This is a genomic window from Gluconacetobacter brunescens (assembly GCF_048695475.1).
Lineage (GTDB): Bacteria > Pseudomonadota > Alphaproteobacteria > Acetobacterales > Acetobacteraceae > Gluconacetobacter.
The window spans coordinates 1,879,085-1,994,427 of record NZ_JBLHEN010000001.1 but is presented as its reverse complement, the minus strand read 5'-3'; the positions used below and the strand labels follow the sequence as shown (position 1 = coordinate 1,994,427).

Here is a 115,343-nt window from a genome sequence, read left to right as displayed (position 1 = left end):
CGCGGTCTGGCCCTTGCGGGTGTTGGCCACGCGCACGGTCTCTCCACCGGGGTGACGGGCTGCATCGAGATGATCCTTGGAGACGTCGATCCCGATCGTGATCGACGCGGGCTGTGGTTCGGGCTTGGAAGCCGTGGCCGGATGCGTCATCTTTTCCATGTCCTATGCTTGTCATCCGAGGCCGAACCTCGGGTATCCGTTCAGGGCACAAGGAAAAGAAGGGGCGGTCATACTCTCAAGCCGACCCATCACGGTCTGCCTGTCACCGACCCGTCCCCTTCCTGATTTTTCCGGGGTGGCCACCCCGAAAAAATCAGTCCTTTGTCGCACACAGCGACACGGAAGGCATAAGACAAGCCTGACCTGAAATGCGCGCTGGCGGCGATCCAGCGCGCGTTTCCTGTGCTTCGCGGCGGGCGGCCATCAAGGCCGCTCCGCTCCGATGCTCGGAAACACACGCTGGGCGCGGCCCGTTCCGGACCGCTCTCGCTCACCAGCCCACATTTCAGGTCAGGCTCTGAAGCCTCCCTTTGCCCCGTCCAGGCGGGGCAAAGGCGTTCTTTTTTGAAAAAAAGAACCAAAAAACTTTTGATTCGTTCAGGATTTTTGTGCTTGGCACACGCGATGACCCTGAACGAATCAAAAGTTTTTGGGGCTGGCATAGGTAAGCGATTTATCTGGACCGCGGTGGTGGCAGGTTAACCCATTGGGTGAGGATTTTCACGAGCTTTGCGGGCGAGCGGTAGTTGAAGCGCCATTCGCATTCCGCGAGGAAGAGATGAAAGTCTTTCCGTGGTATTCCGTTGTATCGACGCAAGTGACGCTTGGCCTGGCTCCAGAAATTCTCGATGCCGTTGATATGGTTCGTGCCGTCAGCGAAGCGCGTGCCATGATGGATGCGATAATGATGGAACTCCGAGACATCGAGTTTGTCGTATGCGTGCCATGAATCGCTATAGACAATTGAATCAGCCTGAACTTTCTCCCTGATGATCGGCATGAGCGTCTTATGGCCGGCGTTGGGTATCATCACGGCGTGGACCCGACCGCGACGTTTGAGCAGGCCAAAGACTGCAACCTTTCCCGCAGCGCCTCGACCATGCTTGCCTTTGCGGTGTCCGCCGAAATAGCTTTCATCGACTTCGACCTCACCCTCGATGGGTGCCTCATGGGCGATCTGTTCTGCGATCGTCTCACGCAATTTGCGATAAAATAGTGTTGCCGTATTGCGATTGACGCCCACGAGTTCTGCAGCACTGCGCGCCGGCGTGCCAGCAACGAAGTGCTCCAGGAGCCGTTTTTGGGTGCCGACAGGTAGGCGGCTGCGGCGACGTAGTTTCATGCGACATATCAAGCCTCTGTCGGCTTACCTATGCCAGCCCCAAGTCTTTTTGCTTCTTTTTCGGAAGACAAAAGAAGAATCCTACCGCACAAACGCCAGCAGATCCGCCTTCAACCGCACATCATGCGTCACCACAAACCCATGCGGCGCGCCTTCATAGATCGTCAGCGTCGCATCCGCGATCATCTTCGCCGCCAGCGCCCCGGTCGCCTCCAGCGGCACCACCTGGTCGTCATCGCCATGAATGATCAGCGTCGGCACATCGATCTTCGCCATGTCCGGATGAAAATCCGTTTCGGAAAAGATGGTGACGCAATCGATGGTCGCCTTGAGCGACGCCTGGAGCACGATCTGCAAGGTCTGGTCCAGCACGCCGTCCGAAACCGTGGCGCCATGATTGATGCCATAGAAAACCGACGAGAAATCCTTGAGGAACTGCGCGCGGTCCGCCCGCAGGCCGGCGCGGATACCGTCGAAGACGCTCTTCTCGGGCCCGACCGGGTGTCCGGCGGTTTTCATGAATTGCGGGGTGACGGCCCCCAGCAGTGCCAGCCTGGCCACCCGTTCGCTGCCATGGCGGGCGATGTAGCGGGTCACGTCGCCGCCACCCATTGAAAACCCGACCAGCACCACGTCACGCAGGTCCAGATGCACGATCAACTCGGCAATGTCGTCGGCCAGCCGGTCGTAATCATACCCCTGCCACGGCTGGTCCGATCGTCCGAAGCCCCGCCGGTCGAAGGCAATGGCGCGAAAGCCGTTTTCCGCCAGATGCAGCATCTGGCTGTCCCACATGTCGGCACTCAGCGGCCAGCCATGGCTGAACAGCACGGGCCGTCCCGCGCCCCAGTCCTTGTAATAGAGGCCGACACCATCGGAAGTCGTAAAGCGTGCCATGGTCCTGTTCCTTGTCGGGGCCGCCTTCGCGGCCACATGGGGGAGAGCGTTCAGAGGGCGGCCACCTTCGCGCGCCGGCCCAGCCGCAGGGCAAACCGCCCCGGCCCGGCCACCGCAAGCGCGATCAGCCCGCCGGCAATGCCGATATTCTTGTAGAAATGGATCATCATGTCGTACCGGAGCATCCCCTCCATGGTCCAGAAATGATGGCCGATAAAGCCGGTCACCACCGTATAGGCGGCCAGCAGCAGCGCCAGCGGTTCGACGAACACCCCCAGCACCAGCGCCACCCCGATGCCCAGTTCCACACCCGTCGCGATCAGCGCCGACAGGGCGGGCAGGGGGGCGCCGGTCTGCGCCATGTAGGCAACGGCGCCGGAATAATCCGACAGCTTGCCCCACCCCATGACGAGGAAGAGGCCGGAAAGGGCGATACGGGCGGCGAGCAGGGCGGCATCGCGGGTGGCGGGCGTGATCATGTCAGGCGATCCTTTGGCGAGATTTCCGTCTTTCGACGTTGCAACCACGTTATGAGCGATCGGGATTGAATAAAACAGAAACAACGGAAATTCATTGGTTCCGTTTTTTACGCATCAGACACCACGCCGCGCAGTGCCGGGCTGTCGTGGAAAGGGTCGTCCGTGTAGCCCCGCGCATCGCCGCCAAGGAACGTCGTGCGGTCGTAGCGGTTGAGCGGCTAGAGCATTTCCACCGAACACAGGTTCGGTGGAAATGCTCTGGTTTATTGTTTTTACGAGAATATTCACTTGTTCGAACGCACACGTTCAAACAGGATCTGCTCTCGTCATGGCGCGGGCGCGCCACTAGGTCGGGGTTGGCGATGAAGGTACGTCCGAACGCGATCAGGTCGGCATCGCCGGAGGCCGGCTGCCGCTCCGCGCTGTCGCGTGTCAACCCGCCGGCGGCGATGATCGTCCGGCGCATGGCGGGCGCAGGGTCGCGCCATCGGCCGGGCCGATCCCGGCCCGACCGTTGCCGCCGACTGGATGTTCTGGCCGGACCTGGAAAGTGGCATCCCGTCAACGCGGCGCCCGACCGGCCGGACCCGGGGTAGAAAGCGGGGGCGGGGAGAACGCCCCGTCCCGCATCACCGGCTATTTCACCGCTGCCAGACCAGCCTGGGCGATCTGCTCGTCATGGTCCGGGGTATCGACCGAAACGCCGATCCCGCCGACCAGTTGGTCCTTGATGAAGATGGGTTCGCCCCCCTTCATCATCACGAAGCCCTGCGCGCTGACCAGCGCCGGCCGCGCCCCGGCGATCGCGGCTTCCAGCGTCGCCGTCGGCCGCCGGAACATCACGGCGGACCGCGCCTTGCCCGGCGCGAGTGTGCCGCTGGCCCGCATGAAGGCATTGTCCATCCGGATCTGCACGATCACTTCGCCTGCATCATCCACAACCGCGATCACGCCGGGCGTGTGCAGGGCCTCCGCCTGCTGCACCGCCGCCGCGGCAATGCGCTGCGCCACGGCCAGCGTCAGGACCGGCCGTGTCGGCAGGTCGGGCACGGCGGCCCGCGCCGCCTGATGCGGCACCTGGCACAGCGCCGCCAGCGCCAGCGCGCACGTCATCCACCGGGCCGGCCTTGCTATCATCTGTTTCATGGTCATCCCTAGTCCTGTGAAACGAGCGGGCGTGGCGCAATCCGCGCGCCACGCCCATGTCGCCTACGCCACCCTTACAGCGTTTTCTTGACCGGTGAAGGCGCGATCTCCTTGCGGAATTTCGCAACATCTTCCGCGCTGACGGCAGACGCCTGATTCCCCCAGCTCGACCGGATGAACGTCACCACGTCCGCAACCTCCTGATCCGACAGCCTGTCACCGAACGGCGGCATCGTGAAATGCGTGGGCTCGCTGGCCGTGCTGGGAATGGTGCCGCCAATCAGCACGATATGCAGCAGCGACGACGGATCGGCCGCATTCACGACCGGATTATTGGCTAGCGCCGGGAAGGTATCGTCATACCCGTTGCCGGAGGTCCGATGGCAGGCCGCGCAATTGTTGATGTAGGTCAGCGCCCCACGCCGGCCGACATTGCCGACGAACAATTCCTTTGCCACCGCCTGGTCGTAGGAGAATGCCGGGCCGCTCTTCGTCGCGGGCAGCGTCTTCAGGAAATGCGCGATCGCCTGAAGGTCGGCATCGCTCATATGCTGCGTGCTCTGGAAAACCACGTCCGCCATCCCGCCGAACACGGCGGCATGCTGGTTGCGGCCGGATCTGAGGAACCTGACGATATCCTCCTCCCGCCACGATCCCAGCCCGGTCAGGCCGTCGCCGCGCAGACTGTTCGCGGTATAATTGTCGATCTGCCCACCCGCCAGAAACGCCGTGCCATCACGCGGCGAAAGCGCCTTCTGCTGCAAGGCCATGCCGCGCGGGGTGTGGCAGGTCCCGCAATGCCCCGGCCCCTCGACGAGATAGGCCCCCCGGTCGGCCAGCGCATCGCTACCCATTGATGCGGAGGCAGGCTGCACGTTCGGCGCGAAGATCCAGCGCCACCACGCCAGCGGCCAGCGCATCGAAAGCGGCCAGGAGATATCGGCGGCCCTGTTCGGCGCATGCACCGGCTTGAGGCCGGACATGAAAAACGCATAGAGCGCATGCATGTCACTGTCGCTGATATGCGCGAAATCCGGATAGGGCATCGCCGGATAAAGCGTTTTCCCATCCCGGCGGATGCCGCGCCGCACGGCGCGCGCGAAATCCTCGTAGCTGTAGCCGCCGATGCCCGTCTCCCGGTCGGGCGTGATGTTGGTCGAATAGATCGTCCCGATCGGCGAGGCGATCGGCAGGCCGCCGGCATAAGGCCGCCCGCCTTGCGCCGTATGGCAGGCCACGCAATCGCCCAGCACGGCGACATACGCGCCATGCTCGACAAGTGTCTGGTCCGTGGCGGCCGGAGCCTGGGCCTGCGCCCGCCCGCCCGGGCAGACGGCCGCACCCAGGCCCACAACCAGGGCCAGGAAGCTGAAAAAAGAGGCCGGTTTCTTGAATGTCATTCTCATGGCACGGCCCCTCAGACCGGAACCAGCGGGCCGGGCGCCTTGAGATAGCGCTCCCGGATGGCATGGGCGCCCATGAAGGTCAGCCCACCGATAAGGCCCGTCGGATTATACCCGAAATTCTGCGGAAAAGCGGAAGCCCCGAACACGAACAGGTTCGGCACATCCCAGCTCTGGCCATAGCGGTTGACCGCGCTGGTGCGCGGATCGGCCCCGGTGATCACACCGCCCGTGATATGCGTCGTCTGGTACTGCCGCGTATTGAAATGGTCGCCCGCCTTGCGCATGGTGACGGTGTGCGATTTCGGGTTCATCTTCTCGACGATCTCAAGCGCCCGATCGGTCACGAAGCGGGTCATCTTGTATTCGTTGTCGTGCCAGTCGAACGTGATGCGCGCCAGCGGCATGCCCAGCGCATTGCGATAGGTCGGGTCGAGATCGACATAGGCCCCGCGATAGGACATCACGGATGAATGGGTCTGCACGCGGGTGGTGTGCAGGTAATTATCCTTCGCCGCCTTCTTCCATTCGGCCCCCCACATCGGCGTGCCGGCCGGCACATTGAGCTGCTGAAGCGGCCGCCCGCCCGTGGTGCCGCCCAGGATATACCCGCCGCCGATAAAGCCATGCGGCGCGTGGTCGAAATGGTCGGCATTGAATTCGTCGATAATCTGCTGCCCACCGGACCCGGCGCCGATAAAGGGGTTGATCGCCACGTCCTTGTCGAAGAACAGCGCGGATTCACTCATCATCTGATAGGCGAAATTCTTGCCGATCACCCCTTCGCCCGTCTTCGGGTCATAAGGCGTGCCGATCCCCGACAGCAGCATCAGCCGCACATTGTTGATCTGGAACGAGGAGAGGATGACCAGGTCCGCCGGCTGGATGAATTCCTTCCCCGCTGCGTCCACATAAGTCACACCCGTCGCGCGCTTGCCGTCGGGCGAGAGATTAATCTTCGTGACCGTACTGTGCGTACGCATCTCGAAATTCGGTTTCTGCATCAGCGCCGGCAGGATCGTCGTCTGCGGCGAGGCCTTGGAGTAGAGATAGCACCCGTAGCGTTCGCAATAGCCGCACAGGTTGCACGGGCCCAGCCGCACCCCGTACTGGTTGGTCCAGGGCTGCGAACAATTGGCCGAAGGCTGCGGAAAGGGCGCATAGCCCAGTTCCCGGGCCGCCTTGGCAAACCGCAGCGCCCCTTCCGTATCGGGCAGCGCCGGCGTCGGGTAGCCTCGTGCGCGCGGCCCTTCGAACGGATTGCCCCCCGGCTGCAACGTCCCGCGAATATTGCCCGCCTGTCCCGAGGTACCGCACAGCCGCTCGAATTCGTCCAGATACGGCTCAAGTTCCTCGTACGTCACGTCGTAATCCTGAATCGTCATGTCTTCAGGCAGGAATTTCTTCCCGTAGCGTTCGACGTTGTGGCTGAGGAATTTCAGGTCCTCGGGCGAGGGGCGATAATGCTGGCCGTTCCAGTGAACGCCCGCACCCCCCACATTGTTGGGCAGCAGAAAGGCATTGAGCTGCCGATACGGCACGGCGGTCTGGTCCATGGAATGACGGATCGAAACCGTGTCCTTGGACAGGCGCTGGAACAGGTCGCCGCGAATGCCGTATTTCAGCTCGTCGGCGGCCTTGGGATAGCTCCAGTCGGGCGAGGTATCCCGATAGGCACCGCGTTCCAGCGCCACGACATGCAGCCCGGCGCTCGCAAGTTCCATGCTCAGGATCGAACCGGTCCAGCCCAGCCCGATCACGACGACATCGACGGATTTCAGGGGCGTTGCCATCGTATTATGCCCTCTCGCCGAGAATGGAAACCGGCCCCAGCGGATAGACTTTCCCCGGCTGCTGCATCCAGTCGGCAAAATCGGCCCGCGCGCCGGGAAAGCCGATCATCTTCCAGCTTCCCATATGCTTGTTGCCGCCATACATCGGATCGGCGAAGTAACCCTCTTTGGTATTCGCCAGAAGCTGAATAAAGAATTCGGCGGATTTCGCGATGCGCGGCAGCGCGAGCGTTCCCTTTTGCAGCGATGTCAGAACGGCATCCTGCGTGGCCGCGTCCAGCGCATGAAAGGGGTGGCCATGCGTGTCGGCGCAGACCTGGTCGATATCGGCGATCGCCGTCCGATAGAACTCCCGGGGCGTGTATTGAAGCTGGTAGCCCAGCGTGGGGTCGACATCGGTCACGAACGGCCCGCTCATGTACCAGAATTCGCCATGGCCGTAGCCGCTTTCCATCTGCCGGTCGATAAACTCGGGCACTCCGAGTTCCACGGCGCCCGGACCATCGTCGTTCGGCGGGATCAGCCGATCCGTCGCGGCGTTGAGAAACGCCCATTCGGCGGGCGTGAAAAAGGTCGGCGTATAGGGCGGGGAAGGCGCTTCCGCCGTCGCCGCCAGCGCGCCATTGGTGGTCAGAAGCTCCGAGGCACTGCCGATCAGCGTCACGCTCGGTACAACCGAAATGGCCTGTCGGAGAAATGTCCGACGGTTCCTGAATTTATCAATGGACATTGATGAACGTCTCCGCGCAAAGCATCGTGGCCCGCATGCGGTGTCAGGCCCTGTCTCCGCTTGTTGTTCTCTTTTATATTCCGAAGATGACGATCCGCATTTGAACCAGCGCCGTGTCTGTAACGGTTTTTTGTTGATAGGAACTCAGATTTGGCTCTGCGTCATTTGTGATATTTTATTTCAAGACGAACGGTATAATAAAAATCCCGTGACTGAATCCAGAATTCGATATTGCGTATTATTTGCAACATATGCGGATAAATATAAAAGATATGGTTCGATTTCGCGCAAGCTTTACCCGCAAGGCGTTGGCAGGCCAAGAAACACCGCCTGTCGCGGCTCCAGTGGCCCAGTAAGCAACGGAAGATCGGCGCGGCACGTTCAATCCGGGTCTTGCCAGACGTCGTTTCGGAGCTGGTCGCGGAGGCGATGCTCATGAACTTGTGATCTTCGGGGTGCCATGGATGGTCAGTCGGTCGCGACCGCCGATGCCGAACGCCGAGTCGTCAACCTTTTCCGACATCCAGCGGACAAAACTCCGCTCTTCACAACCTGGACCGGATTTTCCGGGCATATTCTATGCTCAAGATCCTGCCGCGATCTCCTGCATCTCCTGCGGCGCAGGAGCGTGGACCAGATCGTGATGATGCAGCATCAGCATCTTAGCATGGGCCGAAATGGGCGGCCTAATAGGAGGTCAGGCACATGCGGCGGCGTTCGGTGTTCCCCCCGGACGGTCGAAAGGTCCGTTCGATGGCGAAGCGGAGCCTCGGCCAGCGAGTTCATGTGGTTCTCGTTGGTCGCCGCTTCGGTGCCACGTCCCGGCCCGGCGACGTCTGGGGCCGGGGGGGATCCTGCCGGTGCGCTCACGCTCAGGGTTACGACAGCCATGATCAGAACCGGATCGATCCAACCTACAGGGTGAACGCGATATTATGATGCAATATCCAATTTGGATAAATCGCCAATGGCAAGTATCCGAAAAATTGCATTATCACAATGAGTGAGATCCGGATGATGGGATAAAATCGAAATATGGCACCTATTCATATTCTGGCATTTCAGCATGCTAAGACGGAGTGGATTCTGGACCTGTCGAAAGAAATAAAAAACCTTGTAGAATTATCAAGGATGGAGAAGGGATGTCTTTTTTATAGAGTATATGTGGAGAAAAATAGACAGAATATTTTCATATTTGATGAAAAATGGCACTCCCAGGAGGCCTTGGACGATCATTTTCAATCTCCGTTCTTCCAGACCTTCTGGAAAGCGCGCATGCATTATCTCGAAAAAGACGTCGAACTCTATTTCCTTTCGGATTTTTCCTAGAATTCCGTTCGTTTCGGCAGAAACAGCGATCGGATGAAGATGCCTGACGGAGAAAAAGTCTGAAATCTGATTCGCGCGCTGTCGCAAATGGATCAATCTTCAGCATGTATCATGGTCGTGCCTGGTTCTGGATGCGGCCGAGATGGTCAAAAGTAATGACTGTTTGCCATGAAAGAATATAATGATGAATGAAGAAATATTACTCGTTCTCTCGTCCCTGCAGGAAGATTTGCGTGTTCTTCGCGCAGAGGCTGATATACGCCGTCTCATGGCCCGCTATATGTTCTTGTGCGACGTTCCATTGCCGGAGAGAACAGTATCCGACACAGACCGATATGAGGAGATACTAGATCTTTTCACGAACGATGCTGTATGGGAGGGTGTTGGATCCTATTATGACAATCAGTTCGGGCGTTCCGTCGGACGTGCCGAGCTGGCCGCGCATTTCGAACGGTTCTTTGCACCCAAACAGCCGGAGATGATCCTCAACTGTCATTACTTGACTTCGGAACAGATTCACGTAACGGGCGACACGGCCGAGGGGCAATGGGTTCATTTCCAGCCGTGGATTTTTGAGGATGGGTCGTCCGTTCTCCGCTCCAGCCGATTGAACAATGCCTTCCGTCGCGTAGAGAATAAATGGAAAATATCTCGATATAGAACGGAAAATGTCTTTATCGCGCCTCTTCCTGTCGGTTGGGCGACCAATATTCCTGAAATGTCCTCTGTTATGCACGTTAAAAAAATAGACTAGAGCAGATCCTGTTTGAACGTGTGCGTTCGAACAGGTGAAGATGCTCGTAAAAACAATAAACTAGAGCATTTCTACTGAACCTGTGTTCGGTGGAAATGCTTTTGGCCGTGATCGGCTTGTTTGGTCCGCATTCAGGCTGCCATGATGCGCGCGGCGGCATTCCGTAACGCTTCGACCGGATTTTTCAGGCCGAGCAGCGCATCATGGATTTCCTCGCCCAGTACCTGCTGGAAATGGGCATATTCCGGTACCGGCGGATTTTTCCAGAAATGCAGCATATTCTTGTTTTTCAGTTCCCCGATCACGGAATAGATCGGGGCCAGTGATGTGGCTTCGGGATCCGACGTCACGCTGAACAGCGGAGCGACCGGTATTCCATCCCTCATTCGTCCGCGAATCGCATCCGGTGAGGACAGCCAGGATAACACGCGATAGGCCCGATCCAGGCGTTCGGGGGGGAGATTGGCTGGAATCGCCAACAGGAACCCGTCCAGAGGGATCGGTCTACGGATACCGCGCAGTCCAGTTGGCTGGGCAAGATACGTGACCCGGCGCTTCACGTTGGAGCGGATATCGATTTCGAAGCGCATGGCATGCATGGACCAGATATAGGCCATAGCTGCCCGTCCATCCATGAATGTCTCAAGGATCTGCTCGGCCTCGGCCTCCAGAATGTCGGAAGGTGAAATGGTGAGCAATTGCTGCATGTCATCCAACACTCCGACGGCGGTGTCGCTCTGAAGCAGCGCGCATAGCCGATCAATCGTCTGTGTTGTCCGGTCGCCGTCGCCTCTGTCGTTCAACCCCTCAAGGGCTGGAATGTTGCGGTTTCCCAGAAGCATCATGAAGCTGCGGGCAACCGGAATGCCTCGGCCGGCACTCCAGACAATGCCATAGCGACTCCGGCCCGGGGCATGAAGCGCGCGCCCGGCGGCTATGATGTCCGCGAATTGCCTTGGGCGTGTGAGGCCCGCCTCTTCGAACCAGTCGCGTCGAGCGGCCAGCAGTTCGATCGCCCCATAGATGGGCCGGGCATAATGTCGTCCCCGCCATTGGCCGCTCATCCAGGGCATGTCGTCGTCGACTGGCGGCGTCATATCCAGTGGATGGAGCAGTCCTTGACGGGCGAACTCCCCCAGCCAGGCGATATTGATTGCTACGACATCGAATTGGGATTCGGCACGCGCAGCATTATCCAGAAGCTGGTCATACAGGCCAGACAAATCTTTCAGTTCGAAATTTCTCGAGGGGCCGATCATGCGGCGGAAATCGGACCACATGTGACGGACCGAGGCGAAGAAGAAATCCCTGTGCAGGAGAAAACGCACCTGATCGACTGCCGGGATCGCCTTCACCGAGAAAAAATGGGAATCAGTCACCGTACAGGTCTGATGTTCTCCACCAAAAAAATAATCATCTTCCGCGGCGAAACGTCGCTCTCCGAAAATCCGCATCATCTCGATCTTGATCGTTTCGGCGTAAAGGCTGACACTTTCGAACAGCAACGGACTAGGCGACAGGAGATAACTCCGCCCCTTGGCCGTTTTTTGTCGTTTGATCAGCAGGCCATTCTCGATCATCCGGTGCACATGTCGAGACGCTGTGCCGTAGGGAACGCCCGCTACTTGCACCAATCCCGATATGGTTACGGTCTGTCCTGCCAGCGCCCGAAGAATGACGTGGCTTACGATGTTCCAATGGGGATCCGGCTCGGCCAGAGGCACCCGGTCCCCATAGAATACCCTTGAACGGTTGATAAACTCGAGGACACGCTTGATTTCATAGTCGATCATCGTCGACATCTACCTCCCGACGCCATGCAACCCCGAATGGATATAAACTGAATTTACGATAAAGGAGACATCATCACTGAATTTCTGGACCGATATTTCAGGTGATGATAAAAAGAAAACAGGATATCCATTTCTACTCTGTGGAATCGACGGAACTATCATGCACGACAATTTGGACGTTGGCGACCCGGTTCCCTGGCTTAGCCAGATATGCGCCCATTCCGGAAAATCCTTCTGCCTCGAAGCTGCGGGCGGACGATTTACGCTCTTTTGCCTTCTTGGGAACGGACACAATAACAGTGAACAACTTCAGCGCGTGGCAGACAGGATATCCCACGTCGTTGATAACAGGGGTGTGATTCTCTTTCTTGTCGTTCCCGACAATCAGCCGGAGCCCTACCTGCATTTTCAGGCCAGGAACCCCGGCATGCGGGTTATGCTCGATGGAGAGGGTACGGTCCGATGCGCTTTCGCTCCTCTGTCTCCACTAGACGAGACGATCTGGTATGTCTTTAACCCGAACCTGCGGATCATCTTTCGCCGTGCTTTCGTCTCTTTTTCCGACAGCATGAATGTTATTCTCGATGTATCGTCCTATCTTCCCGATCTTGCCGACTATGGATCAGGCAATCCGGTTCCTGTTATCGTGATCGACAGCGTGCTGGAAAAGACCTTATGCAGCACGCTACGGGCAGCCCACGACCAGGGTGCGAACATGGCATCGCCACTCATGGTCGAAAAGAACGGAATCATCGACTATCTTCATATGCCGGACATCAAGAGGCGTGTTGACAGCGAGTTACCTCCTGTTCTCTTGCGGCAAGTCCATGACAGGGTCATCCGGCGTGTCGTGCCGGAGATTCAGAAAGTGTTCCAGTCGTCGATCGATCACATCGATCGGGCGGTTCTGGGCTGTTATGATTCCCGTGATCGCGGACATTTCGGAATGCACAGGGATAATACGCAGAAGGCATCCCATCATCGCCGGTACGCCTGTTCGATCAATCTGAATGACGATTATGAAGGGGGATATGTCGGCTTCCCCGAATATGGAAATCGCGTTTTTCGTCCTGGCACAGGATCTGCAATCATTTTTTCATGCTCTCTTTTGCATCTCGTTACGCCGGTCAATGCAGGAAGACGATATGCTGTCCTCCTGTTTCTGGTTTGACTGGCGATGCGGGCACTCACGTGTCGGAAACATGCGAAAAGGTGCCTGCGCTTGTGACGGTCTACGACAGAAGCCTTGGCAGGCTGTTTGCAAAGTCATCCTGCCGGCGATCCGACGTACATTTTCTGCGCTTCGGTGCTCACGGGCATTAAGCCCGCTCCGCTCCGATGCTCAAAAATACACGCCAGCCGTGCCGCTTATGCGGCACTCTCGCTCGGCAGGCCGACTTTTCAAACAGCCTCTGAGTGATCATGCGCGGGTTTCAGGTCGGGTACAGGACGAGCAGGCAGAACCGTCTCGGCCCATGCCGCAATGTTGAGCAATTCCAGATCCTGGCCAATCCGTGCCAGTAACTGCACGCCAATCGGCATCGTGGATGTCCCTGTCAAGCCCGGCATGGTGATTGTCGGCAGACGGAGTAATGTCCAGAGCCGGCTGAAAATCGGGCTGCCCGTTCCCGTGGATGCCAGAGGGGCTTCACCGGGGGCGGCGGGTGCAAGAAGAACGTCATGGATATCGAATATGGCCTCGATCTTGCGGCGCAGTTTCTGGGCATCATTCAACGCCCGGTGATAGGCGGCTGGGGTGATCGCACGTCCATTTTCAATGAGCTGACGAATCTGGGGGCTCAATTGAGTACCATGAGAATGATATTCCGACGCAAGGGACTGCGCGACCTCATAGCTCATGATCGCGATATGCAGTTCGGCCGCTATGGCGAAATCGGAAAGATCGACCTCGACCATGGTGCAGTGCTGGGCAAAGAGCGCCACCGACTGATCGAAGATTGCCTGCGCCTCAGCTTCGACTTCATTCCACCATGGGGTACGACAAACGCCGATCGTTTCCGGTATCGCCGGCGAGAGAGCCGGCGATACCGGGACAGGCCCCTGGAGAACCGCGTCGACGCGGGCCGTTGTGGCGACATCCTTCGCAAGCACACCCAGGGTGTCGAAGGATGGCGCGAGCCACTTTACACCGGATGCGTTATAGCGCCCGTAACTGGGTTTGAAGCCGACAATACCGCAATAGGAGGCCGGACGGGTCAGCGAGGCCGCCGTCTGCGAGGCCAGGGCGAAATCGACCATTCCCGCAGCCACGGCAGCGGCGGATCCGCTCGATGAACCGCCCGGTGTCCGTGCCAGGTCGAATGGGTTGCGTGTCTTTCCCGGATAGAAGAACGCAAATTCCGTGGTAACGGTTTTGCCCGCATTCACTGCGCCCGCCGCTTCCAGCAACGTAACGCAGGCGGCATCCGCAGCGGGAACATTGCGATCATAAATGGGCGATCCGTAGCTTGTCGGATATTGGACGGTATCGATGATGTCCTTTACACCGACAGTAAGTCCGTTCAATGGGCCCGATACGAGCCGGGCTGCATCATACCGGATTCTCGCCGGGTCGAAACGTATGAATGCGCCGATCGCATGGTCAAGAGCCTCGATTGCGGCAATAGCCTTCTCGGCGGCCTTCGATCTCGCTCCTGGCTGATCGGAATCGATTTCTGAAAAAAGCATGATGCAGACATTCCTTGGGCTTGGATACCGGCGCACAGTGGGCAAGCGCCAGGCCAGTGTGATCCGTTCGGGGAAAGGATCGCATCAGGAAAATATCCAATATGGATAAAATCTGCGCTTCATTTCTGTTCAACACCGATATGATATCTGAAGACACGCCGCCTGCTGAAGTCTTGATCAGAATTGGATCGAGGGAAGTCAAGGCGATTCTGGATATAATTAAATATAAATATTGTGGTCTATGTAATAAATATGTCCACAAAAGGTGAGGTATTTGTAAAATGTTGAACAAAACTCTACCGATACTTCTCGGAACGACCTCTCTAATTTGTGTCCAGTTTGCATTTGCGGCGCAGCCGGACAAACTCTCTCGCCATGCCAGTCCGGATACGGTGGCGGATAATCGGTCTTCTGACGGTACGCTCACAAGTGCGAATTCGGCGTCGTCAAATGCTGATAGAGAGACCATCACCGTTCAGGGCCACGGAGCTGACGCGACGGGCGTCACCGGTCGTGCTTCGGGCGGGGGGCTGATATCGCATCATACAAGCTCGAATACGATGATGACTGTAACACGAGATTTCATTGCAAAGCAGGGACTGGGAACGAACCCGATCGGCCTGGTTGCAATGGAGCCAGGCGTGAACGTCGCGCCGAACGATCCATTCGGCGTACAAGGATCCAGCATCACGGTACGTGGGTTGACGACCGATGAAATCGGCATGCTTCTCGACGGAATGCCGACCAACGACGTGGGCAACATGAATAGCTACGCCCCCCAATATGTCGCATCGGAGGACCTGCAGTCGATAAACATACAGCCATCAGGCGGCGACATCACGGCGCCGGTATTCGGGTCCGCCGGTGGCCTGATGAGTCTGACATTGCGTGACCCGTCGCATAAAAGAGGCGGCCTGGCGGATTTCACCTATGGTTCCTTCGGTACCGACCGTGAATTCATGCGTGTCGAGAGCGGAGACGTTGGGTCTACCGGACTGCGGGCCTATCTGAGCTATTACCACATAGCGGGTGGGCAGTTGGCCGGTGCCGGACGAATTGTCCAGCATCATGTCGACTTCAAGGTTTCCAAGGACTGGGGAAAGAGAAGCTATTCGTCATTAACCGTAACGGCAAGTTATTTCATTACGCCGTATCTCATCAACCCCACACTGGCAAACTGGAATCTTCATGGCATCAGTTCGGGAGCTTACAGCGAGAAGTGGTATCCGAATAATTCAAATTACTGGAAATTGCATTCGACAGCCTTCTATCCGATATTTCTCTCGCAGAGAAATCATTTTGCGTTAACGGATAAGATGACTGCCGACATCAATCCTTACTTCGAGTACGCGTTGGGGGGGAATCAGGGCGGATTACTGCTGCCGGGAGATGGTGCTGTCTATATCGGGAATCAGCCGGCAACCGCCAATCTTTCCGGGCTTTCGATCCAGGATGGAAAGGCCCTTGTATCCTCGACCGCATCCCAGATTACCACGCGCACCGGATTTTCGTCCAAACTGGCCTACAAGACTGGCGTCAATAATTTTTATGTGGGCAATTTTTTCGAATTCAGCAATGAAAATACCACTTACGGTGTCACGCCTGTGACATCCAGCGGTAATCCTGCCGTACAATTCGGCAACCACAGCCTGATATATGCTACATACGGCAATGGCGTGACGGCTCCGATCGCATCGCAGAACGCTACCTCTTATACGACAGCCGATGGCCTTTCTTTCGGCGACCAGATCAGCTTGATGAATGACAGACTCAAGATTGATGCTGGCCTGAAGCTGCTTTGGTTTATAAGAGATGTGACCAACCGGCAGCCTGGTGCTCAATACAAGTCGTCGTTCAGTGAAATGAAACCGATGCCCTATCTGGGCGCGGTCTACCAGATTAATGCCAATTCCAGCATTTACGCGAATGCATCCACCAATTACAGGGCTCCCAGCAATACGTCATTTATTGATACTTTCAGTCCGCTGACGGGAAAAATTACGTCTGCGGCCAGCAGCAATCCCAGGTCTGAATATATCATCTCTGAAGAAATCGGGTACAGATACCATTCCAGTCTTGGTGAGGCGTCAATTTCGGCATTCAATTATAATATGACAAATCACATTCTATCGTCTCAAATCTATATAAACAACTCCTTGGTGACGGAAGTCGTCAATGTCGGCGGCCAGACGTCCCGGGGTATCGATATTCAGGCGGGCCTCAGGCCTTGGCACCACCTTCGCCCGTACGCGTCATGGGAATACCTGCACGCGACAGACGATAGCAATTATTTTAATGGACTGGACTATCTCAGGACAGCCGGAAAAACTGCGGTACGAAGCCCGAAATATACCGCCAGTTTCGGTCTGGATTATGACGATGGGCATTTTTTCGCGAATGTCGATATAAGATATGTAGCGTCTCAGTACTCGACACTGATGAACGATGAGGCATTGCCGAAATACGTGACTGCCAATGCGGGCATCGGATATCGTTTCCGCAACTACTCCTTTCTTGAGAGCCCGATTATCAAATTCAATATAGTCAATATGGCGAATAACAAATATCTCGGTGCCGTGACAAGCGTGACTTCAAATGCCAGAACGCAGGTCGGTATCAATGGGCATACAATCGCGGGTCAATCGCCAACCTATTCGATCGCCGCTCCCTTGGCCGTGATGGGGTCGATATCGACCGGTTTCTAGAGTTTCATCCGTTTGTATCCACAGACTGGCAAAGCGCCAATGGCATGTTTCTATCCATGCTCGCGGCGATTCCATATCGCAGCCGGGGCCAGGAACGCTCTTGGCGCTTCTTGTTCATATCTTTTTCATTATAAGCTTACGTAACGATATAAATCGCCATTGGAGCATGGTCTGCATGTTTCTGGATGGCTGATTTTGCATCAATACGCGATACAAAGGCAATTAAAATGTCGACGGCGCAAGATATGGATTATCGTAGAGCCCTAATGAAGATAACGCTCATTCTTGGTCCGATCTTCGCTCTCGCGTATATTTTGAATTTTGCCGACAAGGTTAATGTTGGTATTGCCAAAGTCAGAATGGCCAGAGATTTTCACTTCACCGATGGAGATTTCGCTCTTGGAATGGGAATTTATTTTTTAGGCTATAGTCTCTTCAACGTACCCAGTGCTCTATGGATCCAGAAATCAGGTCCCCGCTTCGGGCTGGCTCGAACCATGATCACCTGGGGACTTATTGCGGCTTTAACGACATTTGTATCCACTATTTATGAATTTTCTGTTCTAAGATTTTTCCTGGGGGTTGCCGAGGCAGGCTTTCTGCCTGGCTTGGCATTGTATTTGCAGAAATGCTACCCGCAACAGATGCATGGAACGGTAATGAGCGTCATGATCAGCGGTGCATTACTGAGCGGAATCATTGTTGGCCCTTTTTCCGCATTCATTATGCAGGAACTGCATGGCGTCGGTCATCTTCAGGATTGGCAATGGTTGTTTTTTGTTGAGGGCGCACCGACTATTTTTCTAGGAGTGTTACTGTATTGTATATTGCGAAATCAGCCTAGCGATCTTTCTTTTCTCTCATATTCTGAGCAGCGTGCGCTCCGCAATGCTCATTTCATTGCGCAGGAACTTCCGGCGCAGGAGGCGGGCGGCAATTTTTTCCGAACATTGTTCTCTCGATCGGTCTGGATACTGAGCTTTGACATGCTTGCGCTTAATATTGGTGTCTATTCCATTATATTAAGCTTGCCAGACTTGATCGCGAAGAATTCTACAAGCAATTTATGGGGGATTGGTTTTTTGTCGTCATCCCCTTATGTGCTGGGGTTGGTTTTTCTTCCCGTTATCGGCTACCTGTCCGATCTTTTTAAGAGTCATGCGGGATTTATATTTTATTGCGGGATTATCGGATCTTTTTCTCTTTTTATTTCTACTTTTTTTAAGTTTAATATTTATCTGGCATTGCCATGCATGGCGATTGCCGCGAGCCTGTTCATGGCGGCAACACCCCTTATTTGGTCCCTGGGAGGACAAGGTGATGATGATCGGTCATCATCCATCGTTGTCGCGACTATTAATACGATCTCGCAACTCGGGGGATTCATAGGCCCGTATCTCGTTGGAAGATCATTGGATCTGTCTCACGATTCATCCTACGGATTTCGCGTTATCTCGGTCATCGTCTTTATCGCGTCGACATTGGTCATTCGCCTGCATCGGCCGCGCCCTGCAAGCATCTGACCAGATCTGGAGGCGCGATTCAGGATGTTGTGATCACACGTCACAACCGCGCCTCCGCCGCGATCTCCTGCATGTCCAGGTCCTGTTCCATCTCGCGCAGCACATGGTCATGGATCTGCCCGTGGCGATGCAGGTCCAGGATCTCGGCCCGCGCCGCCTGGATCGCCGCCAGCACCGCCTCGTAATGCGCGATTTCCTCCGGCCGGTGGGCGGACATATCCCGCGCATAGTCGCGGGTCACGCGCAGGCGATAACGGTATTGTTCCAGCAGGCGCGGGTGGCGCTCGCTGCCGTCGGGCTGGCGCGATGCCCGCTCGATGGCGCGAAGCTGGGCCTCGGCCACCCGCACCCAGGCGGCGTTCTCGCTGGTCTGGATGCCCGCCGCGTCGTCATCGGTCACCTTCAGGGCACGCACCAGCGGTTCCAGCGTAATCCCCTGCAACAGCACCGTGACCAGGATCGCCGCAAAGGCGCAGCACAGCGCCAGGTCACGCCCCGGCAGGCTCTCGGGTAATGACAGCGCCGCCGCCAGCGTCACCACCCCGCGCATGCCCGACCAGCCCATGATGATCGTCTCGGGCAGGGAAGGGGCGGCAAAATGGCGCGGCCACCAGCGGCGCAGCACCGCCCGCACCGCGTCGGCCCCAAACAGCCACACGAAGCGCGAGATGATCATGGCCCCCAGAATGGCGGCAATCGGGATCACCAGCGCATGCAGCAGGTCGGTCGTCCCCTCCAGCCGGTGCAGCACCCCGCGCAGCGACAGGCCGATCAGGATGAACAGCACCGATTGCAGCAGAAAGACCATCACCTTCCAGAACGCCAGCCCGCGCACGCGCGTACTGGCGGTGAAATCGGCATGCTGGTTCCACCCCAGCATCAGTCCGGTGGTCACCGTGGCCAGCACGCCGGACACATGCAGCCGGTCGGCCCCGATATAGGCGGCCGCCGCCAACAGCACGGTCGCGGTAATGACCAGGTCGCTGTCGCGCAACCGGCGGATCAGCCACAGCCCGCTCCATCCCAGCACCGCGCCGACCGCCACCCCGCCGACCGAAACGAGGCAGAACGCCCCCACCGCCGCCATCGGGTCGAACAGCCCGGTCAGCGCCGCCGCCAGCGCGAAGCGAAACAGCACCAGCCCGGTGGCGTCGTTCAGCAGGCTCTCCCCCAGCAGCAGCGAGGTCAGCCGCCCCGGCAGGCTCAGCCGCTCCATCGCGGCCTCGGCGGCCACGGCATCGGGCGGCGAGACAATGGCCCCCAGCGTGAAGCACACCGCCCAGGGCAGCGACGGCACCGCCAGCCGGGCCGCAACGCCCACGGCCAGCGTGGTGAACAGCGTGGTGCCGACCGCCAGCGCCAGGATGCCGCGCAGGTTGCGGCGGAATTCGTGCCAGGCCGTGAACCAGGCACTGCTCATCAGCAGCGGCGGCAGAAACACGACCATCACCAGGTCGGGGTCCAGCGTCAGTTCCGGCGTGCCCGGCAGCAGGGCCAGCCCGGTGCCACCCAGGATGAAGGCCGCCGCCGGCGGCAGCGCCAGCCGCCGCGCCAGCCGCTCCAGCGCCAGGATCACCAGCAGCAGGAACAGGAAATACTCGTAGCGGGCGACATCGGACATGAAGGGAATCCGCAAAAGGGGAGGGGGCATATCGACGGGATGCAGCTATGCATAAATCATATACCGATAGCTTTAAAAGCGCCGACCCACCGTTCACCGCCGCCTCCGGGCGAACAGGCATTGTCTCAGCTTTGCGACAGTCGCCACAGGTCGGGACACGTTCGTGTGAGAAAGCTTACAGGATCGTAGCGATACGAAAACCTTCCTGCCGATAAGCAGGCTCGTCGGCAATAGCCATGGGGCCGCAGCCTCACGAGTTGTTCCGGATCACGGAAACTTTAGTATAGAATAGGAACATACGCGAGATGAGTACGAGTGTGTTCTCGATCGTCACCTCGATCTTGCTGGCCCTTGTAGGGCTATTTCTTTTCCTGGGCGGTGGCTATCTGGCCGTCCTCGGTGGGTCCTGGTTCTATGTCCTGGCCGGCGGCGTTATGATCGGCGCCGCGGTGACGGGCATCAGGTCACCCAAGCTGGCGCTGCGGCTCTATGCCGGGCTGCTGCTGGTCTCCACCCTCTGGGCGCTCTTCGAAGCCGGGTTCAATATCTGGAACCTCGAAGTGCGCCTGATGACCCTGGTGGGCATCGGTGTGTGGATGCTGCTGCCGTGGGTCTGGACCCAGGGCGGAAGCTGGCTGGCCGAAAAGCGCGAAATGCTTGGCGCCGTCGGCGTCGGCGTCCTGGCGCTGGTGATCAGCTGCTTCACCTCCTATTCGATCGACGGCACGGTGCCGGCCGACCGCATGGCGGCGCAGGAAGCCGATCCCGCCGCCGACGGCGTCCCGGCGGCCGACTGGCAGGCCTATGGCCGCACCGTGGGCGGCGACCGCTACTCGCCCCTGGCCCAGATCACCAAGGCCAATATCGGCCAGTTGAAGCGCGCCTGGGTCACCCGCACGGGCGACGTCCAGCAGGATGGCGAAGGCACCGTCGCCGGCCCCGACCAGGGCCACGAATTCAACCTGGAAGTCACGCCGATCAAGGTCGGCGACACGCTGTATATGTGCACGCCCCATAGCTGGGTGATCGCCATGGACGCGGCGACCGGCAAGGTCAAATGGAAGTTCGACCCGCATCCCGCGAAGGATGACCTGGACAAGAACGTCTATCTCGCCTGCCGTGGCGTCAGCTACTACAAGATCCCGGACGAGATCGAGACGAGCTGCCGCACGCGCATCTATTCGCCGGTGGCCGACGTCCGGATCGTGGCGCTGAATGCCGAAACCGGCAAACCGTGCGACGATTTCGGCGATCATGGCTTCATCTCCATGCGCCAGTATCTGGGCCACGTGCCCCACGGCTTCCACTTCATCACCTCGCCGCCGCTGGTGGCGAAGAACCGCCTGATCACCGGCGGCTGGATCTTCGACAACCAGGCCAATTTCGAGCCCTCCGGCGCCGTGCGCGGCTTCGACGCCACGACGGGCGAGATCGCCTGGGCGTGGGATGCCGGCCACACGCCGGAAACCTGGAAGCCCGGCCCGGATGACGTGCTGACGCGCGACACGCCGAACGCCTGGGGCGTCTACACGGCCGACCCCGACCTGGGCCTGGTCTACCTGCCCACCGGCAACTCGCCGCCCGACAACTGGGGTGGCACGCGCCGTCCGTTCGACGACGCCACCTCCTCGGCGACGATCGCACTGGATATCGTGACGGGTGAACGCCGCTGGACCTACCAGACCGTCCATCACGACCTGTGGGACATGGACATCCCGTCCGGCCCGTCGATGGTCGACCTGCCCGGCCCGAACGGCGAGATGATCCCCGCCCTGGTGCAGAGCACCAAGCGTGGTGAATTCTTCGTCCTGGATCGCCGCACCGGCCAGCCGGTCCCCGGCTACCCGGTCGAGGAACGCAAGGTGCCGACCGCCGGCGTCGCGCCCGACGACCGCGTGTCGCCGACGCAGCCCTTCCCGGTCGCCATGCCGTCGGTCTCCCCGCCGGACCTCAAAGAGAGCGATATGTGGGGCGCGACGCTGCTGGATCAGATGATCTGCCGCATCGAGTACCGCCAGTCGGCCTATGACGGGCAGTTCACCCCGCCGCATGTCGGCCAGACCACGGTCGTCTATCCCGCGTTCTACGGCGTGGTCGACTGGCAGGGCATCACGATCGACCCGCAGCGCAAGATCATGCTGGCGAACGCGAGCTACCTGCCGTTCCGCATCAAGCTGGACCATCGCCAGACGCTGGAAGGCCCCGGCACCCTGCCGAAATGGAACGGCCAGGGCGAAGAGCCCGCGGCCAAGGGCGACGCGCTGTCGGTCTCGCCCGACTACGGCACGCCCTACATCGCCTACACCAACCCCTGGCTGAACCCGCTGCAGATCCCCTGCAAGGGCCCGATCTGGGGCACGATCACGGCGATCGACCTGGTGACGAAGAAGATCGTGTGGCAGCACCCGGTCGGCACCACCCGCGACACCGGTCCCTTCCGGACGCACAACAACATTCCGCTTCCCACCGGGATGTATAACGTCGCGGGCAATATCGTGACCAAGGGCGGCGTGGTCTTCATGGGCGCCACCGCCGACGACTACCTGCGGGCCTTCGACCTCGCGACCGGCCAGGTGATCTGGCGCGACCGCCTGCCGGCGGGCGGCCAGGCCACCCCGATGTCCTACGAGATCGGCGGCAAGCAGTATGTCCTGATCGCGGCCGGCGGCCATGGCGGCCTGGGCACGCGCAGCGGCGACTACATCATCGCCTACACGCTCGACGGCGCCCAGGGCACGGCTCCCTCCGCCCAATAAGAAGCAACAGGTCACAAGTAATAAGTAACAAGTAACAAGGAATACCGGGCGCGCCCTGCGCGCCCGGTATCGCCCTCAACGGAAATCAAACCAATGCGTTTGACAGAACAGTCGGTATGGCTACGGGCCCTGGCCCGGTTTTCCATTCCCGGCGTCGTCCTGCTCGCCGCCGCGTCGGCGGCGCATGCCTCGGACGTCACGCTGGGCATCATCGGCCCCCACGAATATGACCTGCCGGTCGATTTCAAGCCGTTCAACGTGCTGGTGCAGTACGGCGACGGCAATGCGGCCGGCTCTTACTATAATGGCTCGGGCGCGCGCACGCCGGGCGAAGGCAGCCACACCTGGTCGGGCATGACCAAATACGTCCATTTCCGCAGCTTCGATGCCGTCCCCGGTGTCGGCTTCGCCTTTGAACTGATCCAGAGCGAGAGCTTCACGCTGGCCAACGGCAAGAATTATGGCGGGTTCGGCCCCACCATCGTCGGCCCCGCCGCCTGGTTCAAGCCGAACGCCCACAGCACCTTCGGCTTCCAGACCTTCATGGAGACGCCCGAGGGCACGCGCGACGCCACCTCGCCCAATTACTGGTCGAACATCTCCAGCTTCATCTTCGATTACGAATGGAAGCATTTCAGCTTCGACGGCGACGCGGGCACGGTGGTCGGCTCGACCAAGCATATCAGGGGCCAGAACAGCTATTTCCCCGGCGTGGTGTTCTATACGAACCTGCGCTGGAGCTGGAAGGCCACCAAACTGCTCGAACCGTTCTTCGCGCTCGACTGGCAGAACGTCACCGGCACCTACAACAATACCCGCCGCAGCTACGTAAAGGATTCCAGCAGCCGCGAAGTGGCACTCGGTGTCGGTATGATGTTCAATATCGCGAAGAACTTCTCGTTTACAACGCGCTATACCCATTCGGTCGAAGGCCGGAATACGCCCGAGAGCAACGCTTATTACATCAAGCTGGTCTATCTCTGGTAAGCGGATTTACCGGAATATTACCGATTATCACGATCTTTTGCCCGCCACACCCTCTTCCGGACATTGACGTGGCGGCGGTTAGAAGATGTATATATGTATTATGCGTAAAATCAGGCACGGAAGGGCCTGATGGGTCTTGCAGTGCCGCTCCCGCACGGAAGAGGCAGGTTCGGCGCGGCAGGGCGTGTTGTGAGCGATGCGAGCGCGGCAAGCGATGGAATGTGCGGTTCCCAATAAAGGCAATGCAGGCACGGCGCGAAACGGCGCCGGTGCCATCATGGTGGAACGCTCATGGCAGCGGTGCGCCGCCTCCCACCATGTCGATCCGGCCCAGGGATGGGCGGCCCACATTCTCAGCGGCGCCGAATTCCGCCATCTCAGCGGGCGTTCCGCCCCCCTGATGCGGGCGGCCCTGCCCGAGATGCGGCGCCTGTTCGATCTGGTCCACCCGCTGGGGCTGCTGGTCCTGCTGGCGGACCCCGACGCCATGCTGCTGGCACGCTGCGCGGACGATGCCCAGTCGGCCCATTGCCGCCGGATGGGCCTGCAACAGGGTGCGATCTGGGACGAAGCGGTCGCCGGCACCAACGGCGTGGGCACCTGCGTCCGCGATGGCGACCCGATCTTCCTGGGCCAGGGCGAGCACTGGCGTTTCTGCCTGTCGCTGCTGGCCAGCTTCGCGGCCCCGATCTTCGATGCGCAGGGCCAGATGGTCGGCGCGCTCAATCTCGCCGCCTTCCACGGCGACTCCTCGCGCCACGCCGCCCCCCTACTGATGGATACGCTCACCCAGGCCGGCCGGCGGATCGAGGACCAACTGTTCCGCAACCGCTATGAGGGGCGCAAGATCCTGCTGCTGGACACGGCCGACGGCGTATCCGCGCCGCTGGTCGCGGTCGACGAGGGCGGGCAGGTGGTCGGCGCCACGCGCGCGGCCCGTACCCTGATGCACTGGACGGATGAGATGATCCGCGAGCAGCCCAACCTGCTCTCGGCGCTGGAGGGCGACGATTCCCCCAGTTTCCGCAAGGCGGAAGAAAGCGTCATCCGCTCCGCCCTGGCCGCCACGCAAGGCAACGTGACCCGCGCGGCACGCGGCCTGGGCATCAGCCGCGCCACCTTCTACCGCAAGATGCGCATGCTGGGCATCGAATAACCCGCAGGCGCTACGGTGCCCGCGGCCCTCAAGGCCGCTCCGCTCCGATGCCCGCAAACACACGATGGCCGTGCCGCCGCGCGGCACGCGCGCTCACCAGAGCATTTCCACCTGTTCGAACGCACACGTTCAAACAGGATCTGCTCCAGCCCATATTTTCGGTCAGCCGCACCGTCCGCACAGGCCCCCGCCTTGCACGAACATTGCATGTCCGATAATGTGCGAATAATTCGCATTAACATGGTGGCGCGTGCTTCGGAAAATTCATCGCTGGATCGGGCTGGCCCTGATCCTGCCGTTCGCGTTGCAGGGCCTGACCGGGCTGCTGCTGGTGGTCCTGCCGCTGCTGCTGGCGGGTCGTTCCGCCGTTCCGGTGGCCGGCCCGCCCCTGGGGGCCGAGGCCATGATCGGCGCCGCGCGCGCCGTGGCCCCCGCCGGCACGCAGCCCCTGCGCTTCGATCCCGCCCGCTGGCCGGGTGACAGCGCTCTCGTCGCCTTCGGCCCGGCCGGCGAGCGCCACCCGGAGTTCGAGGTGATGGTCGACCCATCCCACGCCACGGTCATCCGCACGCATATCCAGCCCCACGGGCTGCGCGTGCTGCATAACCTGCACGCGGACCTGCTGCTGCTGCCTTACGGCCAGTACGCCACCGGCACCATGGGCATCCTGCTCAGCGTCATGGCCATCACCGGCCTGCTCCTGTGGTGGCCGCATCCGGCCCTGTGGGCCTCGGGCAAATGGCGCCGCACGGTCCTCGTCTCGTCCCGGGCCAGGGGCTATCGGCTGTGGCGCGAAACCCATATCAGCTTCGGTTTCTGGACGCTGTGGGTCATGCTGTTCCTCGCCCTCAGCGGCGCGGTCCTGGCCTTCCCCTTCGCCCGCCCGCTCTTCGGCGCCCAAGGTGGTGGTGGCGGCGGTCGCGGCGACCGCCCGGCCCACAGCCGCATGCACCACGGCGACCACCCCGACCAGGCGGCCCCCGCCATCCCCGGCGAGCAGGGCCTGGACGCGGCCCTGGCCGCCCTGCACGCCCAGATGCCCGACGTCGTCCTGACGTCAGCCCATCTGGGCGGCCGCCCGGCCGAGCAATCCTTCAACATCGTCATGCCCGCCTACGGCCCCAACCGCCCGGCCACCGTGCGGTACGATGCCGATGCCGACACGATGCGCTTCACCCGCGACCCGGCCCAACAGCGTACGGGCGAACTGACCTTCATGTGGCTGCACACGCTGCACGAGTCCAAGCTGGCCGGCCCCACCGTCATCGCCGGCCTGTGGCGCACGGCCGTCGGCATCACCGGCGCGGCCCTGCTCTATTTCTCGATCTCCGGCGGCGTCATGTGGGTCCTGCGCCGGCGCGGCGCCGCCACCCGCAAGGCCCGCGTTTCAGCGGTGCCCGACTCCTCGCGCACCGCCTGAACAACCCACCCGGGGCAGGGACGTGCGATGCCCCGCCTCCAAGTCCGCCGACCGCCGGAAAGCAATTCCTTTTTCGCGCGCTGGTTTCCGCACAAGGGCGCATGTTATAACAAGCGCCCGGACAGCCTCGTGCCTGAAAAATGGAAATGCTGCAGATGCATAAATTCGAGCTTTACGCTCTGATCTCGATGGTCGTGATCATTTCCGCCATCATCTATTATGTACACGGGCACTATACGCCCGTGTCCACTGGCTGCACGCTGGGCATCTGTTTTTAACGCGCCGCACCTCCTGGAGCCTGACCTGAAATGCGCGCTGGATCGCCGCCAGCGCGCATTTCAGGTCAGGCTCCCGGACATCCTGCCGCGCACGCCCTCGATGGCGATCGGCGAGATATTCTCATCGGTTTGTAAGAAGTATTTGCGCTTATCGGCGGCAGAACGTTCGCGCTAACCCTTCCACAGGAAGCCTGGGTCAAGTTCCTTCGATATGCCCCGCTTGAGTGGAAGGATGCTTTGCACGATGAATGACTTGATATCTGATCCCGACAGTTCGCTGCGCAGATCCGCCGACCGTACCCTGCTGCGATATATGGGCATTGGTGGTGACTTCACGTCGTTCGTGCCCGAGCGCGCCGAAGGCTCCTGGCTTTATGATGCCTCGGGGCGCAAGGTCCTCGACTTCACGTCGGGGCAGATGAGTTCGGTACTCGGCCACGCCCATCCCGAACTCGTGGCGGCATTGCGCGACGCGGCCGGTCGCCTCGACCATCTCTTCAGCATGATGCTGTCAAGGCCCGTCGTCGATCTGGCGGTCGCGCTGGCGGAACTGGTGCCGGCACTCCCGCGCGCGATGTTCCTCTCGACCGGCGGGGAATCGGTCGAGGCCGCGATCCGGCTGGCCAAGGTGGTCACCGGCAGATGGGAGATTGTCGGCTTCGCGCAATCCTATCATGGATCGACCGGTGCCGCTGCGTCGGCGACCTATTCGATCGGGCGCCGGGGCCATGGCCCGCTGATGCCCGGCACGTTTGCCATTCCCGCACCGAACGCCTTTCGTCCCCGCTTTCCCGGCGTGACCTGGCAGCAGGAACTCGACGACAGCTTCGACCTTCTCGATCGCCAGTCGACCGGCAATCTCGCCGCCTTCATCGCGGAGCCGATCCTGAGTACCGGCGGTGTCATCGATCTGCCGATAGACTATCTCGCTGCTCTCAAGGCGCATTGCGAGCGCCGTGGCATGCTCCTCATCATCGACGAGGCACAGACCGGCCTCGGCCGGACCGGGGCGATGTTCGCGTATGAGCGTGACAACGTGATCCCCGACATCCTTCTTCTTTCAAAGACGCTGGGCGCCGGAATGGCGATGTCGTCGCTCTCGACGTCCGATGCGATCGCCAGGACGGCGGACGAGCGCGGCTTCATGTTCGTGACGACCCATGTGAACGATCCGCTTCCCGCCGCGGTGGCGCTGAAGGTCCTTGAGATCATCCGGCGCGACAACCTCGTCGAGCGGGCGCGCGCGCTTGGCGGCCGCCTTGGGGACGGGCTCCGGAACCTGATGCAGCGGCATCGGTGCATCGGCGACGTCCGCGGCCGTGGCCTGCTGCTCGGGATGGAATTCGTTTCCCATGCCGGATTGAGCGCGAGCGCGATCTCGCGGAGGGTTACGGATCTGGCGCTGGAGCTTGGCGTGTCCGCGAACATCACCGGCGCCTTCTCGGCGGGCGTCATGCGGTTTGCGCCGCCGATCACCGCGAGCGACGAGGAAATCGACTTCGCTCTGGGCGTCCTCGATACCGCGATCACCCGCGCCGTCGAGGCTCCCGGCGACTGAGGCGCACCGCCTCCGGGTTGATCGCGCTGGTCATGCGGGCGCTGCCGAAACCCTGTCCCTGAGCCATGTCATGACCGTCGCGACCGCCGGTCGGGCTTTACGCGCGGATGGCGTGTACATCCAGTAAGAAAGGCCCGGGCTGCCAAGCGCGGGGAACGGACGGACGAGCGTGCCACTCGACAGTTCGCGTCCGGCAAGGACGTCGCTTTCGAGTATGATGCCGATACCCTTGACGGCAGCCTCGATCGCGAGATGGGATGGGTCCAGTTGGATGCCGCCGGCAAGCCGCTCGTCATGGTCCACGCCATGCAGGTTCAGCCACTCTTCCCACGATACGGGATTCTGAGAGGTGCTGATCAGGGGCAGATCAAGGAGACGCTCCGGAGCGTCAAGCGCGTGCTGTTCGAGCACGCCAGGCGCGCAACAGGCCTGGAAGGTCTCCCGGATAAGATGCGTCGCCCTGTCTTCCCAGATGCCGTCGTCGCCATACACGATCTGTATGTCCGCCGGTGCGTCGGCCTGCGGCGGGAACGGCAACCGGTCGCCCTGCAGGTGAGGCCCCTGCGCATTGATCCGGATGTCGACACCAGGAAGCCGCCGCAGGAGATCAGGAAGACGCGGCAGAAGCCAGCAATGGGCGAAGGATGGCGGCATCTCGATCCTGACCACCTCAAGCGTGCGGCCTTTCCTGCCGCGTGCGCGGATATCGCCGGTCGCCGAGCGCAGCCGGCGAATGCTTTGCCGGACCGCGCGCGCATATTCGGCGCCATCAGGCGTCAGCGTCACGCCACGCCCGACCCGGTCGAAAAGCTGGACCCCCAGGATATCCTCAAGCAGCCGGATCTGATGGCTGACGGCGGATGGGGTCAGATTGAGTTCCTCTGCCGCCGCCTGGAAGCTCGACGCACGCGCCGCCGCCTCAAAGACTGCGATGCCACGTAATGGAAGCGCCCGCTCGGACATCGCCACCCCTGCGCTCGGCCCATCCGCGTGGCGATCGCGCCGGGGTTGATATGAGTAAGACCTTGCGTGTTCCAGAAGGGATGAAAAATCGCAATCCGTCAAGCGAAGCCATGCTCGCCGCCGATCCACTTTCCCTGGCATCGCGTGCCGCGCGTGAAAGGCTCATGAAGGCGGGACCATACGATGCCACGCTTCAGGATTCATGAGGATTCCTCGCCGGTTCTGGCGAGATATTTGCGCTTACCCAGGAACCGGTCCTCGCCTTATCGTCGCAATTTACCGGGCGCGATGATATTTCGGTGGGACGCCCTGCTGGTCGGGCGATCGGCTCGCCTGCAGCGCGCATCAGGGACCACCGACCAGGGATGAGGATGCCGTGGCCATGCCGAAACGACACGCACCGATCGGCAGAAAGCGTCGCGCGCGAGCGCCAGGCGGCTGGAGCCTTCGTGAATCGTGCGATCGCGGATGAATACACCTGATTCCGACCTGACATCCGACAGCGGCGCAGCGGGCGCCCTGCAAAGGACAATCAGCCCGTTTCAGTTTCTGGTGTTCGGGTTCGGTAGCATCGTCGGGACGGCCTGGGTCGTACTCCTCGGCGTCTGGCTCAGTCAGGCCGGGCCGGGAGGGGCGATGGTGGGGATCGCGTTCGGTGGGGGCGCAATGGCCTTGATCGCGGCGATGTATGCCGAGCTTGCCTCAAGGTTCCCACAGACCGGCGGCGAGGTCACCTACATCAATGCGGTCTTCGGGAAGACGCCGGCCTTCGCCGTCGGGTGGCTGCTGACGCTCGCTTATCTCAGTGCGCTCGTCTTCGAAGGCGTCGCGCTTGCCTGGCTGGCCGAGATCATCTGGCCGCGGATCAATCACCCCGTTCTCTATTCGGTGCTGGGCGAACCCATCGGACTGGGCGGCCTGCTTCTCGCTCTGGCAAGCTGCGTGATAATCGCCGTTGCAAACTACAAGGGTGCATGCGCTTTCGTGAAGTTTCAGAATGTCCTTACCGCGGCCTTTCTCCTGGTCGTCTTCGTGGCGGTGGTGGTCGAACTCGGCTTCGGCTCCGGCGCGAACATCCAGCCGCTTTGGCAGGCGGCCGATGGCGGGTCCTGGCTGATCGGGGCGGCATGGGTGTTCGGATGTGCGCCGATGATGTTCAACAGCTTCCAGAGCGTGCTGCATACGATTGAAGAGCGTTCGCAGGCGACATCGAAGGACGTGGTCGTCCGGCTGTGCGTGGTGGCCGTGCTTGCCGTTATGCTGTTCTACCTGGCGATCGTCCTTGCCGCGGCCAGAGCCGCGCCCTGGCAATCGCTTGCCTCGAGCGACCTGCCCGCGGTCGCGGCGCTTGCCCATCTGCCCTGGGTCGGCGCGCTGACAAATGCCTTGCTCCTGGCATTGATCGCGTCACTCCTCAAAGCCTGGAACTCTGTCTTCATGACGACGGTGCGCCTGCTCTTCGCCCAGGCGCGCGATGGCATGATCCCGGCCGTCTTCGGCAGCGTCAATCCGGTGACGGGGGCGCCGGACAAGGCGGTCATCATCGTCGCGGGATTCAACATTGCCGGGCTCTTTCTCGGCAAGGGCATACTCGAGCCAATCGTCAATACCACGTCGCTCTGCATCGCCCTGATCTATGCCCTGACCTGCGCGGCCACCCTGGCGGTGCGCCGGCGTGATCCGCATGGCGCCGGCTTCCGGGTGCCGGGCGGATATCCGGTCGGAATCCTTGCCATAGCGGCAGCGCTGGGGATGGCGGCGTTCGCGCTGCTCCTGCCGGCCCACGCACACCAGGCGGATACCTTCAAATGGATATTGCTGTTGTCCTGGACGCTGCTCGGCCTGGGCCTCTACCGCATGAGGAACCGAGGCCCACGCATCACACCACCGACCAGCGGTCGTCTCGGGATCGGACCGTGAAGACAGATCCGTAGCTTCGGGAGGCCGGTTGAAGAAGGGCGCACTTTAAAACGTCGCCGGGTCCGGCCCGATGCGGCCATCCGCGCGATCCAGGCCCGCAATCCGCTGCATGTCCTCGGCATTCAGGGCGAAATCGAACACCGCGATATTCTCGTCGATCCGCCTCGGCGTGACCGATTTGGGAATAACGATCAGCCCGCTATCCAGATGCCAGCGAATGACCACCTGCGCCGGCGTCTTGCCGTATCTCCGGCCGATCTTCGCAATCACCGGATCTTCCAGCACCTGCCCCTGACCAAGCGGGCTCCAGGATTCGGTCCTGATGCCGTGCTTCTCATGAAAGGCCCGCAGCGCATGCTGCTGGAAACGCGGATGCAGTTCGATCTGGTTGACGGCCGGCACCACACCCGTCGCCTCGATGACGCAGTCCAGATCCTCCGCGGGAAAATTCGAAACCCCGATCGACTTCACCCGCCCATCTTTCTGGAGCGCCACCATCGCCTTCCACGTCTCGACGAACTTCCCCTCGGCCGCCCGGGGCCAGTGGATCAGATAAAGATCCAGCATCTCCCGGCGCAGCTTGTGCAGGCTGGTCTCGAAGGCACGCAATGTCGTGTCATACCCCTGGTCGTCGTTCCAGAGCTTGGTCGTGACATAAATGCCGGGGTGACCCGCCAACCCATCGCCCACCCCCTCTTCGTTCTTGTAGATCGCGGCCGTATCCACGGCCAGATACCCCGCATCGGCCGCATGGCGCACGATATCGGCCGTCTTGTCGGCCGGCGTCCGCCACACGCCCAGCCCCAGTTGCGGCATCGTTGTGCCGTCATTGAGCCGAATATGCGGCTGCGCGCTCTGTCCGGCTCCGGATGAAGGGGAATCTGAACTGTTCATTATCCGTTTCTTTCCAGCATGCGCGCACGATCACTGACGCCGCAGCATCTCAAGGGTTGCCATGCAAACCATGGCCGATGCCCGTGCCGCGCGGAAGGGGAGGGGCCTGCTCTTTTTTAAAAAGCCAAGTCTTTCCATTTTCTTTCAGAATCCGTCCACCTCTGGCGGCCTCAAGGGATCGTGTAGAAAAAAATCCATCCCCCCCCTTGCCCGGCAGATAACCATGCCGACCTACACACTCGTGGTCCAACCAACAGGAGGCCATCATGGCAAATCCAACGGACAGATTCACCACCGACAGAATCGACGAGACCCACGAACTCATCGCCTCCGACAAGGTCGAGGGCACGGCGGTCTATTCCCCGGCCCAGGAAAAGCTGGGAACGATCAATCACTTCATGGTCGATAAACAGACCGGCCACGTCGCCTACGCCGTCATGAGTTTCGGCGGCTTTCTCGGAATGGGCAACAGTTACCATCCCCTTCCATGGAAAGCCCTGACATACGACACGAACCTTCAGGGCTACGTCGTCGATATGACGCCTGACCAGTTGAAAGGCGCGCCGAGCTATACATCGGAATCCATGCCGAACTGGAGCGACAACCTTTACGCGCATCAGGTCGATGACTATTACGAAGGCAGTCTCGGGCGCTAAAACGCCTGTGATCGTCATCCAACATCTCGGCGTGGCAGGGGGGCCAGAGCCCCCTGCCACGTCGTTCCATTCGTTACTTGGAATGCCCCAATAATTCGAACTCGCCGATTGTCGTCGGATGCGCTCCATCAGGCCGCCAGCGATACAGCCGATGCGGGCGCGGATCACCGATCAGGAACGGCCGGGTCTGCCGCTTCCACGCGAAATGCTGGCCCGAACGCCGGTCGATAGCCGTCCAGTTCACACCGTCATCCGAGGCCTCAAGCTCCCAAGTCGATGCAACCGCGTTCGGATCATCCCCCGACGTCACCGTATAGGCCAGCGCGGCCACCCCGGCGGGAAACGTCACCGTCAGCCCATTCCCCGGCACCATTGCACTGGTCATGGCATCGTCGTCAAAGAGCGCACCAGGCCCGTCCGTATGCGCCTTGCCCAGCTCGATCAGGTCCCTGGCAGGCTCGGGCAACTCGTTCCCCTGGGTCAGCGAGGGCAGGGCGGCATCTGCTCCCGTTCCCCACGCCGAAGGATGGTCGCCCATCGTGAAATGCAACGTACCACCATTGGCGATATCCGCCTGCGAGAACCACCACCGCGTCAGCGGCCGGCCATTCAGCGTGACGGACTGGATAAACCGGTTGCGGTCGCTCACCCCCGGCGCCTCGATCGTCAGCCGCTGCCCATTGCCGAACGTCATCTGCATGGTCTCGAAACGCGGCGCCCCGATCGCGTAAGTTGGCGTTCCCATCCGAAACGGATAGAAACCGGCGGCACTGAAGACCCACCAGGCCGACATCTCGCCATTGTCTTCGTCGCCCGGATAGCCTTGCCCGATCGCCGTGCCCCGATAAAGCCGGTTCATGGCATCGCGGATCTTGTCCTGCGCCTGCCACGGCTGCCCCGCGACATCGTACATATAGAGGATATGATGCGCCGGCTGGTTGCTATGGCTGTATTGCCCCATGCGGATATCATGCATCTCGCGCATCTCGTGGATCACACCGCCATACGCCCCCACATGATACACCCCCGGCGTCGCGAAATAGGTATCGAGCTTGCGCGCCAGCCCCGCGCGGCCGCCATAGAGGTTGATCAGCCCCTGCGGGTCCTGCACCGGATCAAACGCCATCGTCCAGGCATTCGTCTCCGTATAATCTCCTCCCCATGCCAGGGGATCGAACGTGTCCTTCCCGGCGCGCCATGTTCCATCCGGCCGCCGCCCCACGAAGAACCCGACGTCACGATCAAACAGATTGACGTAGTTCAGCGCCCGGTTCTTCAGATACCACGCTTCCGCCGTGAAATCCGCCTGCTCCGGCGACCCCGCCGGCGCCTCCCGCGCCAGCGCCTCCGCCATCACCCCGATCGCGAAATCATTGACCGTGGACGCATTCGACCACGAGAGCGCCTCGTCCGTGTCGGTATCCGTGTAGCCCCGGAAGATCGAACGCGCCAACCCCTTGCGCCCCACTCCCGGATCATCCGGCGCCACGGTCGCATCTTTCAATGCCGCCCGGTAGAAGCGGGTACGATCGAAATCATGCACACCTTTGCCCCAGGCATCGGCAAACGCGACATCGGCACTCGTTCCCGTCATCAGATCCGCATAGCCCGGAGAAGACCAGCGCGCGATCCACCCACCCTCGCGATATTGCTGCACGAAACCGTCAATCAACGCGCCCGCCTCGTCGGCACTCAACAGGGCATAGGCCGGCCACGCCGTACGATAGGTGTCCCAGAACCCGTTATTGACATACAGTGCCCCGCCCGCGATCCGCGCCCCCGTATGCGTCTCGCTACCCGGCCCGACCGGTGCCGCGAACGGACTGGCATGCACGAACACGGGAGCCTGAACACTCCCGGCATTTTCATGCGCTTCGTTTGGATAAAGATAGAGCCGGTAAAGATTGCCGTAGAGCGTCCGCTGTTCGTCAACGCCTGCACCGGGAATCGCCACCCGCGCCAGCTTGTCGTTCCACGCCGCCTTCGCCGCCTGTGCCACGGAATCGAACGTCCGCCCCTCCGGCAGTTCCAGCGCCATGTTATGCTTCGCCTGTTCGATGCCGATCAGCGACGTCGCAATCCGCACCGTAACCGGCCGCCCACCGGCCGTGTCGAACGCCGCCCACGCCTGCACATCATCGCGCTTCTCCCCAGTCATGCGCCCCTGCGCCCGGGCGGGACGATCGAAGACCAGATGCACGAACATCCGCGTCGCCCCGGTCGAGAGTTCACTGGCCACATCCGTATAACCGGCGGCGCTCAAGCCATCTTTCGCAATCACGATCTGGCCGTGATCGTTGATATTGTCGAACGCGATCTGCCCCTGGTCGCCCGGATAGGAAAATCGCATGATCGCCGCATGATCTGTCGGCGCGACATCCGCGACGATCCCGTTATCCAGCGCGACGGTATAGCGATAGGGCAACGCCTGTTCATGCCCGTGATCGAACGCGGCCGAGCGCACCGCCCGATCGGCCGCCGGCGGCGCGCCACCCGGCACGGGCATGATCTGGAATGTCTGCCGGTCCCCCATCCACGGGCTGGGTTCATGGCTCAGTGAAATCGCCTGAAGACGCGGCCTGTTTCGCGCGTCGTTCCGCTCCTGATATTGATAAAGCCAGTTGGAATCACCGCGCGTCACCGGCGTCCAGAAATTGAATCCATGCGGCACGGCAACGGCCGGGAAATTGTTCCCGCGGGAATAGCGGCCATTCGCATTCGTGCCGCGCCGCGTATCCACCAGATCGGCAGGCGTCGCCCCCGGGACGGTTTCCGCCTCACCAATGCTGATATCGTCGAAATAGACGTGATAAGCCTTTCCACCCGGCCGTCCCGCCTGCACCTCGATCGCCGCGACACGCTTATGGCGCGCGACCGCCCCCAGCGGCACCTCGACAACATTCCACTGGTTCGGATACAGCCCCCGGCCCTGTCCCTGCGCGGTCAACGGCGCCCCGGCATTATCCCGCGCCCCCAGCAGGGACGCACGGCTGCCATCGTCAAAGACCACATCCAGCGCCGTCCCGGTCGCCGGATCGGTCAGCGACAGCGGATCGTCGACAGGAAAGATCATATAGCGCAGGACGCTGCCGGACGTGATCGTCACCGCACCCGCCGGCACTGTCGTCACCACCGCCCGCACCGGCGCGCCGCGCACATCGAACCGCAGCGCATGCATGCCGGTAAAACCGCTCTCGGGGCGAGCGGTCAGCACCTCGTCCTTCCCCGGCCCCGCCACCAGCGCCGCCGCCCAGCCATCGCCCGACCGGGCGGGGAAACCATCAGCGGCGTCGAAGCGCTCGGAGAACGCAGGCGCCCCCTTCGCGGCCGATACCCCAACCAGCGCGGACGAAAGAGCGATCAGCGCGGCATATCCCGCCCCAGATTGGCGTTTCATTCTCACAAATCCCAAGAATCCGATCGCATGAGCACTAATTTGGCGGAACCGGTTTGGCAACCGGAGCGATACATCCGACGCGACGAGGATAGGATGTCAGGCTACCCGTCGGTCCGTGAGGGAGCATGCAGATCGTTCTCGCGCAGGACTTCACGCTCCATCATGAGTTCGTCCATCGTCGTCTGACTTGCCTGTTTCCATCGCGTTGCCATTCGTGGCCCCTGGTCAGTTTCAAGGCGCTCACGAAATGGTTTTCAATGGTGCTCCAAATTACGCCGCGATAGATTGTCTCCACGGCAGCAGTAAGATGGACGCGATGTTAAAAAGTAAGAATGAATCAAGCGGAGTAGGAAAATACTTCTTGCGCATTTGTAAAGTCATAAGTTTTTTCATTCTTTGTTCTATTCTTCATCAATCCGAGGCTTTCGCGGAGCAGACTGATCCCCTGTTGCTCAAATCGGAAAATACTGTCCGCCCGATTTTTTCAGCGATCGCGCGGGTCATGATTTCCCAGCGTATCCATCAGCCGCCATTGACGTTGGCGGATCGGCTTATCCAGATGGGTCAAATTGATGCAGTCGGCCGGGATCTGATGGAGAAAACAGACCTGACGCGTTTACCCGAGCCTTACCGGCAGGCGGCCTCCGATGCGGTCTGGCACGAAATCAATCTGCACGATTTGGAGAATCAGAAAGCATTACGGTCGTTATTGCCAGCCAAAGGCTGGTTCGACCGGACAAAACTTGGCGATGCGGCGGCGACGAGTGCGTTTATGGTCGTGCAACACGCGGTGAACAACCCCTCATTCATGGAAGAGATGCTGTCTCGAATGCAGCCCCTGGCAGGAACACCGGCACTGGATGGGCATGCATATGGCTTGTTGGTTGATCGTGTACGTTTGCAAAAGCATCAGCCTCAAATATACGGGACGCAATATGTCTGCGTCGCGCACCACTGGACAATGTACACTCTTCTCGACGCCAGCCACGCTGACCAGAGAAGAAAGGCGATCGGCTTCAAATCGACCGTGGAAGATGATGCGAGAGCGATCGCGAGCAATCCTCCGTGTTATCCGCCGAAGAATTGACCGGTCGGCCATAAGATCAGGTGAGCGCCGTCTGCCTTGAACGGCATCGTATCGTTCCAGCGCCAAGTCTAAAAAATATGTGTAAAAGCGATAGGATTCCAGGGCGTACTGACAAAAGCGTTGTCCATGCTTTCCAGAATCCTGTTCACTGGCTGCCTGACTGCGGCTGGTGTCAACCTGGCTAGGACAATTGTGCCTCAAGCGCGTCGATTCCGGTTTCCGCAAACACCACCACGCCATGGGCGCGCAACAGCGCCGCCGTCACCCCCATGCCCTCATGCCGGCGACCCTGAAAGGTCCCGTCATAGATGAAGACGCTGCCGCAGGAGGGGCTGCCATCGGTCAGGATCGCGAACCGGCACCCATGCTCCCGCGCCAGGGCCAGTGCGGCCTCGGCCCCGGCGATATAGAGCGCCGACACATCCCCACCGCCGGCCTCGATCACGCGGGCCTTGCCCTCCAGCACAGTCTGACCGGATTGCCCATGCGCAATTTCGGCCGGCGGACGCGGCACGCCGAAACCGCCCGAAAGCTCGGGGCAGACAGCGACAAGCCGCCCTTCCGCCTGCCATCGGCTCAGCGCCGGATGCAGGGCAGGCTTGGCCGCTCCGTCATAGCGCACAGGCTGGCCCAGCAGGCAGGCACTGATCAGGATCTTCGATTCCACCATGGCGCCTCCATATCATGGAAGTGGGCAATCTGCTTTCGTCTTCCGAAAAAAGAAGCAAGAAGACTTCTGATCTGCTCTCCTTCTCAGAGTCCGTCCAAGATCATACTTTATGATTACAGAGTCTTCGGAGCATCATCCGGACTGATGCCGATTGAAGGAAAGCGAGTGCGTTCTGGTCGAGGCACTCCCAATTCTTGCTCAGGCGTCGGCAGCGGTTCAGCCAAGCGATGGTGCGTTCCACAATCCAGCGCTTGGGCAACACCACGAACTTTCGGGCATCGCATCGTCGCACGATCTCGACGTTCACAGTGCGGCAGGCATGGGCCAGTCCCTGCTGGAACTTCGGCCCCTGATAGCCAGCGTCGGCGTAGAGTTTCAGAAGGAACGGATACAGTCCGAACAATGTTGCCATCAGCATGACGCCGCCGTGGCGGTCCTGGATATCAGCCGCATGCACGATGGCGGCCATCAGAAGTCCCTGTGTATCGACGAGGATATGCCGCTTCTTGCCCTTGATGGTTTTGCCACTGTCGAAGCCGGACGGGTCGATCCGGCGCCCCCTTTTTCGGCGCTTTTGACGCTCTGACTGTCAATAATGGCCGCTGTGGGGCTGGCGTCGCGATGCACCTGTTCGCGGCAGAGCACGTAAAGGGCATGGTGCAACCGCTCGAGCGTACCCTCATACTGCCAGCGGCAGAAATAATAGTTCACCGTAGCTGCGTGGCGGCAGATCTTTCGGGAGCGCGCGCCACTGGCACCCGATGCTCAGAATATACATCAGACCGTTCATGACCTCGCGTACGTTCACGGTCGCTTGTTGCCGCCCCGCTTCGCATGGGGGATCATCGTCTCGATCAGCGACCATTCCTCGTCAGTCAGGTCGCTGGGATAGCGGAGTTTGCTGCGGTCATACCGGACGCGATTTTCAATCGTCCACATCGAGCGGCCTCTTCAAATCGGGGCTGCCGACATGGAATCACAGATGATTCCAAAGATTCAAGATGATCTCGGACGGACACTAAGGACGCTGGCCTGCGTTCTGAAGGAAGCAAGCTCCAGCAGATACAGGGGCATGCAAAATCGCTCCAGGCTTTTGGAGCAGCGCGAACGCAGGGACACGTGGAGCGCCCCCGGGTCCGGACGTGTCAGGTCAGTAGCGCGACGGAACCATCATGGCATCCGGGGTCGGCTGCCGTTCGTAATCAGGATGGTGGACCCGCTCGGGCAGCACTACGTCCGGCTTCGGCACCGGCCTATAGGGCACAAGCGAGAGCAGGTGAGCGATGCAATTCAGGCGGGCACGCTTCTTGTCCACCGCCTGCACCACCCACCAAGGGGCTTCGTCGATGCTGGAGCGCTCGAGCATCGTCTCCTTCACTCGGGTATAATCTTCCCAGCGGCGACGACTTTCCAGATCCATCGGGCTGAGCTTCCACTGCTGCAGCGGATCTTCGATCCGGGCGCGGAAACGGGCCTCCTGCTCGTCATCGGTAATCGAAAACCAGAACTTGACGATCTGGATGCCGCTGCGGACGAGCATGCGCTCGAACTCAGGCACCGAACGGAAGAATTCCTCGTATTCATCCTCTGTGCAGAAACCCATGACACGCTCGACGCCGGCGCGGTTGTACCAGCTCCGGTCGAACAGAACGATCTCGCCCGCCGCCGGCAGATGGGCCACGTAGCGCTGGAAATACCATTGCGTGCGCTCGCGGTCATTGGGGGCCGGCAGGGCAGCCACGCGGCACAGGCGCGGATTCAGGCGCTGGGTGATCCGCTTGATCGCGCCGCCCTTGCCGGCGGCGTCCCGTCCCTCGAAGATCACGACCAGGCGATGGCCGGTCGCTTTCACCCAGTCCTGCAACTTGATCAGTTCGCCCTGGAGGCGGACCAGTTCGCGGAAATAGACCCGCCGGAACGCGCGGTCGGTTGCATCGAGTTTCCCCCCGATGGCCTCTTCCTCCAGGGCAAGTTCGAACTCCTCGTCCAGGTCGTCGATGAGTTCGCGGCGCATCTGCACACGCTCGCGTTCGTCCGCCGACAGGCTGTTCATATCCTCATCGTCCATGTCGCTGCCTCCTCCGCCGCGCGCCATGCGCCGCATTTGCCGGAATAGGATTTTCCCCAAGCAAGGACCTTGAAATTTTCATGAAATGCATGCTGCCCGGTTCTCAGAACGTGGTGGTCATGTTCACGCCCAGCACGACGCCGTTGCCGATCGACCGGCCGGTTTCCGGGTCGAACGATGTGCCGCCGACATGCCAGAAATACTGAAAATCGGGCTGGACGATAAGATACGGGGTTACGGCCGCCTGATAGGTCGCCTCTATATGCTGCTCGGGCTTCAGCTTACCGGCTAGGCTGGTGCCCAGGCGCATGGCGTCGTGCGCATTTCCGATCGCCCTGCTGCCGTAAAATCCTGTTCCCCAGGCAAGGCCGATCGTATCGTCGGTCCGGCCCGGTACCAGACCATCGAACGTCACGCCACCCTGTATTTCGGTCGCATACCGATTACGCGAGCCGTCATTGGCGGTGGCGCGCACGAACAGGCTGATCGTCTTGCTCGATCCCGGCGCTGCCCGCCAGATCATCTGGTCAGCCACCACGTACATCATCCAGTTGTCATGATGATAGAGCGGCTGACCTGTGCTGTCGGGCGAGGCCAGCAGGCCACCGTGGCTGTCGTATCGCTGATCGGGGAACCGCCCGGTGTCGTAGAGCCCGCCGAGCTTCCATGTTCCCGGCAGACTTGGCGCATCCTTGCCGGCAGTCCAGCGGGCGACATCGGCTGAAAACTGGGCCTCGCCGATGAACAGCGTGCCACCGCTGGTCGAAAACGCCGTGCCCGAGGGATCGCGCTGCGCGGGCGCAACATTGCTGTAGAACGGGCCGCGCGTCGGGTTGTCGTCGGTGACGGCGCCCATCAACACCAATTGGTCGATCGGCGTCCATTTCGCCCGCACCCCCACGGCGGAAAACGGCCAGGATGGCCCCCCGGAATACAGGTTGCTGGAAGTGGAAAGCGGCCAGCCGAAACTGGCATTGAGGAAGAACGAGGCATTTTGGCTGACGAGGAATTCCGTATCGAGATCGATCGACCCCACGCGAACATCCAGCCGGTTTGCAAAGAAGCCCTGGCCGTACCAGAGTTCGAACAACCGGGTCGAACGCCCCGCATCATAGCCGCTGACGGCATTCACCGCCCCCAGTCGCTCGCCCGTCAGCGACCGGCCACGGATCTGCAACGCGCTGACATTCAGTAGCCCGTCAGGCCAGCCGAAGCCGCGCTCGGTATCGAACATCAGGGTTACGGCGGTCATGCCGTCATAGGTGGGTCCGGGGTGAAGACCGCCGGCGGCCAAGCCCCATAACTCCTCGACATCCTGCACGTTGATCCGGATGCCGTGGCGCGCCAGCCAGGGCCGTGCCCCGCCCGCCTCGCCTAGCAGCTCGCTCCCGGGGTCTTCGGAAGGCTGCACTTCCATCGGCGTTGGTGGGGGCAGCGGCACGCCCGAGGGCAGGATATCGGTTACCTGCGGCTTGGTGGCAGCCAGGACGCCGCCACCAGCCGTTAGGGAACAGATCACGGTCAGGAGCCCCACTACACGGTGCTGAACCGGAGGGAACAGTCTGACCTTCATGGCCTCGGATCAGAAGACATGCCTCAGAATAAAGAACAGCACGCCGCTGATCAACATGGCGGCAGGCAGGGTGATCACCCAGGCCATGGCCATGGTGCGCAATGTCCGCCATTGCAGGCCCGAGCCCGCCGCCGCCATGGTGCCAGCCACGCCGCTGGAGAGGATATGGGTGGTGGAGACCGGCAGGCCATAGCCTTCGGCCAGGCCGATCGTTCCCATCGCGACCAGTTCCGCCGAGGCGCCCTGCGCATAGTTCAGATGGGTCTTGCCGATCTTTTCGCCCACGGTGACGACGATACGCTTCCAGCCGACCATCGTGCCCAGGCCCAGCGCTACCGCGACGGCGACCTTGACCCATGTGGGAATGAAGCGCGTGCCCGCGTTGAGCTGGCCCATGAAGTCCTTCAGACCGGCGGCCTCGGCCCCTGCGAAGGCATTGGTCTTGCCCAGCACGCGGATCGCATCCGACACCAGATACATATCCGTGCGGACGTTCGGCACCTGGGCGGCGGGGATGGCGTTGAGGGTGCGGTAGCCCTTGACCGAATTCGCGATGTCGTCGGAGAGCACGGCTAGCGCGCCGTAGACCTGCCCGTCCGCGACCGCCCGGTCGCGCAGCGCCGCCGTTACCCGCGCACGGGCCGCCGCCACATCGTCGGGATCGGTGCCCGCCATGTGATGGCGGAAGATACCCGCGGCATCACCGGCCGACTGGACGAAGGCCGGCATGGCGGCTTCCGGCATGGCGCGGTTGAGCGCGTAGGCGGTGGGTGCGGCGCCGATCAGGATGAGCATGATCAGGCCCATGCCCTTCTGCCCGTCATTGCCGCCATGGAAATAGGAGACGCCGGTGCAGGTGCCGATCAGCAGGCCGCGGATCCATAGCGGCGGCGGCTTGTGGCCCTCGGGCGTCTCGAACAGCGTCCGGTTGCGCACCAGCACGCGGAACAGCCAGAACAGCGCCATGGACAGCACGAAGCCGCAGAGCGGGCTGAACAGCAACGCACTGAAAACCTTGGAGACTTGCGACCAGTCGACGCCGTAGGTGGCCGCCCCGGCGGGGGCCATCAACTGGTTGGCGATGCCCACCCCCATGATCGAGCCGATCAGGGCGTGCGAGGAACTGTTGGGCACCCCCATCGCCCAGGTCGCGAGGTTCCATACGATCGCGGCGATCAGGAGCGCGAAGATCATCGCATATCCCGCGCCGCTGCCCACCTGGAGGATGAGTTCGACGGGCAGCAGGGTGACCACGCTGTAGGCGACGGCGCCGGACGAGACCAGCACGCCCAGCAGGTTCCACACGCCCGACCACACGACGGCCACCATGGGCGGCATGCTGTTGGTATAGATCACGGTCGCGACAGCGTTCGCCGTGTCGTGGAAGCCGTTGACGAATTCGAAGCCCAGCGCGATCAGCAGCGCCAGCGCCAGCAGGGCGAAGGCCCCGATCGCCAGCCCGTTCCCACCCGCCGCCTGAAGGTCGGCCAGGACGCTGTAACCGACGAAGCCCAGCGCACACGCCAGCACGGCCAGGAAGAAGATCCTGAACGCCGGGGTTCCCCCACTCTCCATTCTGGGACGCAGAAAATGACTGCGCGGTATGGTTGTCTCCGACAAGGCAATCCCCCCTTGGCCAAAAGCGCTGTGACGGCGCGACATTCAGCGGAAAGCCCGGTCCAGAAACAGTGAAGTTATTTTGAAACGACTGATATCAACCGGATACCAGCACATCCAAAGGCGCTTCGCCGGCCAGCATGGCGAGGTCCAGCATCGCCGCGCGGTCGAGGATGCGGCCCGGATGGAGCAGCGAGCGCCAGGGGCCGGCGGGGGCGTCGTCCCAGTCCAGCGTCGTGCCGCGCCAGAGCATGGCGGGGCAGGACAGGTCGGTCGGGTCCGGCATCAGAGCGGCGGACAGGCGCGGCGCGATCACCAGCATCGTGGCGCCTTCCGTCACGCGGGCGAAGGCGAGCAGATGCTGCCGCCGTGTGCCGGTGACCCGGACGGGGCGGTACGCGCCGTCCGCGAACAGGGCGGGATTGGTGGCCCGGAACCGCAGTATTGCGGCGATCAGCGCCTGTTTTACCCTGCCGTCGCGCCAGTGCGGCAGCAGCGATGCGATATCCGCGCCTTCGGCCAGGGCCGCCATGCGGGCCGGGAAATCGACCGGGCGGCGATTGTCGGGATCGACCAGACTGAAATCCCAGAACTCGCAGCCCTGGTACAGGTCCGGCACGCCGGGGCTGGTCAGGTGCAGCAGCGTCTGCGCCAGCCCGTTCAGGGCGCCGGCGGGGGCGATCTGGTTGACGAAGGCATCGACCATCCAGGGGAAGCGGTTTTCGGAGTGAGCGGACAGCAGGCCAGTGAGAAAGGCGCCGCACGCCTGCTCGTAGGCGGGTTCCGGGTCGATCCAGCTAGTGTGGCGCTTGGCCTCGCGGAGGGCCTTGACCTGCCAGGCGGCTATGCGATCGTGGAAATCCGGCGTGATCCGGTGTTCCAGCGGGCTGTCGCCGAGCGGCCAGGCGCCCAGCAGGGTCTGGTAGAGGATCAGTTCGTCGGCGCGGTCGGGTGCGGTGCAGGGGCCGGTGCGCAGGGTGACGCGGTGGCGTAGCGGGGCGTTGAATGCGCTCCAGCGGGTGGCGACGCGCGCCCATTCCTGCGCCAGTTCGGACAGTACGGCGATGCGGGCGCGGGCGTCTTCGCCGCGCTTGTGGTCGTGGGTGGCGGTGGCGAGCATGGCGCGGGGCCAGTCGCGACGGCGCGCGAGATTGGCGGCGTGGAAGGCGGCGACCGTGCCGCCGAACTGGCCGGGATGCGTGCCGACATCGTTGCGCGACAGCAGGCGGCCATAGCGGTAAAAGCCTGTATCTTCTACCGATTTTGCAGCCAGTGGGGCTGTGAGGTGCACGAAGCAGGCGATTGCCTCGGCGGGGCCGCCGGGCCCGAGTTGCCGTTCCAGCCAGTCCAGCACCGGCTGGTGCGCCGGCACCAGCGTGGGCCGCACGGCCTGGCAGACTGCGTGCAGGACCCTGCCGCCGTCGCCTTCATATGTCCGGTAGACGGGAAAGCGGATCAGGATCTGGCGCAGGACACGGTCCAGGGCGGCCGGCGTGAAGTCGCGGGCGCGCGGGTCGCGGCCGGCGAGGCCGGACAGGACATGGACCAGGCGGGCGAGATCGGCGGCCAGGGTGCCGTTCAGCACCGCCTCGCGCGCGGCCTGTTCTTCCTCGCGGAAGCTGGTGGCGCCGCCAGCACCCCAGACCCACAGATCGTCCAGCGCGTCGGCGCCGCGCTGGTCGTGGAGCAGGAGGTCGACCTGTTCCAGAAAGTCGTAACCGGTGGTGCCGTCGATCGGCCAGTCGGCGGGCAGGGCTTCGTCCGCCGCCAGAATCTTCTCCACATAGAGGGGGGTATCGGGTGGGGCCCCGGGAGGGCGGCGTGAGGCGGCGGCGGACAAGGCGCGATGCAGGCGGGTGGCGTAGGCATGGGGATCAGTGAGGCCGTCGATGTGGTCCACCCTCACGCCGTCGATCAGCCCGTCGGCATACAGCTCGATGACGGTGCGATGCACGGCGTCGAACACGTCGGGATGCTCGACGCAGAGCCCGGCCAGCGTGGTGATGTCGAAGAAGCGCCGCCAGTTGATCTGGTCGGAAGCCGTGCGCCACCAGGCCAGCCGGTAATGCTGGCGCTCCAGCAGCGCGTGGAGGCGGGCCCGGCCCTCGGGATGATCGGGGGCCATGCGCGCCAGCACGGCGTCCGGCGAATCGTCGCCCGCGAACAGGTCGGCGTAATGGTCCGGGCAGATCGGGAAGCGGTGTTCGTAATGCCAGCAGGCGAACGAGCCGTCGGCTGCGTCGTGGCGCAGGTGCAGCGTGCCGTTTTCCAGGCAGTCGCCGTAGGGCTCGGCCAGGAAGGGCAGAAGGACGCGGCCGCGCAGGCGCGCGTCGGGCGGGTTCCAGTCGATGTCGAACATATGCGCGCATCGGCTGGCCTGCCCCCAGGCCAGGACATCTTCCCACCACGCATTGCCGCTGCCGCCGACCGCCATGTGGTTGGGCACGATATCGAGGATCAGCCCCATGCCGCGTTCGCGCAGGCGCGTCACCAGCCGGGCCAGGGCCTCGCGGCCGCCGAGTTCGGGGTTGATGCGGCTGTAGTCGAGCGTGTCGTAGCCGTGGGTCGAGCCCGGGCGGGCGGCCAGCAGCGGCGAGGCGTAGAGATGGCTGATGCCCAGGCCGGCGAAATAATCGACCAGCGGGACGGCGTCATCGAGCGTGAAGCCGGCGTGGAATTGCAGGCGGACGGTTGCGCGCACCCCCGTCATGCCGGGTTCCGCGCCGTGCGCAGCAGGTCCAGCCGGCGGGCGGCGTCCGGCCGGGCCAGCAGCGGCGGGCCCGGCGGATAACGCTGCTGCCAGTTGGGATGGCCGGAGATGGTGCCGGGCAGGTTGGGCTGTTCGGCCAGGCCCAGCGCGTCTTCCAGCGGCAGGATGGCCAGCGGTGAGGCAGCCTGGCCGACGAAGCGGGTTGCGGCATCGACCACCTGGGCCGCGCCGGCTGGTGTGACCGGGGGCGGTTCGGGCGCATCGGGCGGATGCAGCGCCGCCCACAGGGCCGCGCGGTCATGCGCGCGGGCGGCCAGCGCGTCCTCGGCGCGGGTGCCGCGCGGCAACTGGCGCAGGCTCTTGCGCCAGCCGATATCGGTGGCCTGCCACCAGCCGGCGACCGTGGGCAGGTCGTGCGTCGTGGTCATGGCCACGTCGTTCGTGCCCCATCGACCCGGTGGCAGGAACGCGCCCTGCGCGTCGCGCTGGAACCACAGCACGTTCATGCCCATGATCGACCGCTGCGCCGCGCGGGTGCGGAAGCCCGTGGGCACGGTGCCCAGATCCTCGCCGATCACCACCGCGTCGTGCCGGTGCGATTCCAGCGCCACCAGCCGCATCAGGTCCCGCCCCGGAAAGGACAGGTAGGCGCCGTCGGCCGCCGAGGCGCCCTCGGGGATCACCCACAGCCGTTCCAGCCCCATGACATGGTCGATGCGGATGCCGCCCTGCCGTGTCAGCGTCGCGCGCAGCGTGTCGATGAAGGCGCGGTAGCCGTGGGCGCGCAGCGCGGCGGGGGAGAAGGTGGTCAGCCCCCAGTTCTGCCCCAGCGGGCCGAGCGGGTCGGGCGGCGCGCCGACCGACCCGCCGATCAGGAAATCATCCTGGTTCGCCCAGCACTGGCTGCCGCCCGGATCGGTGCCGACCGCGAGATCGGCGATCAGGCCGATGCGCATGCCGGCGGCGCGCGCCGCCTCGCCCGCGCCGTGCAGGCCGCGTGCCGCCAGCCATTGCAGGAACAGGTGGAAGCCGACCTCGTGATGGCGTTCCGCCGCGAAGCGCGCGACCTCGGGGCTGGCGGGATTGCGCAGGCTGGCAGGCCAGGCGCGCCAGTTGCCGCCACGGGGCCCCCGGCCGAGTTGATGCGCCTGCAGGGCCTCGAACACCGCATGGCAATGCAGCGCGCGGCCGTGGGCGGCGACGAAGGCCGTGAGTTCGTCCGGCGGCGTGTCGCGGATATGGTCGTCATACAGGCAGCGCAGCATGCGCAGCCGGAGCGCCGCCGCCGCCGGCCAGTCGATCAGCGGCGCCTCTTCCAACGCCCGCGTGGATTGTGGCGCGATGCGCAGACGGCGCATCACCGCCCCGATTTCCTGCGTGGAAAACCAGCTTCGCATATCCGCCAGCAGCACGTTGAGGAACAGCCTGCTGGAGGGGGAATAGGGGCTGAACTGCGCGGGGCGAGCACTGAACATGGCGTGGACCGGGCTGATCGCCAGCGCATCGGCCCCGGCCGCCGCCGCCTGGCGCGCCAGGTCGGCCAGCGCGCCGAAATGGCCGATGCCGCCATCGTGCCGCGCGCGCAGGCCGGGGATCTGCACCGCCAGCCCCCAGCCGCGCGCGCCGTCCGTGGCATCGGCCACCGTGCGGCAGCGGGCCGGCGCGATGGCCAGCACCGTGCGCCGGCCCAGGATGTCCAACTGGTGATAGCCGGTCCGCGCGATCGCGGGCAGGCGCACGCGGCCGTCGCGCGCCCGGCCGGCATGGCCCGAGAACGTGCCGCCATCCTCGTAATCCAGCCGGAAGGCCAGCCGGCTGGCCGTGGTGCGCAGCGGCAGCACGGTCGCCACCCCGACCTGCCCCACGATCATCGGCGGCAGCGTGCCTTCCTCCGGCATCGACCCGCCTTCGAGCACCCGCAGCAGGTTGCGCAGCGTGTCGAGCCCGACCCGGTGCGAGACGCCGGCGGCATCCTGCCAGGCGGTGACCAGACCGGCCTTGCGGGCCCGCGTGCGCAGGGTGCGGTCATCCATGGGCGGCCCCGTGGATGGGCTCGGCCAGATGAACGGTGACGGCGTGGCGGGGCAGCCGCGTGTCGGTGCCCGAGGCGGGCGGATACTGGAACAGGACCGGGCCGGCGACCCACTCCGGCAGGTCGACCGGGTCCGCGCCCAGATTGAGGCCGAGCGAGAGGATTGCGCCGTCGGCCATCCGCCAGCGCGCGGCCACCGCGCCCGGCCCGAGGACGCGCGCGCCCAGACCCTGCGCGCCACGCAGGCGCGGCGTGATGCGGGCATGGCGCAAATGCAGCAGGGTGGCGAAGAAGGCCAGCCATTCCCGCCCCTCCGGCGTTTCGGCCTCGTCCGGCGGCGGGATCGAGGAGGCGAAGGTGTCGGGGTGGTTGGGGTCGGGGATGGTCTCGCGCCGGGCGGGATCGCTGAAATGGGCGAAGGCGGCGAATTCGCGGCGGCGGCCGTCGCGCACGATGTCGCCGAGGATGGGCGGGTGGCTGGTGAAATAGAGGAATGGCTGGCGCGAGCCCCATTCCTCGCCCATGAACAGCATCGGGATCTGCGGGGACAGCAGCAGCAGGCCGTAGGCGGCGCGCAGGGCCTGCGGGGCGGCCAGCACCGTCAGCCGCTCGCCCAGCGCACGGTTGCCGATCTGGTCGTGATTTTGCAGGAACAGGACGAAGGCGGTGGCGGGCAGGCCGCCGGTTTCCATGCCGCGCGGGCGGCCGAGGGTGGGGAACATCTCGCCCTGGAAGGCGAAGCCCTCGGCCAGCACGCGGGCCAGCCGGCCGGCGGGGTCGGTGGCGAAATTGGCGTAATAGCCTTCATCCTCGCCCGTCAGCAGGACGTGCAGGGCGTTGTGCCCGTCATCGTTCCATTGCGCGTCGAAACCCGCGCGGAGCAGGCCGGAATCGTTGTTCTCGTTCTCCAGGATCAGATGGACGTGGCGGCCGGGCTCGATGCGCGCGCGGACATGGGCGGCCAGCTCGACCAGCCAGTCGCGCTCGCCGATTGCCTGCACCGCGTCCAGCCGCAGGCCGTCGAACCGGTATTCCATCAGCCAGTACAAGGCATTTTCGGCGAAATAGGCCTGCACGGCGGGCTGGCGGAAATCGATGGCGTCGCCCCAGGGCGTCGGGTGGCCGGCATGGAAGAAGGGGGCGGCGTAGGCGGCGAGGAAATTGCCCTCCGGCCCGAAATGATTGTAGACGACATCGAGAAAGATCATCATGCCCAGCGCGTGGGCGTGATCGACCAGCGCCTTGAGGTCCTCCGGCGTGCCGTAGGCGGATTCCGGCGCGTAGGGCAGCACGCCGTCATACCCCCAGTTGCGGCCGCCGGGAAATTCGGACAGCGGCATCAGTTCCACCGCCGTGATCCCCAGCGCCTTGAGCCGGGCGAGCTGCGCGCGCACGCCGCGAAACCCGCCGGCGGCGCCGACATGGATTTCGTAGATGACCGCCTGCTCCCACGGCAGGCCCCGCCAATCGTCATCCTGCCAGGCATAGGCGCGGGGATCGACCACCTGGCTGGGGCCCGAAACGTCGCGCGGCTGGGCGCGGGAGGCCGGGTCGGGCACTGCCAGATGCGGGTTGAGGCGGTAGCGGTAGAGCGCGCCGGCGCCGCAGGGGGCCTGGGCCTCGAACCAGCCATCGGCGGTGCGCGCCATCGGCACCGGGGGCTGGCCCTCGATTTCCACCGACACGGCGGCGCAGGACGGCGCCCAGAAGCGGAAGCGCGTCTGCCCCGGCGCGAGCAGGGTCGCCCCGAAATGACCGGCGAAAGCATGGGTCTTACGCATCGACCGTTCCCTTTGCCTGCTGGCTGCCCGGCGTGAAGCCGAGCAGCACGACGCCGTGGGCACCGACCGTCCAGCGCGCCAGCCTGTCCGACAGGGCGCCGGTGCGCGCCGGATCGACACTGTCGAGCAGCAGCGTCCATGCGCCCGGAACCGGCGGCAGGATGCAGTCCATGTCCTCGTCGCCCGCGTTCATGATCAGATAGGTGGTGTCGGGCGGGCCGTCATCGGTGCTGGAGCGCAAAAGCCCTAATATTCTTCCATGTTCGTCATTCCACGCGTCGGACGTCATGGGGTGGCCCTCGGCGTCGTACCAGGCGATGTCGGGCACGCCCGGCGATGTTTCGCGCTTGCCGTACAGGTAGCTGCGGCCGCGCACCGAGGCGTGGGTGGCGCGCAGGGCGGCAAGCTGGGCGACATAGGCGATCATCGCCTGCCCGGCGGGGGTGGCGGCCAGCGGCCAGTCCAGCCAGGCGGTGGCGTTGTCCTGGCAGTAGGCGTTGTTGTTGCCGCCCTGGGTCTGGCCGAATTCGTCGCCCGCCAGCAGCATCGGCGTGCCCTGCGAGAAGAACAGGGTGGCCAGCATGGCGCGCCGCACCCGGTCGCGCACCGCCAGGATCGCCCGGTCGTCGGTCGGGCCTTCCGCCCCCCAGTTGCGGCCGAGATTCTCGGAATGGCCGTCCTGGTTATCCTCGCCGTTGGCGTCGTTATGTTTGTGGTCGTAGCTGACCACGTCCATCAGCGTGAAGCCGTCATGCGAGGTGATGAAATTGACCGAGGCCCAGGGGCGCCGTCCGCGCCGGTCGAAGATATCGGCGGAGCCGGCGAGCCTGGCCGCCATGTCGCCGCGCGTCAGCGCATCGCCGCGCCAGAAGCGGCGCACCGTGTCGCGATAGCGGTCGTTCCATTCCGCGAAGCCCGGCGGGTGGTTGCCGAGCTGGTAGCCTCCGGGGCCCGGGTCCCACGGTTCGGCGATCAGCTTGCGCGTGGAGAGCACCGGGTCCTGCCGCAGGACGTCGAAGAAGCCGCAGAACGGGTCGAAGCCATAGCTCTCGCGCCCCAGGGTGGAACAGAGATCGAAGCGGAAGCCGTCGATATGGTAATCGACCGCCCAGTGGCGCAGGGAATCCATGACCATCTGCAACACGCGCGGGTGCGACAGGTTGAGCGTGTTGCCGCAGCCGGTATCGTTGATCAGGTGGCGCTCGTCCTCCGGCACCAGCCGGTAATAGACGGCGTTGTCCAGCCCGCGATAGCACAAAGTGGGGCCGAGTTCGCTGCCCTCGCAGGTGTGGTTGTAGACCACGTCGAGGATCACTTCGATGCCGGCCGCGTGCAGGCGGCGGATGGCGGTGCGGATCTCGTGCGGCGAGCCCTCGGCCAGGTAGCCGGCCTGGGGGGCGAAGAAGGACAGCGTGTTGTAGCCCCAGTAGTTCGTCAGCCCGCGTTCCAGCAGGAAGCGGTCCTTGAGGAAGGACTGCACCGGCATCAGTTCCAGCGTGGTGATGCCCAGGCGCAGCATGTGCTCGACCAGGCGCGGATCGGACAGGGCGCGGAAGGTGCCGCGTTCGACCGGCATCAGGTCGTTGCGCCGCATCGACAGGCCGCGCACATGGGCTTCCATGATCACCGTGCGGTCCCACGGCACGCGCGGCAGCCGGTCCTCACCCCAGTTGAAGGCGTCGTTGGTGACCACGCTCTTCGGCATGGCGGGCGCGCTGTCGCGCCGGTCGATCGACAGGTCGCCGCGCGGCGAGTTGACGCGGTAGCCGAACAGCGAGTCCGACCAGCTCAACGCGCCATGCAAGGCGCGGGCATAGGGATCGACCAGCAGCTTGTGCGGGTTGAAGCGGTGGCCGCGCAGCGGTTCATAGGGGCCGTAGGCGCGGTAGCCGTAGAGCAGGCCGGGCCGGGCGTCGGGCAGGTAGCCGTGCCAGACTTCGTCGGTGCGTTCGGGCAGTTCGAACCGCGCGACCTCGCGCCGGCCCGAGGAATCGAACACGCAGAGGTCGATGCGGTGTGCATTGGCCGAGAAGACCGCGAAATTGACGCCCAGCCCGTCCCATGTGGCGCCCAGCGGCGCCGGTGCCCCGCGCATCAAGCGGGCGGGAAAGCGCATCATGACTCAGCCCCCATATGCCCACTCCGGCGTGAGATAGAGGACGGCGAGCGGGGGGAGGACCAGGACGCAGGAATGGTCGCAGCCATGGGCGGGCTCGGGTTCCGCCAGGGCGCCGCCGCCATTGCCCATGCCTGACCCCGCATATTCGCCCCCGTCGGAATTGAGCAGTTCGCGCCAGTATCCGCCGCAGGGCACGCCCACGCGGTAGGCCGGGCGCGGCACCGGCGTCATGTTGCACACCACCAGGACCGGGGCGGCGTCGGGCGCGCGGCGCAGCCAGACGAAGACCGCGTTGTCGACGTCATCGCCGATCAGCCAGTCGAAGCCGTCGGGCGTGCAGTCGGCGCGGTGCAGGGCGGGGATGGCGCGGTGCAGGCGGTTGAGGTCGCGGACCAGCGCCTGCATGCCCCGCCCCTCCGGCTGGTCCAGCCGGTACCAGGCGACCTCGCCATCGGCCCGCCATTCGTGCGGCTGGGCCAGTTCGCCGCCCATGAACAGCAGCTTCTTGCCCGGATGGGCCCACATGAAGGCGAAATAGGCGCGCAGGCCGGCATGTTTGCGCCAACTGTCGCCCGGCATGCGCTCCAGCAGCGAGCCCTTGCCGTGCACGACCTCGTCATGCGACAGCGGCAGGATGAAGTGCTCGGAAAAAGCGTAGTGCAGGCCGAACATGATTTCGGAATGATGGTAGCGGCGCCAGATCGGGTCGCGCCCCATATAGGCCAGGGTGTCGTGCATCCAGCCCATGTTCCATTTGTAGGAAAAGCCCAGGCCGCCATCGGCCACCGGCCAGCTTACGCCCGGCCAGGCCGTCGATTCCTCGGCGATCATGAGCGTGTGGGGACAGAGTTCGGCGATCGTCACGTTGAGGTCGCGCACGAAGGCGACGGCCTCCAGGTTTTCGCGGCCGCCATGGACGTTGGCCAGCCATTCGCCCTCGCGCCGGCTGTAGTCGCGATAGAGCATCGAGGCCACGGCATCGACCCGCAGCCCGTCGACATGGTAGCGCCGCAGCCAGGTGAGCGCGCTGCCGATGAGGAAGCCCCGGATCTCGTTACGGCCGAAATTGTAGATCAGCGTGTGCCAGTCGGGGTGGTAGCCCTCGCGCCGGTCCGCGTGCTCGTACAGGCACGAGCCGTCGAAATGGGCCAGGCCGTGGGCGTCGGCGGGGAAATGGGCCGGCACCCAGTCCAGAATCACGCCGATGCCGGCGCGGTGGCAGGCATCGACGAAGGCGGCGAACTGTTTTGGCGCCCCGAAGCGGGCCGATGGCGCGTACAGGCCCAATGTCTGGTAACCCCATGATCCGTCGAAGGGATGCTCCATGACCGGCATCAGCTCGATATGGGTGAATCCCATATCGACAACGTAAGGGATCAGCGTCCGTTCCAGGTCTTCCCAGCGCAGGATGCCGTGGGGGTCGCCCTCCGGCCGGCGCCAGGAGGCCAGATGCACCTCGTAGATCGACAGCGGCGCGGTGTGGGCCTGCCGGCCGGCGCGGCGTTGCATCCAGTCCTCGTCGGTCCAGGCGAAGGGGGATGTGTCCGCCACCACCGAGGCGGTGGCCGGGGGTTGCTCGGCCGCCAGCGCATACGGGTCGGCCTTGGGGGGGAGCAGGCGGTGTTCGGCGTCGATGATCTCGTATTTATAGCGCTCGCCGGGGCCGATGCGGGGGATGAACAATTCCCAGATGCCCGCCGCGTGGCGCAGGCGCATGGGGTGGCGGCGGCCGTCCCAGACATTGAAATCGCCGATGACCGACACGCGGAACGCATTGGGGGCCCACACCGCGAAACGCACGCCGGCCACGCCGTCGATCACCATCGGCTGGGCGCCCATCACCCGGTCCAGGTCGCGATGTTCGCCGCGCGCGAACAGATGCAGGTCGAGATCGCCCAGCAGCAGGCCGAAGGAATAGGGGTCCTCGGTTTCCTCCCAGCCGTCGGCCCAGCCGATCTTGAGCCGGTAGCGGGCGCCGGCGGGGACGGTGCCGACATACAGGCCGCGTTCGTCCACCCGGCGCATCACGCGCTCGACCGGGGCCGAGCGCGGGCGCTGCACCACCAGCCGCACCGCCCGCGCATCGGGGCAGAAGGCGCGCACGACGTCCAGCCGCCCATGCGGCTGGCGGCCGAGGATGGCGAACGGGTCGGGGCAGGTGCCTCGCAGCAGGTCTTCGGCTTCCGGCGGAAGGGAATAGGCACTTTCGTTCGAGGCAACATTCATGAGGCGGGGTTCCGGCGGGCAGGAGATGCGGGCGGAGAATGGCGGACGAACAAACGGGCAGGCAGGCCGCCCCAGGGCGGCCGGGCGACGCCGGACGCGGGACGGCGCGATGCGTCAGCCGGGGCGGCCGAACGGATCGTTGGCGCGGACGCGCCCGCGCCGGGCCGCCTGGTAGCTGGCCCGGGCGGTCCGCGCGGAGTGGGCCGCGCCGGTCGGGCCGGCCAGCGGCGGGCGGCGGCGCATGGAGGACTGGTCGAACTCTGCCATGCCGACTTCCGCACGGCCGAGGACGCGGCGGAAAAGCCGGGCATATTCCTGCGCCTTGCGGCCCCAGGAGACATCGTAGCGCGCGCCGTTGCGTTGCAGCCCCGCCCAGCGCGCCGGCTGGCGGTACAGCGTGGCGGCGCGGCGGATGGCGCCGGCCAGCGTTTCGCCATCGACCGGGGAGAACAGGAAGCCGGTCGCGACGTCGCTGGCCATCGCGGCCTCGTTGGCGTCGATGATGGTATCGGCCAGGCCGCCGACGCGCGAGGCGATGGGCACGCAGCCATAGCGCACGGCGCAGAGCTGGGTCAGGCCGCAGGGCTCGAAGCGCGAGGGCAGCAGCAGGGCGTCGGCCGATGCCTGGATGCGGTGGCCCAGCTGCTCGCTATAGCCGATATGGCAGGCCAGCCGGTCGGGATACTGGCGGGCCAGCCGGGCCAGCGCGCGCTCCATCGCCACGTCGCCGCTGCCGACCACGACGAGCTGCGTCCGGTCGTCGAGAATATGCGGGATGATATCGGCGAGGATGTCCACGCCCTTCTGCCCCGTCAGGCGGCTGACCAGCCCCAGCAGGAAGACATCCGGGTCCTGCCGCAGGCCGAATTCCGCCTGGAAGGCCCGCTTGTTGGGCCGACGGCCCGCGAGGTCGCCCACCTGGTAGGGGAACAGCACCGAGGGATCGGTTTCGGGGTTCCAGTCGTTGGTGTCGATGCCGTTGAGGATGCCGCGCAGCCGGTCGGACCGGGTGCGCAGCAGGCCGTCCAGCCCCATGCCCCATTCGGGGGACTGGATTTCGCGCGCGTAGGTCGGCGAGACGGTGATGATGCGCGCGGCGAAGAGCAGGCCGGCCTTGAGAAACCCGACCTCGCCGTAACATTCCACGCCGTCGATCGAGAAAGCATGGGGCGGCAGGCCGAACCGTGCGAGATCGGACACCGGGAAGCGGCCCTGGAAGGCGAGATTGTGGATGGTCTGCACCACCGGCGCGGCCGGCTGGCCGTCATAATGCAGATAGGCGCCCGTGAGGGCGGCCTGCCAGTCATGCGTCATGACCAGGTCGGGCCGTTGGCCGGGTACATGCCCCTGCGCGAGGCTGGCCGCGACGCGCGACAGACACGCGAAGCGCAGCCCGTTATCGGGCCAGTCGGTGCCGTCGGGCGCCAGATAGGGGTTGCCCTTGCGCCGGAACAGGGAGGGACAGTCGATGACCAGCAGGTGATGGCCCGCCGCGTAGCCTTCCAGCAGCGCGATTTCGACGCCCGGTAGCGGCGACATTTCGGCCACGCGCACCGGGCCTTCCAGCGCATCCAGCACCGCCGGGTAGCCGGGCAGCAGGGTGGTGACCAGCACGCCTTCGGTGCGCAGCGCCGCCGGCAGGGAGCCCACGACATCGCCCAGTCCGCCCGTCTTGACGAAGGGGAACATTTCCGATGCCACGGACAGCACGCGGATCGGACCCGGTGCCTCCTGTTCCTGCTGGTGACGGTGCATGCCACGTACCCTTCTTGGTCAGGAGGAAAGGAAGGCGCCCGGTCGGGCCTCTGAAAAAATCTAACGACGCCGACCGGCTGGAGAACCACTATCACGGCAAAGTGATAGATTCGAAAGATTCCTGCCAATTCGGCGAGAGATTCGAACTTGTGATTCGAACTTTTCGCCGTCGCGACGATCGGGGCCGGGCGGCCGGCGGCGGGCATTTTCCCTTGTGGGCCGGCACCCCCCCTGCCATTGGCGGCGGTTGCCGCTAGAACGGAGGAAAGCAACAAGGAACCGCCCCGACCATGACTCCCCTGCCCCCGACCGGCGCTGCCCCTCCGCCGCGCAGCCTGAGCGACGCCCGGCACATTATCGCCGCGTGCTTCCTGGGCTGGACGCTGGATGCGTGCGATTTCTTCATCGTGCTGTTTACGCTGGACAATGTGGCCCGCAGCTTTTCCACCTCGCTGGAGGCGATCCTGCTGGCGCCGACGCTGACGCTGATCAGCCGGCCGGTCGGGGCGTATCTGTTCGGCCGGGCCGCCGATCGTTACGGCCGCCGCCCGATTTTGATGGCGACGATCGTGACCTATTCGACCATCGAGCTGCTTTCGGCCTTCGCGCCGAACCTGACGATTTTCCTGGCGCTGCGGCTGCTGTTCGGCGTGGCGCTGGGCGGGGAATGGGGCGTGGGGACCTCGCTGACCATGGAGACCGTGCCGCCGCACTGGCGCGGCATGGCGTCGGGCCTGCTCCAGGCCGGGTATCCGGCGGGCTACCTGCTGGCGTCGCTGATGTTCCTGCTGCTGCCGGCGCTGGGCTGGCAGGGGCTGTTCGTGCTGGGGGCCTCGACCGGGCTGTCGGTGATCTATGTCGCGCTGTACGTGAAGGAAAGCCCGGTGTGGCTGGCCGGCCAGCAGCAGATGGCCGGCATGGCGCGCGCGGCGAAGCCGTCCATGCTGTCGGTGCTGCGGCGCTATCGGGGGCTGGTGGTGTATGCCGTGTGCCTGATGGCGGCGTTCAATTTCTTCAGCCACGGGTCGCAGGACCTGTTTCCGAAGATCTTCCTGGCCCTGCAACGGCATTTGCCGCACCCGACCATTACCGTGATCGTGGTGCTGTATAACCTCGCCGCCATTGCCGGCGGGCTGTGCTTCGGCGCGCTGTCGGAGCGGATCGGGCGGGCGCGGGCCATTGCGCTGGCCGCCGCCCTGGCGCTGCCGCTGCTGCCGCTCTGGGCGCTTTCGGCCACGCCGCTGTGGATTGCCGTGGGGGCGGTGCTGATCCAGTTCTGCATCCAGGGGGCCTGGGGCGTGGTGCCGGCCTATCTGAACGAACTCTCGCCCTCCGACGTGCGTGCCACCTTTCCCGGCGTGGCCTATCAGTGCGGGAACCTGATCGCGGCCAGCACCGGGCTGATCCAGAACCGGATCGCGCTTGGCATGGGCGGCGACCTGGCGCCCGCGCTGATGATCGTGGTGGGGGGCGCGGGCTGCGCCATCGCGCTGCTGGCGACGTTCGCGGGGCCGCGCTTTCGCTCGCAGCTTGACGGCGCGCCGGAGTGACGGCGCGTTTGAAACCGTCTTTCAGGGAATTTTGACGACGACGCGGCCGCGCACCCCGCCATCGAGCAGTGCCGCCGCCGTCTGGGGGACGTCGGCCAGGGTGATTTCGCTGACCATGGACTCCAGGCGCGTGGGGTCGACCAGTTCGGCCAGGCGGCGCCAGGCTTCCAGCCGCCTGGGCTGGGGGCACATGACGCTGTCGATGCCCACCAGCGTGACGCCGCGCAGGATGAAGGGGGCGACGGTGGCGGGGAAGTCCATGCCCGCCGCGAGGCCGCAGGCCGTTACCACGCCGTCGGGCAGCATCGCGGCGCAGATATTGGCCAGCACCACGCCGCCCGCGACATCGACCGCGCCGGCCCAGCGCGCCTTTTCCAGCGGGCGGCCGGGGCTGGAGAACGCCGCGCGCGGCAGGATTTCGGCCGCGCCCAGGCCGCGCAGATAATCCTCTTCCTCCGGCCGGCCGGTGACGGCGGCGACGTGGTAGCCCAGACGCGCCAGCAGCATGACGGCGACGCTGCCGACCCCGCCCGCCGCCCCGCTGACCAGGACCGGGCCCTGGGCCGGAGTGAGGCCCTGGCGCTCCAGCGCCATGACGCACAGCATGGCGGTGTAGCCGGCGGTGCCGATGGCCATGGCCTGCCGCGTGGTGAAGGCATCGGGCAGCCTGACCAGCCAGTCGCCCTTGACCCGCGCCTTGCCGGCCAGGCCGCCCCACCAGCGCTCGCCCACGCCCCAGCCGTTGAGCACCACCCGCGTACCGGGCGGGAGGTCGGCGCGGGACGAGGATTGGACCGTGCCGGCGAAGTCGATGCCGGGCACCATGGGGAATTGCCGCACGATGGGACCGCGACCGGTGATGGCCAGGGCGTCCTTGTAATTCAGCGTCGACCATTCGACGCGCACCGTGACGTCGCCATCGGGCAGGCGGGCGTCATCGACCGGGCCGACATGGATTGTCTGTGCGCCGTCAGCGGATTTCTCGATTATCACGGCATCGAACATCGTCTGATCTCCTTTCGGCGGGCCGGGCTTCAGCGCCCGGCCATGGCCTCGAACCCATCCAGAAACAGCGTCAGCGGGCGGGCCGACCGTTCCAGCCGGGCGCGCAGCACCGCGCCCTCCCAGCCGGTCCAGAAGAAGGCCGCGTAGCGGCGGGCGGTGTCCGGCCCGTATTGCTCGGCCAGGCAGGCGGCCAGCCTTGCTTCCCACGACGCCAGCACCGCCGACAGCGCCTGGCGATAAGTCTCGGGCAGCACCGCCAGTTCCTGCCCCAGATTGCCGATGAGGCAGCCGCGCCGGAAATCGTGCCGGGCCATGCCGGCCGCCGCGTCGGCCACGAAATGGCGCAGCCGCTCCAGTGGCGGCATCCGTGCCTGCCCGAAGCAGCGATCGAGCTTCGCCGCGAAATAGGCGGCGTAGCGGTCGATCAGTTCCAGGCCGAATGCCTCCTTGCTGTCGAAATAATAATAGAACGAGCCTTTGGGGATGCCGGCGCCGCGCAGCAGGCCGTCGAGCCCGGTGGCGGTGAACCCCTGCTCGGTCAGCGCCGCGACGCCCGCGCGGATAAGCTGCTCGCGCGTCTGCGCGTGGCTGCCGGGCGCGCGTGGGGGGCGGCCGCGCCGACGGGGGAGTGCGGTGGCGTCCATGGGGGTGTTGTTAGACCGATCGTCTATTAAATGCCAGCGCGTGTGGCCGGTGGCGTGGTCACGAAACGGGGATCGGCCCTGATGTAAAGTGTGTTTGACATTTCCGGTTGCCGACCGATATGTGTAAAGCGTGCTTTACATATGGAGGGGTTGATGTCGAAAAAGCGTTATCTGGTCGAGCTTGGCGTGTGCCTGGCGCTGTATGCGCTGGCCGTGCTGATTGCGATGCAGTTGCTGAACCGTGGGATTGTGACCGGGATCGGCCAGCCGGTCGTGGCGCTGTTTCCGATGGTGCCGGGGATCGGCTTCTGCTGGGTGATGATGCGCCAGTTCGGCCGGATGGATGAATTGCAGCGCCGGATTCAGTTCGAGGCGCTGGGCTTCGCCTTTGCCGGCACCGCGATCGTGACCTTTTCCTACGGGTTTCTGGAAACCGTCGGCTATGAAAAGCTTTCGATGTTTTGCGTGTGGCCCCTCATGGCCGTGCTGTGGTCGCTGGGGATGGCCGTGGCCACGCGGCGCTACCGGTGAAGAACAATATCCGCGCCCTGCGCACGGCGCGGGGCCTGTCGCAGGAAGCGCTCGGCGCCGCGCTGGGTGTGTCGCGCCAGACCGTCAATGCCATCGAGGCCGGGCGCTATGACCCCAGCCTGCCGCTGGCATTCAGGCTGGCGCGCTTCTTTGCCTTGCATATCGAGGATGTTTTCGATGATGGCGGGGAGGGTGCTGCTTCGTAAGAGCCTGACCGAAAATGTGGGCTGGTGAGTGAGAGCGGCGCGTAAGCGGCGCGCCCGGCGTGTGTTTTTGAGCATCGGAGCGGAGCGCAAGAAACGCGCGTCGGATCGCCACCAGCGTGCATTTTCGGTCAGGCTCCAAGGTGATCGGCGGTCTACACCGGTCGTGACCCCGCAATAAGGATATCGACCAGGCGCCGGGCGCTGGCGGCCCAGCCCGGGGCGGCCGCGACGTTGGAGACGCCGACCAGGGCACGCAGGAAATCCAGCGGGTCGAGGTCCGGCCGGATGTCGCCGTTTGCCACGGCCCGCGCCACCAGGATGTCGATCGTGCCCTTGATGACGTCGGCGGAGGCCGCGTAGAGCGCGCCGGTTTCGCACATCAGCCCGTTGAGCGCCGGCGCGATCACCTGCTTGGCGGCGATGTAGTCCACGAACAGCAGCATCCATGCGCGCAGGGCCTCGACGGGGGGATGCGTGTTGGCGAGGTCCGTCGCGGCGGCGGCGAGGCGGTCGAGCTCGTTGCGGTAGACGGCCTCGATCAGCGCGTCGCGGCTGGCGAAATGGCGGTAGAGCGTGCCGATGCCGACCCCGGCGCGGCGCGCGACCTCGTCCAGCGGGATGTCGGTTTCGCCCGCGTGGAAGGCGGCTTTCGCGACCTCCAGCAGGCGTTGCCGGTTGCGCTGGCCGTCGCTGCGCGGCTTGCGGCGCGCTATTTTTTCCCCATCCACCCCTTTGCCCCTTGTTAAGCGGAGGAATCCTCCGCATATCTTTAAGCGGAGCATGCTTCCACATAACTCCCTTTTCTGCTGGAGGCCAATGATGGCACAGGATTTTGGCGCGACATCGACGACCGAGGATGTTCTTTCCGGTGTTTCCCTTGCGGGCAGGCGCGTGCTGGTGACCGGTGTTTCGGCCGGGCTGGGGGTCGAGACGGCGCGCGCGCTGGCAGCCCATGGCGCGCATGTGGTGGGGGCCGCGCGCGACCTGGACAAGGCGCATCGGGCGACCGAACAGGTGCGCGCGGATGCGGCGCGCGGTGGGGGGGCGTTCGAACTGATCGCGCTGGATCTTGCGGATCTGGCCAGCGTGCGTGCCTGCGCCGACGCGCTGAATGCGCGGGCCCTGCCCTTCGACCTCGTGATTGCCAATGCGGGCGTGATGGCCACGCCGTTCGGTCATACGAAAGACGGGTTCGAGACGCAGTTCGGCACCAATCATCTGGGGCATTTCGTGCTGGTCAACCGGATTGCCGGGCTGATGCAATCCGGGGCGCGGCTGGTGAATCTGGCGTCGGCGGGCCATCGCTTTGCCGATATCGACCTGGACGATCCGAATTTCGAACGGACGCCATATGAGCCGTTCGTGGCCTATGGGCGCTCCAAGACCGCCAACATCCTGTTCGCGGTGGCGTTCGATGCCCGGCATCGGGCGCGGGGCGTGCGGGCGGCGGCCGTGCATCCCGGCGGGATCATGACGGAACTGGTGCGCTACATGGATGCCGGGCAGATCGAGGCGATGATGGCGCGGATCAACGAACGTGCCACCGCCGAGGGCAAGCCGCCCTTCCAGTTCAAGACCATTCCGCAGGGGGCCGCGACCTCGGTCTGGGCCGGTGTGGTGGCGGACGCCGACGCCGTGGGCGGCCATTATTGCGAGGATTGCCATGTCAGCGCCGTGGTGCCCGATGATTCGACGACCGACCTGATGGATGGCGGCGTGCGGGCCTATGCCGTCGACCCGGCCCATGCCGAGGCGCTGTGGGCGGAGAGCGAGGAACTGGTGGGCGAGCGGTTTGGCTGATCGCGGGGTTGGGACCGGTTAGCCGGCCCTCTTCACAAAATCCGGACCGCGATTGCAGAGGCTGGGAGGCGTGCCCACCATCGGTGGGAGGCTGTTTGAGCACCGAAGCGCAGAAAAGGCCTGTCGGATCGCCGGCAGGGTGACTTTGCAGACAGCCTCCGCGTCTCTAGCAAAGGCTATACGCCATGAGAGTCCGGGACATCATGACATCACCGGTGTTCTGCGTCGAACCGGCGCAGGGCATCGCCGACGCGATCCAGTTGATGCTGGAACGCAGAATCAGCGGGTTGCCCGTTACCACCGCGCAGGGCGAACTGGTCGGCATCGTCACCGAAGGCGACCTGCTGCGCCGGCACGAACTGGGAACGGTCGGGGCGCATTCCTGGCTGAAAGACCTGTTCCTCTCGCCCGGCCGGCGGGCCGAGGATTATGTGCATACCCACGGCCGCAAGGTCGCCAACGTCATGACCGAGCAGCCGGTGACCATCGAACCGGATGCCCGGCTGTCCGACGCCATCGACATGATGACCGTCCATCACGTCCGGCGCCTGCCCGTGATCGAGAACGGCCGGGTGATCGGCATCGTCGCGCGGGCCGATGTGCTGCGCGCCCTGCTGCCCCTGGCCGCCGAACCGCCCGATGCCACCGATGACAACATGATCCGCGAAGCGGTCGAAGCCTCGCTGGAACGGGGGCTGGGCGCCTCGGTGCGGGATCTGGTCAAGGTCGAAACCTATCGCGGGGCGGTGATCCTGAGCGGCGCGGTGACCGATGAACGACTGATACCGGCAGCACAGGTGGCGGCGGAGAATACGCCGGGAGTGACGTCGGTGACCAACCAGTTGATCGTGGTCGGGCCCTTTGTGGGGGCCAATGTGCCGGCGCCGCCGTTCTGAAGCTGTTCTTTTTTGGAAAAAAAGAACCAAAAAACCTTGATTCGTTCGGGAGCTTTTTGCTGGGACAGGCGAGGCTCCTGGACGAATCGGGGTTCTTTTTGATTGAGAGGCTGTTTGAAAAGTCGGCCTGCCGCGTGAGAGTGCCGCGAAGCGGCACGGCCGGCGGGTATTTTCGAGCATCGGAGCGGAGCGGCCTTGATGGCCGTGAGCACCGAAGCGCAGAAAATGCCCGCCGGATCGCCGGCAGGGTGATTTTGCAAATAGTCTCCTAGAAGTTTGCGCTGACGGTACCGAAGAACTGGCGCGGGGCGCCCATCAGGAAATAATTGTAGCCGGTGTCTACGAAATTGTTGCCCAGTTCGTTGGTGGTGGCAACGTATGTCTTGTTGGCCAGATTGTAGATGTTGAAACTGGCCGTGACGCCCTTGAGGAAGCCGACCGCGCCGAAATCGTAGCGGGCGCCGAAATTGGCCAGGAAATAGCCGGGAACATGCAGGTCGTTCGTGTAGGTCAACTGGCGGCTGGACAGGTAGCTGCCATCGACATGCACCGCGAAATGGCCGATGCGGTAGCTGATGTTTCCCTTGTACATGAATTGCGGATAATTCGGCACCAGTTTGCCCCGGATCGGCTGCACTGTGCCGCCGGTGGTGACGTTCTGGTCGTAGGTCGAGTGGGCGTAGGAAAAGGAATTGTAGATCGACAATCCGTCCAGCGGACGGATGGTCACGCTGGCTTCCGCCCCGTTGGTGGTGACCCCGCCGACATTCTGCACCGCCGTGATGGGATTGATGCCCGCATGGCTGGTGATCAATTGCAGGCGGTTGGAGAAATTGATCCGGTAGAGCGAGGCCAGGGCGCTGACCAGCGGTGTGGTGAAACGGTATCCGCCCTCGTACACCCAGTCGGTTTCGGGACGCAGCGTATTCTTCGTGCTCTGGAACGCGGTCTGCGACGCGGTCCATGGCGTGGCCGAGACATTGGTGCCGTAGCCGTCTTCGGGGAAGCTGCGCATGTTGTGCGAGACGTCGAAGAACAGTTCGTTATGCGGCAGGAAGCGCCAGTTGGCCGAGAGTTGGGGCAGGAAGGCATTCGCAGCCTCCAGCCGCCCCTGCGCGACCTGGGTGCCGTTGATCGACGGGTCCTGCGTGGAGACGTTGTTGCCCGCATTGACGATCATGGATTTGAAGCCGGCATTGACCGTCAGCGTGTCCGTAACCCGGTAGGTATCCTGGAGGTGGAAGACGAAAATGTTTGACGAGAACGCTTCCTGCCACGGATGAGCGAAGATCTTGTCGCCGGGGAAGCCGTTGGTGGGGTTACCCAGCGTGCCTTCGCCGAGCAGGGGGGCTTCGGTAAAATAGCGGCCCTCGTTGAAATTTCCGTATTCGTACCAGACGCCGGCATTGATGGTGTTGCGGGCGATCGTGTAGCTCAGCGCCGTCTGGAAGCCGCCTCGGGCGACCTGCGGGGTCTGGATACGCTGGGATAGCGGCGCGCCGTTCGGTGACGGCATGTAGGGCGTGGTCCAGGTGCTGTAGCCGGTGTCGGCGTGGCCGTAGAGCGTGGTCTTCCAGTTCAGCCGGTCGGTCAGGTTCTCGTCCAGCGTCAGGCCGCCCAGGTAATCGACGCGGTTGGCCGTGCCGGCGTAATAGGCGGCGTCGAACGGGTCGTTGGTGGCCAGGAAAGAGGCGGGATAGGTGCCTTGCGCGGCCTTGTAGGCGGCTGTGTAGTCCGGATAGTAATTGGCCAGTCTGGGGCCGACGGTGTGCAGATAGTTCGTCGTCATGTCCTGATAGTCGAATTGCTGCGTCGAACTCCAGTCGAAGAACAGCTTGAGCGACGAATTGCGGGCCAACGGCTGGACCAGCTTGGCGTTGACCTGATCGGAATAATCGTAGCCGCCGCCTTTCCACAGATTCATGTTGGTGCGCGCATAGGCGACGTAGAAGCGGGTGCCGGTCCTGTTGAGGTCGCCGCTTTCCAGCCGGATAGAGGTGCGCATGGCGGAATTGCTGCCGAAGGTCTGGCTGACGGTGCCGCCGCGCGTGTGGGACGGGTCGATGGAATGGATCTGGATGGCGCCGCCGAGATTGCTGGTGGATGCGACGTCGATCGCGCCCGCGCCCTGCGAGACGTCGACGCCGCCGACAATGTCGGAAATGATCGAGCGGGTCACGCTGAGGCCGTTGTAATTGTTGAACTGCTGGTCGCCCAGCGGAATGTCGTCCAGCGTGAAGCCGAGCTGCGACTGGCTGAAGCCGCGCATGAAGATCTGGCTGGAATATTCATAGGCGCCGAACGGGTCGGCCGACTGGTACACGACGCCGGGAAGCTGGCTGAGCACCTTGAGCGGCGAGGTGCCGGGCACGCTCTGCCGCATCATGGCGCGGGTGATGCTTGTCATCTGCCGGGTGGAGCCGTGGCCGAAGACCGCGATCTCCTCATTTCCGGGGGGCGGAGGGGGGCGCTTGGTGGCGGCCTTTTGCGCGTGTGCCGCCGGGTGCCGGGTCGCGGCATGGGGGGGCGTGTCGGCGGCGTGCGGGGCATGGCCCGGCAGGAGGGCCGGAAGCATGATCACGCCGCTCAGGATCGTGGAACGTGCGAGCTTCTGTCGGGTCATCATGAGGCTGCTCTCTTTGCAAGGCGAAAATATCGTGATTCTCTGCGTTGCCGATGAAACGCGCGACGCCGTGGCGACGATCCGGCCGGACGCCCTGACAGTCGCATTGTGCCCTGGAGGTGTCGCACAAACAGCACAGCAGAGGCCGCGCGGATCGCGCGGAAAGATTCAGAGCCTGACCTGAAATGTGGGCTGGCGAGCGAGAGCGGCCCGGAACGGGCCGCGCCCGGCGTGTGTTTCCGAGCATCGGAGCGGAGCGGCCTTGATGGCCGCCCGCCGCGAAGCACAGGAAACACGCGTCGGATCGCCGCCAGCCCGCATTTCAGGTCAGGCTTTCAGGGGAAGAGGCGCTTTATCGGTCGCTATGTGCTTTCTGTTCGATGGGCGGCACTGACGACCGGAAATCATCATGCTTTAAGAGGGAATTTTTATCTTCATGCGGCTTTCCGATCGGCGCACGCGCCAGCGCATCACGCTTCTTCTGCTCGTTGGTGCCGGCTGCGTCAATTATGTCGATCGGGCGACCCTTTCCATCGGCAATACCGCGATCATGGCGGAGATGCATCTGTCCTACGCCACGATGGGCTGGCTGCTCTCGGCGCTGGACTGGAGCTACATGGTCAGCCAGGTGCCGATGGGGCTGCTGGCGGACCGGCTGGGTGGGCGGGCGTTTCTGGGCGCCGCGCTGCTGCTGTGCTCCTTCGCCGAGATCGGTTTTGGACTGGTCGGCGGTGCCGCAAGTATTTTCTGGACCCGCGCGCTGCTGGGCATGGGCGAGGCGCCGCTGTTCCTGGCCGGGACGCGGGTGCTGGTGCATTGGTATGCGGCGGAAGAGCGGGGTGGCGCGATCGGGCTGTTCAATGGCTCCGCCTCGCTGGGGCCGGCGCTGGCGCCGCCGCTGCTGCTGGCGGTGATGGCGTGGTGGGGGTGGCGCGACATGTCGGTGGTGGGCGGTGTGGTCAACCTGCTGCTGGCCATCGGCTGGATCGTCTATTATCGCGATCCGCTGCCCGGCGAGTCCGCCGCCGAGCCGGCGCGGGTGCATCATGAGAAGGCGCCTGTACGGTCTGCGCTGCGGGAGGATCTGGGTTATCTGCTGCGGCGGCGCGATACCTGGGCGGCGACGGCGGGGTTTACCGGGGTCGTGTATCTGAGTTCGCTCTACATCACCTGGTTGCCGGCGTGGCTGGAGAAGACGGAGAGCCTGTCGGAGATTCAGGCCGGGCTGCTGTCGGCCTTTCCGCAGATCTTCAGCTTTGCGGGCTGTCTGGGTGGGGGGAAGCTGGTCGATATGGTCAGCCGGCGTGGGGTGGCGCCGCTGGCGGCCTGTCGGCGGACCGTCGTGCTGTCCATGCTGGCCTGTGCGGTGCTGACCGCCCTGCTCGCCCTGCAACCGGCGCGCGTGGCGGCGCTGAGCCTGCTGGCGCTGGCGCTGTTTGCCAACGGGGTGGCGGTGAGCTGCGGCTGGACGCTGGGCACGCTGATCACCACCGAGGACCGCGTGGCGACGCTGGAGGCGATCCAGAATACCGGTGCCTCGCTGGGGGGCGCGATGGCGCCCATCCTGACCGGCATTCTGGCCACGCGACTGGGATCGTTCGGTCCCGCCTTTCTGCTGGCCGGCGGCATCGGGTTACTGAGCACCGCGATCTACCACCGAGGCTTCACGACCAGTCGATAAAAACAAATGGTTTCCAAAGGCTCAGCCTTTGGCGGGGCGCGGGGCAGAGCCCCGTAAGGCGGGCGAGAAATGCCGTGCGCCGACCACGCAGAACACAACCCCCAGCGCGGTAAGCACGAGCTGGCCGCTGACCGGCTCGTGCAGCACCAGATAGGCGAGGAAGAAGGCGAGGAAGGGCTGGAGAAGCTGCAACTGCCCCACCGCCGCGATGCCGCCCAGGGCCAGCCCGCGATACCAGAAGATGAAGCCCAGAAACATCGAGAACAGCGCGACATAGGCCAGCCCCAGCCACGCGGATGGGGCGATGCCGGCCCAATGGGCGGGGGCGGTGATCACCCCGCCGGCCACCGAGACCGGCAGGGCCACGACCAGTGCCCAGCAGATGACGCGCAGGCCGCCCATGGTGCGGGACAGGCGGCCGCCCTCGGCGTAGCCCAGCCCGCAGATGATGACGGACAGGATCATGGTGAGATCCGCGCCGTATGACCCTGCCCCGCCCCGGCGGGCGGCGAAGCCGCAGACCAGGGCCGCGCCGGCGACCGACCAGGCCCAGAAGGCGGGGGATGGGCGCTCGCCCCCGCGCAGCACGCCGAAGCTGGCGGTGGCCAGCGGCAGCAGGCCGAGAAAGAGGATGGAGCGGGTGGAGGGCATGGCCTGCAACGCCAGGGCGCTGAGCAGCGGGAAGCCGAGCACCACGCAGAGCGCGACGACGGCCAGGGCGAGCAGGTCGCGCGGCGCGGGGATATCGGCCCGGCATCGCCACAGGCACAGCGCCCCGAGGAGCCCGGCCAGTGCGGCGCGGGCGGCGGTGAGAAACAGCGGGTCGAACCCCGCGATCGCCAGTTTGGTGGCCGGCATCGAGCCGCTGAAGATCGCCATGCCGATCAGGCCCGCGATCCAGCCTTCCGTTGTTCTGTCCTGCATTGGTCCGTCCTTTGCGTGCCGGTTCGTGATGCGGGACGCGGCGGCGGGTTTCCAGATACGGTCAGGTACAATTACACTGAACTGTATTGTTCAGGAGACCGGTACGGATGGACGGGCAGCAGACGGACGGCACGCGGGTGGCGCAGGTGATGGGGCTGGTGCGGCACCGGATCGAGCGGCGGCTGCTGACGCCGGGGGCGCGGGTGCCCTCGATCCGCGCCATGGCGGAGGCGGCGGGGGTGTCGAAATCCACCGTGGTCGAAGCCTATGACCGGCTGCATGCCGAAGGGGTTATCCGCTCGCGCCCCGGTGCCGGCTTTTATGTGGCGGCGCCGCTGGCCCCGCTGTCGCTGGATGTGCCGTTGTCGGAGGGGGCGCGGATGGTCGATCCGATCGGCATGTTGCGGGCGTCGCTGGAGCAGGACCCGGCGGCGCTGTCGCCCGGCTGCGGCTGGCTGCCGGCCGACTGGATGCCGGAGGACCTGGTGCGGCGGGCGCTGCGGGCCGTGGCGCGGGATGGGGCGGCCGAGACGCTGTTCGATTACGACAGCCCGCTGGGGCATGCGCCGATCCGCGCCTATGTGGCGCGGCGGATGGCGGAGCAGGATATCGGCGTTTCGCCCGCGCAGATCCTGACGGCGGATTCCGGGTCGCACGCGCTGGACCTGATCTGCCGCTTCCTGCTGCGGCCGGGTGACACCGTGATGGTGGATGATCCGTGCTATTTCAATTTTCTGGCGCTGCTGCGGGCGCATCAGGTGCGGGTGGTCGGTGTGCCTTATCTGGCCGATGGGCCGGATGTTGCCGCCTTCGACCGTGTGGCGGCGGCGTGCCGGCCGCGCCTGTATATTACCAATGCCGCCATTCATAATCCGACGGGTGCCGTTCTTTCGCCCGTGGTGGCGCACCGGGTGCTGCGGCTGGCGGAGGCGCATGACATCATCGTGGTGGAAGACGACATCTTCGCCGATTTCGAGGAGACGCCCGCCGCGCGCCTGGCCACCTTCGACGGGCTGGAGCGGGTGGTGCGGATCGGCAGTTTTTCCAAGACGGTTTCGGCCTCGTTCCGCTGTGGCTACATCGCCGTGCGGCCGGACTGGGTGGAGGGGCTGGTTGATCTGCGCGTGGCCAGCGGCATTGCCTCGGGGCGGCTGGCGGCCGGGATCTGCCATGCCGTGCTGACCGATGGCGGCTACCGGCGGCATGTGGCGCAGATCCGCACCCGGCTGGACCAGTGCCGGGCGCGGGTGCTGCCACGACTGAAGCGACTGGGATTGAGGCCGACTGTGGAGCCGGAGTCCGGCCCGTTTCTGTGGTGTCGGCTGCCGGAGGGGCTGGAGGCGACCGATGTTGCACGGCGCGCGCTGGCGCGTGGGGTGATCCTGGCGCCGGGGAATCTGTTCAGCGCCGATGGGATTGCCGCCGATTGCCTGCGGTTCAACGTGGCGCGGATGGAGGACGAGGTGGTTTATCGGGTGTTGGCGGAGGCGGTGGGAAGGCCAGGGTTCCACCCTGGACCCGCCAAAGGCGGTGCCTTTGGAAACCCATTTATTGATGGGTAGAGTCCTGTCCTCAGAGTCCGTCCAAGATCATGCTTTATGACAGAGTCTTCGGAGCATCATCCGGACTGATGCCGATTGACGGAAGGCATGGCAGTTACGCTTGTGGCTGCTCCTGCATCGTCCGGTGCAGGAAGGCGCCGATCTCCTCCGCCATGACGCGTTGAAAGGCGGTGCGGTCGAAGCCCGGTGGGTCCTGCGAGGGCGGAAAATCCGGGCGGACCATGTTCGCGGGGAAGGGGCTGAGAAACGAAAAATGCCCCGCGCCGGGCACGCAGTGGTTATCGACCAGCGCCGGATCGGGTACGCCCTGCATCACGATATCGGCCAGTGCCGGCGGAGTGACGTCATCTTCGGCGGCTGTGCGCATCAGGATCGGGCAGCGGATTGCCGACAGGGCGCCAGGAGCGCGGAACCACCCGGTGGCCGGTGCCAGCAGCACCAGCGCATGTACGCGCCGGTCGTGTGTGACCGCGATGCGGCGCGGTGGGTCGTCGGGGCTGCGGCCGCCGCTCCAGGGCTGGCCGCCCGCTGCCGCCAGCACCGTGTAGGTGCCCAGGGAATGGCCGATCAGTGCCACGCGCTCGGGCCGCAGGGCTGGACCCACCACCGGGTCGGCAAAGGCAGCGGCGATGCTCAGGCAGACATGGCGGGGGCGGTTTTCCAGATTGGCGAGGGTGCGGGCCAGCGCGTCGTCGTTCAGGCTGTTGCCGGGGTGCTTCGGCATGGCGATCACGAAGCCGCGCGCGGCCAGGGCCATTGCCAGATCGCGATAGACCCAGGGCGACCCGCCATTGCCGTGGGAGAGCACGATCAGTGGGCGGTCGTGCCCCTCTACCGCGCCTTCGGCGAGGGGTAAGTGGTAGGGGCCGAAGCGGCGCGGGTGCGGTATGCCGGTGGTGGGATAGAGGATCGCCAGGGGGATCTCCGCATCCTGCACCCCGTCATGGATCGTCAGGCCGCGATAGCCCACCGCATGCCGGGCGGCGCCCTGTGCGTCGGCTTGGCTCTGTTCCATCCCTGATCCTTTCCCTTCGTGCCATGGGGCCGATCCGGCCTGTCGTGCCGGCGGGCGCCAACATGCCGAGATCGGGCGGGGCAAGCCAGTGGCCGTGGTGCATTGCCTGCGTTCCCGCGCCGAATGGGTGCGTCACGCTTCCGCCCGCCTGCGAAACGTTTACGCTTGTCCGGCTGGACGAACAGTCTATTGGAAACAGGAATCTATAACCCGCTTTGGTCATCCGTCAGGAAACTCATGCCGTCTGAACTTTCGTCCGTTTCGTCGCGGCCCACGCGGTCTTCGTCCTTCGCTGTCGTGGTTGCGATCGAATTGTGGGAGCGGTTCGGTTACTACGGCATGCAGGCCGTGCTGTTGTTGTTCATGGTGCGGCAGCTCGGAATGGCGGATGCGCGGGCCAATCTGCTGATGGGGGCCTTCGCGGCCATGGCCTATGCCCTGCCGGTGGTCGGCGGCTGGCTGGGCGATCGGGTGCTGGGGTCGCGCCGGGCGATGCTGCTTGGGGCCATCTGCATGATGGGCGGTTATGCCACGCTGGCGGTGGCGACGGTCCATGTCGGGCTGATGACGGTGGCCATGGCGCTGATCGCGACGGGCAACGGGTTCTTCAAGCCCAATGCCGCCAATCTGGTTCGTCGGATTTATGAGGGCGACGATGCGGCGCTCGATTCCGCGTTCACGCTCTATTACATGGCCGTCAATGTCGGTTCGACCGCGTCGATCCTGCTGACGCCCCTGTTGCAGGACCATTTCGGCCCGGCCGTGTCGTTTGCCACCTGTTCCGCCGGGCTTCTGTTGGGTCTGTGCGTCTATACCGCCCTGCGCGGCCGGCTGCGCCATGTTGGCTCGGCCCCCGATTTCCTGCCGTTGGCTGCGGGGCCGGTGGTCTCTCTGCTGTTGGGCATCGTGGCGGCCATTGTGGGGCTGCATCTGATTCTGGATCGCCCCGCCCTGGCACGGGATTGCGTGTGGCTGGCCGCGCTGGCGGTTATGGCGATGTGGACGGTGATCTATCGTCGTGCCGCGCCGGCACAGCGGCCGGGGTTGCGGATGGCCTACATGCTCTCGATCCAGGGCATGCTCTATTTCGTGTTCTACCAGCAGATGGCGACCTCGCTGACCCTGTTCGCCTTGCGCGCGGTGCGTGGTGATGTGACGCTGGGCGGGGTGACGCTGTTTCACATGTCGGCCGGCCAGTTCCAGGCCCTAAACCCGATCTGGATCATGGGTGCCAGCCCGATCCTGGCCTTTCTCTATCGGCGCCTTGCCCTACAGGGGCGTGACCTGCCGATCGCGCGGAAATTCGTCGTGGGCTACAGCCTGGTGACGCTGGCCTTCGTGATCTGGTGGCTGGGCGCGCGCTCGGGCGGGACGGGACTGGTGTCGCCCTGGTTCATGATCGCGGCCTATGGCGCCCTGGCCGTGGGCGAATTGCTGGTCGGCGGGCTGGGGCTGGCGGTGATTGCGCGCTATGTGCCCGCCGCGATGGGCGGATTCATGATGGGGTCGTATCTGCTGTCGATGGGTGTTGCGATGTATGTGGGCAGCATGGTCGCCAACCTGGCGGCCGGTGCCCCCGCGCAGCCTGCGGCGGGGGCTGAGGCGTATGCCGGCCTGTTTCTGACCCTGGCCGTTGCCGCCGGTCTGATCACGATCCTGTTCGCGGCGCTGCTACCGCTGACGCGGCGGTGGGACCGTGAGCACGTGGGGGGCTAGAGGCTGGCTTCCAGCACGCGGCGGCTGACCTCCAGCGTGACGTCCTGGTGTTCGCCCAGGGCGGTCATGCCGTGCTGTTCGAGCTGGCCGATCACGCCGTCGATCGTCTCGGTGCCCAGACCGTAGGCGGACAGGCGGGTGGGGATGTCCAGGCTTTCGAAGAACGTGCGCGTGCGTTCGATCGCGCCCTCGATCCGTTCGTCCTCGGTGCCGTCGCGCAGGTTCCAGACCCGTTCGGCATATTGCAGCAGCTTGCCGCGCTTGGCCTCCTTGCGGACCCGCAGCATGGACGGCAGGACGATGGCCAGGGTGCGGGCGTGGTCGATATCGTGGCGGGCCGTCAGTTCGTGGCCGATCATGTGCGTTGCCCAGTCCTGCGGCACGCCGGCGCCGATCAGGCCGTTCAGCGCCAGGGTCGCGATCCACATCAGGTTCGCGCGCAGGTCGTAGTCATGGGGGCTGGCGATGACCTTCGGCCCGATTTCGACGAGGCTCAGCAGCAGCCCTTCGGCGAAACGGTCCTGCGCCATGCCGCCGGCCGGGTAGGTCAGATATTGTTCCATGATATGGGTGAAGGCATCGGCCACGCCGTTGGCGACCTGCCGGACCGGCAGGGTGTAGGTCCTGGTCGGGTCCAGCACCGAGAAGCGCGGGAAGACATGAGGACTGCCGAAGGCGAGCTTCTCTTTCGTCTCGGTGCGGGAAATGACGCTGAAGCTGTTCATTTCCGACCCGGTGGCCGGCAGCGTCAGGACGCTGCCGAACGGCAGGGCTTCGGTGACGTCTGCGCCATGGGTGCGCAGGATGTCCCACGCGTCGCCTTTGTAATTGACGGCCGCGGCAACGAATTTCGTGCCGTCGATCACCGATCCGCCGCCGACCGCCAGCAGGAAATCCAGCCCGTCCGCACGGATGGTCGCGACCGCGCGCATCAGGGTCTCGTAGGTGGGGTTGGCTTCGATGCCGCCGAATTCGCGCACCGTGCGCGCGCCGAGGGCGGCGCGGACTTCGGCCAGCGTGCCGTTCTTCTCGGCGCTGGAGCCGCCATACAGGATCAGGACGCGCGCTTCGGCCGGAACATGGTCGGCAAGCTGGGCGATGGTGTCCTTGCCGAAGATGATCCGGGTGGGGTTGTAGAATTCGAAATTCTGCATGGTGTCTCCTTGCCGCCGGGCCGGGCAGTCGGTTCGGCGGAACGTCGGGTCAGGCGGGCAGGCCGAGCATCCGGCGGGTGGTCGTCATGGCGGCGTCGAACGGGTGACGGTCGCGGGTGAATTTTGCCAGCAGCGTCGCACCCAGCCAGAGCTGGTAGAGGGACGCCGCCAGCGGGCGGGCATCCTGCGTTACGGGCAGTGAGCCGTCCTGCTGGCCGGCCGCGATGAAGCGGGCCAGCCGGTCGACGACGGCGGTGGCGCCGCCCTGCAGGATCAGGCGCATCCGCTCGGACAGGTCGCAGACCTCGGCGCCGAGCTTTACGGCCAGGCAATGGTCGTGGACCGTGCCGGCCACATGGGCGTCGCGCCATTGTGCCCAGTAGGTCATGAAACGCTGGCCGGCGGTGCCGTCCTGCTGGTCCAGCAGCGCGTCGATGCGGGCGAGGTAGGTTGTGAAATACTGCTCCAGCAGCGCCTCGCCGAAGGCCTCCTTCGAAGCGAAGTAATGATAGAACGAACCTTTGGGGATCTCTGCCGCGACGAGGATCTCGTTCAGCCCGACCGCCGAGAAGCCCTTGCTGCCGATGATCGGCCGCGCCGTATCCAGGATATGGCGGCGGACATCGGGATGGACGGAGGCTGCGTTCATAACGGGAGGTTATCCGGGATTAGACCGGTCGTCTAGTGGGTTGTCGCTCCGTGAACTGCGCGCTGGATTGGTGCCGGCGCGCAGTTCGGGCCGGGCTTCAATGCCACAGAGTGGCCAGCAGCGGGACCAGTACGGCGGTCAGCAGGGCGTTCAGCCCGATGCCGAGCGCGGCGAAGGCGGCCCCGACTTCGTCGAGGGCCGCGACCTGGGCGGCGGCGATACCGCTGCCGGCGACGCCGGCGGCCAGGCCGTGTGCCCGCCAGTCGGCGATCTGGAAACGCACCAGCATGTGCCGGCCGATGATCGCCGCCAGGATGCCGCCCAGGATCGCCAGGGACGCAGTGAGGGCGGGCACGCCGCCGATCTGGTCGGATACCGCCATGGCGATCGGCGTGGTGACGGCCTTGGGAGCCATGGACAGCGCGACGCTGCGCGAGCCGCCCAGCAGCCAGACGAGGCCCACGCCGCTGAGGACCGACGTGAGCGAGCCGGCCAGCAGGGCAAGGCCGATGCTGGAGAGGTGGCGGCGGACCAGTGCGAAATTCTCGGCCAGTGGCACGGCCAGTGCCACCGTGACCGGGCCCAGCAGGAAATGGATGAACTGCGCGCCGGCGAAATAGGTATCGTAGGACGTATCGGTGCCGAGCAGGGTGGCCCCCACGATCAGGATCGCGATCATCACCGGGCTGGCGAAGGGCGACCCCCCGCATGCTTTCTGGATCTGGCGGCCGATGACATAGGCCGCCAGCGTGACCACCAGCCACAGCAGCGGGGTGGCGGAAAGTGGCGTCCAGAGATGATGAAGGGCGGCGTTCATGACGCGCCTCCTTCACTGTCGGTGGAATTGACGGGCGCGCGCGGGAGGGTCCAGTGCATGACCAGCGCGGTTGCCATGAGGCTGAGGATGGTCGAACCGGCCACGGCGACGATGATCGGCAGCCATTCCTTGCGGATTACCCCGGCCTCGGCGATGATTCCGACGCCGGCGGGCACGAACAGCAGGCCCATATTGGCGATCAATCCTTCGGCCGCCGGCTTCAGCGGCGCGGGGGTGATGTCACTGCCGGTGCGCTTCGCCCGGATGCCGAGTGCCAGGGCCAGCAGGAACATGCCGATAACCGGACCGGGGATCGGGAAGTGAAATGTGGCGCGCAGCAATTCGCCCAGAAGCTGGCATCCGACAAGAATGAGCATTGCCGACGTCATCATGGTCTCCATTGATGCTGGTCCCCTCACGGGAGGACCGGTCCCGCAGGGGATAACAACATGATCGCGAAAATGCGACAGCGGAGACCGCCGCATGTCGCATCGGGCGAGGGAAAGCGTGCTATCGTTCGGCGCGCAGGGGGATGTCGGCCATGGATGATCTGCCGATCAGCAAGGCGTTCACGCTGCTGGAGCCGGGACCGGTGGTGCTGGTGACCACCCATGACGGCCGCCGGGACAATGTGATGACCATTTCCTGGACCATGGTGCTGGATTTCTCCGCCTCCTTCGCCCTGACCACAGGGCCGTGGAATTATTCCTTCGCGGCCTTGCAGCGCACGAAGGAATGCGTGATCGCGATCCCGACGGTGGACATGATCGATACCGTCGTGGGGATCGGGACCTGTTCCGGCCAGGATACCGACAAGTTCGCGAAATTCGGCCTGGTGCGTGAAAAGGCCCGGCATGTCCGCGCGCCGCTGATCGGGCAATGCCTGGCACATATCGAATGCCGGGTGGTCGATTTCATCGAACGCTACAGCATCGTGGTATTGGAAGGCGTGGCAGCCCATGCCGATGCCGGGCGGCGGGAGCGGCGGATGATCCATGCGATCGGTGATGGCAGCTTCGTCGTGGATGGACGCAGGATCGACCGGCGGGAGATGATGCGGTCGAAGTTGCCTGATGGCGTTTGAAGAATCTTCTTTTTCTGAAGAAAAAGAAGCAAAAAGACTTATGATCTGTTCGGGGGTATTGCGTGCTCTCGGCACAAGGTACCTGACCGAATGAAAGTTTTTTGGTTCTTTTTTCAAAAAGAACAGAAAATAACTGACATGTCCCGACCACTGGAATTTTTGACAATCCGCGTCCGGTTCGATGCTGGGGCCGAAAAAAGTGGACGACCATTAGGAATTTTTCCAGCAGTCTCGCAGAGCCTGACTGAAAATGTGGGTTGGTGAGCGAGAGCGGCCCGGAACGGGCCGCGCCCGGCGTGTGTTTTTGAGCATCGGAGCGGAGCGGCCTTGATGGCCGTGAGCACCGAAGCGCAGGAAACGCGCGTCGGATCGCCGCCAGCGCGCATTTTCGGTCAGGCTCTCAGGCGGGGCAGGCCTCGGGTGGGAGGGCGAGGGCCGGGTCGTGCAGGAAATGTTCGTCGGTCAGGGCCCGCAGGAAGGATTCCAGGGCTGCTTCGTCGTCGTCCGGGAGGGTTTGTCCGTGGGCGGCGATTGCCTGGCGCAGGGTGGGGGCCGATCCGTCATGCAGGTAGGGGGCGGTGACCGCGACATTGCGCAGGGAGGGGGTTCTGATCCGGGCCGGGTGAGACGGGTCGATGGTGTGGAAGCGCATGTCGGTGAACAGCATGCCTGTGTGGCAGGCGGCGCAGTGGGCGCGCCCGAAGAACAGGGCCTGTCCATGTGCCGCTTCCGCCGCAAGTGCGCCGTGGCCCTGCCGGGTCTGGTCCCATGCGCTGCCGCGCGAGACCAGCGTGCGTTCGAAAAGGGCGACGGCCGCGGCGATCGTGTCGGCGTCGATGCGGCCGCCGGTGCGGGGGAAGGCGCGGGCGAACAGCACGCGGTAGCAGGCATTGCGGGCGATGCGGTTGGTCAGCGTCGCGCGGTCGGGCATGCCCATTTCCACCGGGTGGTGGCCCATGACCGGGATGAAGAACTGTCGGTCCAGCCGCGTTACATGCTGGTCGATCCAGGTCAGGGTCGAGAATGCGCCGACATTGGCCAGAGACGGCACGTTGCGTACGCCCGGCTCGTCGGTTACGCCGGGATGGGTGCGGTTGCCGTCGGCGAAGGCGTGGCGCTGGGCATGGCAGGTGGCGCAGGACATGCTGCCGTCCGCCGACAGGTCGGCATCATAGAACAGGCGGCGGCCGAGCTGTACGCCGGCTTCCTGCGTCGTTGTCCGGGATGGGGTGGCGGCGGCTCCGGCCAGGATGGGGAGGCAAAGCGCGACCGCGAGGCCGAGCGGGACGAGGCGCAGCCACGCGCCCTGGCGCGTCACGGCACCGGCACTACCATGATTTCGATTTCCGGCTTGCCGCTGCCGCTGAGCTGGATGACGGCGCGCCCGGCCGGCAGCGGAAAATCGACCATCTTGCCGATTCCGCTGCAGGCTGGTCCATGCTCGTGGTGGGTGGAGCCTATGGCGGCGCCGTCGCGCACGACGTCCAGCCACGCGCGGGCGTTGAGCATGACCCGGTAGGTGCCTGCCTTGGGGGCATCGAAGGCGACCATGCCGCCCGAACTGACCGTGCCGCCGGGTTCGTCGGGGCGGAGGGCATAGCTGACGTCCGGCGTCGGCCGCAGGGCCACTAGTACAGCCTGCCCCGGCGGGAGGACGGCGTGATCGAGCGCGGAGACGGTGCCGGCCGCTTCGAAGTGGGTAGGGGAGGCCCATGCGCGCAGATCGTCGGGGAGGACCGGCTTGTCTGGCATGCAGTCCGCCTGCGGGGTGTCCGCCCGGGTGGGAGCGGACAGGGTGAGCCCGAGCATCAGGGCGGCGAGGGTGGAGATGACGAATGGTTTCGCGCTTGCCATGGTGCCTTTCCGCAGTCCTGTATCGCTTTGGGTCTGTATCTGAATTCTATACGGGCTGTGCCGAAATCAGAAATGCAAGCCTGCCGGCCGCCCGGTCGCGCGCCACGCCGCGCGTCGGCTGTGCGGATTCGGAAGGACTCCGGCGGCGATCTGTTTCGGAAGGGAGTCAAGCATGAATCGTTATGAAGCTGTGAATTGTTTCGGCGGAGGAGTCCTTGAGAAAGTGTACCGGAATCATGGATATTTTGTCATGGCTCTCTTGACTGCATGAAAAGGGCGGAAAACCAGCATTTTTTTTGGTGCTGGCCGGTGGCGGGCGCGTCGTGATTATCCACAGAATCCGGGGGTACCCTTCTGGATAACTCTGTGGATTGCTTGTCCGGAAACAGGCCTGATCGCGACGAAGCCCACGTTTCCTGATTTGTTCCGGCCGGGTGGGGAACGAAAAGGGGGGTGCGGTGGTACCCCCTGACATTCTCTCCGGGTGGCTGTGAATGATTTGCCGATGGGGGCAGTCATAAAACTGACATGGAATCAAGAGGCTTTTCAGGGAACAGATGCAATCATGCCGGGAGCGGCGGAAAACTGCCATTTTTCGGATTTCGACCTGCTCCGGGACAGCGCGGATTATCCACAGAATCCGGGGATACCCCTCTGGATAACTCTGTGGGCGGATGCCGCTGGGGCTTGAATCCGACCGACCTTGTTCTGTTCTTCCCGGTTTGTTCCCGCGTTGGCACCAAAAAAGGCCGGGCCCGAAGGCCCGGCCGAGGGTGTTTGCACAACGCTTCGCTCTTATCCGACTCTCAATCGTCGTGTTCGGTGGGGGGGAGGCTGTGCGGAAAGGCGGCGGGATTGAAAAAGCCCAGCAGGATGCCGCCCAGTGCCACGGCGATGGCCAATGGGGTGAGGACGCCGAAGCCGGCATGGGTCAGCACCTGTCCGCCTGCCGCGGAACCCAGGAGGATGCCCACGTTGCTGGCGGAATTGATCGCGGCACCGGCCACGTCGGGACGGGTGGCGCGGGCGCGGATCGCGCCGGACATGACGAAGGGGATGATGGCCGAATAGCCGATGCACCATAGCCCCACGGCGGCCACGGCCGCCCAGCCGGACAGGATGTGCCCGTACATCAGCCCCATGCCGATCAGCATGGCCAGGCCGCCGCCCAGCAGGCCCGCGCCGGGGTTGCGGTCGACGAACTGCCCGGCACCCCACAGGCCGAGGATGCTGACGCCGCCCGTCAGCAGCAGGGCGATGCTCAGGGTGCCGGTGGTCAGCCCATGGTCGAGCAGAAGCGGCGTGACATAGGTGTAGAGCAGGTTGTGCGCGAAGAAGAACACGGCGTCGACCGCCACCACGATCAGGAAGACCCGCATGACCCGGCGGGAGGCCACGCTGGGCAGGCTGCTGCGGACATTCGGGGGAGACGAGACCGGCGGCAGGAAAAAGGCGATGCACAGGGTGAGCACGGCTGCCAGTGCGGTCATGACGAACATGGCGATCCGCCAGCTTGCCAGATGCCCGATGGCCGCCGCGCCCGGCACGCCCAGGATGGCACCCAGCGAGGTGCCCCCATAGACGAAGGAAATGGCCCGCCCGGTCATGTTCTGGGGCACCAGGCGTGCCGCATAGGCGGAGGTGATCGACATCAGCAGCGCATGCGCCAGCCCGCCGATCAGCCGGCCGGCGCACAGGAGCAGGAAAGTGGGGGCCATCGCCACGACCAGATTGGACAGGACATAGCCCGACAGCGAGAGGAGCATCAGCCGCTTGCGGTCGATATGCGCGGTCATGATCGTGAGCGGGACGGCGCCGAGGGCGACCATCAGGGCAAAGGCGCTGACGGCCAGCCCGGCATGGCCTTCCGGAATGTGGAAGGTCTGCGCCATCTCGATCAGGATGCCGACGGGGGCGACCTCACTGGTCAGTGCCGTGAAGGTACAGGCAAACAATGCCCAGAGGCCGATGACGGCGCTGGTCGGCAGGGTTTTGAAAAGCATGGGGAACCTGTTGCGAATATAGAAATCGCCGGGCTGACGGCGATTCTTCGAAAACCCTTCTGGCATTCCCCGGCGCAGAACGGAATAGACAGTTTTCGAGAGGCTGGAACCTGGCCGGCGGCTATGGGGCGGGCAGGTGGCGGCCGACCATGCCTTAACCGCCGCTGGACAGTTTCATCAGCACCAGGCCGCTCGTGATCAGGAGGGCGGCCAGGATGCGCGGGGGGCTGGCGGCATCGCCGAGAAACAGGATGCCGACCAGAAAGGCCCCGATCGCCCCGATGCCTGTCCAGACCGTGTAGGCGGTCCCGAGCGGCAGATGTTTCATGGAAAGCGACAGCAGGGCGAAGCTGGCGATCATCCCGGTGATGGTTATCGCGGAGGGGACAAGGCGCGTGAAACCCTGGGATTCCTTCATCGCGGAGGCCCAGACGACTTCCAGCAATCCAGCGATCGTCAGCATAAGCCACGACATGGCGGTCTCCATTCAGAGCCGCCGGGCCGTCCCGGACCTGAAAACCCGCAAGAGGGGCGAGGACGTGGCCTCGGGAATTTACATAGGACGGGATGGGGGGAGGATCAATCGCCCAGCTCGCCCGGCAAGGCTGTCTTCAGCAGCCAGGCGCGGAAGGTCTGGAACGGGCCGTAGCTGCCATGGTTCGCGGGGTAGGCCAGGTAGTAGGCGCCTTCGCTGTGGAGCGTCCGGCCCGGCAGTTCGACCAGGCGGCCGCTCTCCAGCAGGTCCGACGCCAGGAAGCGTGGCAGCAGGGCGACGCCGGCCCCGGCCGCGGCGGCCTGCGCGATGAAGGTGAACTGGTCGCACAGCATGCCGTGGACCTTCAGGGCCTCCACGCCCTGGGCGGCGAACCATCGCTCCCACGCATCGGGGCGGGAGACCAGGTGCAGCAGCGGGGCATCCAGCAGGTCGGCCGGCGTGCGGAAGGCATGGCGGGCGAGCAGGGCGGGGCTACAGGTGGCGACGACCTGTTCGGACATCAGGAAATCCATGTCAGCACCCGTCCATTCCGCCGCGCCGAAATGGATGGCGGCGTGGAGCGTGTCCGCCGAGAAATCGAAGGGAAGCGGGCGGGACATCAGGTTGATCGTGATGTCGGGGTGGGCGCGCATGAAATCCGGCAGGCGGGGGGCAAGCCATTGGGCGCCGAAGGTGGGCAGCACGCCCAGATTGACGGCGCCGCCGGTGGGGTTGGCGCGAAAGCCCAGCGTGGCGGTGGCGATATGGCGCAGGGCCTCGCGGATTTCGCGGGCATAGGCCTCGCCCGCCAGCGTGAGGCGCACCGTCTGCCGGTCGCGCACGAACAGGTCGGCGCCCAGTTGCTGCTCCAGCGCGCGGATATGCCGGCTGATCGCGCTCTGGGTCAGGTGCAGTTCCCGCGCGGCGGCGGTGAAGCTTTCCAGACGGGCGGCGGCCTCGAAGGAATGCAGCAGCAGGGTGGGAGGCAGGAAACGTCGCGCGGTCGCCATGTCAGCCCGTGGGAGCAAAGGGGAAATGGCCGCGGGATGGGCGGGTCATTCCAGATCCGCATGATGTCAGTTTTCTTTATCGTTTGAAAGGCGGGGCGGCGTCGCGAATGATGTGGAATCAGAACAATAGGCGGGCCGCGCCAGTGGCGCCCGACAGGGTGGGGAACGTGTGGTGGAAAAGACCGGGATGATCGGCGCGGATGAGATCCGGGCCCGTTTCGCGCGGGCGATGTCGGATATGTATCGCCAGGAAGTGCCGCAATATGGCGCGTTGATTGAACTGGTCGCGCGGGTGAATGCGCGGGTTCTGCATGATGACCCGGTGCTGAAGGCGCGGCTGGAGGCGACCGGGGCGCTGGCGCGGCTGGATGTGGAACGGCATGGCGCGATCCGGCTGGGAACGGCGGCGGAACTGGCTACCATGCGCCGGCTGTTTGCCGTGATGGGCATGGCGCCGGTGGGGTATTACGATCTTTCGGTCGCAGGGATTCCGGTGCATTCCACCGCCTTTCGGCCGGTCGATGAGGCGGCGCTGGGGCGCAATCCGTTCCGTGTCTTTACCTCGCTGCTGCGGCTGGACCTGATCGCGGATGCCGGCCTGCGGGCCGAGGCCGAGCGTATTCTGGCGGCGCGGCGGATTTTCACGCCCGGTGTGCTGGCGCTGGTCGGGCAGTGGGAGGAAGAGGGCGGCCTTGCGGACGCGCAGGCGGATCTGTTTGTCCGCGAGGCGCTGGAGACGTTCCGCTGGCATCGCGAGGCGACGGTCAGCGCGGCGACCTATCGCCGCCTGCATGATGCGCATCGGCTGATCGCGGATGTGGTGTGCTTCAAGGGGCCGCATATCAATCATCTGACGCCGCGTACGCTGGATATCGATGCGGCGCAGGCCGAAATGCCGTCCTATGGCATGCGCGCCAAGGATGTGATCGAGGGGCCGCCGCGCCGGGCCTGCCCGATCCTGCTGCGGCAGACCAGTTTTGCGGCGCTGGAGGAACCGATCCTGTTTGTCGGTGAGGGCCATGCGGGCGAGGATGGATGCCATACCGCCCGTTTCGGCGAGATCGAGCAGCGCGGTGTGGCCCTGACCCCGCAAGGGCGGGCGCTGTATGATCGCCTGCTGCGTGCCGCGCGGGACGACGGGCCGGACGATGTGCCCTATGGGGTGCGGCTGGAACGTGCCTTCATGCGGTTTCCCGATACCGAGGACGAACTGCGCGGGCAGGAACTGGCCTATTTCCGGTACGATCTGGCCGATGCCGCCATCCTGCCGCCGGGCCTTTCGGCCGATGCGCCGATCGGGGAACTGGTGCGCGCGGGCGCGGTCGTGGCGACGCCGATCACCTACGAGGATTTTCTGCCGGTGAGCGCGGCGGGGATCTTCCGCTCCAATCTGGGTGGCGGGGGTGGTGCAAATTATGCGGCCAGTACCGATCGCGCGGGGTTCGAGGCCGCTCTGGGAGCGGAGGTTCTGGATGAATGCGCGCTGTATGCGGGCCTTCAGGACCGATCCATCGCCGATATCCGGGAACGTCTGCGGGACGTGGTTGCCGGGTGACGGCCGTTGGGATCATCGGGAAGGGAAAGAGCGGGGCGATGAGAAACGATCCGCGTAGCCATGGATTGTGGGAACTGTCCGCGCCGGCCGCGCCTGCCACCGTGGCGCTGGCCGGGGATGTGGAGGCCGATGTCGCCATTATCGGCGCGGGCTATACCGGCCTGTCGGCGGCGCTGCATCTGGCTTCGGCCGGGGTTTCGGTGGTGGTGCTGGAGGCGGTGGAGGTCGGGTTCGGCGGGTCCGGGCGGAATGTCGGGCTGGTCAATGCCGGGTTGTGGGTCATGCCCGAGGATGTGATCGACGGGCTGGGGCCGGTTCATGGCCCGCGCATTCTCCGGCTGCTGGGGGATGCGCCTTCCGTGGTGTTCGATCTCGTTGCGCGCCATGGCATTGCCTGTGAGGCCGAGCATACCGGCACGTTGCATTGCGGGGTCGGGCATGCGGGGCTGGCCAGCCTGAAGGAGCGGGAGCGCCAGTGGCGGCGGCTGGGCGCGCCGGTGCGGCTGCTGGACCCGGGCGAGACGCGGGAGATGGTGGGCAGCGGCGTGTATGAAGGGGCGCTGCTGGATGCGCGGGCCGGGACCATCCAGCCTTTGGCCTATGCGCGTGGGTTGGCGGGGGCGGCGCTGGCGGCTGGGGCGCGGATTCATACCGCCAGTCCGGTTGTTTCGGCCCGGCAGGAAGGGGGCCAATGGCGGTTGCGGACGGCGGCGGGCAGCGTGCGGGCGCCGAAGGTGATCGTGGCGACCAATGCCTATACGCATGCCGATGTCGGTGGGTTATGGCCCGAGATCAGGGCGGAGCTGATTCATCTGCCCTATTTCAACATCGCCACCGTGCCGCTGGACGCGGGGCAACTGCGGTCCGTGCTGCCGACGAAGCAGGGGGCGTGGGATACGAAGGAGGTGCTGACGTCTTTCCGTCTCGACCGGGCGGGGCGCCTGGTGATCGGCAGCGTGGGGGCGTTGCGGGGGGCGGGATTGGCCGTGCATCGGCAGTGGGCGGCGCGCGCGCTGGCGCGGATCTATCCCCAGCTTGCGGGCATCGGGTTCGAGAGCGAGTGGTTCGGCAGTATCGGGATGACGGTCGATGACCTGCCGCGCCTGCATCTGCTGGCGGAGAATGTCGTCTCCATCAGCGGTTATAACGGGCGGGGTATTGCACCGGGCACGGTGTTCGGCCGCGTGCTGGCGGATTTCACGCGGGGCGTGGTATCCGAGGCGGAATTGCCGTTGCCGGTGACCAGGGTGGTTCCGGCCCGTGCCCGGCGGGCGCGGGAGGCGATGTATGAATATGGCTCGGCCGCCGTGCATCTCGTGACGGCGCGGTTGTAGGAAAGATTTCTTCTTTTATCCGTTCAGGAGCATCGCGTGCTCCCGGCACAAATTGCTGAACGAATCAAAAGTTTTTTGGTTCTTTTTTTCAAAAAAGAACGGAAGCCAGACGCATGAAGAGAGAAAGCGGAGAGACGATGACAAACCTGATAGCTTCCGAGGTGCATGACCTGCTGGTGGGTCTGGGCGTGCCGGCCGCGCGGTTCACGGGTGGGACGCTGGCGGTGCGTTCGCCGGTGACCGGCGAGGAGATCGCGCGGGTGGTCGAGACGACGCCGGATGACGCGCGCCGCACGATCGGCGCGGCGGCGGAGGCGTTCAAGGCGTGGCGCCGGGTGCCTGCGCCGCGTCGTGGCGAGCTGGTGCGTCTGCTGGGCGAGGAATTGCGGGCCAGCAAGGTGGCGCTGGGCCGGCTGGTGACGCTGGAAGTGGGCAAGGTCGTGTCCGAGGGCCTGGGCGAGGTCCAGGAAATGATCGATATCTGCGACTTCGCGGTCGGGCTGTCGCGGCAGCTTTATGGCCTGACGATCCAGTCGGAACGGCCGGATCATCGGCTGACGGAGCAGTGGCATCCGGCGGGCGTGGTCGGCGTGATCTCGGCGTTCAATTTCCCCGTGGCGGTGTGGTCGTGGAACGCGGCGCTGGCGTTTGTCTGCGGCGATCCGGTGGTGTGGAAGCCGTCGGAGAAGACGCCGCTGACCGCGCTGGCGGTGCAGGCGCTGTTCGAGCGGGCGGTGGCGCGCTTTGGTGACGACGCGCCGGCCGAGCTCGGCACGCTACTGATCGGCGGGCGGGAGATCGGCGAACTGCTGGTGGAGGATGCGCGGGTGCCGGTGGTTTCGGCGACCGGATCGACCCGGATGGGGCGCGTGGTCGGCGAGCAGGTGGCGCGGCGCTTCGGCAAGTCGATCCTGGAACTGGGCGGCAACAATGCCTCGATCGTCACGCCGTCGGCCGACCTGGAACTGACGCTGCGCGCCGTGGCGTTTGGTGCGATGGGGACGGCCGGGCAGCGCTGCACCACGCTGCGCCGGCTGATCGTGCATGAAAGCGTCTATGACGCGCTGGTGCCGCGCCTGGCGCAGGTTTATCAGCGCATTTCCGTTGGCAGCCCGATCGACAGCGATGCGCTGGTGGGGCCGCTGATCGACGGGGCGGCGTTCGAGGCGATGCAGGCCAGCCTGCGCGATGCGGCGGCGCATGGCGGCATCGTGCATGGTGGCGAGCGGGTCGATGTGAACGGGGCCGGGTCGTTCTATGCGCGCCCCGCGCTGGTGGAAATGCCGGGGCAGGTCGGGCCGGTGCGTGAGGAAACCTTTGCGCCGATCCTGTATGTTCTGAAATACCGCGATCTGGAGGATGCGATCGCGTTGCAGAACGATGTGCCGCAGGGCCTGTCTTCCTCCATCTTCGGCAATGACCTGCGGGAGATCGAGCAGTTTCTGTCGGGCGCGGGTTCGGATTGCGGGATCGCCAACGTCAATATGGGGCCGTCCGGTGCGGAAATCGGGGGTGCCTTTGGGGGCGAGAAGGAGACCGGTGGGGGCCGGGAATCCGGATCGGATGCGTGGCGGGCCTATATGCGGCGGCAGACGAATGCGATCAATTATGGTCGCACCCTGCCGCTGGCGCAGGGGGTGACGTTCGATATCGGTTGACGGAGTGGGTCGGGGCAGGATGCCCCGACCGCTTGTCTGGAGGTGAGGGCCGCTATGGCCGCGGGACGCGGCAAGTCGGCTCACTGCTCGGGTTACGATAGAGCGGAACGCATCCCGACGGTGTTTTTTGATGGTCCTTGAGCTTTCGAACAGGCTCCCCAGGCAACGTCGCCAGGGTGATCGTACTGATTGTATTGGAGCAGGTGGCAAGTCATAAGGGGACTGGGCCGAATACGGTGTTATGGACCCATGTACAGGGTGACTTGTGGCTCCCAGTGCTGGCCCGCAGTATAGGGTCTCCGAAAATATGTCTGTATAATAAAGAAATTTCTGATTTCCTGTTTCTGTAATCAATAATTCATGGCAAGTCGGATTATGTCGATTGACACAATAGTCACAATCGCGTAACAGAAATTATTTTCATCAACTGTATAGAATGGTCAGTTGTTTGTCTGAAAATAAGAAAACGCGGCCTTCGGCGGCGGTTAATGCTTCCAAGCCTCACAGTGCCCGGCCCTCTTTCCGCTGTCCGATCTGCTATTTCATTTTGATGATTCTGTTCTGGGTGCTGTTCAAGCTGCTTGATCCGCTGGCGATGGAAAGTGCCACCAAAGCATCGTCCGCCCGCTTTCTCGCCGGTATTTCCGATGCGTTCTACGGCATGCAGGCGGACCCCGCTCGTAATCGAATTGCCGTTGTGGAAGTAACGGATACTGATCTGAGCTCAAAATACTTCGATGCCACATGGCCACTGACTTATGCCCGCCATGCCGAACTGATTGACCGCATGTTGGATGCGAAGCCGGCGGCCATCATGGTGGATATCCGGTTCAATGTCGAACGGGCTGGCGAAAGCCTGCACGATGCCTTCGATCCCGTCATCGCACGGGCAAAGCAGATGGGTGTTCCGCTCTTTTTCGCCCGTGGAAAGCTGGGCGAAGGATATGACGACCTGCCCGCTCCCCTGACGGATCTGCAGGTTGTCAATGGGTGGGATATGCGCACCGGCTTCTACCCTTTGCTGCTTGCCCCCCCTGCGCCCGAAGCGCCCGAAGCGGCCGGGACTGAGGGCCGGCCGGGTAAGGAGGAAGAAGAGGAAACGCCCAAGACCGTGCCGGTTGCGGCGTTTGCATTATACCGGGCCCTATGTGCTTCCGGGTGGCAAAAATCCTGCCCCGCCGACTTGTCCGAGCGTACATTCGGCCAACCGCTGGTCGAACGATGGGGACTTCGTGCATCACAACACCAGGAACTGTACGCCAAGACGGAGGGATGCACGTTCGATGCGCGTGACAGGCCGGCGTCTCGCGTGGGCGATGCAGTCAGTATCGCGTTACGTGCGTTATTCGGCTATTTCAGCGAGAATATTCGCCAGAACTGCCAGTATCATCTGACGGTCCCCGCGCGATACCTGGACCGGAATCTCGAGCCCGATATTACCGCTCTTGAACCCGCGTTGAAAAACCGGGTGGTGTTTTATGGAACACAGATCAACGGCGATCACGACGTGGTGGACGTGCCCATGATCGGCGCGGTTCCAGGCGTGCAAGAACACGCCATGGTGCTGGACAACCTGCTGACCTACAACGCGCATTACTTCCGCGAACCGGGAGAGTGGATCGACAGGGAATGGCTGACAATCGATTCCGCCGAGTGTCTGGAATTTTTCGTCTGGATGCTTTTTGCCACCTATGGATACAGTACACTCAGGCAGAAACCCGTCATGAGGGCGTCGGGATGGAAGATCGCGCTGGGTGTCGCGGTCGTCATGATGCTGGCTGTAGGCAGCTTATATGTCACTGGCCGTGCCAGTGAACATGAAATGCTGTTTGCGGCTGGAATATCCTGCGTGATTTTGAGCGCATATGCATGGGCACAAGACGCAAGCCGAAAAATAGCCGATAGCATACCCAGCCATAACGGACGCATCGGGGCAGGCGTGTCGCTGCTTTGCGTGTGTCTTCTCGGAATGGATGTCCGGTTCATGCGTCACAGCATGTACGGGATCTGGGCACTCTTCATCGCCTACACCATACTGGGCCTATTGCTGTATTTTTCGATCCTTATCTTCCGCAAGAAACCTCAGGAGCGTCGCTACTTCGGGAAGCTCTGGCTCAGCGTGACTATTGTCGCGGTCATGTTTGTTCTGAATGAGGATTTTCTGCTCTGGCCGATGGAAGACTGGATCGGTTTCGTCCTGCTCTGGCTGGCGTTGGGCGAAACAGAGGAAGACCGCAGTTTCGTGCGCACCTTGCTGGAACGCTGGCCAGGAAAATGCGTGTCTGTAAAAAACAATAATACGTTAGAATAATAATAAGTAATATTTTTTCTCGTGACCGGAATATGAAACAGACAAGGATATTGGAATGAAAAACTGTCTTGTCGCACTCGCCCTTACTCTCCTGCCTTCGGTTAGTTCAGCCGCAACTGTTCTGGGAACATTTGACCTGCCAACCGTCACGCGCTTTACCGCCGACGGCAAACCAGCGGAAAAAATTCCGGCCACGACCGTGATCGGCAAGCCGGTTATCGGCGTGGTCGCAGGTGCTTACAAGCTGCTCAAGATTCAGACGGACCAGGGAATCGTCTTCGTTCGCCCGGCTGCAGTAAAGGTTGATGTGCCCCCCAGCAGTCTGCCGATGCTCACTTGCAAGCAAGGTATCGCGCCCGGCTTGATGACAAGCCAGATGCGCGGCAGCAACGGCCTGACGGATGGATGCTAAAACAATGCGGCGCAGCTTCTTTTCACGGATGATGTTCGGTTTGTGCGCGGCAACGGTTCTGGGCGGTCCCGCCACGGGCGGCATTGCGCATGCGGCGGACAGATTTATCGACGATGTCACAATTCCCGATGCTTACCCGCCCCCACCGCCGGAAACGCAGGCGCTTGCTCCGTTCAACCTGCAGGAAACCGGAACCTTCCAGGATCCCTCGACAGAAGCTTACCTGAGAGGAATCGTTAACCGCCTGCTTGTGGGATGGAAGGGCCCGGTACCGGACATTCCGATTTTCCTTGTTCCGAGCATGTCGTTTGCCAGCGAGGTATCGGCGGGCGGTGTGATGTTCATTTACGCCGGCACGCTCGACTACATGCGGAAAACCCCGGATGTGCAAACCGAAGACATGATTGCCTTCGTGCTGGCGCATGAACTTTCCCATATCCTGCTGGGCCATACCCGCCGTCGGACGGATACGCAGGATACAACCCAGCGCGTGCTGGGGGGGATCGACCTGGCGTCCTCCATCGTCTCCAGGTTCAATATCGGTGGCATGGGCCATGTCGCAAAGATGGCGCTGTTGTCCGATTTCGGCAGCAACCTGTTGTCGGCACAAACCGCATTCCCGGCATGGTCACGCAAGCAGGAGAAGGCCGCCGATCTCATGGCCATCGACCTTATGGCGCAGGCGGGCTATTCTCTGGATGCGGCCTCGACCATGCTAGGCCTGATCGCTCAGGATGAAGAGCAGATCAATGCGCAGAAGGCGAAAAGCCAGAAGAGTCTCATCGAAGCCGGTCCGGCACAGTCGGCGAACGGGCAGCAGGGCTTTGGCATAAAAATGAATGCTGGCTCATGGCTCATGCAAAAGTTTGATGCGCTGGGCGGTTCGCATCCGTCTGCCTCTGCCCGGCAGGAACGTGTGGCGCGGTATATTGCCCATACGTACGGCGACGTCATGAATCCGGAACATCGCGTACCATTTCAAAAATTCATCAACACCCCTCATATGACCACCATGCTCCGCGATGTGCAGAGCCTGAACGAAATGTCCGATCAAATACGGGCGAAGAATTTCAGGACGGTCGTGGCGGAACAAAGCCATCTGCGTGAACCTCTGGCCAGCAGCCAGCTTTCGCTCTTTTACGGCGCGATTGCCAATGATGCCGTGCATCATCCTTCCCCCGCAGCAACCAACATGGTTGCGCGTGCGGCCGACCGGCCGGACGTGACGAGGCAAATCGTGTACCTTGAAATAGGGAGCCTTGAAGATCAGGGGAAAAATGATCAGGCATTAGCCTATATGGCTAAAATGCAGGATGCCTTCCAGGATGCCTCATTTTATATTGCGCGCATCCATCTGCTGCGCAAGATGAACCGAACGAACGATGCAAGCCTGCTTGCCATGGAATGCGTCGGTCATGGCGACACCGCCCTTCGTGATGCCTGTGTTGCTGCCAGCAAGGGAGAGGACGGCGGCGGCTGATCCAGTGATGCCGTCTGTACCATCGAACATGAAAGCCCCCGGCTTAACGGGGAAGCAAGAGGCCGTTTGAAAGGCCGTTTGAAAGGCGCTTTCCCGGGCGTGCCGCGAAGTGGCACGCCCGGCGTTAGAGCATTTCCACCGAACACAGGTTCGGTTGAAATGCTCTAGTTTATTGTTTTTACGAGCATCTTCGCCTGTTCGAACGCACACGTTCAAACAGGATCTGCTCTAGTTGGCCTGCATCAGGCCCGGTCACGGCCGGGAAGGCACGGATCAGGCAGCAGGAACGTGAGGTTCGGGCGCTTTGTCCGGCCAAACTGTCGGAGCCTGACCGAAAATGCGCGCCGGCGGCGATCCGACGCGCGTTTCCCGCGCTCAAAGTCCATTCTTCCGCATAGCCGCGAGTGCCTGTCGTGTCGCTTCGGTCAGTGGGACGGGCAACGCCGTCAGCGGGAACCAGCCCCAGTCGGCCAGGGCGTGGGGCTCCCGGATGGCGGGGGTGCCGCCCTGGATGGTGGCCAGGAAGACGGGGGCGACCCAGTGCGTGGCGCGGGGGCGGTCGATCTGGTCGACGACGCAGAGCAGGCGGGTGAGGGTGATGGTGATGCCGAGTTCTTCGGCGATCTCGCGGATCGTGGCGTCGGCGACCGTCTCGTAGGGGTCGAGCTTGCCGCCGGGGAGGCCCCAGTGGCCGGATTCCGGGTCTCGCCGGCGGAGGACCAGCAGCAATCTGCCGTCATCGAGGATCGCTGCGCCGCAGCCGACGCGGGGGATGGGAGCGGGTTGGGGGCTGGCTGTCATGGGGGCAGGATAACCGAACGGGCGGGGCGTGCCATCGGGCGTGCCACGGGGTGGGTGGCCGGTGCAAAAATGGAAACGATCCATTTCCGGCATTTTTGTCATTGGATCGGTGGGCGTCCGGTATGTCTGGATGGAGCGGAATGGCTCGGGCCGGTTCGGCCCGGGTGTTCGGTGTGGATTTGTTCAGATTTCGGAGTTCGTTCTCATGACGCGCAGCGCCTCTTCGCTTTTCGCCGCCCTGGCCCTTGCCGCCAGCCTACCCCTCGCCGCCCAGGCGGCAACTGGCCCGGCCGAGGTGCAGGCGGGGCATTATGCGGTCGAGCCCGGCCATACGCAGGTCGGTTTCTCGGTGTTGCATTTCGGCTTTACCAACTACGCGGGCGTGTTTTCCAACGTGTCCGGCACGCTGGAGCTGAATGTGAAGAACCCGGCGGCGTCCAGCCTGTCGGTGACGATCCCCATCGCTTCGGTGCAGACCACCAGCGACGTGCTGAACGGCGAGCTGAAGGGGGCGGAGTGGTTCGATGCCGGGAAATTCCCCGATGCCACCTTCGTCTCGACCAGTGTGAAGCTGACGGGCGGGAGCGATGCCGTGGTGACCGGGAACCTGACGCTGCATGGCGCGACGAAGCCCGAGACGCTGAAGGTGCATTTCATCGGTGCCGGTGTGAACCCGATCGACAAGAAATATACTACCGGCTTCGAGGCCACCGGCACCATCAAGCGCAGCGATTTCGGCGTGAGCAAATATGTGCCCTATGTCAGCGACGAAGTGGCCCTGCGCATTGCCGGCGCCTTCGAAAAGCAGGACTGACCGCCAATGATCGCACCCGCGCGGGTGCGGGTGCGATCGTCCTCGCTCAAGATGTTTCGATTGTGGTATGATTTGGGAAGCCGGATATCGCCACGCCCCGATCTCTTCCATAGGATGGTGTTTTCCGGACAGGACGAGGGATATCAGGCATGCGGCATCGCGGCGAAAATGACCATTTTTCGGAAGTCAGCATGCTTCTGGCCGAAATCCAGTCGGACGTGGAGCAGATGAACAGGCGGGCGCAGTCCCTCCCGCAGACGCCCGCGATCCTGCGCGAGGGGATCGCGGCGCTGGCCGACAAGATTGATGCCCTGTGTGACCTGAACCGCCGATAGGGCGGCGGGCTACCCGGTTATCGCGGCCCGCACTGTGCCTCGATCAGCAGGCGGGCGCAGTCTGCCACCCGTGCCGCCGGGCCCGGCGGCGGGAAAGCCTGGCCCACGACATAGGCGCCCTCCATCAGCAGGACCAGGCCGTCGGCGAGGCTGTCCGGGTCGGCGGCCCCCATCTGGTCGGCGCGTTCGACCAGCCAGTCCCGCACCTGATGCTTCAGGCGCGCGGCTTCCTGCCGCACCGGGTGCGTGCGGTCCGGATAGTCGAGGATGGCGTTGGTGAGCGCGCAGCCGCGATAGTCGGCAGCGGCGGAACGCTCCGCCAGCCCTTCGAAATAGGCCAGGACCTGGGCGCGCGGGTCTGCGGGGTGGGCGGCGCGGACGATGGCGATCCGGTCCCAGAAACATTGCTGGTAGTCGGCGAGAAAGGCGGTGGCCAGGCCGTCCTTGGAATGGAAGGCGCGGTAGAGCGACGGCTTGGTGACGCCCGCGTTCTGCACGATCTCCTCCACGCCGACGGCCCTGATACCCTGCCGGTAGAACAGGTCGCGCGCCGATGTGCGGATCCGCTCGGCGGCGGTGGGGCGTCGGGAAGGGGGAGTGGACATGCGCGAAACCCGCTTGACGATGTTACCGATCGGTACCTAACGTGGGCTGGCCCTGGAGGCTCTGCCGAAGCGTCGATGAGGCGCAGGTACGCGCGGGGCTCTGGCAACAGCAACAGAACTGACCGGTCAGTACTATGAGCGTGATCCCAGCCCCTCGCAAGGTTTCCCGGCCCGCGCGCACCTATGCGGTGGTGGTCGGGCTGACCTTTCTCTCGCTTCTGGTTTCGGCCGGGGTGCGGGCGACGCCGGGTGTGCTGATGATGCCCTTGCAGATGGAACTGGGCTGGAGCCGGGCCGGGATCTCGGCCACGGCGGCGTTCGGTATCTTCCTCTATGGTTTCGTCGGCCCGTTTTCGGCGGCGCTGATGCAGGCGGTGGGGATACGCCGCACGCTGGTCGGTGCGCTGCTGCTGGTCGGTGGGGCCAGTTTCCTGTCCCTGTTCATGACGCAGCCCTGGCAGTTCTTTATGACCTGGGGCGTGCTGACCGGGCTGGGCACCGGGGCGGTGGCGATGGTGCTGGGGGCGACGGTGGTGAATCGCTGGTTCGTGGCCCGGCGCGGTACCGTGATGGGGCTGCTGGCGGCCAGTACGGCGACCGGATCGCTGTTCTTTCTGCCGGCGCTGGCGGCCCTGGCGCATGATCATGGCTGGCGGGCGCCGGTGCTGGCCGTCACTATCGCCTGTCTGCTGCTGGTGCCGCTGGTTGCGCTGTTCCTGCCGGAGCATCCCGAGCGGCTGGGGCTTCTGCCGCATGGGGCGCCGCCGGATTATGTTCCGCCGCCGCCGCCCGACCGGCATCCGCTGCGCATGGCGGTGGGGGCGTTGCGCGATGCGGTGCGGAAACGGGATTTCTGGTTTCTGTTCCTGACCTTTTTCGTGTGCGGCTTTACCACCAATGGCCTGATCGGCACGCATTTCATCGCCATCTGTGCCGATCATGGGATCGGCGAGGTGCCGGCGGCGGGCTATCTGGCCATGATGGGGCTGTGCGACCTGTTCGGTACCACGCTCTCCGGCTGGCTGACCGACCGGATGGATGCGCGCTGGCTGCTGTTTTCCTATTATGGGTTGCGGGGGGTGTCGCTGGTCGCGTTGCCGTTCTGCGATTTCTCGCCGGCCAGCCTGACGGTTTTCGGTATTTTCTACGGGCTGGACTGGATCGCGACCGTGCCGCCGACGCTGCGTCTGGCCACCTCGGCATTCGGCGAGCGCGCGGCGCCCGTGGTGTTCGGCTGGGTGGTGTTCGGGCACCAGATCGGCGCGGCCTGTGCCGCGTCGCTGGCCGGATTGCTGCGGCAGGCGCAGGGAAATTATCGCGACATGCTGGTGCTGGCGGGCTGCGCGGGGGTGCTGGCGGCGCTGATGGCGCTGGGAATTGGCCGGGCGCCCCTGCGTGCTCCGCTGCCGGCAGGGGGGCGGTAGAAGGAAGCCTTGCCCGCTCCCGGATCATGGCACGGGCGTGCGCATGATTCCGGGGACGGGGGCGTGAGGTTATTGCGGCAGGGGGTATCGGGTTGCGGCCTGCTCCACGTTGACGTCGTTGACGTCCCTCACCGCGCGCATCATGGCGTCGCGCCGGCAGTCCGAGCGCTCGATCGCTCGGCGCATGTCTCCGCTGAGTGCGGTGCTGTCGCCGCATACCGTCAATGCCGCACGGTCGATGCGCGATACCAGGTTGCCGGCTCCGGACGCGGTTGCCAGATCGGGCCGGTAATAGGGAACGGCGATTCGCTGGACTTCGCGTTCGCCCTGGCCTTCGACCGTGATCTCGTCGGGGGAGCTGCTGCTCTGGGCCCAGGCGGGATGCACGGGGGCCAGGACGGGCGACAGGCCGGCCAGGATGAACAGGCCGATTCCGATCGCCCTGGCGCGGCGGGAAGGGTGGGAGGATGTGGCTGCCAAAATTGGCGGGCCGAGAGCCGGTTCTGCCGGGTCGGCCTGCATAGGCGCCATACCATTCATCCGAACGGGATTGGTCATGACACACGCGCTCCAAGATCCACCTGGAAGGAAGCCAGTGCCGTCGCCTGCCGGAGATGCCCTCCGGCAGGGCCGTCTGACGTTTCATTCTCTAGGCCTGTGACCTGGCGGAAACCAGATCACATTCGGCAGGACCATGCCCGCTGTCACGCGGCGGGCGCATGTCGGGGCGCGGTGGGGCAGGCGCTCAGGCGGCGTGGCGGCGGCCCTGATAGACGCGGCCGAAGCGGTTTTCGAGGAAGGCGCCCAGCGCGATGTCTTCCTGCCGGATGACGCCGCGTGCCGGGAGGAGGCCGTCTTTCAGCAGGTCCAGCACCGCGCAGATCGCGCCGGCGGTGGTGATCTGGATCGCGGTGCGCGGGCGGCCGTTGACCGTCTCGCCATAGATGCGGCGGACGAAGCTTTCCTGCGTCAGCCGCCCGTCGCGCCAGCCGGAGACGGTGACGAAGACCAGCACGATGTCCTGCTGCGTGACGGGCAGCGCGTATTCGAGAATATCCTTGAACAGGTCGCGGCGTTCCGCCAGGCGCAGGTCGTGCAGCAGCATCTTCATCGCCTGGGCGTGGCCGGGGTAGCGGATGGTGCGGTAGTTCAGCTCGCGCACCGCGCCGGCATAGGTCTCGCACAGCGAGCCGAGGCCGCCCGAGGTGTTGAAGGCCTCGTAGGTCACGCCGTCGACCCCCAGCGTCTCCAGCCCTTCCAGGGCCGGCACCATGTGGCGCTCGCCGCCGACGATGGCCTCGCAGGGCTCGATATATTCGTTGATGACGCCGTCGGTGCTCCAGGTGAGGTTGTAGCCCAGCGCGTTGGAGGGAAATTCCGGCAGCGCGCCGACGCGCAGGTGGATCGTGTCCAGCTTTTCGAAACGCTGGGCGATGTCGTGGGCGACGATGGAGACGAAGCCGGGGGCGAGGCCGCATTGCGGGATGAAGGTGGATTGCGCGCCCTCGGCCAGCGCGCGGACCGCGCGGGTGCTGGCGACGTCTTCCGTCAGGTCGAGATAATGGATGCCGGCGGTGGCGGCGGCGGTGGCGATGGCGGTCGTCAGGTGATAGGGGGCGGCGGAGAGGACGGCGTAATGGCCCTCCATCAACGGGGCGAGGGCGCCGTCCCGGGCGATATCGACCCGGACCTTGCGCACCTGGGGGCCGACATCGGCACGGTCGAGGCCCGGCTGGTCGCGGTCGATCAGCGTGACGGCGTAATCGCCGGTCGCATCGAGGAAGTCCGCGATCGTCGAACCGATCTTGCCTGCGCCGACCACGAGTATCTTCTTCATGCCCATCGTTCCTGCTGCTGATGCGATACGGAGATGGAACGAAGGAACGCGGCCGGACACAATGGACAGCGTGACGTGCGATCGGTGCTTTCTTTCGGCAGAATGTCGGATATGATCGGCATTATGCAACCGGACGAGACGGACAAGACCCTGCTGGCCCTGCTGGAGGGCAATGCGCGGATGTCGACCGTGGCCCTTGCGCGCCGGGTCGGCCTGTCGCGCACCACGGTGCAGAGCCGGATCGAGCGGATGGAGCGGGCCGGGGTGATCGCCGGCTATACGACCGTGACCCCCGCGCGTGACGTCGACGCGGTGCGGGCGCATGTGATGATCACGGTCACGCCACGGCATGCGGCTTCGGTAGAAGCCGCCCTGCGCGCGATCCGCGAAATCCGCGAACTGCATGCCGTCAGCGGCCTGGTGGACATGATCGCCATCGTGGGCGCGGCTTCGACCGAGACCATCAACCGGGTGATCGACCGGATCGGCATGCTGGACGGGGTGGAGCGGACAACCTCGGCGATCATTCTTTCCACGCGGTTCCGGCGGCGGGGAACGGATCCGGCGTCGTGACCCTGCGGGCCAGGGGCGACGTTCCGGGCGGTTCGAACTATCGGAGAGGCAATGCGTTGAAAAGGCGAGAATTGTGGGGCGGAGGCCCCGATCGTCGAGGAGACGCGACCTTGAAATATTCAGCATTGGCCCCCTTCGTCCTTGTCGTCTTTTTCCTGGGTACGGCGCATGCCGCGTCGCGTGAGGAGCAGAGCGCGGCCTGTCGGGGGGATGCGATCAAGCTGTGTACTTTTGCCATTCCCAATGAAGACAAGGTCACGGCCTGCATGAAGAAGAAGGTCGACCAGCTTTCGCCGCGCTGCCGGGCGATGTTCGAACCGGCGGGAAAGAAGAAGCCACGCCCGGGCAGGGCGAAGGCGCCATCGTGACGGCGCCCTGACTCCCTCGGCGGTAAGGCGGATCGGGGCCGGGACAAGGGAACCGGGACAATGGCGTTCCGTTCACGTCTTGTTGTGCCGGTTGGGGAAGCGGAACGGCATGGCGAGGGTCTGGCTGGGATTTTCGCATGGCATGCCGGGCGTGCATGCGGACATTCCCGGCGCGGCCCTGTCCGCATGCGTGCCGGGCTGATAGGGGCGTCTGACGATCCACCGACACGGTAACGCCTTTCGGGAGATATTGGATGCCTGCCAGCACCGTCGCCGATCTGATCGCCGATACACTTGTCGAGGCCGGGGTGAGCCGGATTTACGGCATTGTCGGCGACAGTCTCAACGGCCTGACCGAGGCGTTGCGCCTGCGGCCCGCGATTGAATGGGTGCATGTGCGCCATGAGGAGGTCGCGGCGTTCGCGGCCTCGGGCGAAGCGCAGGTGACGAACGGGCTGGCCGTCTGCGCGGGGTCGTGCGGGCCGGGGAACCTGCACCTGATCAATGGCCTGTTCGACGCGCATCGCAGCCGGACGCCGGTGCTGGCCATCGCGGCGCAGATTCCCTCAGCCGAGATCGGCGGTGGCTATTTCCAGGAGACGCATCCGCAGAACCTGTTCCGCGAGTGCAGCCATTATTGCGAACTCGTCTCCGACCCCGCGCAGCTTCCCTATGTGCTGGAAAATGCCATTCGCGCCGCCGTGGGGCAGCGTGGCGTGGCGGTGGTGGTGATTCCGGGGGATGTCGCGCTGCGTCCGGCGCCGCCGCGTGCCCATGCCGCGCGCCAGGGGTTGCTGCCGCCGCAGCCGCGCGTGCTGCCGGCGGAAGCCGAACTCGATGCGCTGGCGGAGATGCTGAACGGCGCCGCGCGCATCACCCTGTTCTGCGGGCGGGGGTGTGCGGGGGCGCATGGGCCGCTCATGCAACTGGCGGAGGCGCTGAAGAGCCCGACCGTCCATGCCCTGGGCGGCAAGGAGTGGGTTGAATACGACAACCCCTACGATGTCGGCATGACGGGCTTTATCGGGTTTTCGTCGGGCTATGCCGCGATGCAGGGATGTGACCTGCTGCTGATGCTCGGGACCGATTTTCCGTACAAGCAGTTCCTGCCCACGGATGCGCGGATCGCGCAGGTGGATATCCGGCCGGAGAATCTGGGGCGGCGCTGCAAGCTGGATCTGGGGCTGGTCGGCGATGTGGGGGCGACGATCACCGCGCTGCTGCCGAAGCTGAAGGTGAAGGCGGACCGGGCGCATCTGGATACCTGCCTGAGCCATTATGCCAAGGCGCGCGAGGGGCTGGACGATCTGGCGGTCGGCACGTCGGGGCGCAGGCCGATCCACCCCCAATATCTTGCGAAGCTGGTCAGCGAGGCGGCATCGGAAGATGCGGTGTTTACGGCGGATGTCGGCATGCCGACCATCTGGGCCGCCCGTTACCTCAAGATGAATGGCAAGCGCCGCCTGATCGGGTCGTGGGTGCATGGGTCCATGGCCAACGCCATGGCGCATGCGATCGGTATCCAGGCGGCGCAGCCGGGGCGGCAGGTGGTGTCGCTCTCGGGCGATGGCGGGTTTACCATGCTGATGGGCGACCTGATCACGCTGACGCAGCAGACGCTGCCGGTGAAGGTGGTGATATTCAATAATGGCGTGCTGGGCTTCGTTGCGCTGGAGATGAAGGCGGCGGGATTCGTCGATGTCGGCGTCGACCTGAAGAATCCGGATTTCGCGGCGATGGCGCGGGCCATGGGCATCCATGCCGTACGGGTGGAGGACCCGGGTGACCTGCCGGGGGCGGTGGCCGAAATCATGGCCCATGACGGGCCGGCGCTGCTCGACGTGGTGACGGCCACGCAGGAGCTTTCGCTGCCGCCGACGATCAAGGCCGAGCAGGTGAAGGGGTTCAGCCTTTATATCCTGCGGGCGATCATGAATGGGCGCGGGGATGAAATTCTCGATCTGGCCAAGACGAATCTGCTCAAACGCTGAGGCGGCCTGTCTGCGCTGACGATGCGGGCTTGATGGCTGCCTGCCGCGAAGCGCGGGAAATGCGCGTCGGATCGCCGGCAGGATGACTTTGTAAACAGCCTCTTGGAGCCTGACCGAAAATGTGGGCTGGTGAGCGAGAGCGCCGCATAGCGGCGCGCCCAGCGTGTGTTTTTGAGCATCGGAGCGGAGCGGCCTTGATGGCCGTGAGCACCGAAGCGCGGGAAATGCGCGTCGGATCGCCGGCAGGATGACTTTGCAAACAGCCTCTTGGAGCCTGACCGAAAATGTGGGCTGGTGAGCGAGAGCGCCGCATAGCGGCGCGCCCGGCGTGTGTTTTTGAGCATCGGAGCGGAGCGGCCTTGATGGCCGTGAGCACCGAAGCGCAGGAAACGCGCGTCGGATCGCCACCAGCGTGCATTTTCGGTCAGGCTCTTAGAAAATCTGTGCGATGATCAGTATGATACCGGCCACGCCCGTCAGCCATGCCAGCGTGCGGATGCCGGTGATGCCGGCGATGTAGCATCCGGCATGGATCACCCGTGCCCCCAGGAACAGCCAGGCGCCCAGCACGGTCATGGCGTTGGAGATGCCCGCCGCGCGGGCGATCAGCACGACGATGGCGAAGGGGAGCAGGTTTTCCACCAGGTTGCGGTGCGCGCGCAGGCCGCGCCCCGCGGCTCCCGTCGGTTCGGGGATGCCTTCGCGGTTGCCGATCAGGGCGGCCTGGCCGATCTGGCGGGCATGGAGCGGCCCGTAGAGCGCGGGCAGCGCAAGGCAGAGGATGGCGGACCACAGCAGGGCCCAGAGCTCCGACGTCATGGCGGGTGTGCCTCTCGCATCAGAAAGAAGAACAGGCTCCGGGCGCAACGCGGACGGTCGGCGGGAGTTCGGGCCGGGCGGGATTGGCGTGCCCTGCCTGCGCATCGGGGCGGGTCCCTTGATCGGGCGTACCCCGATGCGTGGCGGCGAAGGGGGATTCCCCGCAGGTCAGGGTGATGGATTGTCCGGCCTGATCGGCGGTGGTGGCCTGCCCGGCTTTTCCGGCGGCGGCGGGGAGCGGGTGGTGACGCCGGGGATCTTCTTGTTGCTCGGGTCCTTGAGGGGGCATGGGCCCGTCTTGCTGCGTTCCTTCTCGTTCATGCATTTCTGTTCGTGCGCGTGGGAGGGTGTGGACGTGGGCGTGGACGTGGACGGAGATGGAGATGGAGATTGGGTGGCTTGGGTCCATCCGGTCTGCGGTATGGAAAATGTGAGACCCGTTATAAAAAGCGCATATTTCGTGAAATGTGGCATGGAAGCCTCCGTCGCCTCGGGCATCAGATGGTTCTGAACCTGGAGAGAGGAACGGTGGGGAGGGGATATCTTTCCCGCAAGGACGGGAATTTGAAAAAATAATGCGATAAAATGGAGATATGGACGATCCTTGTGGAGTCTCAGTCTGTTGCGGACGGACTTCACGAGCGGTTGATGGCGGGCGTGGGCGGAATATCCCTGTAACATCAGTGAGTCCGCAATTTCATATTGATTCGAAAACATCATGTTTGGAAAAGAAAATTTTGAAACTTGATGCGGTAAGTCGTATTGAATCGGGCGTGGGCCGCGTCGTCCGGGATGTGCAGCGTGATGCACGGCTCGACCTTGGACTACAGGAGCATTCCATGATTTTACGCGAAAAATATCTTTCGTCCCTCGTCCGCGCGGCCGACAGTCGTGGCGGCGGAGGAGCCAGCCATAATCCGGGTAATTTTGCTCAGGATCGGGAAAAGGCGGCCGAGGCCGGCCGCAAGGGAGGGGCGCAGAGCCATGGCGGCAGTGCCGCGCACGGCACCGGTGGCGCCGAACATAAATCGGGCAATTTCGCCGATGATCCCGAACGGGCGGCCGAGGCCGGGCGCAAGGGAGGGCAGCATAGCCACGGTGGCAGTGCCGGACACAGTACCGGCGGTGCCGAGCATAAATCGGGGAATTTCGCCGATGACCCCGAAGAGGCGGCGGAAGCCGGTCGCAAGGGTGGTCATGCGTCCCATTCCCATAAGGGCACATGAGACGGGTGGCGCTCTGTCCGGCAGGGCGGCGTGACTGATATGAGGCGTGCCCGATCATAGCCCGCCTCTGGCTATTCGGTTGGGGGAACCCGGTTGGCGCACGGCGTCGGCCGGGTTTCGGCCGTTCTGTGGTGTGACCGGTGGCGAGGCGATCGGCTGGAAGAGGATCGGCTGGAAGAGAAGGCTGGGTGTGAACGGATTCTCACAAACTGGTGTAGAAGATTTTCGAAAACTGGCTTGTGTCTGGTGCTTTTGAGCTTTCGCGTGGCGCCGGGTTTTTCGGCGTTTCACAAGCGACAGGGGCATACCCGTCTGCGGTCCTGCTGCCAGGCAGGGCGGAAAACTGATCATTCAGTTGAAGGAATTCGTCATGTTCATGACAAATCGCGCTTTCCTGGCTGCGGCCGGGGGGGTGATCCTCGTCGCGCTCTCGGGTGGCGGCGGGCTGCATGCGCAATCGGTCGGCGAACGGTCCGGGGTCAATTCCCTGCTCGGTGTCAGTCCTTCTACCGCCGATTTCGTGCGGACGGCGGCATTGAGCGACATGTTCGAGATCGCGTCCGCGAAGCTGGCGCTGGATCGGAGCACGGATGCCAAGGTGCGTGCCTTTGCCCAGCGGATGCTGAAGGACCATCAGACGACGACCACGGAACTCAAGGCGGCGATTGCGGGGCGTGACACGATTGCGGCGCCGCCGACCGCCCTGGACGATGCGCATGAGACGAAGCTGAATCAGTTGCGCAATCTCAAGGGGCTTGGCTTCGATCGTCAATATCGGACCGAGCAGATTACGGCGCATGAGGACGCGGTGTCGCTGTTCACGCGCTACGGCGAAGGCAAGGAGGATCAGGCGCTGCGCGATTTTGCCACGCATGCCCTGCCGACGCTGAAGGACCATCTGCGCATGGCGCAGGCGCTGCCGATCATGCATGAGTGACGGCACGCGGATGATTCATGACGTGTCGGAATGGAAATGTCGTTATCCGGTAAGGGAGAGAAGAGATGATGTCTGACCTGAGCGGACGGAGTATCGCGATTCTGGCGACCGATGGCGTCGAGGACGTGGAACTCGTGAAGCCCGGCGAGGCGTTGCGCGAGGCTGGTGCGTTTACCGTCCTGGTTTCGCCGCAGCGGGCGGAAATACAGGCGATGGAGGCGGACGTGCATCCGGCGCGGACATATGCGGTCGAGCGGCCGGTTGCCGAGGCGCGGGCCGAGGCGTTCGATGGGCTTGTGCTGCCGGGCGGGACGACGAACCCCGACCAGTTGCGCATCGACGATGCGTCGGTGGCGTTCGTGCGGCATTTCGTCGAGACGGGCAAGCCGATCGCGGCGATCTGTCATGGCGCGTGGACATTGATCGAGGCGGGCGGCGTTGCGGGGCATCGCATGACGTCCTGGCCCTCGTTGCGGACCGACCTGAGGAATGCGGGGGCGGAGTGGGTGGACGAGGAGGTGGTGGTGGACGGCAAGCTGGTCACGTCCCGCCGGCCGGACGACCTGCCCGCTTTCTGTGCCGCCATCGTCCGGTTGTTTGCGGGCGAGCCGGCGGTGCTGTCTGCCTGAGGCGCCGCACCGCGATGTCGGACGCACTCCGCTATGGGCCTCTCGGCGCGCATTGTATTCATCTCTGCGTCGACATGCAGCGGATGTTTGCGGAAGAGACCGATTGGTACATGCCATGGATGAAGCGCGTCTGTCCGGTTGTGGAGCGGGTTGTCGCACATGCGCCGGACAGGACGATCTTTACCCGCTTCATTCCCGCCGCCCATCCGGGAGAGGGGCAGGGTACGTGGCGGCATTATTATCGGCGCTGGGCCTCGATGACGCTGGAGCATGTCGGGGAAGACATGGTGGAACTGATGCCGGCGTTGCGCCGTTTCGTGCCGCCGGCGGTGGTGGTGGACAAGCACGTTTATTCTCCCTGGATAAAGACGGACCTGCAATCGCGGCTTGCCCGGCGGGAGACGGATACGCTGATCATTACGGGTGGGGAGACCGATATCTGCGTGCTCGCGACGGTGCTCGGCGCGATCGACCGTGGGTATCGGGTCGTCATTGCGCTGGATGCGTTGTGCAGTTCGTCGGATTCCGCGCATGACGCCTCGATGCGGGTGTATCTGACGCGCTTTGGCCAGCAGGTCGAAACGGCGACGGCGGACGAAATCCTGGGCGCCTGGGGGTGATGCGTTTTTGCGCGTTACTGATGCCAGCCCAGGCCTTTCGGCATCATCGAGAAGCCGCAGGCGCGCAGGGGGGCGTCGAGGGGGGTTGTCTGCACGGGGTGGTCGTTGACCATCTCAAGCGTGAACATGAGGTGCTTTTCGCGCTTCAGCGCGGCGGCGAGGGCGGACAGGGCCGGGGTGAGCAGGTCCGTGTGGGCGGGGTCGTCCGGATCGAGATAGGTCAGCAGGGTGCGGCCGCCCTGGGTGAGGTAGAAGGCGAGGCGGTTGCCGGCGATGACGACGAAGGCGCCGGGCCGGCGTGTCGGGCGGGTCGTGGACGGGTGCGGCGGCCAGGGCAGGACGGTGCCGAACGGGTTGGCGGGGTCGGCCGCCGAGAGCGCGATGGCGAGCGGATGTGTGGTGGGGCGTTCCGCGTGCTCGCGCAGGCGGTCGATGGTCGGGCGTTCGGCGAATTGCGCGGCGCCCAGCCCTTCGACGAAGCGGCCGCGCAGGATCTGGCCGGCATCTTCCATGCTGCGGAAAATCGGCTGGAGGGACGGGAAGCCGCCGGGCACGGCTTCCGCGATGGTGGCGCCGCGCGTGACGATGCCGTAGCGGTCCAGCAGGCCCTCGGCCAGGGCCAGCGCGCGGGCGGTATCGGTGACGGCTTCGCGGGGGAGCAGCGACCAGCGGCCGGCCAGGGTGGGGTCGCCCGATGGGCGCGCGAAGGCGCCGCCATGCAGCGCCCGGTGGCGTCGTGATCGCTGGACCGGGCGGGGGCGGTGGCTGGCGCGGGCGCCCGAGCGGGCGCGGAGTGGCGACCAGCTATCGGTGGTGACATGGCCGGCCCAGGCGAGGTCCCATAACGCCGTATCGAGTTCGGATGCTGTCAGGATGGGGGTGCTGTCCCAGTCATTGTCCGGGTCCGCTGCCAGCCGGGCGGGGGCCAGCGTGGCGAGCTGGCGGGCGAAATAGGCGCCGCCATCGGCGAGAATGGCGAGGATGGCGCGCTGGATGGGGGGCAGGGCCGCCATGCGCTCGGCATCCGGCGGGGGCGGCAGGGTTTCGGCGGCGAAGTCGCGGGGATGCAGGGAGACCAGCCCGTCCTCGCCGCCGGGGGTGGCATGGCCGCACCACAGGATGGTGCCGTGGCCGATCAGTTCGTCCAGCATCGCCGGGGTGTAGTCGGGGACGCGGGCGCGGAGGATCTGGTTCTCCCACAAGGCGGGCGGCAGGGGCACGCCGGCCAGTTGTTCGATGACCCGGGCGACGCCGTCGATGCCGGCGAGCGGGCCCAGGCCGCCGGGCTCGGCGCTCAGGACGTGGCGTTCCAGCAGCAGGCGGGTATAGGCATCCTGCCCCGCCGGGCGGGTTGCCGCGCGCGCGGCTTGCAGGGCGCGCAGGCGCAGGCGCTTGAACACGTCATCGGCGACCCATTCGTGGGTTGCCAGCGGGTTGGGCGTGGGGGGCGGGGTGTCGTCCCGTGCCTCCTGCCGGCGTTCGACGCCGAAATTGCCCTTGAGCAGCTTGCCCTGGTCGCGCAGCCGGTCCAGCGCCGCGTCGGCGACCGTGACGCCGAGGCCGAACCGCTGGGCGACCGCGTGCGTCGTGAAGGGGCCATGGGTGCGGGCGTGGCGTGCGACCAGTTCGCGGAGCGGATCGGCGGTGGGGGCGAGGAAAATCTCGGGCAGGTTGGGCGGGAGGGCGACGCCCAGCGCGTCGCGCAGGCGGGCGGCGTCCTCAACGGCGGCCCAGCAGGGCTGGCCGGCGATGGTTATGGCGATGACCCGGTGGTCGGCGGCGAGGGTGGCGAGGCAGGGTTCGGCGTCGCCTTCCGCGAGGCGTTGCGCGACCTCCTGCGTCGATAACGGGCCGAGTTCGCGCAACAGGTCGGCCACGCCTTCCGGTCCCTTTGCGCGGTAGGGGGGTGTGAGGCGCTGCAATTCCTGTTCGACCTGCTCCGTGACCGTGGGGTCGAGCAGGGTGCCCAGATCGACTTCGCCGAGAAGGTCGGCCAGCAGGCCGCTATCCAGCGACAGGACCGAGGCGCGGCGTTCGGCGATCGGCGCGTCGGTCGCATACATGAACTCCGCGACGTAGCCGAACAGCAGGTCTGCCGCGAAGGGGGAGGGGATCTCGGTGGTGACTTCGACGATCCGCACCGTGCCGTCGGCGAGGCGGCGGGCCAGGCTGTCGAGGGCGGTGAGGTCGTACACGTCGCGCAGGCATTCGCGGGCGGTTTCGATCAGGATCGGGAAATCCGGGTGGTCGCGGACGATTTCCAGCAACTGGCCGGCGCGCAGCCGCTGCTGCCACAGGGGGGAGCGGTGGCCGGGGGCGCGGCGGGGCAGCAGCAGCGCGCGGGCGGCGCATTCGCGAAAGCGGGCGGCGAACAGGGCCGAGCTGCCCACGGCGTCGGTGACGATGCCACGGAGTTTTTCCGGGTCGAAGAGGAAGAGTTCCGCGCCCGGTACCTGGCCGGCGGTGTCGGGCAGGCGGGCGACGATGCCGTCGTCGCTGGCCACCACCGACGGGTCGATGCCGAACCGGCGCCGCACCCGTGCCGCGATGGCAAGCGCCCATGGGTCGTGCACGCGGCGGCCATGGGGACTGTGCAGGATCACCCGCCAGTCGCCGGATTCGTCGCGGCAGCGTTCGACCACCAGGGTACGGTCGGTCGGCAGCACGCCGGTTGCCGTGCGCTGGGCCTCGATCAGCGCCAGCAGGTTGGTGGTGGCGTTCGTGTCGAGGCCGGCTGCGCGCAGACGGGTTTCCGGGCTGGGGGTGGGGTCTTCGGCCGCCTCTCGCGTATCGGCGTCGAGCGTGGCCAGGAAGGCGCCGATCGCTTCGCCCAGTTCGGCGGGGCGTCGTACGCCGTCGCCGTGCCAGAAGGGCAGGCGGGCGGAGCGGCCCGGCGCGGGTGTTACGATGACCTGGTCGTTGGTGATCTGCTCGATGCGCCAGGAGGTGGTGCCCAGGGTGATGATGTCGTTGACGCGGGATTCGTAGACCATCTCCTCGTCGAGTTCGCCGACGCGGCGTGAGCCGGCGCGTTCCTCGCCTTCGGGCAGGACGACGGTGAAGCTGCCCCGGTCGGGGATGGTGCCGCCGCTGGTGACGGCCAGTTGCAGGGCGCCGGGACGGGGGGTCAGGAGCCCGGTTTCGCGGTTCCAGACCAGGCGCGGGCGGAAATTGGCGAAATCGTCGGAGGGGTAGCGGCCGGCCAGCATGTCCAGCGTGGCGTCGAACGCGCTGCGGGGGAGGCTGGCGAAAGGGGCGGCGCGGCGTACCGTCGCGTACCAGTCCTCGACCTGGAGCGGCGAGACGGCGACGGCCGCCACCGTCTGCTGGGCCAGGACGTCGAGCGGGTTACGGGGCGGGTCGATCGCCTCGATGCGGCCGGCGCGCATGGAGGCGACCGTGACCGTGGCATCGACCAGGTCGCGCCGGGTACGGGGATAGACCAGCCCGGCCGAGGCGCCGCCGACCTGATGGCCCGCGCGGCCCACCCGTTGCAGGCCGCTGGCCACCGAGGGTGGGGCGGCGACCTGGATCACCAGATCGACCAGCCCCATGTCGATGCCCAGTTCCAGGCTCGATGTCGCCACCACGCAGCGCAACGCGCCGGATTTGAGGGCGGTTTCGATCTCGCGGCGCTGTTCCTTGGAGACCGAGCCGTGATGGGAGCGGGCGATCAGCGGCGGCACGCCCGTTGCGCGCTTTTCGGTGCTGCCGGCGACCGAGGCGTAATGGACGGGGGGACCGGTGTCCGGTGCGTCCTGCGTGAAGCGTTCGGCGTAGAGTTCGTTGAGCCGTGCGGTGAGTTTTTCGGCCAGGCCGCGCGAATTGGTGAAGACGATCGTCGCGCTCTGGCCCAGGACCTTGTCGAGGATGCTGGCTTCGACATGCGGCCAGATGGAGCCTGCGCGCGTGCTGCGGTCTCCGTCGCCAGGCTGGCCGGTGGCCGCGAGGTTGCTCATGTCCTCTACCGGCACCACGATCGTGAGGTCGAGCCGGCGGCTGGCGGGGGGATTGACGATGGTGACCGGCCGGGCACCCCCCAGGAAATGCGCCACCCGGTCGGCGGGGCGCACGGTTGCCGACAGGCCGATCCGCTGCGCGGGTGTGGGCAGCAGGCTGTCCAGGCGTTCCAGGCTCAGGGCCAGATGCGCGCCGCGCTTGGTGGCGGCCACGGCGTGGACCTCGTCGAGGATGACCGCCTGCACGCCCCGCAACGTCTCGCGCGCCTTCGACGTGAGCATCAGGTAGAGCGATTCCGGGGTGGTGATGAGGATGTCGGGCGGCCGGCGCAGCAGGCTCGCGCGTTCGGTGGCCGGTGTGTCGCCGGTGCGCATGCCGACCGTGAGGGTGACCGGCGGGTCGCCGCGCCGGGTGCGCTCCGCCTCGACGCCGTGGAGCGGGAGGCGGAGGTTGCGCTGCACGTCGGCGCCGAGTGCCTTGATCGGTGAGATGTAGAGGATGCGTGTGGCCGGTTTTGTCTCGGATGGGGTGGCGGTGGCGTCTGCCTCGCGCTCGCGGAACAGCCGGTCGATCGCGTGCAGGAAGGCGGCCAGCGTCTTGCCGGAGCCGGTGGGGGCGATGACCAGCGCGTTCTCGCCGGCGCCGATGGCCGCCCAGGCCGCCGCCTGCACCGGTGTCGGCGACGCGAACGCGGTGGTGAACCATGCGCGGGTCGCCTGGGTGAACCCGGCCAGCGGGTCGGTGGTCGGGGGGATGGTCGGCGGCATCATTCCATGGGGTGGTTTCGTCTGCCTGCCGACGATAGGCCTTTGTCCTCCGGGCGTCCAAGGGGGTGGCGGGATGCCGGGCGGGTCAGCCCTGTGCCTGTCGGCCCAGGGTTTTCTGGAGGTGCATGGTGATCACGCTTGCCGCCAGCAGGCTGCCGAGGACCAGGGCGAAGCCTGCGGCGCTGCCGGCGAAGGCGGGGCGCAGCGTGAAAATACTGTCCGCGAAGCGCCAGAGCATCATGACGGGGTAGCCGAGCAGGTAGAGGGCGAGCGTGTTCCGTTCGGCGAAGGGTGCGACGGCTTCGAGCCAGGCGGGACGCGCGCATGACGCGGCGGACCAGACCAGCAGGGGGACGCCGAGACCCAGCAATGGCCAGCCGATGAGGTGGATCTTCGGCAGGTGCATGCCGATGAAGAGCGCCAGGACGCCGAGCGGGGGGATCTTGGCAGTGCGTGCGCCGTAGCGGCTGTGGAGGTGCCACAGCAACGCGCCACCGGCGAAGCCCATGATCATGCGTGGCCAGCCGCCCCAGTAATGCACCGTGGCCCAGCCCGCGTTGGGATCGCGCCAGAATGCGCCGAGCACGAGATAGGTGGATGCCGCGCCGATCCATAAGGCGAGCAGCCGCCCGGGAGATTTTTGAACGCGCAGGTACGCCAGAAGCGCGAATCCGAACAGTTCCAGCACGATGGCCCAGCTTGGCGGATTGAGCGGGAAGACCGAGCCGTGAACGAGTGTCGAGAAGAAGGGCAGCAGGACGAGGCCCGAGAAGAAGGCGGCGAGCCAGTTCGCGATCGTCCATCCTTGCGCGTGGGTGAGGGCGAGGGGGGTGAACGAACAGAAGCCGGCGACGAGGGCCAGGGCATAGATCGGGTAGATATGGGCGATGCGGCTGGCGACAATCCGCCATCTGGCCGTGCCGGCAACGGCGGGCCGGGCCAGGTAGCCCATCGCGATGAAGCCCTCGATCATGAAGAAGATGTCGATGGCGATCTGCCCCTGCGGCCATAATTGCCCGACATAGGGTTCCGACCAGTGGCCGGCGAAAATGCTGAGACCGACGAGCATGCGCAGCATCTGAAGCATCGGGGGGCCTTCGGTCTTTCCGGGCGTGGACGGAGCATCCTGGCCGCAACCCGCCGGCGGGCATTTCGTTGCGTGTGGCTACAATTTCGTGAAAGGACCTTTCGTTGCGCGGCGGGGCGCGTCGGGTGGTCAGATGGCTGGGTCGGATGTCGTGAGGCGGCCGTACAGGCTGGTGACCGTCATGATGCTGGCCGAGACCAGCAGCCCGTCGAAGGTGGGAATGTCCGTCAGGCTCGTCATGCCGCATTCGGACAGGGCGCCGGCGATGCCGCCGCATAGCCATGCCAGGATCGCGGCATGCTGCCTGCCCGCCGCCGCGCGGCCGGCATTGTCCGGGAGGCCGATCAGGGCATCCACGATCAGGATGGCGGCGATCGGCGGCAGGACGATGCCGAGCAGGAGCAGGAAGCGCACATAGGCATCGGTCAGGCCCCCGAGTTCCAGAATGCCGCCGACGATGCCGCTGCCGAGTACATAGGGCCATAGGCGGCGGCCCTGGAACAGGTTTGCCAGGGCGAGGCTGCCGGAATAGAGGCAGGCCGAGGCGTCGATCCACGCGCTGAGAACCAGCACCAGCAGCGCGGGGATGCCGAAGCCCAGCGCGACGAGGGCGGAGACGAGGTCGGGCCGCCCCAGGGCCAGCGAGGGGATGCCCGAGGCGATCATGATGACCGGATAGGCCAGCCCCAGCGCGGCCACGACGGCGGTGGCGGCGCCGCGCGCCGACCGTACGAAGCGGCTGTAATCCGGCTGGATGATGATGCCGACGACGTAGGAGCCGATCATCGCCGAGACGGCCCCCCCGAAGGTGAGGGCGTGGGTGCCGCCATGCAGGGCGGCGGCCGGCAGGGCATGCCATGTGCGTGCGATGCCGGCGATCAGCCCGAGGGCCACGACCGGAATGACGACCTGGCCGATCCGTTCGAGACCGCGGGCGCCCATGCAGGTGCCGATGACGATGCCGATGCCGGCGAGGGCCGATACCAGATGCGGGGAGACGTGGAGATGGAACTGCTCGCTGAGTGCCGGCGCCGCCGTGCTGCCCAGCAGCCCGATCGTGGCCCCGAACCAGCCGACCAGCGAGACGCCGATGACCGTGCGGACGATGACGGCACCGTAAGGGCCGAAGATGCGCAGGCTCAGAAGGGAGAGGCTCATGCCCGTGGCGGCACCGAGCCAGGAGGTGAAGGCGGCCAGCAGCGCCGTCATCAGGGCGCTGGCGATGATCGCGGCGATGCCGTCATGAAGACCGAGGGCCGAGAGGATGCGCGCGGAGAGGACGAAGCCGGGCAGGCCGCACTGCGTGCCCGCGACGATGAAGAAGATCCGCCATGCCGAGCCGCGTTCGGCCTCGGGCACGGCGTTGGCGGTATGTTCGTCGTGCGTCGCGTGCATGCGCGTCTCCTGCGTGAAAGAGGCGGTTTGAAAAGTCGGCCTGCCGCGCGAGAGTGCCGCGAAGCACGGAAAATGCGCGTCGGGTCGCAGGCAGGTGATTTTCCAAGCAGCATCAGAAGCCGGGGAGCCGTGCGGTGAGGCCGCACGGCTCCCTGTGGAGGGTCAGTAGGTGTACTGGATCTCGCCCCCCAGCATGCGCGGTTCGGCCGGCTGCGCGAAGCCGCCGGAGACATACTCGGCGTTGTAGCGGGTGTCCGTCAGGTTGTTGACGTAGAAGGTGGCGGACCATTTCCGGTTGGGGCTTTCGACGCCGACCTGCAGGTTATAGAGATTGAAGGCGCTGCGCGGTGTCGCGTTTTCCGGGTCCCAATACTGCTTGCCCTTGGCTTCGACGTCGAAGCGGCCGAAGAAGCCGAGCCAGCGGTTGAAGGCATGGTGGTATTGCACGCCGATATTGGCGGTGAATTCCGGAATATAGGGTGCCCAGTTGCCCTGGTCGGCGCGGTCGAACGTGTATTTGGTGATCGAGCTGTGGGTGTAGCCGCCATTGGCGAACACATCCAGGCCGGGAAGGATGGAATATTTGGCCTCCAGTTCGCCGCCCGTCAGGTGGATCTTGTTGATGTTGACCAGGATCTGCGCGCCGACCGAGCCGACGAACAGGAAGTAGAACGAGTTGCGGTCGCGCGTGTCGAAGAAGGAGCCGTTCAGGGTCAGGCGATTATGGAACCATTGGCTCTTGAAGCCGGCCTCGACCGTGTTCGCCACCTCGGGTTTCACGGTATTGTAGACGCCCGGCAGGTTCGCGGCCTCCGCCGTGCCGCTCTGGTTGAACTGGCCGCTGCGGAAACCGATGCCGTAATCGACGAAGAAGGTCAGGTTCGGGTTGACGTGATAGGTCAGCGTGCCCTTGGGCTGGCCCTGCTTGAACCAGCGCGTGCGCTGGCAGGACCCGCCCGACATGGTGCAGCCGGTGGGCACGCCGCCGCTGCTTTCCGGATTCACGTACTGGTTCAGCGAGTTCCAGTCGTACCGGTAGCCGAATTCCGCCGTCAGGTTCTTGAGAATGTCATAGGACAGATGGCCGAAGAGCGCGAAGTCCTGGTTGTGGTCCGAATTGCCGAAATAGGTCAGTGTCTGGTTGGGCGCGTATCCGTAGAGCGGCGAGGTGCTGACACGGGCGATGCCGCTGCCGGTATCCGCCCCGGTGGTGGAGGCCAGATAGTCGCGTGTATCGAGGAAATAGCCGCCGCCCATCCAGCGGAAACGGCGATCGGAGCGTGACGTGACGCGGAATTCGTCTTCCCACGACGTATTCTGGGCCCACTGGGTCTGTGTGCCGTCATAGCCCGAACCGCGCGTGGCGGTGTAGGGGAACTGGTCGGTGCCGATATATTCGTTGATCTTCACCCAGCCCAGCGTATTGGAGAAGGTCGCGAAGGGTTTTGTATAAACCAGGCGGAACGAGGCGTTGCGGATGTCGCGCTGGTTGTAGCCCCGGTTGTTGGCGCAGAATGTGCGGCTGACATTGTTCGCATCCGGCGCGGGACCGCCGAACGGGTTCGTCGGGTCCAGGAAGCAGGGCTGGCTCGGGTCGTATTTGGCGGACTGGTAGTGATAGTTGTTGGCGCCGCCCTGGGTTTCGTCGAAGCCGACGCGGAAGTCGGCGGTCAGGTCGTCAGTGATGACGGCCTTGATGTGGCCGCGGCCGGTATATTCGTTGGAGCGATCGACGGTCTTGTGCAGATAGACGTTTTCCAGCAGGCCGCCGAAGGAATGTTCGCTGAAATTGACGTCGTAGAACAGGCGGTCCTTCACGATCGGGCCGGCGAAGGACACCTTGCCCCGGTAGTCGGCGCCGTTGCCGAACTGGGCGTCGGCATGGGCGTAGAAGGTGTTCGTCGGCTGGCGCGTATTGATGACGATGGCGCCGCCGATGGCGTTGCGGCCCCACAGGTCGCCCTGCGGGCCGCGCAGCACCTCGATCTGGCCGACATCATAGAGATCCTGCGTGAACTGGCGGGAATCCATCTGCTGCACCCCGTCCACGATCACCGCGACCGGGCTCTGGCCGTTGCGGACCTGGGTGATGCCGCGAATGGTGATGAAGGACACGCCGGCCTGCTGCGCCTGGGTGATGGAGACGTTCGGGGTGAGAGCGATGAAGTCGCTGACCCCCTGGATATGCGCGTCCTTGATGTTGGCCGCCGTGAAGACGGTGGCCGAGACGGGGGCGGATTGCAGTTTCTGCTGGCGCGACAGGCCGGTGACGACGATGGCTTCGGACTGGGGATTCGGCTGTGCTGGTGCCGCCACGGCGGCCTGGGCGCTGTCCGCGTTTGTCTTTGCCTTTGCCTTCGCCGCCGGGGTGGTGGCCGGCTTGCCGGTCTGCCCCTGCCGTTTGGCCGGGGGATCGCTGGCGGTGTCGACCGCGGCGAAGGCGTTTTCCACCCCCGCGGGCACCAGCCCGAGCGAGAAGACGGACGCCAGAATGACCTGCTTTTTCGATATGTATTTTCTCATGATTTCCACCTGATATCCGCGTGATGTCGTGATGCGGCGTGTCGTTGTTTCCGGGCGCGGTCAGCCATCCGCGCCGGCGCCCCATGCCCCGCCGTTCGCCGTGCCGATTTCGATCCTGTCGCCGGGCTGGAGCGACAGGCCGGATACGAAGGCGTGGCTTTCCGTGCGGCCGTCGGTGCGTGTGATGGCCAGGCGGTTCACGCCGCCCGGCCCCCCGCCGGCCGATCCCCATGCCGGCTGGCGCGTCCGGCTGTAGCCCGCCGAAAGAATGGCCTTTGCCCGGACGCCGTAGCACATCGACAGTCCCTGGCCGCCGGGATGCCGTCCGGCTGGTGCCGGGGCCGGATTCAGGCGGCGATAGAGAACGTCGAGACCGTAGCGGCTTTCGACAATTTCGGCGGGACAGTTGAATGTCTCGCCATGGCATGCGGAATAGAGCGCGGTTTCGCCTTCTCGTTCCGCGGTCGCTCCCCACCCTCCCATCTGCGGTTCCACCATCGTGAAACGACGGCCCGTATCCGGGTGGAGCCCGGCGACGACGGTGCCGCAGATCGAACTGAAATGACCCGCCGGCAGGCGATCGGGCATGGCCTGCGCGATGCAGTGCCACAGCAGATCGTACAGCCCGATCCGGATCTCGAAATAATAGCCATGCGGGACCGTGCCGTCCGCGTGGAAGATCGTGCCGGGGCGCGTGAGGACCTCCAGCGGCCGGAACGAGCCCGCATTGGCGGCGGGCGTCGGGTCGGCCAGGGCCTTCAGGATCATCTGGGCGGCGATGACCGCGCCGTCGCGCGTGGTGTTGTAGGGGGCCGCGCGCTGGTCCGGCGCATCGCGCAGGTCGACGGTCATCCGCTCGGCGGTGATCGTGACGGTGACCGACCACGGGGTGCCGTCATCGCGGGTTTCGGTCAGCGAGAATGTGCCGTGGGGCAGGGCGGCCAGGCCGGACAGGACGCGGGCCTCCCCTTCCGCGAACAGATGGTCGACGGCGTCGCGATAGGCTGCCTGTCCGTACTGGCCGACCATGTCGACCAGCCGGCGCGCGGCCAGGCGGGACGCGGCGATCTGGGCCCACAGGTCGCCCCGGACGAAATCCGGCAGGCGGCTGTTGGCCGCGATGATGTCGAACACCGCATCCAGTTGCCTTCCCGCCGCGCACAGGCGCACGGCGGGAAGGCGCAGCCCTTCCTGGAAGATCTCGGTCGCGTCGGTCGACATGGAGCCGATGACCAGGCCGCCGATATCGTTCCAGTGGGCGATGGAGGCGGTCCAGGCGATCAGTTGCCCTTCGGCGAAGACCGGCAGTGCCACGACGACGTCGTTGAGGTGCGTGACGCCGCCGTGATAGGGATCGTTCGTCACGAACATGTCGCCTTCGCGCAGGCTGTCGCGGGGATGGACGGACAGGATCCATTTCACGCTCTTGTCCAGGACGCCGACGAAGGTGGGAATGCCGGCGCCGGAACTGAGGAGATTGCCGTCGGCATCGGTGATGCCGGTGCCGACATCCAGCACCTCGTAGATGACGGGGCTCATCGCCGTCTTCTTCAGGATGGCGAACATCTCCTCGGCCGCCGAGGCGATGACGGACTGGATGACGGTGCGTGTGATCGTGTCAGCGGTCATCGGTCTGATCCTGGGGTCCGGTCCTGGCTGCGGGGCGCGATCCGGGAAAGCGCCCGGGGCAGGGCGGAGAGGATTTCCGGCCCGTCGTCGCGCAGGATGACGATTTCCTCCAGGCGTATGCCGAAACGGCCTGGCAGGTAGATCCCGGGCTCGATGGAAAACACCATGCCGGCTTCGAGAACTGTTTCGGACGTTTCGGTGATGAAGGGCGCCTCGTGCCCTTCCATGCCCAGGCCGTGGCCGGTGCGGTGAACGAAATACGGCCCGTAGCCCGCCTGTTCGATCACGCCGCGCGCGGCCCGGTCGACCGAAGAGGCCGTTGCGCCGGGGCGGGCGGCCTTCAGCGCCGCCTGTACGGCGTCCTCCACGATCGCATGGATTTCCCCGTAGCCTTCCGGTTCATGCTCCAATACCGCCATGCGGGTGATGTCGCTGCAATAGCCGTCGCGGCGGGCGCCGATATCGATGACGACGGCATCGCCCGGCGACAGCACGGCGGCGCCCGTATGGTGGTGGGGCAGGGCGCCGTTCGGGCCCGTGGCGACGATGGCGAACTTGACCTTCGCGCCCTCGGCGGCGAAGGCCCCGGCTATGGCCTCCGCCACCTCCGCTTCGGTCAGACCCGGACGGATGGTCGCCAGGGCATGCAGCATGGCGCGGTCGGCGATCGCGGCATTTTCCTTGAGGAGCCTGTATTCCTCCTGGTCCTTCAGCATCCGCACCGCGCCGGCGACGTCGCGGGCCATCACCACGTTGGCGCCCGGCAGCCGGTCGAGGACGGCCAGGGCGAAATCGGTCCGCATGGCCTCGTCGAGGGCGACGCGGAGGGGCGTGGCGGACGGGGGGCAGGTCGCGGCCAGGGCCGTGTCCAGGGCCCGCGCGGGGCCCTGTGCGTCGGTCCAGATGGCGACGGGCAGGTCGCAACGTGCCTGGGTGTCCGCCGCGTTCAGCGCCGGCATGACGAACATGGCCTGCTGCGGCCCGACCAGCAGCAGCGACACGCGCTCATCCGGGTAGGGGTGAAAGCCCAGCAGCCATTCGACATAGGTGCCGGGACCCAGGACCAGCAGGTCCACCCCGTCGTCCGCCATGCGGCGCCTGAGGCGCGCAAGTCGTTGCTTTATCGTAATATATTGCATGATCACCCACCTTTCGGCCGTCCGGCTGCCATCCGGACCTGTCCATTCACACTGGCAGGGAAGAGGGTTCGTCTTCCGGCATTGGCATG

The 115,343-nt window shown here is 64.5% G+C and carries 94 protein-coding genes and 1 pseudogene (1 of these 95 cut by a window edge); 41 read left to right on the top strand and 54 right to left on the bottom strand.

Annotation, left to right across the window (positions count from 1 at the left end; translation table 11 throughout):
• The 10 genes from ACMAUO_RS08825 to ACMAUO_RS08780 all read right to left on the bottom strand — a co-directional run.
• A protein-coding gene (locus tag ACMAUO_RS08825; RefSeq protein ID WP_420356547.1) for an IS110 family RNA-guided transposase crosses the window boundary here: on the bottom strand, window positions 1–150 show its 5' portion. It extends 831 nt beyond the left edge of the window; 150 of the gene's 981 nt are visible here — the first part of the coding sequence; the start codon lies at window positions 148–150; the stop codon falls past the left edge of the window.
• Window positions 151–673: 523 nt separating this feature from the next.
• The gene (locus ACMAUO_RS08820; RefSeq protein WP_420356546.1) at window positions 674–1,342 is read right to left on the bottom strand and encodes an IS1595 family transposase; all 669 of its coding nucleotides are present in this window, start codon (window positions 1,340–1,342) and stop codon (window positions 674–676) included.
• An 81-nt stretch (window positions 1,343–1,423) separates the two neighbouring features.
• On the bottom strand, window positions 1,424–2,239 hold the full coding sequence (locus ACMAUO_RS08815) for an alpha/beta fold hydrolase (RefSeq protein WP_420356545.1): 816 nt from the start codon (window positions 2,237–2,239) through the stop codon (window positions 1,424–1,426).
• A 50-nt stretch (window positions 2,240–2,289) separates the two neighbouring features.
• Window positions 2,290–2,718, bottom strand: coding sequence for a DoxX family protein (locus tag ACMAUO_RS08810; RefSeq protein ID WP_420356544.1), 429 nt, complete (start codon window positions 2,716–2,718; stop codon window positions 2,290–2,292).
• A gap of 91 nt (window positions 2,719–2,809) precedes the next feature.
• Complete coding sequence (locus ACMAUO_RS08805) at window positions 2,810–3,184, bottom strand: oxidoreductase (protein ID WP_420356543.1); 375 nt, start codon at window positions 3,182–3,184, stop codon at window positions 2,810–2,812.
• Between the two features lie 170 nt (window positions 3,185–3,354).
• On the bottom strand, window positions 3,355–3,864 hold the full coding sequence (locus tag ACMAUO_RS08800; protein WP_420356542.1) for a GlcG/HbpS family heme-binding protein: 510 nt from the start codon (window positions 3,862–3,864) through the stop codon (window positions 3,355–3,357).
• Window positions 3,865–3,938: 74 nt separating this feature from the next.
• Window positions 3,939–5,270, bottom strand: a complete 1,332-nt coding sequence (locus ACMAUO_RS08795; RefSeq protein ID WP_420356541.1) for a c-type cytochrome — start codon at window positions 5,268–5,270, stop codon at window positions 3,939–3,941.
• Between the two features lie 11 nt (window positions 5,271–5,281).
• A complete protein-coding gene (locus ACMAUO_RS08790; RefSeq protein WP_420356540.1) occupies window positions 5,282–7,060 on the bottom strand; it encodes a GMC family oxidoreductase in 1,779 nt (592 codons plus the stop codon).
• A gap of 4 nt (window positions 7,061–7,064) precedes the next feature.
• On the bottom strand, window positions 7,065–7,790 hold the full coding sequence (locus ACMAUO_RS08785; RefSeq protein ID WP_420356539.1) for a gluconate 2-dehydrogenase subunit 3 family protein: 726 nt from the start codon (window positions 7,788–7,790) through the stop codon (window positions 7,065–7,067).
• Window positions 7,791–7,951: 161 nt separating this feature from the next.
• On the bottom strand, window positions 7,952–8,227 hold the full coding sequence (locus ACMAUO_RS08780; RefSeq protein ID WP_420356538.1) for a hypothetical protein: 276 nt from the start codon (window positions 8,225–8,227) through the stop codon (window positions 7,952–7,954).
• Window positions 8,228–8,825: 598 nt separating this feature from the next.
• On the opposite strand from ACMAUO_RS08780, the gene ACMAUO_RS08775 reads away from it, so the two are divergent.
• Complete coding sequence (locus tag ACMAUO_RS08775; protein ID WP_420356537.1) at window positions 8,826–9,119, top strand: putative quinol monooxygenase; 294 nt, start codon at window positions 8,826–8,828, stop codon at window positions 9,117–9,119.
• A gap of 181 nt (window positions 9,120–9,300) precedes the next feature.
• Window positions 9,301–9,873, top strand: a complete 573-nt coding sequence (locus tag ACMAUO_RS08770) for a nuclear transport factor 2 family protein (protein ID WP_420356536.1) — start codon at window positions 9,301–9,303, stop codon at window positions 9,871–9,873.
• Between the two features lie 131 nt (window positions 9,874–10,004).
• Here ACMAUO_RS08770 and ACMAUO_RS08765 read toward each other — a convergent pair whose 3' ends face one another.
• On the bottom strand, window positions 10,005–11,675 hold the full coding sequence (locus ACMAUO_RS08765) for an extracellular solute-binding protein (RefSeq protein WP_420356535.1): 1,671 nt from the start codon (window positions 11,673–11,675) through the stop codon (window positions 10,005–10,007).
• 151 nt (window positions 11,676–11,826) lie between these two features.
• Here ACMAUO_RS08765 and ACMAUO_RS08760 point away from each other — a divergent pair, with 151 nt between their 5' ends.
• Complete coding sequence (locus ACMAUO_RS08760) at window positions 11,827–12,837, top strand: 2OG-Fe(II) oxygenase (RefSeq protein WP_420356534.1); 1,011 nt, start codon at window positions 11,827–11,829, stop codon at window positions 12,835–12,837.
• A 230-nt stretch (window positions 12,838–13,067) separates the two neighbouring features.
• On the opposite strand, the gene ACMAUO_RS08755 is transcribed toward ACMAUO_RS08760, so the two are convergent.
• A complete protein-coding gene (locus tag ACMAUO_RS08755; RefSeq protein ID WP_420356533.1) occupies window positions 13,068–14,354 on the bottom strand; it encodes an amidase in 1,287 nt (428 codons plus the stop codon).
• 281 nt (window positions 14,355–14,635) lie between these two features.
• Between ACMAUO_RS08755 and ACMAUO_RS08750 the strand changes: the two genes are divergently transcribed.
• Complete coding sequence (locus ACMAUO_RS08750) at window positions 14,636–17,059, top strand: TonB-dependent receptor (RefSeq protein ID WP_420356532.1); 2,424 nt, start codon at window positions 14,636–14,638, stop codon at window positions 17,057–17,059.
• 185 nt (window positions 17,060–17,244) lie between these two features.
• Entirely contained in the window at window positions 17,245–18,582 is a 1,338-nt protein-coding gene (locus tag ACMAUO_RS08745; RefSeq protein ID WP_420356531.1) for an MFS transporter, read from the top strand.
• A 40-nt stretch (window positions 18,583–18,622) separates the two neighbouring features.
• On the opposite strand, the gene ACMAUO_RS08740 is transcribed toward ACMAUO_RS08745, so the two are convergent.
• On the bottom strand, window positions 18,623–20,203 hold the full coding sequence (locus tag ACMAUO_RS08740; protein WP_420356530.1) for a Na+/H+ antiporter: 1,581 nt from the start codon (window positions 20,201–20,203) through the stop codon (window positions 18,623–18,625).
• Window positions 20,204–20,508: 305 nt separating this feature from the next.
• Here ACMAUO_RS08740 and ACMAUO_RS08735 point away from each other — a divergent pair, with 305 nt between their 5' ends.
• The 6 genes from ACMAUO_RS08735 (at window position 20,509) to ACMAUO_RS08710 (ending at window position 28,358) form a co-directional block, all read left to right on the top strand.
• Complete coding sequence (locus tag ACMAUO_RS08735) at window positions 20,509–22,959, top strand: membrane-bound PQQ-dependent dehydrogenase, glucose/quinate/shikimate family (RefSeq protein ID WP_420356529.1); 2,451 nt, start codon at window positions 20,509–20,511, stop codon at window positions 22,957–22,959.
• Between the two features lie 93 nt (window positions 22,960–23,052).
• Window positions 23,053–23,946, top strand: a complete 894-nt coding sequence (locus ACMAUO_RS08730; protein WP_420356528.1) for a transporter — start codon at window positions 23,053–23,055, stop codon at window positions 23,944–23,946.
• Window positions 23,947–24,160: 214 nt separating this feature from the next.
• On the top strand, window positions 24,161–25,102 hold the full coding sequence (locus ACMAUO_RS08725; RefSeq protein ID WP_500862074.1) for a helix-turn-helix domain-containing protein: 942 nt from the start codon (window positions 24,161–24,163) through the stop codon (window positions 25,100–25,102).
• Between the two features lie 250 nt (window positions 25,103–25,352).
• Window positions 25,353–26,522: a PepSY-associated TM helix domain-containing protein gene (locus ACMAUO_RS08720; RefSeq protein WP_420356526.1), complete on the top strand. Its 1,170-nt coding sequence runs from the start codon at window positions 25,353–25,355 to the stop codon at window positions 26,520–26,522.
• Between the two features lie 155 nt (window positions 26,523–26,677).
• The gene (locus tag ACMAUO_RS08715; RefSeq protein WP_420356525.1) at window positions 26,678–26,800 is read left to right on the top strand and encodes a hypothetical protein; all 123 of its coding nucleotides are present in this window, start codon (window positions 26,678–26,680) and stop codon (window positions 26,798–26,800) included.
• A gap of 244 nt (window positions 26,801–27,044) precedes the next feature.
• Entirely contained in the window at window positions 27,045–28,358 is a 1,314-nt protein-coding gene (locus ACMAUO_RS08710; RefSeq protein WP_420356524.1) for an aspartate aminotransferase family protein, read from the top strand.
• Between the two features lie 30 nt (window positions 28,359–28,388).
• Here the strand turns inward: ACMAUO_RS08710 and ACMAUO_RS08705 are convergent, their stop codons facing one another.
• Window positions 28,389–29,321: a LysR substrate-binding domain-containing protein gene (locus ACMAUO_RS08705; protein ID WP_420356523.1), complete on the bottom strand. Its 933-nt coding sequence runs from the start codon at window positions 29,319–29,321 to the stop codon at window positions 28,389–28,391.
• A 50-nt stretch (window positions 29,322–29,371) separates the two neighbouring features.
• Here ACMAUO_RS08705 and ACMAUO_RS08700 point away from each other — a divergent pair, with 50 nt between their 5' ends.
• Together ACMAUO_RS08700 and ACMAUO_RS08695 are read left to right on the top strand one after the other, a co-directional pair.
• Window positions 29,372–29,527, top strand: coding sequence for a hypothetical protein (locus ACMAUO_RS08700; RefSeq protein ID WP_420356522.1), 156 nt, complete (start codon window positions 29,372–29,374; stop codon window positions 29,525–29,527).
• A 250-nt stretch (window positions 29,528–29,777) separates the two neighbouring features.
• Window positions 29,778–31,241, top strand: coding sequence for an APC family permease (locus tag ACMAUO_RS08695; RefSeq protein ID WP_420356521.1), 1,464 nt, complete (start codon window positions 29,778–29,780; stop codon window positions 31,239–31,241).
• A 45-nt stretch (window positions 31,242–31,286) separates the two neighbouring features.
• Here ACMAUO_RS08695 and ACMAUO_RS08690 read toward each other — a convergent pair whose 3' ends face one another.
• Complete coding sequence (locus ACMAUO_RS08690; protein ID WP_420356520.1) at window positions 31,287–32,135, bottom strand: aldo/keto reductase; 849 nt, start codon at window positions 32,133–32,135, stop codon at window positions 31,287–31,289.
• A 266-nt stretch (window positions 32,136–32,401) separates the two neighbouring features.
• On the opposite strand from ACMAUO_RS08690, the gene ACMAUO_RS08685 reads away from it, so the two are divergent.
• Entirely contained in the window at window positions 32,402–32,791 is a 390-nt protein-coding gene (locus tag ACMAUO_RS08685; protein WP_420356519.1) for a PRC-barrel domain-containing protein, read from the top strand.
• 73 nt (window positions 32,792–32,864) lie between these two features.
• On the opposite strand, the gene ACMAUO_RS08680 is transcribed toward ACMAUO_RS08685, so the two are convergent.
• Window positions 32,865–36,188, bottom strand: a complete 3,324-nt coding sequence (locus ACMAUO_RS08680) for a GH92 family glycosyl hydrolase (RefSeq protein WP_420356518.1) — start codon at window positions 36,186–36,188, stop codon at window positions 32,865–32,867.
• A gap of 187 nt (window positions 36,189–36,375) precedes the next feature.
• On the opposite strand from ACMAUO_RS08680, the gene ACMAUO_RS08675 reads away from it, so the two are divergent.
• Window positions 36,376–37,275: a DUF6624 domain-containing protein gene (locus tag ACMAUO_RS08675; RefSeq protein WP_420356517.1), complete on the top strand. Its 900-nt coding sequence runs from the start codon at window positions 36,376–36,378 to the stop codon at window positions 37,273–37,275.
• A gap of 181 nt (window positions 37,276–37,456) precedes the next feature.
• On the opposite strand, the gene ACMAUO_RS08670 is transcribed toward ACMAUO_RS08675, so the two are convergent.
• From ACMAUO_RS08670 to glgA, 11 genes and pseudogenes are all read right to left on the bottom strand, one after another.
• Window positions 37,457–37,945 (bottom strand): 2-thiouracil desulfurase family protein, encoded by a 489-nt coding sequence (locus tag ACMAUO_RS08670; RefSeq protein WP_420356516.1) that lies wholly within the window; start codon window positions 37,943–37,945, stop codon window positions 37,457–37,459.
• A gap of 100 nt (window positions 37,946–38,045) precedes the next feature.
• A pseudogene (locus ACMAUO_RS08665) lies at window positions 38,046–38,884 on the bottom strand (IS5 family transposase).
• A 211-nt stretch (window positions 38,885–39,095) separates the two neighbouring features.
• Window positions 39,096–40,013 carry a polyphosphate kinase 2 gene (gene ppk2 / locus ACMAUO_RS08660; protein WP_420356515.1) on the bottom strand — a complete coding sequence of 306 codons (918 nt, stop codon included), beginning with the start codon at window positions 40,011–40,013 and terminating at the stop codon, window positions 39,096–39,098.
• 103 nt (window positions 40,014–40,116) lie between these two features.
• Window positions 40,117–41,586 carry a carbohydrate porin gene (locus ACMAUO_RS08655; protein ID WP_420356514.1) on the bottom strand — a complete coding sequence of 490 codons (1,470 nt, stop codon included), beginning with the start codon at window positions 41,584–41,586 and terminating at the stop codon, window positions 40,117–40,119.
• A 9-nt stretch (window positions 41,587–41,595) separates the two neighbouring features.
• The gene (locus tag ACMAUO_RS08650) at window positions 41,596–43,206 is read right to left on the bottom strand and encodes an inorganic phosphate transporter (RefSeq protein ID WP_420356513.1); all 1,611 of its coding nucleotides are present in this window, start codon (window positions 43,204–43,206) and stop codon (window positions 41,596–41,598) included.
• A 94-nt stretch (window positions 43,207–43,300) separates the two neighbouring features.
• Entirely contained in the window at window positions 43,301–45,913 is a 2,613-nt protein-coding gene (treY, locus tag ACMAUO_RS08645; RefSeq protein WP_420356512.1) for a malto-oligosyltrehalose synthase, read from the bottom strand.
• Entirely contained in the window at window positions 45,910–47,946 is a 2,037-nt protein-coding gene (malQ, locus tag ACMAUO_RS08640) for a 4-alpha-glucanotransferase (protein ID WP_420356511.1), read from the bottom strand. The genes treY and malQ overlap by 4 nt, the downstream gene beginning before the upstream one ends.
• A complete protein-coding gene (gene treZ / locus ACMAUO_RS08635) occupies window positions 47,939–49,726 on the bottom strand; it encodes a malto-oligosyltrehalose trehalohydrolase (RefSeq protein ID WP_420356510.1) in 1,788 nt (595 codons plus the stop codon). The genes malQ and treZ overlap by 8 nt, the downstream gene beginning before the upstream one ends.
• On the bottom strand, window positions 49,719–51,845 hold the full coding sequence (glgX, locus tag ACMAUO_RS08630; RefSeq protein WP_420356509.1) for a glycogen debranching protein GlgX: 2,127 nt from the start codon (window positions 51,843–51,845) through the stop codon (window positions 49,719–49,721). The genes treZ and glgX overlap by 8 nt, the downstream gene beginning before the upstream one ends.
• A 3-nt stretch (window positions 51,846–51,848) precedes the next feature.
• Window positions 51,849–54,071 carry a 1,4-alpha-glucan branching protein GlgB gene (glgB, locus tag ACMAUO_RS08625; RefSeq protein WP_420356508.1) on the bottom strand — a complete coding sequence of 741 codons (2,223 nt, stop codon included), beginning with the start codon at window positions 54,069–54,071 and terminating at the stop codon, window positions 51,849–51,851.
• A 114-nt stretch (window positions 54,072–54,185) separates the two neighbouring features.
• Window positions 54,186–55,826, bottom strand: a complete 1,641-nt coding sequence (glgA, locus tag ACMAUO_RS08620; protein ID WP_420356507.1) for a glycogen synthase GlgA — start codon at window positions 55,824–55,826, stop codon at window positions 54,186–54,188.
• 290 nt (window positions 55,827–56,116) lie between these two features.
• Here glgA and ACMAUO_RS08615 point away from each other — a divergent pair, with 290 nt between their 5' ends.
• Entirely contained in the window at window positions 56,117–57,376 is a 1,260-nt protein-coding gene (locus tag ACMAUO_RS08615) for an MFS transporter (protein ID WP_420356506.1), read from the top strand.
• A gap of 21 nt (window positions 57,377–57,397) precedes the next feature.
• On the opposite strand, the gene acuI is transcribed toward ACMAUO_RS08615, so the two are convergent.
• Together acuI and acuR are read right to left on the bottom strand one after the other, a co-directional pair.
• The gene (gene acuI / locus ACMAUO_RS08610) at window positions 57,398–58,381 is read right to left on the bottom strand and encodes an acrylyl-CoA reductase (NADPH) (RefSeq protein ID WP_420356505.1); all 984 of its coding nucleotides are present in this window, start codon (window positions 58,379–58,381) and stop codon (window positions 57,398–57,400) included.
• A 29-nt stretch (window positions 58,382–58,410) separates the two neighbouring features.
• The gene (gene acuR / locus ACMAUO_RS08605; RefSeq protein WP_420356504.1) at window positions 58,411–59,025 is read right to left on the bottom strand and encodes an acrylate utilization transcriptional regulator AcuR; all 615 of its coding nucleotides are present in this window, start codon (window positions 59,023–59,025) and stop codon (window positions 58,411–58,413) included.
• A 153-nt stretch (window positions 59,026–59,178) separates the two neighbouring features.
• Between acuR and ACMAUO_RS08600 the strand changes: the two genes are divergently transcribed.
• Entirely contained in the window at window positions 59,179–59,556 is a 378-nt protein-coding gene (locus tag ACMAUO_RS08600) for a hypothetical protein (protein ID WP_420356503.1), read from the top strand.
• Window positions 59,553–59,762, top strand: coding sequence for a helix-turn-helix transcriptional regulator (locus tag ACMAUO_RS08595; RefSeq protein WP_420356502.1), 210 nt, complete (start codon window positions 59,553–59,555; stop codon window positions 59,760–59,762). Before ACMAUO_RS08600 ends, ACMAUO_RS08595 begins: the two co-directional genes overlap by 4 nt.
• Before the next feature lie 152 nt (window positions 59,763–59,914).
• On the opposite strand, the gene ACMAUO_RS08590 is transcribed toward ACMAUO_RS08595, so the two are convergent.
• Entirely contained in the window at window positions 59,915–60,490 is a 576-nt protein-coding gene (locus ACMAUO_RS08590) for a TetR/AcrR family transcriptional regulator (RefSeq protein WP_420356501.1), read from the bottom strand.
• A gap of 91 nt (window positions 60,491–60,581) precedes the next feature.
• Here ACMAUO_RS08590 and ACMAUO_RS08585 point away from each other — a divergent pair, with 91 nt between their 5' ends.
• Both ACMAUO_RS08585 and ACMAUO_RS08580 read left to right on the top strand, forming a co-directional pair.
• A complete protein-coding gene (locus ACMAUO_RS08585) occupies window positions 60,582–61,562 on the top strand; it encodes an SDR family NAD(P)-dependent oxidoreductase (protein WP_420356500.1) in 981 nt (326 codons plus the stop codon).
• A gap of 185 nt (window positions 61,563–61,747) precedes the next feature.
• Window positions 61,748–62,458 (top strand): CBS domain-containing protein, encoded by a 711-nt coding sequence (locus tag ACMAUO_RS08580; RefSeq protein WP_420356499.1) that lies wholly within the window; start codon window positions 61,748–61,750, stop codon window positions 62,456–62,458.
• 268 nt (window positions 62,459–62,726) lie between these two features.
• Here ACMAUO_RS08580 and ACMAUO_RS08575 read toward each other — a convergent pair whose 3' ends face one another.
• The gene (locus ACMAUO_RS08575) at window positions 62,727–65,033 is read right to left on the bottom strand and encodes a TonB-dependent receptor (RefSeq protein ID WP_420356498.1); all 2,307 of its coding nucleotides are present in this window, start codon (window positions 65,031–65,033) and stop codon (window positions 62,727–62,729) included.
• Between ACMAUO_RS08575 and ACMAUO_RS08570 the strand changes: the two genes are divergently transcribed.
• Window positions 65,032–65,265, top strand: a complete 234-nt coding sequence (locus ACMAUO_RS08570) for a hypothetical protein (protein ID WP_420356497.1) — start codon at window positions 65,032–65,034, stop codon at window positions 65,263–65,265. The two genes, ACMAUO_RS08575 and ACMAUO_RS08570, sit on opposite strands and share 2 nt — an antisense overlap.
• 252 nt (window positions 65,266–65,517) lie before the next feature.
• Window positions 65,518–66,762 carry an MFS transporter gene (locus tag ACMAUO_RS08565; RefSeq protein ID WP_420356496.1) on the top strand — a complete coding sequence of 415 codons (1,245 nt, stop codon included), beginning with the start codon at window positions 65,518–65,520 and terminating at the stop codon, window positions 66,760–66,762.
• A gap of 21 nt (window positions 66,763–66,783) precedes the next feature.
• On the opposite strand, the gene ACMAUO_RS08560 is transcribed toward ACMAUO_RS08565, so the two are convergent.
• Window positions 66,784–67,686 carry a DMT family transporter gene (locus tag ACMAUO_RS08560; protein ID WP_420356495.1) on the bottom strand — a complete coding sequence of 301 codons (903 nt, stop codon included), beginning with the start codon at window positions 67,684–67,686 and terminating at the stop codon, window positions 66,784–66,786.
• Window positions 67,687–67,793: 107 nt separating this feature from the next.
• Here ACMAUO_RS08560 and ACMAUO_RS08555 point away from each other — a divergent pair, with 107 nt between their 5' ends.
• Window positions 67,794–69,248 carry an aminotransferase-like domain-containing protein gene (locus ACMAUO_RS08555; protein WP_420356494.1) on the top strand — a complete coding sequence of 485 codons (1,455 nt, stop codon included), beginning with the start codon at window positions 67,794–67,796 and terminating at the stop codon, window positions 69,246–69,248.
• Between the two features lie 94 nt (window positions 69,249–69,342).
• Here ACMAUO_RS08555 and ACMAUO_RS08550 read toward each other — a convergent pair whose 3' ends face one another.
• A complete protein-coding gene (locus tag ACMAUO_RS08550) occupies window positions 69,343–70,263 on the bottom strand; it encodes an alpha/beta hydrolase family protein (RefSeq protein ID WP_420356493.1) in 921 nt (306 codons plus the stop codon).
• Window positions 70,264–70,500: 237 nt separating this feature from the next.
• Here ACMAUO_RS08550 and ACMAUO_RS08545 point away from each other — a divergent pair, with 237 nt between their 5' ends.
• Window positions 70,501–71,979 carry a peptide MFS transporter gene (locus tag ACMAUO_RS08545; RefSeq protein WP_420356492.1) on the top strand — a complete coding sequence of 493 codons (1,479 nt, stop codon included), beginning with the start codon at window positions 70,501–70,503 and terminating at the stop codon, window positions 71,977–71,979.
• Here ACMAUO_RS08545 and ACMAUO_RS08540 read toward each other — a convergent pair.
• The 4 genes from ACMAUO_RS08540 to ACMAUO_RS08525 form a co-directional block, all read right to left on the bottom strand.
• A complete protein-coding gene (locus ACMAUO_RS08540; protein WP_420356491.1) occupies window positions 71,976–73,133 on the bottom strand; it encodes an iron-containing alcohol dehydrogenase in 1,158 nt (385 codons plus the stop codon). The two genes, ACMAUO_RS08545 and ACMAUO_RS08540, sit on opposite strands and share 4 nt — an antisense overlap.
• A gap of 49 nt (window positions 73,134–73,182) precedes the next feature.
• The gene (locus ACMAUO_RS08535) at window positions 73,183–73,782 is read right to left on the bottom strand and encodes a TetR/AcrR family transcriptional regulator (protein WP_420356490.1); all 600 of its coding nucleotides are present in this window, start codon (window positions 73,780–73,782) and stop codon (window positions 73,183–73,185) included.
• Between the two features lie 97 nt (window positions 73,783–73,879).
• Complete coding sequence (locus ACMAUO_RS08530) at window positions 73,880–74,599, bottom strand: LrgB family protein (RefSeq protein WP_420356489.1); 720 nt, start codon at window positions 74,597–74,599, stop codon at window positions 73,880–73,882.
• The gene (locus ACMAUO_RS08525; protein WP_420356488.1) at window positions 74,596–74,991 is read right to left on the bottom strand and encodes a CidA/LrgA family protein; all 396 of its coding nucleotides are present in this window, start codon (window positions 74,989–74,991) and stop codon (window positions 74,596–74,598) included. The genes ACMAUO_RS08530 and ACMAUO_RS08525 overlap by 4 nt, the downstream gene beginning before the upstream one ends.
• A 149-nt stretch (window positions 74,992–75,140) precedes the next feature.
• Here ACMAUO_RS08525 and ACMAUO_RS08520 point away from each other — a divergent pair, with 149 nt between their 5' ends.
• Entirely contained in the window at window positions 75,141–75,683 is a 543-nt protein-coding gene (locus tag ACMAUO_RS08520; protein ID WP_420356487.1) for a flavin reductase family protein, read from the top strand.
• Window positions 75,684–76,083: 400 nt separating this feature from the next.
• Here the strand turns inward: ACMAUO_RS08520 and ACMAUO_RS08515 are convergent, their stop codons facing one another.
• The 5 genes from ACMAUO_RS08515 to ACMAUO_RS08495 all read right to left on the bottom strand — a co-directional run bounded on the left by ACMAUO_RS08515 (window position 76,084) and on the right by ACMAUO_RS08495 (window position 81,025).
• On the bottom strand, window positions 76,084–77,001 hold the full coding sequence (locus tag ACMAUO_RS08515) for a cytochrome-c peroxidase (protein ID WP_420356486.1): 918 nt from the start codon (window positions 76,999–77,001) through the stop codon (window positions 76,084–76,086).
• Window positions 76,998–77,537 carry a hypothetical protein gene (locus tag ACMAUO_RS08510; RefSeq protein WP_420356485.1) on the bottom strand — a complete coding sequence of 180 codons (540 nt, stop codon included), beginning with the start codon at window positions 77,535–77,537 and terminating at the stop codon, window positions 76,998–77,000. The genes ACMAUO_RS08515 and ACMAUO_RS08510 overlap by 4 nt, the downstream gene beginning before the upstream one ends.
• Window positions 77,538–78,343: 806 nt before the next feature.
• A complete protein-coding gene (locus ACMAUO_RS08505; protein ID WP_420356484.1) occupies window positions 78,344–79,540 on the bottom strand; it encodes an MFS transporter in 1,197 nt (398 codons plus the stop codon).
• A gap of 154 nt (window positions 79,541–79,694) precedes the next feature.
• On the bottom strand, window positions 79,695–80,015 hold the full coding sequence (locus tag ACMAUO_RS08500) for a DMT family transporter (RefSeq protein ID WP_420356483.1): 321 nt from the start codon (window positions 80,013–80,015) through the stop codon (window positions 79,695–79,697).
• A 104-nt stretch (window positions 80,016–80,119) separates the two neighbouring features.
• Complete coding sequence (locus ACMAUO_RS08495) at window positions 80,120–81,025, bottom strand: LysR substrate-binding domain-containing protein (protein WP_420356482.1); 906 nt, start codon at window positions 81,023–81,025, stop codon at window positions 80,120–80,122.
• 187 nt (window positions 81,026–81,212) lie between these two features.
• Between ACMAUO_RS08495 and hglS the strand changes: the two genes are divergently transcribed.
• The 6 genes from hglS (at window position 81,213) to ACMAUO_RS08465 (ending at window position 89,775) form a co-directional block, all read left to right on the top strand.
• Window positions 81,213–82,580 (top strand): 2-oxoadipate dioxygenase/decarboxylase HglS, encoded by a 1,368-nt coding sequence (gene hglS, locus ACMAUO_RS08490; RefSeq protein ID WP_420356481.1) that lies wholly within the window; start codon window positions 81,213–81,215, stop codon window positions 82,578–82,580.
• A gap of 38 nt (window positions 82,581–82,618) precedes the next feature.
• Window positions 82,619–83,914 (top strand): NAD(P)/FAD-dependent oxidoreductase, encoded by a 1,296-nt coding sequence (locus ACMAUO_RS08485; RefSeq protein ID WP_420356480.1) that lies wholly within the window; start codon window positions 82,619–82,621, stop codon window positions 83,912–83,914.
• A 137-nt stretch (window positions 83,915–84,051) separates the two neighbouring features.
• Window positions 84,052–85,572, top strand: coding sequence for an L-piperidine-6-carboxylate dehydrogenase (amaB, locus tag ACMAUO_RS08480; RefSeq protein WP_420356479.1), 1,521 nt, complete (start codon window positions 84,052–84,054; stop codon window positions 85,570–85,572).
• A 448-nt stretch (window positions 85,573–86,020) separates the two neighbouring features.
• Complete coding sequence (locus tag ACMAUO_RS08475) at window positions 86,021–87,883, top strand: CHASE2 domain-containing protein (RefSeq protein WP_420356478.1); 1,863 nt, start codon at window positions 86,021–86,023, stop codon at window positions 87,881–87,883.
• A gap of 55 nt (window positions 87,884–87,938) precedes the next feature.
• Window positions 87,939–88,295 (top strand): hypothetical protein, encoded by a 357-nt coding sequence (locus ACMAUO_RS08470; RefSeq protein WP_420356477.1) that lies wholly within the window; start codon window positions 87,939–87,941, stop codon window positions 88,293–88,295.
• Window positions 88,285–89,775, top strand: coding sequence for a M48 family metallopeptidase (locus ACMAUO_RS08465; protein WP_420356476.1), 1,491 nt, complete (start codon window positions 88,285–88,287; stop codon window positions 89,773–89,775). The genes ACMAUO_RS08470 and ACMAUO_RS08465 overlap by 11 nt, the downstream gene beginning before the upstream one ends.
• A gap of 375 nt (window positions 89,776–90,150) precedes the next feature.
• On the opposite strand, the gene ACMAUO_RS08460 is transcribed toward ACMAUO_RS08465, so the two are convergent.
• Window positions 90,151–90,576 (bottom strand): NUDIX domain-containing protein, encoded by a 426-nt coding sequence (locus ACMAUO_RS08460; RefSeq protein WP_420356475.1) that lies wholly within the window; start codon window positions 90,574–90,576, stop codon window positions 90,151–90,153.
• Between the two features lie 205 nt (window positions 90,577–90,781).
• Here ACMAUO_RS08460 and ACMAUO_RS08455 point away from each other — a divergent pair, with 205 nt between their 5' ends.
• Both ACMAUO_RS08455 and ACMAUO_RS08450 read left to right on the top strand, forming a co-directional pair.
• Window positions 90,782–91,390 carry a YceI family protein gene (locus tag ACMAUO_RS08455; protein ID WP_420356474.1) on the top strand — a complete coding sequence of 203 codons (609 nt, stop codon included), beginning with the start codon at window positions 90,782–90,784 and terminating at the stop codon, window positions 91,388–91,390.
• A 149-nt stretch (window positions 91,391–91,539) separates the two neighbouring features.
• Window positions 91,540–91,725 carry a hypothetical protein gene (locus ACMAUO_RS08450; protein ID WP_420356473.1) on the top strand — a complete coding sequence of 62 codons (186 nt, stop codon included), beginning with the start codon at window positions 91,540–91,542 and terminating at the stop codon, window positions 91,723–91,725.
• A gap of 17 nt (window positions 91,726–91,742) precedes the next feature.
• Here the strand turns inward: ACMAUO_RS08450 and ACMAUO_RS08445 are convergent, their stop codons facing one another.
• Entirely contained in the window at window positions 91,743–92,330 is a 588-nt protein-coding gene (locus ACMAUO_RS08445) for a TetR/AcrR family transcriptional regulator (RefSeq protein WP_420356472.1), read from the bottom strand.
• Window positions 92,331–92,464: 134 nt separating this feature from the next.
• Between ACMAUO_RS08445 and ACMAUO_RS08440 the strand changes: the two genes are divergently transcribed.
• Window positions 92,465–93,754: an MFS transporter gene (locus ACMAUO_RS08440; RefSeq protein ID WP_420356471.1), complete on the top strand. Its 1,290-nt coding sequence runs from the start codon at window positions 92,465–92,467 to the stop codon at window positions 93,752–93,754.
• A 69-nt stretch (window positions 93,755–93,823) separates the two neighbouring features.
• On the opposite strand, the gene ACMAUO_RS08435 is transcribed toward ACMAUO_RS08440, so the two are convergent.
• Both ACMAUO_RS08435 and ACMAUO_RS08430 read right to left on the bottom strand, forming a co-directional pair.
• Entirely contained in the window at window positions 93,824–94,285 is a 462-nt protein-coding gene (locus ACMAUO_RS08435; RefSeq protein ID WP_420356470.1) for a UrcA family protein, read from the bottom strand.
• Between the two features lie 214 nt (window positions 94,286–94,499).
• Entirely contained in the window at window positions 94,500–95,591 is a 1,092-nt protein-coding gene (locus ACMAUO_RS08430) for a saccharopine dehydrogenase family protein (RefSeq protein ID WP_420356469.1), read from the bottom strand.
• Between the two features lie 111 nt (window positions 95,592–95,702).
• Here ACMAUO_RS08430 and ACMAUO_RS08425 point away from each other — a divergent pair, with 111 nt between their 5' ends.
• The 3 genes from ACMAUO_RS08425 to poxB all read left to right on the top strand — a co-directional run bounded on the left by ACMAUO_RS08425 (window position 95,703) and on the right by poxB (window position 98,523).
• Window positions 95,703–96,164: an Lrp/AsnC family transcriptional regulator gene (locus ACMAUO_RS08425; protein WP_420356468.1), complete on the top strand. Its 462-nt coding sequence runs from the start codon at window positions 95,703–95,705 to the stop codon at window positions 96,162–96,164.
• A gap of 110 nt (window positions 96,165–96,274) precedes the next feature.
• Entirely contained in the window at window positions 96,275–96,532 is a 258-nt protein-coding gene (locus tag ACMAUO_RS08420) for a hypothetical protein (RefSeq protein ID WP_420356467.1), read from the top strand.
• A gap of 254 nt (window positions 96,533–96,786) precedes the next feature.
• Entirely contained in the window at window positions 96,787–98,523 is a 1,737-nt protein-coding gene (gene poxB / locus ACMAUO_RS08415; protein WP_420356466.1) for a ubiquinone-dependent pyruvate dehydrogenase, read from the top strand.
• Window positions 98,524–98,955: 432 nt separating this feature from the next.
• Here the strand turns inward: poxB and ACMAUO_RS08410 are convergent, their stop codons facing one another.
• Both ACMAUO_RS08410 and ACMAUO_RS08405 read right to left on the bottom strand, forming a co-directional pair.
• Window positions 98,956–99,342, bottom strand: a complete 387-nt coding sequence (locus ACMAUO_RS08410; protein WP_420356465.1) for an MAPEG family protein — start codon at window positions 99,340–99,342, stop codon at window positions 98,956–98,958.
• 19 nt (window positions 99,343–99,361) lie between these two features.
• Window positions 99,362–99,631: a hypothetical protein gene (locus ACMAUO_RS08405; RefSeq protein WP_420356464.1), complete on the bottom strand. Its 270-nt coding sequence runs from the start codon at window positions 99,629–99,631 to the stop codon at window positions 99,362–99,364.
• Window positions 99,632–100,025: 394 nt separating this feature from the next.
• Here ACMAUO_RS08405 and ACMAUO_RS08400 point away from each other — a divergent pair, with 394 nt between their 5' ends.
• The 4 genes from ACMAUO_RS08400 (at window position 100,026) to ACMAUO_RS08385 (ending at window position 102,754) form a co-directional block, all read left to right on the top strand.
• Window positions 100,026–100,568 (top strand): con-10 family general stress protein, encoded by a 543-nt coding sequence (locus ACMAUO_RS08400; protein ID WP_420356463.1) that lies wholly within the window; start codon window positions 100,026–100,028, stop codon window positions 100,566–100,568.
• 376 nt (window positions 100,569–100,944) lie between these two features.
• Window positions 100,945–101,505 (top strand): DUF4142 domain-containing protein, encoded by a 561-nt coding sequence (locus tag ACMAUO_RS08395; RefSeq protein WP_420356462.1) that lies wholly within the window; start codon window positions 100,945–100,947, stop codon window positions 101,503–101,505.
• A gap of 68 nt (window positions 101,506–101,573) precedes the next feature.
• A complete protein-coding gene (locus ACMAUO_RS08390; RefSeq protein WP_420357238.1) occupies window positions 101,574–102,134 on the top strand; it encodes a type 1 glutamine amidotransferase domain-containing protein in 561 nt (186 codons plus the stop codon).
• 14 nt (window positions 102,135–102,148) lie between these two features.
• On the top strand, window positions 102,149–102,754 hold the full coding sequence (locus tag ACMAUO_RS08385) for a cysteine hydrolase family protein (protein ID WP_420356461.1): 606 nt from the start codon (window positions 102,149–102,151) through the stop codon (window positions 102,752–102,754).
• A gap of 14 nt (window positions 102,755–102,768) precedes the next feature.
• On the opposite strand, the gene ACMAUO_RS08380 is transcribed toward ACMAUO_RS08385, so the two are convergent.
• The 6 genes from ACMAUO_RS08380 to ACMAUO_RS08355 form a co-directional block, all read right to left on the bottom strand.
• On the bottom strand, window positions 102,769–107,484 hold the full coding sequence (locus ACMAUO_RS08380; RefSeq protein WP_420356460.1) for an ATP-dependent helicase: 4,716 nt from the start codon (window positions 107,482–107,484) through the stop codon (window positions 102,769–102,771).
• Window positions 107,485–107,566: 82 nt separating this feature from the next.
• Window positions 107,567–108,568: an acyltransferase family protein gene (locus ACMAUO_RS08375; protein WP_420356459.1), complete on the bottom strand. Its 1,002-nt coding sequence runs from the start codon at window positions 108,566–108,568 to the stop codon at window positions 107,567–107,569.
• 129 nt (window positions 108,569–108,697) lie between these two features.
• Window positions 108,698–109,963: a cytosine permease gene (locus ACMAUO_RS08370; protein ID WP_420356458.1), complete on the bottom strand. Its 1,266-nt coding sequence runs from the start codon at window positions 109,961–109,963 to the stop codon at window positions 108,698–108,700.
• 162 nt (window positions 109,964–110,125) lie between these two features.
• Window positions 110,126–112,486, bottom strand: a complete 2,361-nt coding sequence (locus tag ACMAUO_RS08365; RefSeq protein WP_420356457.1) for a TonB-dependent receptor — start codon at window positions 112,484–112,486, stop codon at window positions 110,126–110,128.
• A gap of 60 nt (window positions 112,487–112,546) precedes the next feature.
• Entirely contained in the window at window positions 112,547–114,115 is a 1,569-nt protein-coding gene (locus tag ACMAUO_RS08360; RefSeq protein WP_420356456.1) for a hydantoinase B/oxoprolinase family protein, read from the bottom strand.
• Complete coding sequence (locus ACMAUO_RS08355; protein WP_420356455.1) at window positions 114,112–115,254, bottom strand: M24 family metallopeptidase; 1,143 nt, start codon at window positions 115,252–115,254, stop codon at window positions 114,112–114,114. Before ACMAUO_RS08355 ends, ACMAUO_RS08360 begins: the two co-directional genes overlap by 4 nt.
• Between the last annotated feature and the right edge of the window lie 89 nt (window positions 115,255–115,343).

Coding starts and splice junctions, on each gene's coding strand:
- ACMAUO_RS08820 (WP_420356546.1), bottom strand. CDS start 1,342: ATGAAACTACGTCGCCGCAGCCGCCTACCTGTCGGCACCCAAAAACGG.
- ACMAUO_RS08815 (WP_420356545.1), bottom strand. CDS start 2,239: ATGGCACGCTTTACGACTTCCGATGGTGTCGGCCTCTATTACAAGGAC.
- ACMAUO_RS08810 (WP_420356544.1), bottom strand. CDS start 2,718: ATGATCACGCCCGCCACCCGCGATGCCGCCCTGCTCGCCGCCCGTATC.
- ACMAUO_RS08805 (WP_420356543.1), bottom strand. CDS start 3,184: ATGCGCCGGACGATCATCGCCGCCGGCGGGTTGACACGCGACAGCGCG.
- ACMAUO_RS08800 (WP_420356542.1), bottom strand. CDS start 3,864: ATGAAACAGATGATAGCAAGGCCGGCCCGGTGGATGACGTGCGCGCTG.
- ACMAUO_RS08795 (WP_420356541.1), bottom strand. CDS start 5,270: ATGAGAATGACATTCAAGAAACCGGCCTCTTTTTTCAGCTTCCTGGCC.
- ACMAUO_RS08790 (WP_420356540.1), bottom strand. CDS start 7,060: ATGGCAACGCCCCTGAAATCCGTCGATGTCGTCGTGATCGGGCTGGGC.
- ACMAUO_RS08785 (WP_420356539.1), bottom strand. CDS start 7,790: ATGTCCATTGATAAATTCAGGAACCGTCGGACATTTCTCCGACAGGCC.
- ACMAUO_RS08780 (WP_420356538.1), bottom strand. CDS start 8,227: ATGAGCATCGCCTCCGCGACCAGCTCCGAAACGACGTCTGGCAAGACC.
- ACMAUO_RS08775 (WP_420356537.1), top strand. CDS start 8,826: ATGGCACCTATTCATATTCTGGCATTTCAGCATGCTAAGACGGAGTGG.
- ACMAUO_RS08770 (WP_420356536.1), top strand. CDS start 9,301: ATGATGAATGAAGAAATATTACTCGTTCTCTCGTCCCTGCAGGAAGAT.
- ACMAUO_RS08765 (WP_420356535.1), bottom strand. CDS start 11,675: ATGTCGACGATGATCGACTATGAAATCAAGCGTGTCCTCGAGTTTATC.
- ACMAUO_RS08760 (WP_420356534.1), top strand. CDS start 11,827: ATGCACGACAATTTGGACGTTGGCGACCCGGTTCCCTGGCTTAGCCAG.
- ACMAUO_RS08755 (WP_420356533.1), bottom strand. CDS start 14,354: ATGCTTTTTTCAGAAATCGATTCCGATCAGCCAGGAGCGAGATCGAAG.
- ACMAUO_RS08750 (WP_420356532.1), top strand. CDS start 14,636: ATGTTGAACAAAACTCTACCGATACTTCTCGGAACGACCTCTCTAATT.
- ACMAUO_RS08745 (WP_420356531.1), top strand. CDS start 17,245: ATGGCTGATTTTGCATCAATACGCGATACAAAGGCAATTAAAATGTCG.
- ACMAUO_RS08740 (WP_420356530.1), bottom strand. CDS start 20,203: ATGTCCGATGTCGCCCGCTACGAGTATTTCCTGTTCCTGCTGCTGGTG.
- ACMAUO_RS08735 (WP_420356529.1), top strand. CDS start 20,509: ATGAGTACGAGTGTGTTCTCGATCGTCACCTCGATCTTGCTGGCCCTT.
- ACMAUO_RS08730 (WP_420356528.1), top strand. CDS start 23,053: ATGCGTTTGACAGAACAGTCGGTATGGCTACGGGCCCTGGCCCGGTTT.
- ACMAUO_RS08725 (WP_500862074.1), top strand. CDS start 24,161: ATGGAATGTGCGGTTCCCAATAAAGGCAATGCAGGCACGGCGCGAAAC.
- ACMAUO_RS08715 (WP_420356525.1), top strand. CDS start 26,678: ATGCATAAATTCGAGCTTTACGCTCTGATCTCGATGGTCGTGATCATT.
- ACMAUO_RS08710 (WP_420356524.1), top strand. CDS start 27,045: ATGAATGACTTGATATCTGATCCCGACAGTTCGCTGCGCAGATCCGCC.
- ACMAUO_RS08705 (WP_420356523.1), bottom strand. CDS start 29,321: ATGTCCGAGCGGGCGCTTCCATTACGTGGCATCGCAGTCTTTGAGGCG.
- ACMAUO_RS08700 (WP_420356522.1), top strand. CDS start 29,372: ATGAGTAAGACCTTGCGTGTTCCAGAAGGGATGAAAAATCGCAATCCG.
- ACMAUO_RS08690 (WP_420356520.1), bottom strand. CDS start 32,135: ATGAACAGTTCAGATTCCCCTTCATCCGGAGCCGGACAGAGCGCGCAG.
- ACMAUO_RS08685 (WP_420356519.1), top strand. CDS start 32,402: ATGGCAAATCCAACGGACAGATTCACCACCGACAGAATCGACGAGACC.
- ACMAUO_RS08680 (WP_420356518.1), bottom strand. CDS start 36,188: ATGAAACGCCAATCTGGGGCGGGATATGCCGCGCTGATCGCTCTTTCG.
- ACMAUO_RS08670 (WP_420356516.1), bottom strand. CDS start 37,945: ATGGTGGAATCGAAGATCCTGATCAGTGCCTGCCTGCTGGGCCAGCCT.
- ppk2 (WP_420356515.1), bottom strand. CDS start 40,013: ATGGACGATGAGGATATGAACAGCCTGTCGGCGGACGAACGCGAGCGT.
- ACMAUO_RS08655 (WP_420356514.1), bottom strand. CDS start 41,586: ATGAAGGTCAGACTGTTCCCTCCGGTTCAGCACCGTGTAGTGGGGCTC.
- treY (WP_420356512.1), bottom strand. CDS start 45,913: ATGACGGGGGTGCGCGCAACCGTCCGCCTGCAATTCCACGCCGGCTTC.
- malQ (WP_420356511.1), bottom strand. CDS start 47,946: ATGGATGACCGCACCCTGCGCACGCGGGCCCGCAAGGCCGGTCTGGTC.
- treZ (WP_420356510.1), bottom strand. CDS start 49,726: ATGCGTAAGACCCATGCTTTCGCCGGTCATTTCGGGGCGACCCTGCTC.
- glgX (WP_420356509.1), bottom strand. CDS start 51,845: ATGATGCGCTTTCCCGCCCGCTTGATGCGCGGGGCACCGGCGCCGCTG.
- glgB (WP_420356508.1), bottom strand. CDS start 54,071: ATGAATGTTGCCTCGAACGAAAGTGCCTATTCCCTTCCGCCGGAAGCC.
- glgA (WP_420356507.1), bottom strand. CDS start 55,826: ATGCACCGTCACCAGCAGGAACAGGAGGCACCGGGTCCGATCCGCGTG.
- ACMAUO_RS08615 (WP_420356506.1), top strand. CDS start 56,117: ATGACTCCCCTGCCCCCGACCGGCGCTGCCCCTCCGCCGCGCAGCCTG.
- acuI (WP_420356505.1), bottom strand. CDS start 58,381: ATGTTCGATGCCGTGATAATCGAGAAATCCGCTGACGGCGCACAGACA.
- acuR (WP_420356504.1), bottom strand. CDS start 59,025: ATGGACGCCACCGCACTCCCCCGTCGGCGCGGCCGCCCCCCACGCGCG.
- ACMAUO_RS08600 (WP_420356503.1), top strand. CDS start 59,179: ATGTCGAAAAAGCGTTATCTGGTCGAGCTTGGCGTGTGCCTGGCGCTG.
- ACMAUO_RS08585 (WP_420356500.1), top strand. CDS start 60,582: ATGGCACAGGATTTTGGCGCGACATCGACGACCGAGGATGTTCTTTCC.
- ACMAUO_RS08580 (WP_420356499.1), top strand. CDS start 61,748: ATGAGAGTCCGGGACATCATGACATCACCGGTGTTCTGCGTCGAACCG.
- ACMAUO_RS08570 (WP_420356497.1), top strand. CDS start 65,032: ATGATCACGCCGCTCAGGATCGTGGAACGTGCGAGCTTCTGTCGGGTC.
- ACMAUO_RS08575 (WP_420356498.1), bottom strand. CDS start 65,033: ATGCTTCCGGCCCTCCTGCCGGGCCATGCCCCGCACGCCGCCGACACG.
- ACMAUO_RS08565 (WP_420356496.1), top strand. CDS start 65,518: ATGCGGCTTTCCGATCGGCGCACGCGCCAGCGCATCACGCTTCTTCTG.
- ACMAUO_RS08560 (WP_420356495.1), bottom strand. CDS start 67,686: ATGCAGGACAGAACAACGGAAGGCTGGATCGCGGGCCTGATCGGCATG.
- ACMAUO_RS08555 (WP_420356494.1), top strand. CDS start 67,794: ATGGACGGGCAGCAGACGGACGGCACGCGGGTGGCGCAGGTGATGGGG.
- ACMAUO_RS08550 (WP_420356493.1), bottom strand. CDS start 70,263: ATGGAACAGAGCCAAGCCGACGCACAGGGCGCCGCCCGGCATGCGGTG.
- ACMAUO_RS08545 (WP_420356492.1), top strand. CDS start 70,501: ATGCCGTCTGAACTTTCGTCCGTTTCGTCGCGGCCCACGCGGTCTTCG.
- ACMAUO_RS08540 (WP_420356491.1), bottom strand. CDS start 73,133: ATGCAGAATTTCGAATTCTACAACCCCACCCGGATCATCTTCGGCAAG.
- ACMAUO_RS08535 (WP_420356490.1), bottom strand. CDS start 73,782: ATGAACGCAGCCTCCGTCCATCCCGATGTCCGCCGCCATATCCTGGAT.
- ACMAUO_RS08530 (WP_420356489.1), bottom strand. CDS start 74,599: ATGAACGCCGCCCTTCATCATCTCTGGACGCCACTTTCCGCCACCCCG.
- ACMAUO_RS08525 (WP_420356488.1), bottom strand. CDS start 74,991: ATGATGACGTCGGCAATGCTCATTCTTGTCGGATGCCAGCTTCTGGGC.
- ACMAUO_RS08520 (WP_420356487.1), top strand. CDS start 75,141: ATGGATGATCTGCCGATCAGCAAGGCGTTCACGCTGCTGGAGCCGGGA.
- ACMAUO_RS08510 (WP_420356485.1), bottom strand. CDS start 77,537: ATGGCAAGCGCGAAACCATTCGTCATCTCCACCCTCGCCGCCCTGATG.
- ACMAUO_RS08505 (WP_420356484.1), bottom strand. CDS start 79,540: ATGCTTTTCAAAACCCTGCCGACCAGCGCCGTCATCGGCCTCTGGGCA.
- ACMAUO_RS08500 (WP_420356483.1), bottom strand. CDS start 80,015: ATGTCGTGGCTTATGCTGACGATCGCTGGATTGCTGGAAGTCGTCTGG.
- ACMAUO_RS08495 (WP_420356482.1), bottom strand. CDS start 81,025: ATGGCGACCGCGCGACGTTTCCTGCCTCCCACCCTGCTGCTGCATTCC.
- hglS (WP_420356481.1), top strand. CDS start 81,213: ATGATCGGCGCGGATGAGATCCGGGCCCGTTTCGCGCGGGCGATGTCG.
- ACMAUO_RS08485 (WP_420356480.1), top strand. CDS start 82,619: ATGAGAAACGATCCGCGTAGCCATGGATTGTGGGAACTGTCCGCGCCG.
- amaB (WP_420356479.1), top strand. CDS start 84,052: ATGACAAACCTGATAGCTTCCGAGGTGCATGACCTGCTGGTGGGTCTG.
- ACMAUO_RS08470 (WP_420356477.1), top strand. CDS start 87,939: ATGAAAAACTGTCTTGTCGCACTCGCCCTTACTCTCCTGCCTTCGGTT.
- ACMAUO_RS08465 (WP_420356476.1), top strand. CDS start 88,285: ATGGATGCTAAAACAATGCGGCGCAGCTTCTTTTCACGGATGATGTTC.
- ACMAUO_RS08460 (WP_420356475.1), bottom strand. CDS start 90,576: ATGACAGCCAGCCCCCAACCCGCTCCCATCCCCCGCGTCGGCTGCGGC.
- ACMAUO_RS08455 (WP_420356474.1), top strand. CDS start 90,782: ATGACGCGCAGCGCCTCTTCGCTTTTCGCCGCCCTGGCCCTTGCCGCC.
- ACMAUO_RS08450 (WP_420356473.1), top strand. CDS start 91,540: ATGCGGCATCGCGGCGAAAATGACCATTTTTCGGAAGTCAGCATGCTT.
- ACMAUO_RS08445 (WP_420356472.1), bottom strand. CDS start 92,330: ATGTCCACTCCCCCTTCCCGACGCCCCACCGCCGCCGAGCGGATCCGC.
- ACMAUO_RS08440 (WP_420356471.1), top strand. CDS start 92,465: ATGAGCGTGATCCCAGCCCCTCGCAAGGTTTCCCGGCCCGCGCGCACC.
- ACMAUO_RS08435 (WP_420356470.1), bottom strand. CDS start 94,285: ATGGCGCCTATGCAGGCCGACCCGGCAGAACCGGCTCTCGGCCCGCCA.
- ACMAUO_RS08430 (WP_420356469.1), bottom strand. CDS start 95,591: ATGAAGAAGATACTCGTGGTCGGCGCAGGCAAGATCGGTTCGACGATC.
- ACMAUO_RS08425 (WP_420356468.1), top strand. CDS start 95,703: ATGATCGGCATTATGCAACCGGACGAGACGGACAAGACCCTGCTGGCC.
- poxB (WP_420356466.1), top strand. CDS start 96,787: ATGCCTGCCAGCACCGTCGCCGATCTGATCGCCGATACACTTGTCGAG.
- ACMAUO_RS08410 (WP_420356465.1), bottom strand. CDS start 99,342: ATGACGTCGGAGCTCTGGGCCCTGCTGTGGTCCGCCATCCTCTGCCTT.
- ACMAUO_RS08405 (WP_420356464.1), bottom strand. CDS start 99,631: ATGCCCCCTCAAGGACCCGAGCAACAAGAAGATCCCCGGCGTCACCAC.
- ACMAUO_RS08395 (WP_420356462.1), top strand. CDS start 100,945: ATGACAAATCGCGCTTTCCTGGCTGCGGCCGGGGGGGTGATCCTCGTC.
- ACMAUO_RS08390 (WP_420357238.1), top strand. CDS start 101,574: ATGTCTGACCTGAGCGGACGGAGTATCGCGATTCTGGCGACCGATGGC.
- ACMAUO_RS08385 (WP_420356461.1), top strand. CDS start 102,149: ATGTCGGACGCACTCCGCTATGGGCCTCTCGGCGCGCATTGTATTCAT.
- ACMAUO_RS08380 (WP_420356460.1), bottom strand. CDS start 107,484: ATGATGCCGCCGACCATCCCCCCGACCACCGACCCGCTGGCCGGGTTC.
- ACMAUO_RS08375 (WP_420356459.1), bottom strand. CDS start 108,568: ATGCTTCAGATGCTGCGCATGCTCGTCGGTCTCAGCATTTTCGCCGGC.
- ACMAUO_RS08370 (WP_420356458.1), bottom strand. CDS start 109,963: ATGCACGCGACGCACGACGAACATACCGCCAACGCCGTGCCCGAGGCC.
- ACMAUO_RS08365 (WP_420356457.1), bottom strand. CDS start 112,486: ATGAGAAAATACATATCGAAAAAGCAGGTCATTCTGGCGTCCGTCTTC.
- ACMAUO_RS08360 (WP_420356456.1), bottom strand. CDS start 114,115: ATGACCGCTGACACGATCACACGCACCGTCATCCAGTCCGTCATCGCC.
- ACMAUO_RS08355 (WP_420356455.1), bottom strand. CDS start 115,254: ATGCAATATATTACGATAAAGCAACGACTTGCGCGCCTCAGGCGCCGC.